The sequence below is a fragment of the Cohnella mopanensis genome, from assembly GCF_022352055.1.
In the GTDB taxonomy this organism is placed as follows: Bacteria; Bacillota; Bacilli; order Paenibacillales; family Paenibacillaceae; genus Cohnella; species Cohnella mopanensis.
The window spans coordinates 288,356-403,698 of sequence record NZ_JAKRWM010000002.1 but is presented as its reverse complement, the minus strand read 5'-3'; the positions used below and the strand labels follow the sequence as shown (position 1 = coordinate 403,698).

The 115,343-nt window shown below is 52.0% G+C and carries 101 protein-coding genes (2 of these 101 running past the window's edge); 19 read left to right on the top strand and 82 right to left on the bottom strand.

Annotated elements, in window-relative coordinates; translation table 11 throughout:
* Positions 1–1,293, bottom strand: partial view of an FAD-linked oxidase C-terminal domain-containing protein gene (locus L3D05_RS05965; RefSeq protein ID WP_239615097.1) — the 5' portion only. It extends 123 nt beyond the left edge of the window; only the first 1,293 of its 1,416 coding nucleotides appear in the window; its start codon is at positions 1,291–1,293; its stop codon lies off the left edge, out of view.
* Between the two features lie 132 nt (positions 1,294–1,425).
* On the opposite strand from L3D05_RS05965, the gene L3D05_RS05960 reads away from it, so the two are divergent.
* The gene (locus L3D05_RS05960; protein WP_239615096.1) at positions 1,426–2,142 is read left to right on the top strand and encodes a FadR/GntR family transcriptional regulator; all 717 of its coding nucleotides are present in this window, start codon (positions 1,426–1,428) and stop codon (positions 2,140–2,142) included.
* Here L3D05_RS05960 and L3D05_RS05955 read toward each other — a convergent pair.
* The 3 genes from L3D05_RS05955 to L3D05_RS05945 form a co-directional block, all read right to left on the bottom strand.
* Positions 2,139–3,050, bottom strand: coding sequence for an N-acetylglucosamine kinase (locus tag L3D05_RS05955; RefSeq protein WP_239615095.1), 912 nt, complete (start codon positions 3,048–3,050; stop codon positions 2,139–2,141). The genes L3D05_RS05960 and L3D05_RS05955 overlap by 4 nt on opposite strands.
* A gap of 46 nt (positions 3,051–3,096) precedes the next feature.
* The gene (locus L3D05_RS05950) at positions 3,097–4,242 is read right to left on the bottom strand and encodes an exo-beta-N-acetylmuramidase NamZ family protein (RefSeq protein WP_239615094.1); all 1,146 of its coding nucleotides are present in this window, start codon (positions 4,240–4,242) and stop codon (positions 3,097–3,099) included.
* An 83-nt stretch (positions 4,243–4,325) separates the two neighbouring features.
* Entirely contained in the window at positions 4,326–5,519 is a 1,194-nt protein-coding gene (locus L3D05_RS05945) for an anhydro-N-acetylmuramic acid kinase (protein ID WP_239615093.1), read from the bottom strand.
* A gap of 331 nt (positions 5,520–5,850) precedes the next feature.
* Here L3D05_RS05945 and L3D05_RS05940 point away from each other — a divergent pair, with 331 nt between their 5' ends.
* From L3D05_RS05940 to L3D05_RS05930, 3 genes are all read left to right on the top strand, one after another.
* Positions 5,851–7,467 carry an extracellular solute-binding protein gene (locus tag L3D05_RS05940; protein ID WP_239615092.1) on the top strand — a complete coding sequence of 539 codons (1,617 nt, stop codon included), beginning with the start codon at positions 5,851–5,853 and terminating at the stop codon, positions 7,465–7,467.
* 150 nt (positions 7,468–7,617) lie between these two features.
* Positions 7,618–8,577 carry an ABC transporter permease gene (locus L3D05_RS05935; RefSeq protein WP_239615091.1) on the top strand — a complete coding sequence of 320 codons (960 nt, stop codon included), beginning with the start codon at positions 7,618–7,620 and terminating at the stop codon, positions 8,575–8,577.
* 21 nt (positions 8,578–8,598) lie between these two features.
* Positions 8,599–9,471 carry a carbohydrate ABC transporter permease gene (locus tag L3D05_RS05930; protein WP_239615090.1) on the top strand — a complete coding sequence of 291 codons (873 nt, stop codon included), beginning with the start codon at positions 8,599–8,601 and terminating at the stop codon, positions 9,469–9,471.
* Positions 9,472–9,544: 73 nt separating this feature from the next.
* On the opposite strand, the gene L3D05_RS05925 is transcribed toward L3D05_RS05930, so the two are convergent.
* Complete coding sequence (locus tag L3D05_RS05925; protein WP_239615089.1) at positions 9,545–10,414, bottom strand: MurR/RpiR family transcriptional regulator; 870 nt, start codon at positions 10,412–10,414, stop codon at positions 9,545–9,547.
* 108 nt (positions 10,415–10,522) lie between these two features.
* On the opposite strand from L3D05_RS05925, the gene murQ reads away from it, so the two are divergent.
* Genes murQ through L3D05_RS05910 form a run of 3 tightly spaced genes read left to right on the top strand, consistent with a single transcriptional unit; the run spans position 10,523 to position 13,519 of the window.
* Complete coding sequence (murQ, locus tag L3D05_RS05920; protein WP_239615088.1) at positions 10,523–11,458, top strand: N-acetylmuramic acid 6-phosphate etherase; 936 nt, start codon at positions 10,523–10,525, stop codon at positions 11,456–11,458.
* The gene (nagZ, locus tag L3D05_RS05915) at positions 11,451–13,013 is read left to right on the top strand and encodes a beta-N-acetylhexosaminidase (RefSeq protein ID WP_239615087.1); all 1,563 of its coding nucleotides are present in this window, start codon (positions 11,451–11,453) and stop codon (positions 13,011–13,013) included. Before murQ ends, nagZ begins: the two co-directional genes overlap by 8 nt.
* A gap of 23 nt (positions 13,014–13,036) precedes the next feature.
* On the top strand, positions 13,037–13,519 hold the full coding sequence (locus tag L3D05_RS05910; protein WP_239615086.1) for a GNAT family N-acetyltransferase: 483 nt from the start codon (positions 13,037–13,039) through the stop codon (positions 13,517–13,519).
* 176 nt (positions 13,520–13,695) lie between these two features.
* Here the strand turns inward: L3D05_RS05910 and L3D05_RS05905 are convergent, their stop codons facing one another.
* Positions 13,696–15,666, bottom strand: coding sequence for a glycoside hydrolase family 127 protein (locus L3D05_RS05905; protein ID WP_239615085.1), 1,971 nt, complete (start codon positions 15,664–15,666; stop codon positions 13,696–13,698).
* 179 nt (positions 15,667–15,845) lie between these two features.
* Between L3D05_RS05905 and L3D05_RS05900 the strand changes: the two genes are divergently transcribed.
* Positions 15,846–16,658, top strand: a complete 813-nt coding sequence (locus tag L3D05_RS05900) for a helix-turn-helix domain-containing protein (RefSeq protein ID WP_239615084.1) — start codon at positions 15,846–15,848, stop codon at positions 16,656–16,658.
* Positions 16,659–16,711: 53 nt separating this feature from the next.
* On the opposite strand, the gene L3D05_RS05895 is transcribed toward L3D05_RS05900, so the two are convergent.
* From L3D05_RS05895 to L3D05_RS05795, 21 genes are all read right to left on the bottom strand, one after another.
* Entirely contained in the window at positions 16,712–18,178 is a 1,467-nt protein-coding gene (locus L3D05_RS05895) for an AraC family transcriptional regulator (RefSeq protein ID WP_239615083.1), read from the bottom strand.
* A gap of 187 nt (positions 18,179–18,365) precedes the next feature.
* The gene (locus L3D05_RS05890; protein WP_239615082.1) at positions 18,366–19,361 is read right to left on the bottom strand and encodes a FecCD family ABC transporter permease; all 996 of its coding nucleotides are present in this window, start codon (positions 19,359–19,361) and stop codon (positions 18,366–18,368) included.
* The gene (locus tag L3D05_RS05885) at positions 19,358–20,347 is read right to left on the bottom strand and encodes a FecCD family ABC transporter permease (RefSeq protein ID WP_239615081.1); all 990 of its coding nucleotides are present in this window, start codon (positions 20,345–20,347) and stop codon (positions 19,358–19,360) included. The genes L3D05_RS05890 and L3D05_RS05885 overlap by 4 nt, the downstream gene beginning before the upstream one ends.
* Positions 20,348–20,420: 73 nt before the next feature.
* Positions 20,421–21,419 carry an ABC transporter substrate-binding protein gene (locus tag L3D05_RS05880; protein ID WP_239615080.1) on the bottom strand — a complete coding sequence of 333 codons (999 nt, stop codon included), beginning with the start codon at positions 21,417–21,419 and terminating at the stop codon, positions 20,421–20,423.
* Positions 21,420–21,570: 151 nt separating this feature from the next.
* Complete coding sequence (locus L3D05_RS05875; RefSeq protein ID WP_239615079.1) at positions 21,571–23,019, bottom strand: DEAD/DEAH box helicase; 1,449 nt, start codon at positions 23,017–23,019, stop codon at positions 21,571–21,573.
* Between the two features lie 158 nt (positions 23,020–23,177).
* Positions 23,178–24,518 (bottom strand): FAD-dependent oxidoreductase, encoded by a 1,341-nt coding sequence (locus tag L3D05_RS05870; RefSeq protein WP_239615078.1) that lies wholly within the window; start codon positions 24,516–24,518, stop codon positions 23,178–23,180.
* A gap of 22 nt (positions 24,519–24,540) precedes the next feature.
* Entirely contained in the window at positions 24,541–25,395 is an 855-nt protein-coding gene (locus tag L3D05_RS05865; protein WP_239615077.1) for a carbohydrate ABC transporter permease, read from the bottom strand.
* The gene (locus L3D05_RS05860; RefSeq protein WP_239615076.1) at positions 25,379–26,293 is read right to left on the bottom strand and encodes a carbohydrate ABC transporter permease; all 915 of its coding nucleotides are present in this window, start codon (positions 26,291–26,293) and stop codon (positions 25,379–25,381) included. The genes L3D05_RS05865 and L3D05_RS05860 overlap by 17 nt, the downstream gene beginning before the upstream one ends.
* 15 nt (positions 26,294–26,308) lie before the next feature.
* Positions 26,309–27,001 (bottom strand): hypothetical protein, encoded by a 693-nt coding sequence (locus tag L3D05_RS05855; protein ID WP_239615075.1) that lies wholly within the window; start codon positions 26,999–27,001, stop codon positions 26,309–26,311.
* Between the two features lie 65 nt (positions 27,002–27,066).
* Positions 27,067–28,359: an ABC transporter substrate-binding protein gene (locus L3D05_RS05850; protein WP_239615074.1), complete on the bottom strand. Its 1,293-nt coding sequence runs from the start codon at positions 28,357–28,359 to the stop codon at positions 27,067–27,069.
* A 109-nt stretch (positions 28,360–28,468) separates the two neighbouring features.
* The gene (locus tag L3D05_RS05845; protein WP_239615073.1) at positions 28,469–29,260 is read right to left on the bottom strand and encodes a response regulator transcription factor; all 792 of its coding nucleotides are present in this window, start codon (positions 29,258–29,260) and stop codon (positions 28,469–28,471) included.
* Positions 29,253–31,085, bottom strand: a complete 1,833-nt coding sequence (locus L3D05_RS05840; RefSeq protein ID WP_239615072.1) for a cache domain-containing sensor histidine kinase — start codon at positions 31,083–31,085, stop codon at positions 29,253–29,255. Before L3D05_RS05840 ends, L3D05_RS05845 begins: the two co-directional genes overlap by 8 nt.
* Positions 31,086–31,625: 540 nt before the next feature.
* Positions 31,626–31,847 carry a hypothetical protein gene (locus tag L3D05_RS05835; protein WP_239615071.1) on the bottom strand — a complete coding sequence of 74 codons (222 nt, stop codon included), beginning with the start codon at positions 31,845–31,847 and terminating at the stop codon, positions 31,626–31,628.
* A gap of 31 nt (positions 31,848–31,878) precedes the next feature.
* Positions 31,879–32,868: a formylglycine-generating enzyme family protein gene (locus tag L3D05_RS05830; RefSeq protein WP_239615070.1), complete on the bottom strand. Its 990-nt coding sequence runs from the start codon at positions 32,866–32,868 to the stop codon at positions 31,879–31,881.
* A 16-nt stretch (positions 32,869–32,884) separates the two neighbouring features.
* Entirely contained in the window at positions 32,885–33,418 is a 534-nt protein-coding gene (locus L3D05_RS05825) for a chromate transporter (protein WP_239615069.1), read from the bottom strand.
* A 15-nt stretch (positions 33,419–33,433) separates the two neighbouring features.
* On the bottom strand, positions 33,434–34,069 hold the full coding sequence (locus tag L3D05_RS05820) for a chromate transporter (RefSeq protein ID WP_239615068.1): 636 nt from the start codon (positions 34,067–34,069) through the stop codon (positions 33,434–33,436).
* An 83-nt stretch (positions 34,070–34,152) separates the two neighbouring features.
* On the bottom strand, positions 34,153–35,652 hold the full coding sequence (locus L3D05_RS05815) for a sulfatase family protein (protein WP_239615067.1): 1,500 nt from the start codon (positions 35,650–35,652) through the stop codon (positions 34,153–34,155).
* Positions 35,653–35,671: 19 nt separating this feature from the next.
* A complete protein-coding gene (locus L3D05_RS05810) occupies positions 35,672–37,714 on the bottom strand; it encodes an alpha-L-fucosidase (protein WP_239615066.1) in 2,043 nt (680 codons plus the stop codon).
* A 99-nt stretch (positions 37,715–37,813) separates the two neighbouring features.
* Positions 37,814–39,274 (bottom strand): ABC transporter substrate-binding protein, encoded by a 1,461-nt coding sequence (locus tag L3D05_RS05805; protein WP_239615065.1) that lies wholly within the window; start codon positions 39,272–39,274, stop codon positions 37,814–37,816.
* Positions 39,275–39,309: 35 nt separating this feature from the next.
* Positions 39,310–40,128 carry a carbohydrate ABC transporter permease gene (locus L3D05_RS05800; protein ID WP_239615064.1) on the bottom strand — a complete coding sequence of 273 codons (819 nt, stop codon included), beginning with the start codon at positions 40,126–40,128 and terminating at the stop codon, positions 39,310–39,312.
* Positions 40,129–40,143: 15 nt separating this feature from the next.
* Complete coding sequence (locus tag L3D05_RS05795; protein ID WP_239615063.1) at positions 40,144–41,040, bottom strand: carbohydrate ABC transporter permease; 897 nt, start codon at positions 41,038–41,040, stop codon at positions 40,144–40,146.
* Positions 41,041–41,228: 188 nt separating this feature from the next.
* Between L3D05_RS05795 and L3D05_RS05790 the strand changes: the two genes are divergently transcribed.
* Both L3D05_RS05790 and L3D05_RS05785 read left to right on the top strand, forming a co-directional pair.
* Positions 41,229–42,758 (top strand): response regulator, encoded by a 1,530-nt coding sequence (locus L3D05_RS05790; RefSeq protein ID WP_239615062.1) that lies wholly within the window; start codon positions 41,229–41,231, stop codon positions 42,756–42,758.
* The gene (locus L3D05_RS05785; RefSeq protein ID WP_239615061.1) at positions 42,751–44,532 is read left to right on the top strand and encodes a sensor histidine kinase; all 1,782 of its coding nucleotides are present in this window, start codon (positions 42,751–42,753) and stop codon (positions 44,530–44,532) included. Before L3D05_RS05790 ends, L3D05_RS05785 begins: the two co-directional genes overlap by 8 nt.
* A 58-nt stretch (positions 44,533–44,590) precedes the next feature.
* On the opposite strand, the gene L3D05_RS05780 is transcribed toward L3D05_RS05785, so the two are convergent.
* The 6 genes from L3D05_RS05780 to L3D05_RS05755 form a co-directional block, all read right to left on the bottom strand.
* Positions 44,591–45,598, bottom strand: coding sequence for an asparaginase (locus L3D05_RS05780; protein WP_239615060.1), 1,008 nt, complete (start codon positions 45,596–45,598; stop codon positions 44,591–44,593).
* Positions 45,599–45,624: 26 nt separating this feature from the next.
* Complete coding sequence (locus tag L3D05_RS05775; protein WP_239615059.1) at positions 45,625–46,317, bottom strand: copper homeostasis protein CutC; 693 nt, start codon at positions 46,315–46,317, stop codon at positions 45,625–45,627.
* Between the two features lie 70 nt (positions 46,318–46,387).
* Positions 46,388–47,026 (bottom strand): DUF2306 domain-containing protein, encoded by a 639-nt coding sequence (locus tag L3D05_RS05770; RefSeq protein ID WP_239615058.1) that lies wholly within the window; start codon positions 47,024–47,026, stop codon positions 46,388–46,390.
* Complete coding sequence (locus tag L3D05_RS05765) at positions 47,026–47,658, bottom strand: NAD(P)-dependent oxidoreductase (RefSeq protein ID WP_239615057.1); 633 nt, start codon at positions 47,656–47,658, stop codon at positions 47,026–47,028. Before L3D05_RS05765 ends, L3D05_RS05770 begins: the two co-directional genes overlap by 1 nt.
* Positions 47,655–48,494, bottom strand: a complete 840-nt coding sequence (locus L3D05_RS05760; RefSeq protein ID WP_239615056.1) for an SGNH/GDSL hydrolase family protein — start codon at positions 48,492–48,494, stop codon at positions 47,655–47,657. Before L3D05_RS05760 ends, L3D05_RS05765 begins: the two co-directional genes overlap by 4 nt.
* 16 nt (positions 48,495–48,510) lie before the next feature.
* Positions 48,511–48,903, bottom strand: coding sequence for a DUF6220 domain-containing protein (locus tag L3D05_RS05755; protein WP_239615055.1), 393 nt, complete (start codon positions 48,901–48,903; stop codon positions 48,511–48,513).
* A gap of 198 nt (positions 48,904–49,101) precedes the next feature.
* Here L3D05_RS05755 and L3D05_RS05750 point away from each other — a divergent pair, with 198 nt between their 5' ends.
* Together L3D05_RS05750 and L3D05_RS05745 are read left to right on the top strand one after the other, a co-directional pair.
* The gene (locus tag L3D05_RS05750; RefSeq protein ID WP_239615054.1) at positions 49,102–49,800 is read left to right on the top strand and encodes a response regulator transcription factor; all 699 of its coding nucleotides are present in this window, start codon (positions 49,102–49,104) and stop codon (positions 49,798–49,800) included.
* On the top strand, positions 49,797–50,834 hold the full coding sequence (locus L3D05_RS05745; protein ID WP_239615053.1) for a sensor histidine kinase: 1,038 nt from the start codon (positions 49,797–49,799) through the stop codon (positions 50,832–50,834). Before L3D05_RS05750 ends, L3D05_RS05745 begins: the two co-directional genes overlap by 4 nt.
* A gap of 84 nt (positions 50,835–50,918) precedes the next feature.
* Here L3D05_RS05745 and L3D05_RS05740 read toward each other — a convergent pair whose 3' ends face one another.
* The gene (locus tag L3D05_RS05740) at positions 50,919–52,400 is read right to left on the bottom strand and encodes a vWA domain-containing protein (RefSeq protein ID WP_239615052.1); all 1,482 of its coding nucleotides are present in this window, start codon (positions 52,398–52,400) and stop codon (positions 50,919–50,921) included.
* A 170-nt stretch (positions 52,401–52,570) separates the two neighbouring features.
* Entirely contained in the window at positions 52,571–52,993 is a 423-nt protein-coding gene (locus L3D05_RS05735) for a tellurite resistance TerB family protein (protein ID WP_239615051.1), read from the bottom strand.
* A 258-nt stretch (positions 52,994–53,251) separates the two neighbouring features.
* Here L3D05_RS05735 and L3D05_RS05730 point away from each other — a divergent pair, with 258 nt between their 5' ends.
* Positions 53,252–53,719, top strand: a complete 468-nt coding sequence (locus L3D05_RS05730; RefSeq protein ID WP_239615050.1) for a hypothetical protein — start codon at positions 53,252–53,254, stop codon at positions 53,717–53,719.
* 162 nt (positions 53,720–53,881) lie between these two features.
* Here the strand turns inward: L3D05_RS05730 and pflA are convergent, their stop codons facing one another.
* From pflA to ndk, 6 genes are all read right to left on the bottom strand, one after another.
* Positions 53,882–54,646, bottom strand: coding sequence for a pyruvate formate-lyase-activating protein (pflA, locus tag L3D05_RS05725; protein WP_239615049.1), 765 nt, complete (start codon positions 54,644–54,646; stop codon positions 53,882–53,884).
* 30 nt (positions 54,647–54,676) lie between these two features.
* Positions 54,677–56,944 carry a formate C-acetyltransferase gene (pflB, locus tag L3D05_RS05720; RefSeq protein ID WP_239615048.1) on the bottom strand — a complete coding sequence of 756 codons (2,268 nt, stop codon included), beginning with the start codon at positions 56,942–56,944 and terminating at the stop codon, positions 54,677–54,679.
* Positions 56,945–56,984: 40 nt separating this feature from the next.
* Positions 56,985–59,600, bottom strand: a complete 2,616-nt coding sequence (gene adhE / locus L3D05_RS05715; RefSeq protein ID WP_239615047.1) for a bifunctional acetaldehyde-CoA/alcohol dehydrogenase — start codon at positions 59,598–59,600, stop codon at positions 56,985–56,987.
* 98 nt (positions 59,601–59,698) lie between these two features.
* Positions 59,699–60,208 carry a hemerythrin domain-containing protein gene (locus L3D05_RS05710; protein WP_239615046.1) on the bottom strand — a complete coding sequence of 170 codons (510 nt, stop codon included), beginning with the start codon at positions 60,206–60,208 and terminating at the stop codon, positions 59,699–59,701.
* A gap of 209 nt (positions 60,209–60,417) precedes the next feature.
* Positions 60,418–61,707 carry a class II aldolase/adducin family protein gene (locus L3D05_RS05705; RefSeq protein WP_239615045.1) on the bottom strand — a complete coding sequence of 430 codons (1,290 nt, stop codon included), beginning with the start codon at positions 61,705–61,707 and terminating at the stop codon, positions 60,418–60,420.
* Between the two features lie 193 nt (positions 61,708–61,900).
* The gene (ndk, locus tag L3D05_RS05700) at positions 61,901–62,320 is read right to left on the bottom strand and encodes a nucleoside-diphosphate kinase (RefSeq protein ID WP_239615044.1); all 420 of its coding nucleotides are present in this window, start codon (positions 62,318–62,320) and stop codon (positions 61,901–61,903) included.
* Between the two features lie 258 nt (positions 62,321–62,578).
* Here ndk and yyaC point away from each other — a divergent pair, with 258 nt between their 5' ends.
* Positions 62,579–63,163 carry a spore protease YyaC gene (gene yyaC / locus L3D05_RS05695; RefSeq protein WP_239615043.1) on the top strand — a complete coding sequence of 195 codons (585 nt, stop codon included), beginning with the start codon at positions 62,579–62,581 and terminating at the stop codon, positions 63,161–63,163.
* Positions 63,164–63,604: 441 nt separating this feature from the next.
* Here yyaC and gntK read toward each other — a convergent pair whose 3' ends face one another.
* The 3 genes from gntK to L3D05_RS05680 form a co-directional block, all read right to left on the bottom strand.
* Entirely contained in the window at positions 63,605–65,146 is a 1,542-nt protein-coding gene (gntK, locus tag L3D05_RS05690; RefSeq protein ID WP_239615042.1) for a gluconokinase, read from the bottom strand.
* 26 nt (positions 65,147–65,172) lie between these two features.
* Positions 65,173–66,534 carry a GntT/GntP/DsdX family permease gene (locus tag L3D05_RS05685; protein WP_239615041.1) on the bottom strand — a complete coding sequence of 454 codons (1,362 nt, stop codon included), beginning with the start codon at positions 66,532–66,534 and terminating at the stop codon, positions 65,173–65,175.
* Positions 66,535–66,674: 140 nt separating this feature from the next.
* Positions 66,675–67,349, bottom strand: a complete 675-nt coding sequence (locus L3D05_RS05680) for a GntR family transcriptional regulator (protein ID WP_239615040.1) — start codon at positions 67,347–67,349, stop codon at positions 66,675–66,677.
* Between the two features lie 255 nt (positions 67,350–67,604).
* On the opposite strand from L3D05_RS05680, the gene L3D05_RS26405 reads away from it, so the two are divergent.
* The gene (locus tag L3D05_RS26405; RefSeq protein WP_255807348.1) at positions 67,605–67,739 is read left to right on the top strand and encodes a hypothetical protein; all 135 of its coding nucleotides are present in this window, start codon (positions 67,605–67,607) and stop codon (positions 67,737–67,739) included.
* Positions 67,740–68,006: 267 nt separating this feature from the next.
* On the opposite strand, the gene L3D05_RS05675 is transcribed toward L3D05_RS26405, so the two are convergent.
* The 6 genes from L3D05_RS05675 to L3D05_RS05650 all read right to left on the bottom strand — a co-directional run bounded on the left by L3D05_RS05675 (position 68,007) and on the right by L3D05_RS05650 (position 73,690).
* On the bottom strand, positions 68,007–68,720 hold the full coding sequence (locus tag L3D05_RS05675) for a 5'-methylthioadenosine/adenosylhomocysteine nucleosidase (RefSeq protein WP_239615039.1): 714 nt from the start codon (positions 68,718–68,720) through the stop codon (positions 68,007–68,009).
* Positions 68,721–68,739: 19 nt separating this feature from the next.
* On the bottom strand, positions 68,740–69,846 hold the full coding sequence (locus L3D05_RS05670) for an iron-containing alcohol dehydrogenase family protein (protein ID WP_239615038.1): 1,107 nt from the start codon (positions 69,844–69,846) through the stop codon (positions 68,740–68,742).
* A gap of 42 nt (positions 69,847–69,888) precedes the next feature.
* Entirely contained in the window at positions 69,889–70,548 is a 660-nt protein-coding gene (locus L3D05_RS05665; protein WP_239615037.1) for a methionine ABC transporter permease, read from the bottom strand.
* Entirely contained in the window at positions 70,545–71,567 is a 1,023-nt protein-coding gene (locus L3D05_RS05660; protein ID WP_239615036.1) for a methionine ABC transporter ATP-binding protein, read from the bottom strand. The genes L3D05_RS05665 and L3D05_RS05660 overlap by 4 nt, the downstream gene beginning before the upstream one ends.
* Positions 71,568–71,584: 17 nt before the next feature.
* Complete coding sequence (locus L3D05_RS05655; protein ID WP_239615035.1) at positions 71,585–72,775, bottom strand: aminotransferase class I/II-fold pyridoxal phosphate-dependent enzyme; 1,191 nt, start codon at positions 72,773–72,775, stop codon at positions 71,585–71,587.
* An 81-nt stretch (positions 72,776–72,856) separates the two neighbouring features.
* Complete coding sequence (locus tag L3D05_RS05650) at positions 72,857–73,690, bottom strand: MetQ/NlpA family ABC transporter substrate-binding protein (protein ID WP_239615034.1); 834 nt, start codon at positions 73,688–73,690, stop codon at positions 72,857–72,859.
* Between the two features lie 188 nt (positions 73,691–73,878).
* On the opposite strand from L3D05_RS05650, the gene L3D05_RS05645 reads away from it, so the two are divergent.
* Both L3D05_RS05645 and L3D05_RS05640 read left to right on the top strand, forming a co-directional pair.
* A complete protein-coding gene (locus L3D05_RS05645) occupies positions 73,879–74,334 on the top strand; it encodes an S-ribosylhomocysteine lyase (protein ID WP_239615033.1) in 456 nt (151 codons plus the stop codon).
* A gap of 14 nt (positions 74,335–74,348) precedes the next feature.
* Positions 74,349–75,119 (top strand): SDR family NAD(P)-dependent oxidoreductase, encoded by a 771-nt coding sequence (locus tag L3D05_RS05640; RefSeq protein ID WP_239615032.1) that lies wholly within the window; start codon positions 74,349–74,351, stop codon positions 75,117–75,119.
* Between the two features lie 54 nt (positions 75,120–75,173).
* Here the strand turns inward: L3D05_RS05640 and L3D05_RS05635 are convergent, their stop codons facing one another.
* The 7 genes from L3D05_RS05635 to L3D05_RS05605 all read right to left on the bottom strand — a co-directional run bounded on the left by L3D05_RS05635 (position 75,174) and on the right by L3D05_RS05605 (position 81,916).
* The gene (locus L3D05_RS05635) at positions 75,174–76,382 is read right to left on the bottom strand and encodes a cupin domain-containing protein (protein ID WP_239615031.1); all 1,209 of its coding nucleotides are present in this window, start codon (positions 76,380–76,382) and stop codon (positions 75,174–75,176) included.
* 13 nt (positions 76,383–76,395) lie between these two features.
* Positions 76,396–76,764: a sensory rhodopsin transducer gene (locus tag L3D05_RS05630; RefSeq protein ID WP_239615030.1), complete on the bottom strand. Its 369-nt coding sequence runs from the start codon at positions 76,762–76,764 to the stop codon at positions 76,396–76,398.
* 16 nt (positions 76,765–76,780) lie between these two features.
* A complete protein-coding gene (locus tag L3D05_RS05625; RefSeq protein WP_239615029.1) occupies positions 76,781–77,521 on the bottom strand; it encodes an SDR family oxidoreductase in 741 nt (246 codons plus the stop codon).
* Positions 77,522–77,541: 20 nt separating this feature from the next.
* Positions 77,542–78,318 (bottom strand): SDR family NAD(P)-dependent oxidoreductase, encoded by a 777-nt coding sequence (locus L3D05_RS05620; RefSeq protein ID WP_239615028.1) that lies wholly within the window; start codon positions 78,316–78,318, stop codon positions 77,542–77,544.
* Positions 78,319–78,333: 15 nt separating this feature from the next.
* A complete protein-coding gene (locus L3D05_RS05615) occupies positions 78,334–79,305 on the bottom strand; it encodes a substrate-binding domain-containing protein (RefSeq protein ID WP_239615027.1) in 972 nt (323 codons plus the stop codon).
* Between the two features lie 142 nt (positions 79,306–79,447).
* Complete coding sequence (locus tag L3D05_RS05610) at positions 79,448–80,386, bottom strand: ABC transporter permease (protein ID WP_239615026.1); 939 nt, start codon at positions 80,384–80,386, stop codon at positions 79,448–79,450.
* 36 nt (positions 80,387–80,422) lie between these two features.
* Complete coding sequence (locus L3D05_RS05605; RefSeq protein WP_239615025.1) at positions 80,423–81,916, bottom strand: sugar ABC transporter ATP-binding protein; 1,494 nt, start codon at positions 81,914–81,916, stop codon at positions 80,423–80,425.
* Between the two features lie 265 nt (positions 81,917–82,181).
* On the opposite strand from L3D05_RS05605, the gene L3D05_RS05600 reads away from it, so the two are divergent.
* Positions 82,182–83,165 (top strand): substrate-binding domain-containing protein, encoded by a 984-nt coding sequence (locus L3D05_RS05600; RefSeq protein WP_239615024.1) that lies wholly within the window; start codon positions 82,182–82,184, stop codon positions 83,163–83,165.
* Between the two features lie 10 nt (positions 83,166–83,175).
* On the opposite strand, the gene L3D05_RS05595 is transcribed toward L3D05_RS05600, so the two are convergent.
* The 17 genes from L3D05_RS05595 to L3D05_RS05515 form a co-directional block, all read right to left on the bottom strand.
* Positions 83,176–84,777, bottom strand: coding sequence for a response regulator transcription factor (locus L3D05_RS05595; protein ID WP_239615023.1), 1,602 nt, complete (start codon positions 84,775–84,777; stop codon positions 83,176–83,178).
* Positions 84,778–84,791: 14 nt separating this feature from the next.
* Positions 84,792–86,621 (bottom strand): sensor histidine kinase, encoded by a 1,830-nt coding sequence (locus tag L3D05_RS26680; RefSeq protein WP_239615022.1) that lies wholly within the window; start codon positions 86,619–86,621, stop codon positions 84,792–84,794.
* 208 nt (positions 86,622–86,829) lie between these two features.
* Positions 86,830–88,260, bottom strand: coding sequence for an NAD-dependent malic enzyme (locus tag L3D05_RS05585; RefSeq protein WP_239615021.1), 1,431 nt, complete (start codon positions 88,258–88,260; stop codon positions 86,830–86,832).
* A 25-nt stretch (positions 88,261–88,285) separates the two neighbouring features.
* On the bottom strand, positions 88,286–88,792 hold the full coding sequence (locus L3D05_RS05580; protein WP_239615020.1) for a DUF2179 domain-containing protein: 507 nt from the start codon (positions 88,790–88,792) through the stop codon (positions 88,286–88,288).
* 67 nt (positions 88,793–88,859) lie between these two features.
* The gene (locus L3D05_RS05575; RefSeq protein WP_239615019.1) at positions 88,860–90,029 is read right to left on the bottom strand and encodes an iron-containing alcohol dehydrogenase; all 1,170 of its coding nucleotides are present in this window, start codon (positions 90,027–90,029) and stop codon (positions 88,860–88,862) included.
* On the bottom strand, positions 90,026–91,150 hold the full coding sequence (locus L3D05_RS05570; protein ID WP_239615018.1) for a Zn-dependent alcohol dehydrogenase: 1,125 nt from the start codon (positions 91,148–91,150) through the stop codon (positions 90,026–90,028). Before L3D05_RS05570 ends, L3D05_RS05575 begins: the two co-directional genes overlap by 4 nt.
* A 276-nt stretch (positions 91,151–91,426) precedes the next feature.
* The gene (locus L3D05_RS05565; RefSeq protein ID WP_239615017.1) at positions 91,427–92,917 is read right to left on the bottom strand and encodes an aldehyde dehydrogenase family protein; all 1,491 of its coding nucleotides are present in this window, start codon (positions 92,915–92,917) and stop codon (positions 91,427–91,429) included.
* Positions 92,853–94,250 (bottom strand): lyase family protein, encoded by a 1,398-nt coding sequence (locus L3D05_RS05560; protein WP_239615016.1) that lies wholly within the window; start codon positions 94,248–94,250, stop codon positions 92,853–92,855. Before L3D05_RS05560 ends, L3D05_RS05565 begins: the two co-directional genes overlap by 65 nt.
* 6 nt (positions 94,251–94,256) lie before the next feature.
* Positions 94,257–95,210, bottom strand: coding sequence for an ABC transporter ATP-binding protein (locus L3D05_RS05555; RefSeq protein ID WP_239615015.1), 954 nt, complete (start codon positions 95,208–95,210; stop codon positions 94,257–94,259).
* 16 nt (positions 95,211–95,226) lie between these two features.
* Positions 95,227–96,669: an NAD-dependent succinate-semialdehyde dehydrogenase gene (locus L3D05_RS05550; RefSeq protein WP_239615014.1), complete on the bottom strand. Its 1,443-nt coding sequence runs from the start codon at positions 96,667–96,669 to the stop codon at positions 95,227–95,229.
* A gap of 13 nt (positions 96,670–96,682) precedes the next feature.
* Positions 96,683–97,603 carry an ABC transporter substrate-binding protein gene (locus L3D05_RS05545; protein WP_239615013.1) on the bottom strand — a complete coding sequence of 307 codons (921 nt, stop codon included), beginning with the start codon at positions 97,601–97,603 and terminating at the stop codon, positions 96,683–96,685.
* Positions 97,604–97,622: 19 nt separating this feature from the next.
* Positions 97,623–98,261, bottom strand: a complete 639-nt coding sequence (locus L3D05_RS05540; RefSeq protein ID WP_239615012.1) for an ABC transporter permease — start codon at positions 98,259–98,261, stop codon at positions 97,623–97,625.
* A 14-nt stretch (positions 98,262–98,275) separates the two neighbouring features.
* Positions 98,276–98,896: an ABC transporter permease gene (locus tag L3D05_RS05535; protein WP_239615011.1), complete on the bottom strand. Its 621-nt coding sequence runs from the start codon at positions 98,894–98,896 to the stop codon at positions 98,276–98,278.
* Positions 98,893–100,029: a mandelate racemase/muconate lactonizing enzyme family protein gene (locus L3D05_RS05530; protein ID WP_239615010.1), complete on the bottom strand. Its 1,137-nt coding sequence runs from the start codon at positions 100,027–100,029 to the stop codon at positions 98,893–98,895. The genes L3D05_RS05535 and L3D05_RS05530 overlap by 4 nt, the downstream gene beginning before the upstream one ends.
* A gap of 292 nt (positions 100,030–100,321) precedes the next feature.
* Positions 100,322–101,245 (bottom strand): ABC transporter substrate-binding protein, encoded by a 924-nt coding sequence (locus L3D05_RS05525; protein WP_239615009.1) that lies wholly within the window; start codon positions 101,243–101,245, stop codon positions 100,322–100,324.
* Complete coding sequence (locus L3D05_RS05520; RefSeq protein ID WP_239615008.1) at positions 101,242–102,516, bottom strand: sigma-54-dependent transcriptional regulator; 1,275 nt, start codon at positions 102,514–102,516, stop codon at positions 101,242–101,244. Before L3D05_RS05520 ends, L3D05_RS05525 begins: the two co-directional genes overlap by 4 nt.
* On the bottom strand, positions 102,513–104,564 hold the full coding sequence (locus L3D05_RS05515; RefSeq protein WP_239615007.1) for a PAS domain-containing sensor histidine kinase: 2,052 nt from the start codon (positions 104,562–104,564) through the stop codon (positions 102,513–102,515). The genes L3D05_RS05520 and L3D05_RS05515 overlap by 4 nt, the downstream gene beginning before the upstream one ends.
* 193 nt (positions 104,565–104,757) lie before the next feature.
* Between L3D05_RS05515 and L3D05_RS05510 the strand changes: the two genes are divergently transcribed.
* On the top strand, positions 104,758–106,437 hold the full coding sequence (locus L3D05_RS05510; RefSeq protein WP_239615006.1) for a methyl-accepting chemotaxis protein: 1,680 nt from the start codon (positions 104,758–104,760) through the stop codon (positions 106,435–106,437).
* Between the two features lie 78 nt (positions 106,438–106,515).
* On the opposite strand, the gene L3D05_RS05505 is transcribed toward L3D05_RS05510, so the two are convergent.
* The 8 genes from L3D05_RS05505 to L3D05_RS05475 all read right to left on the bottom strand — a co-directional run.
* Positions 106,516–107,487 (bottom strand): DMT family transporter, encoded by a 972-nt coding sequence (locus L3D05_RS05505; RefSeq protein WP_239615005.1) that lies wholly within the window; start codon positions 107,485–107,487, stop codon positions 106,516–106,518.
* Between the two features lie 518 nt (positions 107,488–108,005).
* On the bottom strand, positions 108,006–109,571 hold the full coding sequence (locus L3D05_RS05500; RefSeq protein ID WP_239615004.1) for an amino acid permease: 1,566 nt from the start codon (positions 109,569–109,571) through the stop codon (positions 108,006–108,008).
* Between the two features lie 67 nt (positions 109,572–109,638).
* The gene (locus L3D05_RS26395) at positions 109,639–109,767 is read right to left on the bottom strand and encodes a hypothetical protein (RefSeq protein WP_255807342.1); all 129 of its coding nucleotides are present in this window, start codon (positions 109,765–109,767) and stop codon (positions 109,639–109,641) included.
* A gap of 72 nt (positions 109,768–109,839) precedes the next feature.
* Complete coding sequence (gene eutC, locus L3D05_RS05495) at positions 109,840–110,718, bottom strand: ethanolamine ammonia-lyase subunit EutC (protein ID WP_239615003.1); 879 nt, start codon at positions 110,716–110,718, stop codon at positions 109,840–109,842.
* A gap of 21 nt (positions 110,719–110,739) precedes the next feature.
* Positions 110,740–112,101, bottom strand: a complete 1,362-nt coding sequence (locus L3D05_RS05490; protein ID WP_239615002.1) for an ethanolamine ammonia-lyase subunit EutB — start codon at positions 112,099–112,101, stop codon at positions 110,740–110,742.
* Between the two features lie 7 nt (positions 112,102–112,108).
* Positions 112,109–113,659 (bottom strand): ethanolamine ammonia-lyase reactivating factor EutA, encoded by a 1,551-nt coding sequence (locus L3D05_RS05485; RefSeq protein ID WP_239615001.1) that lies wholly within the window; start codon positions 113,657–113,659, stop codon positions 112,109–112,111.
* Positions 113,616–114,218, bottom strand: a complete 603-nt coding sequence (locus L3D05_RS05480; RefSeq protein ID WP_239615000.1) for an ANTAR domain-containing response regulator — start codon at positions 114,216–114,218, stop codon at positions 113,616–113,618. The genes L3D05_RS05485 and L3D05_RS05480 overlap by 44 nt, the downstream gene beginning before the upstream one ends.
* A gap of 5 nt (positions 114,219–114,223) precedes the next feature.
* A protein-coding gene (locus tag L3D05_RS05475) for a sensor histidine kinase (RefSeq protein ID WP_239614999.1) crosses the window boundary here: on the bottom strand, positions 114,224–115,343 show its 3' portion. It continues 323 nt past the right edge of the window; 1,120 of the gene's 1,443 nt are visible here — the last part of the coding sequence; the start codon falls outside the window, past its right edge; it ends in the stop codon at positions 114,224–114,226.

Sequence of the window (115,343 nt, the reverse complement as noted above, 5' to 3'; positions counted from 1 at the left end):
GACTTTCCATTCTAAATAAGGGGCTTTGACGAGTCCGACGCCATGTTCGCCCGTGATCGTCCCACCGAGCTCGATGGCCGCTTCGAATATTTCCTCGAATGCCAGCTCGACGCGATGGACCTCCTCGGCATCCCTCGCGTCGGTCGTAGCCGTCGGATGCAGATTTCCGTCGCCCGCGTGACCGAACGTTGCGATCGATACGTCGTACTTCCGCGCAATCTCGTTTATGCGCAGCACCATGTCCGCAATTCGGGAACGGGGAACCGTCGCATCCTCGAGAATCGTCGTTGGACGAATCCGGGCAAGCGCGGTAAACGCGCTGCGTCTAGCGGTCAACAGCTTATCCGCATGCTCCCTCGTTTCCGCAACCTCGATACGATCGGCGCTTTCCTGCTCGCATATTTCCTGAATCCGAGCCATGTCCCGTTCGACCGTCTCCGGGTCTCCGTCCTGTTCGATGAGAAGGATCGCTTCCATATTCCTTGGCAAACCGAGATTTGCGAAATCGTCTACCACGCGGATCGTCGGGTTATCCATGAATTCCAACGTCGCGGGGATGATCTTCGCTTCGATGATTCTGGACACGGTGCGAGCGGCGCCATACAAGTCCTTATACATTGCGAGCATCGTCTTCTTAACTGCCGGTGGCGGAATAAGTTTGAGCGTCGCCTCCGTAATGATCGCTAGCGTCCCCTCAGAGCCGACGAGCAACTTCGTTAAGTCGTATCCGGCGACGTCCTTCATGAGCTTTCCGCCGGTTCGGATGATTTCACCGTTTGCCAGTACTGCCTCCAAGCCGATAACGTAATCTTTCGTCGTGCCGTACTTCAATCCCCGCAAGCCGCCGGAGCATTCCGCGATGTTGCCGCCGATCGTGGAAATCTTCATGCTGCTTGGATCGGGAGGATAGAAGAGTCCTAGGGATTCGATATGTTCGATGAACTCCGCCGTGATCATTCCCGGTTGCACGGTAGCCGTCAAGTTTTCCATATCGACTTCCACGAGTTTGTTCATTCGGTGCATAACCATGACAATGCCGCCATGGACAGGGACAGTGCCCCCGCACAGATTAGAGCCCGAGCCTCGGGAGACGACAGGAACCCGATACTCGGACAGTGCCTTCATAATCTCAGATACTTGCGCTGCGGTTTCGGGATAAATGACGCCGTCCGGCAAATGCTGAAGCATCGGAGTCCCATCGTAGGAATGAGCGACCAGAGACTCGCGGTCGTCTCTGTAGTAGCGGTCGCCGACGATTGTGCGAAGCCTGCGCGTTAAAGCCTCATCTACCATTTGCGTTTCCTCATTTCCGATATTGAGATCAGGTCATCAGATGACTTTGAGCATAATTATATGCTATACTGTTGTCATTGTATAGACCGAATCTGTTTATCGATATAGCAGATACGAGGGGACCTTGATCACATGAAAATCGCAACGGCGAAAGGCCATGAGCTCGTGGCGGATCATCTGCTTCAGCAAATTAAAAACGGGGAACGGAGCCCCGGAGATCGCCTTCCCTCCGTCGTCGAGCTAGCAGAGAACTATGGCGTCGGCCGCTCCACGATCCGCGAGGCAGTCAGCGCACTGAAAGCGATGGGCTGGCTCGACGTCCGCCACGGCGGCGGTACGTTCGTCAGCAAAACGTTGCCGACAGAACCTAAGAACGCCGCCGATCTGCTGTTCCGGGACGCAGGGTCTCTAATCGAACTGCTGGAAGTCCGCAAAGCGCTTGAAGTCGGCGCAGCCTCGCTCGCCGCGACGAGAAGAGATGAGCTTCACCTTCAGCGTCTGCGGAAATTGCTCGTCCTCATGGAGCAAAGCCTAGAACGCAATGATACTGCCGAAGGAGAACGCGCCGACGCCGCGTTTCACCGGGCGATCGTGGACGCTTCGGGCAATCAACTGTTCATACAACTGACCGAGTCGTTGTCCGATCGTTTCGCGTCGTCAATCCGCCAGACGCGCGAACTATGGTTTTATCGCGAGAACGCGACAGCAGCTCGGTTGCTGCAGGAACATCGGAGTATATTCGATGCCATTGAGAAGCAAGATGGAAACTTGGCCGCGTCGTTGATCGGTGATCATGTGGAAAAAGTGATATCCGTCCTGCGAACGGCGTTGGCTCCGCGCGAATGTTAGCGTAATCTTTCCAACGCAATTAGAACGGCGCCCAAGGCGGCCTCTCTCTTAGCCGGAAAAACGTCCAAATCCGGATAATCCTCTTTCAACAAACCGATCAACTCGGACCTAACGAACCTGTTATTGAGCAAGACGCTCCCAGCCAGCGCGAGATTGCCGCTCCGTTGACCCAACCTTTCCACGACGGGAAGGACCAATTCGCGCAATGATCCTGCGCTCCTGCGAGCTATGGTGAGCGCAGCCTCGTCGCCGAGCGCGCAAGCTTCCGACAACAAGGGGGCCAAAGCTGCGATGTCCTTCTTGTTGGTCCGCTTATCGTGCACGAAGCCGACGAGTTCTCGAACCGTATCAATCCCCAGACGTCCGTACACGAGTCCGGTTATCGCGGTAGGAGGTATTCGGCCGTCATTCGCTTTTGCGACTGCCGCGGCGAGCTCTCGGCCGATGCTGTAGCCGCTGCCCTCGTCATCGATGAGATATCCGCACCCGCCGGCGCGATGAGTCAAGCCGGATTCGTTCATCCCGTAACAGATTGATCCGGTGCCGGCGATCAGAATGATGCCGTACGGGCTATCCAACGCGCCGCGCAGCGCCGTTTCATGATCGCCCGTAACCTGGATTCCTCCCCGGTAACCGCACTCCCGCGCAAGGGATGTCAGTCGGGAAACGACCGTCGGATTGCTGACGCCAGCCGCTCCAATGCACAATTGCGCGCAATGCTCTAACCCGCCGCACACCCGGTTGATCGTCTCGAACATCTCCTCGAAGCTGCGGCGGATGCTTTCTTCGTCCTGCCCGTTATAATTAATCGGCCCGGAACTAAAGGCATGTACCTCCGTACCCTGCTCATCGGCGATTAGCACCGCAGTTTTCGTTCCACCGCCATCCATGCCGGCTACGTATCTCATTCGCTGTTCACTTCCTTATCCGAGTTGTTCATCCTCGACCTCTCCGTTAATAAAGATGATAGCGCTCCTTAAGCTTCGCGAACGCTTCGCTTTCCGCCCGGAAATGCGCCAGCATGGCCGGTACGTCTGACGGTTCAGAGTCCCGATATAACCGGTCACCTCCCAACAAATCGATGAAAGGTCTGCTATTTTCCTTGACCGGCGGCAGGAAAGCAAATTCCTCGCAGTTCTGCTTGATCGTAAACATCAGATGGACTCCTGTCTCCAGGGCGCAAACGGCTCGTGCATCCGTTACGTGAATTTGAACGCCTCGGCATAGCTCGTCTTGAAACTTGGAGAAGGTCGGCTTGAAAAAGACAGGGCGAAAGATAACTCCAGGCAGCTTCTTGCGGTTCATCTCGTCCGCCAGCCACTGCGCGTCGATGAAAGGCGCTCCTATCATTTCGAATGGTGAGGTCGTTCCTCTTCCTTCCGATAGATTCGTGCCTTCGAACAGGCAGGTCCCCGAATATAGCAGAGCGGCTTCAAACCGCGGAAGCCCCATGGACGGCTGCACCCAAATGCGGCCGGTATCGGGAAACAGCATGTTCCGTTCCCAGCCTTCGCACCGTACGACGCTCAGCTTTCCGTTCCAGCCCATTTGATCGTTAGCCATCGTTGCCACTTCGCCTGCCGTCAGCCCATATCGTACGGTGAGCGGATAGTTGCCGACGAACGACCGGTAGCCGGGCTTGAGAATATTTCCTTCGACAGTTATGCCGTCCAATGGATTGATCCGATCGAGTACGATGAATTCCTTGCCCGCGTTCGCGCAATCTTCCAAGGCGTAGAGCATCGTATAAATAAACGTATAATACCTGACCCCGACGTCCTGAATGTCGTATACGACCACGTCCACCGCATCCAGCATCTCCGGCGAAAGCCGCTTGGAATCTTGGCGGTACAAGCTGTATACGGGTACGCCCGTGATCGGATCCGGGTAAGTGTCCACGAACGCGCCCGCCTGCTGATCTCCGCGTACGCCGTGCTCGGGAGAGAACAACGCGGCTAAATGATACTTTTCTTGCAAAATTCGAATCGTGGATACGAAGTCAGAGTTTAAGCCGGTCGGCGACGTAATGAGTCCCACTCGCTTCCCTTCGAATAGATGGCCGTATTTGGAAATGCAGTCGATACCGTTTCGGATCGTCATGGCGACTTGGCTCCTCTACAATTCTGTTATAAGCACGCGCATGTTTTCTTCCGGAATCATGAATGTTTCCGCTTTTGAAGTAATCAGTATGATATTTTGCCTAGTACCGTTGACCGCCTCGCCCCCGTCACGTTCGGCAGATTGTTCGGCCGTCCGGCCATCGTGTAATCGGCGAGCAAAGCAAAGGCGATCGCCTCCTTGGCGTCGCTGTTCAGTCCGACGTCTTCTTGGGTCAGCACCTTAACGCCCATCGGTTCAAATTCCTGCTCGATGTATGCCATCAACACAGGATTATAGCTTCCTCCTCCGCCGACGATCATCGCGTCCGCCGGATTACGATCCCGAATAAAGCGGCGATAACCTTCGCCGATCGACCAAGCCGTAAGCTTCGTCACCGTTGCGATCAGATCGTTCGAAGACAGCTTGTACTCCTGTCCATAAAGAAGCAATCTATCAACGTAGGATGAGCCGAACAGCTCTCTGCCTGTCGATTTCGGCAATGGAAGCTTGTAATATTCCTCTTGCTGTAATCGTTCCAGCATGCCAGAATGCACGCTGCCCTCTCGGGCGATCTCTCCACCCGTATCCATCGTTCGTCCGGGATACAGGCGCGCTACAGCTCCGTCGATCAGCATATTTCCCGGGCCGGTATCGAACGCGTATACCTGTTCGGGAGATCCGTTAGCAGGGAGTACCGTTATGTTGCCGATACCCCCGATATTTTGCAACAGTAAGGTCCGATCTCTTTCACGGTAAAGCAAATATTCCGTAAAAGGAACGAGCGGCGCTCCTTGCCCGCCTACGGCCATATCGGCCGGGCGAAAGTCGGAGACGCATGGGATGCCCGTTCTTGCCGCGATTACGGCTCCTTCGCCGATCTGTACCGTATAGCGCAAGTCGAGATCCTCCCAGGACTGGACTTCCGGAGAATGATAGATCGTCTGTCCATGCGAACCGATCACCGCGATGTCTTCCGGTACGAGTTCGGCTTTAGCGATCACGGATAACGCCGCCTTCGCATACAGTTCGCCAAGCATTACATTCATGCGTCCTACTCGGTCTACCGTGGCCATCTTCGGATCGAATAATGCGAAAATCTCTTCCCGTACCGCCGCCGGATAACTCGTATTCTCGAAGGCAATCAATCTGGCTTGCGGCCGTTCTCCGTCAATTCCATCGACGATCTCTATCGCCGCGGCATCAATGCCGTCCACGGAAGTTCCCGACATCAAACCCACGGCATAACGACGACAATTGAAATGCTTATCCGCGTTCATAATCTGCCCTCCGTTCGAGCCCCACAGATGCTCTCTTCTGTATATTTCTGAGGTTAATCTTATTCCGCCTCGCACAATCTCGTCAATCAAATTTGAAATAATATTTCATATATAAATATTGATTTTTGTTTTTTTAATTCTTGTTCTGTGCGAGAAAACTCTTGCAAATCTTGAAATAAAGTTTCAAGAAATCGCGTTGACCACTGAAATAAAATATGTTATTATTCGCTCATGGGAAAATGGAACCGCTTCCAATTCTTTGGTGAGTAACTCTCCGAAAGTTGTTCCGCCTAACCTTCTTTTAACCAAAATCAGGGAGGTCATTACACGTATGTCCAAGAAAAAAATCGTTTCTCTCGCACTTGCATCCATCATGGCAATGTCATCGCTCGCCGCATGCAGTTCCAAGAACAACAACGGCGAATCCGCTTCGCCGTCACCAAGCGCGGGCTCAAGCTCGCAGGCATCGACAACGCCGAACAAAGCGGAAGACAAATTGAAATTTTCCATCTTCTACTCCGACAACGCGACGTTGCCGTTCAAGGAAGATTGGCTGGTGGTCCAGGAAGTCGAGAAACGTTTCAACGTGGATATCCATTTCGAAGTCATTCCGATCGCCGACTACCAGACGAAAGTTTCTCTCGCGCTCAACACCGGAAACAACGCGCCGGACGTTATTCTGTACCAATCCACCAAAGGGGAGAACGCCTCCTTGGCCTTGAACGGCGCTATCGTTCCGATCAGCGATTACTCCGATTGGACTCCTAACTTCAATGCTAAAGTCAAGGAATTCGGCCTAGAAAATGATCTCGCGGCTCTCAACCTGAAGGACGGCAAACGTTACTACCTGCCTTCGCTTTACGATAAGCCGTTCTACGACGGCGGCCTGATCCTGAGAAAGGATCTGCTGGAGAAATACGGACAGCAAGAGCCGAAAACGTTCGACGATCTGTACAACGTGCTGAAGAAATTCAAGGCGGAAAACCCGGATTCCTATCCGCTGACAATTCTCGCCGGCCCGCGGGTTCTGTACCGTATGACGATGCCTTCCTTCGGCATCAGCGTAGGCAAAAACGGCGCCGACGGCTCAAGAACGCTTAGCTGGGATTACGAGAAACAAACCTACTTCCCGGGCGCCATCAGCGACCAGTACAAAGAATACATGAAGTTCTTCTCCAAGCTGTACGCGGAAGGCTTGCTGGATCCGGAGATGGCCGACCCGATCGACGGAGACAAATGGTCCACGAAGCTCGCGACCGGCAAATCCTTTGCTTCCTATGCTTATTACGACCAAATCGGCGGCGTGGAAGGCGCGGCGACGGAAGCCGGATTCGACCTGCAAATGTATCCGCCGCTCGCAGGCCCGGCGGGAGCGCACCATCAACAGAAGAGCAGAACAGGCTCCGGTATCATGTTCCCGAAAAAAACGGCGGACCGCAAGGATTTCGAACAACTGGTCAAAAAAATCGACGAAATCTTCTTCTCCGATGAGGGATCGAAAATTTGGGGTCTCGGCGCCGAAGGCGTAACCTACACAATGGACGGCGACAAAATCAAGTACGCCGACGAGATCGTCAACTCTCCTAACGGTATCTACAAAACGATGCAGTTGAACTACGGCGCAGGTTCCGACGTTACCCAACTGGTATGGGTCAACGCGCGGGAAATGACGAAGTACGATGAAAATTACAGCCAGATCAACGCCACGGTCGCCTCGATGAAGGATCCGATCCAGGCTATTCCTCCGACGCCGATGTTCGACGACATGACGGCAGAGGAAGCCGCTTCCCTTCAGACGCCACTGTACGATACGTTCGAAGTGTGGGCCGACGGCTTCTTGACCGGCAAGAAAAGCTTGGATAAAGATTGGGATAAGTATGTGAAAGAAATGAAGACGCTGCAGATTGAGAAATTCACTCAAATGTACAACGACAACTTGAAAAAATAAGCGGATTCCGGAAATTCCAATGAATTGAATAAAGGCCTGCCAGGAAAAATGGAGTCACGGGTTGACCGACATTTTTGCGGCAGGTCTTTGTTCATCCGGGTACGCGCGGCTCCGCCGTCTCCCTCAACCCAGCGAAGAAGGTGAAAGATTATGACCGATACGACGATGGTTTCCAAGTCTCCGCGCGATAACGTTACCCCGCGTTCTTCGTCGAGCCGCCATTTTCGCCGTTATTGGCAGCTTTACGTGATGATGTTGCTGCCCTTGTGCCACTTTATACTGTTCAAATACGCGCCGCTCATCGGCAACGTCTTGGCTTTCCGGCGCTACCGTCCCGGCATGGGCCCGTACGGCACCGAGTGGGTCGGATGGGCTTACTTCGAACGTTTTCTTCAGGACCCGGCCTTCTGGCGCGCTTTCAACAATACGCTTATTCTGTCGTTCGGGAACATCCTGATCAATTTCCCGATTCCGATCATCTTCGCTCTGCTGCTGTACGAAGTGCGCTCGAAGAGATTCCGCAAATTCGTGCAGACCATTTCGTATATGCCGCGATTTATTTCCACGGTAGTCGTCATCGCGATTCTGGGCGAGCTTCTCTCCCCCAGCTCCGGACTACTGAACCGGGTGCTCGGCAGTTTGTTCGGCATGGATCCGATTTATTTCGTCAACGAACCGCAGTTCTTCCGTCCGATCTACATCCTTACCGATACGTGGCAATATACGGGTTGGACCGCCATTATTTATTTGGCCGCCATTACCGGCGTCAACCGCGAGATGTTCGAAGCGGCGGAAATCGACGGCGCCAGCCGGTTCCAGAAGGTGATCTACGTGACCATTCCTTCGATCATGTCCACGATCATGGTCATGCTGATCCTGAACGTCGGTTCGCTCCTGAGCCTCGGATTCGAGAAAGTGCTGCTGCTCTATACGCCGTCCAACGCCGCGGTAAGCGACATTATCGACACTCTTGTCTACCGTACCGGCCTCATGAACCAGAACTATTCCTATGCGACAGCAATTGGACTGTTCAGCGGAGTCATCGGCGTCATTCTCGTATCCAGCACCAACTGGCTCAGCAAAAAAATGTCCGGTGAAAGCATCTATTAACCCGGAAAGGAGCGGCATCGCATGAACAAACAACGAAAATATCGGCCCCTGACGATCGGCGACGTGCTTATTAACGGTTTTATGGTACTCGTCGTCCTGATCTGCTTCGTCCCGTTTCTCTATATGCTGGCATTGTCGCTGTCGAGCCCCGACGCGATCATCAACAACAAAGTCTCGCTCTTTCCCGTCGGTTTGAACTTCGAAGCGTACAAGCAGATTTTCACTTATCCGAACTTCTTCAAGGCATACGGCAATACGATATTCTACACCATCGGGGGAACGTTGATCTCACTGTTCATGAGCGCCTTGTTCGCCTATGCAATGTCCAAGCAATTTCTCAAGGGACATAAGCTGGTCATGATGCTCATCGTTTTCTCGATGTTTTTCTCCGGCGGACTCATCCCGACCTACCTGCTGATCTCCGATCTTCACCTGACCGGCACGGTATGGGCGATGCTAATCCCTTTCGCCATCAACCAGTTCAACCTGATCATTCTGATCAACTTCTTCCGGGCCATTCCGGCGGAAATAGAAGAAGCCGCCATAATCGATGGCTTGAATTATTTCGGGATATTGCAGCGGGTAATCCTACCTCTGTCCACGCCCGCGCTGGCCACGATCGGCTTATACACCGCCGTCTTCTTCTGGAACGACTGGTTTAACGGCTTGATCTATCTTAATACGAATCAATACCCGGTCATGCTTTTCCTGCGCAATATCGTAAACGGAACGGCCATGGTCGGAGACGGAGCCGGAGCGGCCGACAAGAGCACGATCGCCATGTCGATCAAATCGGCGGTCATCATTACGTCTACGCTGCCGATCATCATCCTGTACCCGATGCTTCAGCGCTTTTTCGTCGCCGGCTTGACGGTCGGCTCGGTCAAGGGCTAACGCTGATCGGCGATCGGATGCCAGGAACCACGAGAGCGCCCCGCCGGAGGGGCAGGCTTCGCTCTCGGCCTCTCTAGATCTTCCGATGCGTTCGGCAGGATTCGGAGCTGCGGATCAGGTTTTGAATCACGTTGTCGTAATTTTGGTTGGCCATGGCCGTGAACAGCACATCGATGATGATCAATTGCGAGATGCGGCTGCTCATGGCTCCGCTACGATGATTGATTTCCGGAGACGACGTGTAGAGCTCGTAGTCGGATTTGGCGGCTAACGGATTTTTGCCCAGTCGGGTCAAGGAAACCATTGTCGCATTGGCGGTTTGGGAGGCGATGTCGAAAGCTTCGTTCACTTCCTTGGTCATGCCGGAATGGCTGATGAAAAAGCAGACATCCCCTTCCCGAGTGTTGGCCGCGTAGGTCAATTGAATATGTCCGTCATGGCTGAAGCAGACGTTGCTGCCAATGCGCAGCAGCTTGTTGTAGAAATCTTCGGCCACGAGCGCGGAAGCGCCTACGCCGAACAGCTTCACGGATCGCGCTTCGATGAGCTTCCGCACGACCGCGTCTACCACTTCGGTGTTAAGCAGGCTAATGGTATCTTCGATAGATTGCATACTGCTGCTTTTGATCGCTTTGAAAACATCCGGGAGTCCGGCGTAATCTTTGATATCGGTAAAAATGAAGCGGTTCTTGTCTTCATCCTCCGCCGCGCTGCTGTTGAGCTCGCTGAACAAGCTTCGCTTCATGTCCTTCAGGCCGTCGAAGCCGAGGGCTTTGGCCAGCCTTACCCAGGCGACCTGGCTAATGCCGGCATTCTCCGCCAGTTGGGCGATCGGTAGATGAAATAGACTCTCGACATCGGCAAGAAAGTAATCCGCCGCTTTCTTCTCGGAGTTGCTTAAGGCGCTATAGACGTTTCGTATGCGAATTTCTATATTGGTCAAATCTATCACCCGCCCCAATTTTTATAGAAAAGGAAAATTATTCTCATTATACGCAGAGCGTTCGACAGAATCAAACCTCTATCGCGTCCAGAAAAGGATGGATGAATCATGACATCGTACTTCGCGCAATTGACAACGGAAATGAACAACCCCGCTACCTCGGCTATCGACGAGTGCGACACACGAGAAATGCTCCTCTTGATGAATCAAGAAGATCAGCGTGTTCCCGAATCGGTCCGCCAGGAGATCGATGCGATCGCCGACGCGGTGGATATAGTGGTGAAATCGCTGAAGAACGGGGGACGGATGTACTACGTAGGGGCCGGTACCTCGGGACGGCTGGGCGTGCTGGACGCCAGCGAATGTCCACCGACCTACGGAACCGATCCCGAGCTTGTGCAGGCTTACATCGCCGGAGGAGATACCGCCATCCGAACAGCCGTGGAAGGCAGCGAGGACGACTCGGAGAGCGGCGCGCTACTGATCCGGGAGAAGGGCGTACGCATCGGCGACGTGGTCGTCGGAATCACCGCGAGCGGCACTACCCCTTACGTGCTGGGCGCCATTCGCCAAGCCCAGGAGAGCGGAGCGGCAACGATAGGCGTCGTCACCAACAAAAATTCCCGGCTGAGCGAACTGTGCGATATCTGCATCGCTCCGGTGGTCGGTCCGGAGGTCATCGCCGGGTCCACCCGGCTGAAAAGCGGTTCCGCCCAGAAGCTGGTGCTGAATATGCTGACAACCGGCGCCATGATCAAACTGGGCAAAGTCTACAACAACCTGATGGTAGACCTGAAAGCCAGCAACAGCAAGCTCTACGACCGCTCCATCCGCATCGTGCGCGAAGTGACCGGTGCCTCCGAGCAACAGGCGGCGGAGACGTTGAAGCAGGCCGGGCTGCACGTGAAGACTGCTATTCTGATGCTGGAGACCGGTGCGGATTTCGGAGAAGCGACGACGCTGCTCGAGCTGAACGAAGGCAAACTCAAGGCGGCGATCCGCAGCCGAAAAGGGCCTGAACCTGGAGGAAATGAAGATGATTAATGACTTATCTCTTACCTATCAAATCGGACAACGGATGATGGCGGGATTTGACGGTCCCCGCCTGGATGAAGCGTTTATCAACCTAGTGAAAACGTGGAAAATCGGCAACGTTATCCTGTTCGCTTGGAATATTACGGACAAGGAGCAGCTTAGGGAGCTATGCCAGGAGATTCAGCAGTTGGTGCTGGAGGAGACCGGCCAACCCGCGTTTATCGCCATCGATCAGGAAGGCGGAGCCGTCTCCCGTCTGCCGGGAGACGCGACCCGCATTCCAGGGGCTATGGCCATCGCCGCGACGGGCGACCCAGACAACGCCTATGCGGCAGGAAGGATAACCGCGCTGGAACTGAGGGCGCTCGGCGTCAACTTCAACCTGTCGCCCGTGCTGGACGTCAATTCCAATGACGCGAACCCCGTCATCGGCGTGCGCAGCTACGGGGAGAAGCCGGAGACGGTCATTCGCTTCGCCCTGCCCATGATGCGGGGGTTGGAGGACGGCGGCGCGCTTAGCTGCGGGAAACATTTCCCGGGACACGGGGATACGAGCGTAGATTCCCATCTTGCGCTTCCCGTCGTGGATAAAACGATGGACGAGCTTCGGAGAATCGAGCTGGCGCCCTTCCAGGCTGCCGTCGAAGCCGGAATTCCGGCCATCATGTCTTCCCATATCGTGTTTCCTCAATTGGACCCGGAGCTACCCGCGACGATGTCCCGGAAAATATTGACCGGACTGCTGCGGGAAGAGATGGGCTTCCAAGGATTGATCATGACGGACTGCATGGAGATGAAGGCGATCCAGCATTCCTTCGGCACCGTTAAGGGAACTGTCGAAGCCGCCAAAGCCGGGGCCGATCTGCTGCTCGTCTCCCACACCGCCTCCTTGGCCGCCGCTTCTGCGCAGGCGATCCGGGAGGCCTTGGAAGCGGGAGAGATCGACCAAGCGGAATGGGAACGGTCGCTTGAGCGCATCTCCGCTCTTAAGAAGAAGTATTTGAACCGTCCGGCCGACAATCCGTCGATCGTCGGCTGCTCCGCCCATGCGGAAGAGAACCGCAAGCTGCTGGAGCGGACGTTAACGCCGATCCGCATGTCCGGCGGACAGTTTCCGCCCCTTGGTGATAGCCCCTATTTTATAGGCTGCGCGATCTTCCGAGCCACGAAGGTGTCCAATCTCGCCGACGATCCATTAACCTTCCCCGCTTATATGGCGGAGAAGTTAGGGGGGCGCGCGGAGGTCACACCTTCGAATCCGACGGAGGACGAAATCGCTGCGATCGTCGCGCGAACGACCGGAGCCAGCTGCATCGTGATCGGAACCTACAACGGCCACCTCAATCAGGGCCAGTTGGAACTGGTGAACCGCTTGGCGTCGCAAGGCGTTCCCGTTATCGCGGTCGCCTTGCGGAATCCTTACGACCTGAGGCATCTGAATCCGGCGATCTGGTCGTTGGCCGCTTACGAATATACCGCCCAAATCTTCGACGCTGTCGCGAACGTGCTTCAGGGCAAGTCGGAAGCCGTCGGCAAACCGACAGTCACCATACTTTCTGAGTAACCCTAACGAGGAGTGAACGAGAAATGGCAGATATGCTCGTCAATTTACTGAAGCTTCCACCCCAGGAGGAGCTTCTCGCCAGACTGGAGCATGAGGGCATCCGCATTCACCGCGCGCTCGCCCCGGATAAGCTCCGTGTCGTCGAGTGGGTAGCGCAACATTCCAGCCGCAACGCCGCGGGAGAAGCCGACGTCTGCTTTTCCCGAACGCCAGTTACCTGTTACTTGGCCACCCGAGGCGCGGACATCCTCGGCTATGCCTGCTACGAAGCTACAGCGCCGAATTTCTTCGGTCCCACTCGTGTGCTAGACTCGGAGCAAGGCAAGGGCATCGGCAAGGCGCTGCTGCTCAAGAGCCTATATGGCATGAGGGAAGCCGGCTACGTCTACGCGATCATAGGAGGCGTCGGACCAGCTGATTTTTACGAGAAAGCCGTCGGAGCGATTCGAATTCCGGATTCCACTCCGGGGATCTACCAGGATTTTCTCGGCGCAAAGATCAGGTAGAGCCCGCTGCTCGACAACCTAGGTCAAGGCGTTCGAAATGATCGTATCCCGGTATCCTCCGTCGCTATACAACATAAACCCTCCAAAATAACAACCCTGCCTTCCTTTCGGAAGCGCAGGGTTGTTTGCAATTTACTATTCTTCTGACATTCGTAAAGCTCCAACAATCGATTCCATTATTCCGATTGTCGGATCCACACGAGCATCTCGCCGGGATCGCGATTACCCCATAACGTATAAGGAACGGCAAGAAGTCGATGCCCTTCGCGCTTATAGGGCTCGGATCGATAGAGAGGATTGTGCAACTGCTCGGTTTCGATAATCCTCTGTCCCTCCGCCTCCAGAAATACGACACCGCCACGCCATTCCGCATGAACGACTCGAATGGGAGCAGTCGCCGGCAGCGTTAAAGATGCTAGAGGAGCACCGTTGTCCGTTTCCTCGAAGCAATAAACGAGCGGACCGCGCTGAAGAGCGACTCGTCCGGCGTTCGCGCGAAGATTAGGGTGAGCATAGATCCGTTGCGGCTCCATGTCCAACTCGATCGTCAGTACATCGCCTGTTCGCCAGTCTCGGTTAAAGTACGCATATCCATCCTCAATGATCGGAGCAATTGATTCCCCGTTGATAGAGAAGGTGCTCGTCTTCGACCAACCGGGAACGCGCATCGCGAGCGTGAATACTCCTTCCCCTTCCGCCTCTGCAACGGTAAGTTTAGCTTCGCCTTTCCAAGGTAGACCGCTATCGAGCTTAAGTCGAACTTTGCGACCGGACAGCTCCAGCTCCGTCTCGTTGGCGATATACAGGTGCGTATAAAGAGTATTTTCGTCGGATGTGAAAATATAGTGCGCGAGCGAGGAGAGGATGCGGGCGACGTTGGGTGGACAACATGCGCATCCGTACCATTTCTGCCTAACTGCCTTCACATGGTGCTTGCCTGGATTACGCTCGCTTGCCTCCGGCCATACCTCCATCGGGTTTACGTAGAAGTAATGCTTGCCGTCTCCCGCCATTCCGGCCGTGACCGTATTGTATAGCGCCCTCTCCATCACGTCGCCGTATTCGCCTTTAGCCTTCAGTTGTAACATACGACGCGCAAAAAAAATGAGGCCGATCGAGGCGCAAGTCTCGGAATAATTCGTATCGTTAGGCAGATCATAATCGAAAGTAAAAGCTTCCCCGTGATGAGTCGAACCTATGCTGCCTGTGACATACATCTGACGGTGGACGAGGTTGTTCCACAAGCGCTCGCAAGCGGCTAACAAACTCGCGTCCCCTTTGTGCAATACCAGATCGGCCATAGCTGTGTACATATAGACTGCTCTTACCGCGTGGCCGATAGCTGTTGCTTGCTCCCGCACGGGCTGATGCGCTTGGAGATATTCTAGACCTGGAGTTTTCTGGACGACGCCCGGATACCAGAGGGATATACGGCCCCGTTGTTCCCATTCCTTGTGAAGGAAATTCGGCTCCCTGCCGCGTTCATCGATCAGATAACCCGCAAGGTTCAAATAACGAGATTCGCCGGTTGCCTCATACAGCTTCACCAGCGCAAGCTCCAACTCCTGATGGCCGTCATACCCGCGAATTTGCCCCGGTTCGGGGCCAAAGCGATCGTCGATATGATCTGCGAAACGCATAGCCACATCCAACAATTGCATTTTTCCCGTTCCATGATAATAAGAAACGGCAGCTTCGATCAGATGGCCTGCCGTATACATCTCATGGCAATCCGTCAGATTGGTCCAGCGCTTATCAGGCTCGGCTACGGTAAAGTAAGTGTTCAAGTAGCCGTCATCCTGCTGCGCGGAGGCGATCAATCGAATCGCTTCGTCCGCGGTGTTTTCCAGATCAGCATCGGGTGTTACCGCTAGCGAGTAACCGACCGCTTCCAGCCACTTATACAAATCGGTATCCTGAAATACAAATCCTGCGAACTCGCCCTCTTCTAACCCCGCCGCGATACGAAAATTACGAATGGCATGGCTAGGCTCGGCATCGGGAATTCTGTCGTTTATAGCTTCCCATTGATAGGGGATAACCGTATTTCGAATCAAGTCGACATAGGGAGACCAGTAACGATCTTGTATGCTGACCGATTTCAAATCAAGCTGATGAGAGTAATCATGCTTCTTAACTTCCAACATCTTAACCACGCTCCGCTCATTGTTGAATGGTTTAGGATTTCCCCTCGTAGTATGTCTGGGGACCCGCTAAAACTATCATAAAAGGAATGGGGGTCGCTTGTCGGTAGGGTTTGAAGTATAATAGGTGTCAAAAAATGACTTCATTTGTGCGCCTAGCTAGAGGAAGGAGGAATGGCGCGATGCTGCCCCTTTATTTGCAAAAACCCTATAGGCTGATCATGGGCGGCCAGTTTCTATCCTATGAAAGCTGGTCCCATATGGACCGCACGATCTCGGATTACGAGCTCATCATCGGTGTATCCGGCGTTGTCTTCCTGGAAGCGGATAGCCGAATGTATGAGGTGAAAGAAGGAGATATTTTAGTGCTAATGCCCGGGGAACGGCATCGCGGGTACAGGCTCTCCTCGCCTGGCGTATCGTTCTACTGGTTCCATTTTCTGATATCTGACGAACAGACAGGGGAACCGGACGGCCACATTCCTCGATATGCGACATGCCCTCATCCGAGCCGGGTTCACATTCTGGCCCGTCAGCTCCTTCACGCGGCGAACGGAGGTTATCGATTCCTTCATGCCAGCGACTATTTTCTGACATGCCTGCTCATTGAACTGGCTGAACAGCTGCAGGATTCCGGTAGTTTGGATGCGATGGCTCCGCATCTTCCGGAGTTGCTCGAATGGACGCGATTGCACGCTTTGGAACGGAACATATCCGTTGCTCGAATTGCCGACCATATGGGCTACAATAAAGATTATTTATCGCGAATGTTCAAGAAACGTTTCGGCTCGGGGCTGTTGGAGTATATTCATCAGATTAAGTTGGAAGCGGCTAAGGAACTGCTTGCAAGCACGAAGCTTCATGTCAAAGAAATAGCCGAGAAGGTCGGGATCGAGGACGACAAACAGTTCGCCAAATGGTTTAAACGAATGACCGGCGTGACGCCGACTTCTTATCGCCAAGCATTCGCGCGAACCCGGCTAAACAATACTTGAGACGGCGAAATGAATAAAAGCGATCTTCCCGGTAGCGGGAGGATCGCTTTCTCTCATGGTGCGTTCGAAGAAGCTGTCGGCATTGTGTATTCCAACAATAGATTAAGAATGCGATGGCGTCCGACAGGGGTCCAGCTCATAGTAAACCAATTCGGAATAAAGCGATAACGATCGATGCGAACCGCGTCTATTCTTTGCCATGAAGCGGTTTCCGTCATCCTTAGAAATACGCTTTCGCTGCCGGCCCGCAAATGATGTTTCTGGACGAAAAGATGATGGGTTTCGATGGGCGGCAAATCTTCGGGCGACAACTCTTGCCTCCAAATATCCGTCGGAGTCGCTTTCCCGGCCTTTAATCCGAGCTCTTGATAGAGCAGTTCATTCAGCGGATGGCTGACCGTTCCTTGAATTCCGATCGTTTCATGGGTCACCCGCATAACCGTGATTCGTTCTCCTTGCAGCCGTTTCTCCATAATAGAGGATGTCTCGTACGTTCGCCTGTCGAGACGATCAAGTACTTTGCCGGCTTCGGCTTCTAGGCCTGTCAGGTCCGCCATCCGAAGACAATTGCCGCGCCAGTTCCAATTCGGTTCGTCTAGGATGACCGTCGGGGCGATTCGTCTCAATTCCTCGTAGAGTTCGCAGCAATAGTGATCGGCAATGATCAAATCAGGTCGCGCGGCCTTCAAGCGAGCAAGTTCATTGTCTATTAGCAAACCATACTCCGTATCCGTCATCCATGGATACTTGTACAAATCGACGATTGCCGTCGCGTTCCCTCCGAAACTCGCATAAATATCTTGAAATCCCAGGGAAGACGCAAGGGCAACCTTCAAATTTCGCCGCTTGATATATATAGAAGGAGATACGCCGGCTGCCCGGCTAAACATGCGGCTGAAATAAAACTCGCTGTTGAAGCCGACCTCGGCCGCGACTTCCTTCACGCGGGAGTCACCGCTGGCCAGCAGCTTTTTCGCCTTCTCCATGCGTAGTCCATTCAAGTATTCGAGCGGAGAATGAGCGATTTTTCTCTTGAATTGCCGAGCATAAGTATCGCAACTCATTTCCGCTATTCCGGCTAACGTCCGCAGATCAAGCTTCTCGGACAAATTCCGGCTCATATAGTCGATGCTGCGCTCAATTCCACCCTTCGTCCGATGCTCATTAGCCTCCGAATTCAGCATAATCGAGAGTATCAGCTGTTCAAGCTGCAGACGGCGAGAGAAATCCTGTGCCGATGCCTCTTCCATGATACCGCTGTTGCCGCACGTATTCGTAATCCATTGTTCGATTGCCCCCGGAGCCTGAGCGGGCAATTGCCCGGGAACGAATACCGGATGCTGCGCGAGTTCCGCCTCGACGTTCGACTGTCCATTCGATTGACCGATCGTTACCGACTTAAATGAGATAACGGCATATTCCCCCGGCTCGTCCGCGGTTTTGACCTCGATGTCCGTTTGCGGAGGAAAGTAATACAACTGAAGAGGCGCGAAAAGATACGTCTTTCCATTCGCAACCATCGACCCGCTGCCTGACAGCACATAATAAAGAACATGCTCGGTGTATCGGTTCTCATATCCTCTTGAGGTTACATTCCACCTATTCCTACATATTGAAGATAACAAATAAATCGTATGCTCTACAGTCGATCGTCGTTCGTTGTCCACTAGCATCCTCTCTCTCCGCGGCTGGCCTCCGGCAATCCGTTTATCGCCGAAGCAGCAAATAAACCATATAAGGCGCTCCGATAATCGCCGTCATGATCCCGACGGGAATTTCATAAGGCGTAAATAACGTTCTGCCGAGCAAATCTGCCGTCATCACGAGCAATCCCCCCGTGATCATCGCCGCGGGAAGAAGCCATTTGCTCCGTCCTCCGATCAAGGGACGGCAAATATGAGGGGCCATTAAGCCGACAAATCCGATCGTGCCCGCCATGGAAACGGCCGCTCCCGCCAACGCGACGCTTACGAGAAGGCAGAATACTCGCATACGCTCCAGACGAACTCCAAGTCCCGTGGAAGTATTATCCTCGAATTGTAACACATCCAGATGGCGGGATAATATCAACGTAATCGGAAACAGAACGGCTAACCAGAATAATAACGGAAAAACGTGCTCCCACGTTCTTCCATACAGGCTGCCCGCCATCCATATGGATGCCTGGGTCACCCGAAAAATCCCGCCTGCCGTAAGCAAATAAGTAATGAGCGCCCCTGCCATGGCGGAGATCCCTATACCGACCAGCAACAATCGGACGGGCGAGCTGCCTTTGTTCCAAGATAGGGTGTAGATAAGGGTTGCTGCTATCACCGCCCCTCCGAAGGCAACAAGGGGAAGCTGGCTCATCGGGAAAGAAGGGACGAGCACGATAATCGCAACCGCCGCTGCTGCCGCACCCGAATTGAGCCCCAATACGCCGGGCGAGGCTAACGGATTGCGCGTAATCGCCTGTAAAATGACCCCAGCCAGCGCGAGTCCGCCGCCAGCGAGAAAACCGACAAGCGCCCTCGGGAAGCGAAGCGTCAATATAGTATAACGATACTCGCCTTGATCATCCAGACCAAGCAGAGTACGAATAGCATCCAGAGGAGGAATCGACCTTTCGCCGAGCATTATGCTTAATAGCAACACAAGCACTGCCATCAGGACCGACACGAACATCATAATGAGCCAACGCTTGAAGCGGGGGGAGTAAGTCATTTTAATCCCCCTCTACGCTGCGCGATATAGATGAGAACGGGTGCTCCCAAGAACGCCGTCACAACGCCAACCGGAATTTCTTGAGAGGGAAGCACGTATCTGGCTCCGATATCCGTTAATAGTAATATCAAAGCCCCAAGACCTGCCGAATAAGGCAATATCCATCTATAATCGGAGCCCGTAAAATATTTGGCGATATGCGGAACCGCCAAACCGATAAACCCGATAGGTCCGGCAATGGCAACGGAACTTCCGGTCAGCAAAATAACGAGAATAATCATGATTGTCTTCGTTAACGCGATTTTCTGCCCCAGTCCTCGCGCGGTTTCATCCCCCAGACTAAGCAAATCTATCTGCTTGCCCATCGCCAAAGCGCCTAGCAGCCCCGCAAGCAAATAGGGTAGCACCTGAATGAACAGATCGAGGTCTCTTCCCGTCAAGGAACCGGCTAACCAGAAACGCATCGTGTCCAAAGATTGCTGATGGACGATCAATATCCCTTGCGTGATCGAAGCAAGCAATAAGTTAATCGTCGCCCCAGCCAACACAAGTTTGGCAGGGGTCATCCGTCCCCTTCCCAGTGAGACGAGCGCGAAGATCGCCCCGCCGACGAGCGCCGAGCCTGCGAATGCCGACCAGGCAAACAATTTCAAGGAACTAAAACCTAATAGGAACGAAGCGGTCACCGCAGCCAGCGCCGCCCCGTAATTGACGCCGAAAATTTCCGGTCCGGCAAGAGCGTTGCGAGTCAAAGCTTGCATGATACCGCCGGCCAAGGCTAATGCGCAGCCGACCATCATCGCGATCAAAGCTCTCGGCAATCGGACCGAGCGCACGATCAGGTGCTCTCTCGACCCGTCGAAGGCGGTAAAAGCTTGCAAAACGTCTTTAGCATCGATTCGGGAAAGACCCAAACACATATTGAGTACAAAAGCAGCCGCAACAAGGATTAGTAGGATTACTAAGCCCTTTAATCGTAGTTTCACATGATCCTCCTCCTGATGCTTCTTAACAACAGTAAATTGGGCTGTCCTAAGGACAACCCAATCGGTTCCGCCATTACTGTTGAATCAGAAAGGTGGACAAATCGTCAACGACTTTATTAACGGCTTGAATGCCAAGACCGCTCATCCAATATTCCCAGTCTACATGGTACACTTTATTCAATTCGACTGCCTTTAACGTTGCCCACAACGGGCTGGATGCTGCTTTCTCGAAGTCCTTTTCGCTTCTGGAAAACCACAGGATAACATCCCCGTCTAAACTGGCAATCTGTTCGTCCGTGATGTCCAAGGAGAAACCTTCGGCCCTTTGTACTTCGGGACGCACAATGCCTGCTTCCTTCATGATGCCTCCGGCAAACGTTTCCTGCAAATACACCTGAACCTTGTCTTCCCGAGGCCGAATCAGAGAAATCTCGCCTACAGGCTTCTCGCCGAACTTAGCTTTCAATTGTTCGATTCGGGATTGATAGTCGTCCAGTAGCTTGCGCCCTTCCTCGGACTTCCCTACCGTATCGGCATGTAGCAATAAATTATCTTTCCATGTGATTCCTAGCGTCTCGACGAATACGGTTGGAGCCAACTTCACGAGCATGCCATGAATTTGATCATGCGTATCCTTGTTACCGATAATCAGATCCGGCTTCAAGGCATCAATGGCTTCCAGATTAGGTTCGTTAACCGAACCGATATTGGTAATGCCCTCCGTTCCGGGCAAATACTTCGGATAAGGATCTCCTGCGGCCAGTATGGATGGCGCTCCGACAGGCTTAATGCCGAGCGCAAGTAAATTATCGAGCGCGCCGATATCCAACGCCACGATTCGGATTGGATTAACCGGCACCTGAACGTCGCCGTAGGCATCCTTGATCGTGCGGAAGGACTCGGACTGCGAGGAAGATTGTGGCGATGAAGCCGCCGCGGAAGACGTTTCCGCCGGCGCGGATGACGACGGTTGTTCGGCGGATTTGTTTCCGCATCCAGCCAGTACAAAACAACTGACTACAACTGCAAGAAAAATAAGGACTGAGCGATGGCGAACGTAAGCTGACAACATGAAGTAAAATACCCTCCCAATTAATAATGATAATCATTCTTAATTAGATTATCATCGTCAGCCATAGTCGTCCATACACAAAACCGGAAAAAACATGCAACATTCCGGCTCGCACCCTCTCGCCCAATCGTTCGGTTAATTCGGCAGATCCTTATTCCTTGGCTATTTGAACCTTCAATTGCTTGCCTTTGACCGTCGTATTTTTCATCACTTCAAGGACATGAGGCCCCTTGCCGTTAAGAATTTCAATGAAAGTCACGCTGTCCTGAATCGTGATAATGCCGATATCCTCCGCCGTTACGCCTTCTATACGAGCAAGCGTACCTACGAAATCGACCGCTCTTAGCTTCTTGTTCTTGCCGCCGTTGAAATATAGCTTCATGATGCTCTTATTTAGCTGCTCATTCTTATCCTTCTTAATGGCAGGCTGCACGCTTTGCTTCTTCTCGAACGCTGGTTGTCTGAGCAACACCTCATCCTTGGAAGGCATTTTCCTTCTAGGGATTTCAAACCCGATATAACCCTCGATATTCGCCAGAAACTTGTCTTCGTTCGGAGTCGCAAAGCTGATCGCTTTCCCTGCCTTGCCCGCTCGGCCAGTCCTACCCGATCGATGAACGTATCCTTCCGCATCTTGGGGAAGATCATAATGGATCACGTGGGTGATGTTATCGATATCGATCCCCCGAGCGGCTACATCCGTCGCTACTAAATAGCGGAATGTTCCTTTTCTAAATTCGTTCATCACCTTGAACCGATCCTCTTGCTCCATGCCTCCATGGATTTTCCCGCTTCTGATCCCTAACCGATCCAACTGCTGATACACTCTGTCCACTTGCTCCTGGGTGCGCCCGAAAATGATGCAGCTATCCGGGTTCTCGACGACGAGGAGGTCTAGGAGCAGCTTCGGCTTATCCCCTTCCTTCACCGCGATCAGAGAGTGATCGATCAATGTATTCGCGGCTCCTGGCACCGAGGCAATCTCAATGTCCACGGGATTTCTCATGATTTTATGACAAAGCTTCTCCACGTCCTTAGGCAATGTTGCGGAAAATAGCAAGGTTACCCTTTCCTTAGGAAGCTTCTGAATGATCTTCTCCACTTGCTCGATGAATCCCATGTTGAGCATCTCGTCCGCTTCGTCGATGACCAGATAACGGATTCGTTCCAATTCAAGCGTACCCCGCTCGATGTGATCCATCACGCGACCCGGAGTGCCTACGATGACGTGGGTTTTCTGCTTGAGCTGGGCGGTTTGCTTCGAGAAAGATTCTTTCCCATAAAGGGATGTCGCTTTAATCCGTTTGAATCTGCCGATATTCGTAATATCCTCGTTTACTTGCACGGCTAATTCGCGCGTAGGCGTTAGGATCAGAGCCTGCGGCTTATTTTCTTCCCATTCCACCAACTCGCAGACGGGAATTCCGAAGGCAGCTGTCTTGCCGCTCCCCGTCCGCGATTTCACGGTTAGATCCCGCTTCTCGAGCGCGACAGGCACGACTCGGCTCTGTACTTCGGTCGGCTTCTCGTATCCTAAGTCTTTCAAAGCCCGAATGATTTCTTCGCTTAATTGATAATCGCTGAAACTTTGCTCGCTCATTTATGTACTCCTCTGATTGTGTCTGCTCTTACAATTACGAGCTAATTTTAGTCTAAGGAGCGACACTAAGCAATAAAACAATCCCGCGGAGTCGCTGAGATGCGCTCTTCGCGGGATTTCGTTAGAACTTTAAGATATTATCCTTAGTTCTTGCTCGATTAGAGACAAGCCTTCTCTTTCTTCAAAGCCTCCTGCAACTGCTGAATATTCACGTCGGCAGGCGCTACGTTCGCAAGGACGGAAAGAGCGGCGGCCGTACCGGCAGCCTGGCCCGTCGCCATGCAGCTCGGCGTCAGCCTCGTCGTCGCCAATGCCTCGTGCGTCGTGGAAATGCATCTTCCCGCCGCCAATAAATTGCGGGTCTTGTTCGCTACGAGACAACGATAAGGAATATCGTAAGTTCCGTCGCCGGCGATCCAAGAAGCGGTCACGCCTTTCCCGGACGGGTCGTGAATATCGATCGGATATCCGCTTCGGGCAATCGTATCGTCGAATTTGCGTCCCGCGATTACGTCCTCTTTCGTTAGCGAATATCGGCCGACAATACGTCTCGTTTCGCGAATGCCGATCTGCGTCCCGACGGCCGATATGGAAGCTTTCTCGAAGCCCGGCACGTCCCTCGTCAGAAACTCCGCCATCATCAGAACCTGCTTCCGGCCTTCCTCTTCCGCGCGGGTTAAGTCCTCGACGTTCGTGCCGTCCAGCCCTTGTACCCTTGTGCAGTTAATAAGCACTTCATCGTCGGACGGGCCGGTGAAGAACAGCACTTGGTCGCGATTGATCGGAACCTCTGCCGCCTTCCACTGCGAATAGAAGCCGCATACACCCGTCAGCGGAAGATCGGGAAGCTCCTTCACCGGCGTCTTCTTATAGAAATCTTCCGGATGGTCGATCATGTATTGTTTAACTTTGGCTAGATCGACGCCGCGCATTCTGAATTTCATCGTCATCGGCTGCGATTGAAGATCTCCGTCGCGTCCTTGAAGCGTATCCGTTCCCGATAAATAGGCAACGTCCGCATCCCCGCTCGTGTCTACGAATACTTTGCCCCGCAACTCCATCTTGCCGGACTTGGTCGTAATCCGTACCGCCCGAATCGTTCCGTCCGTCGTTTCCACTTCGTCCACGAAGCTATGCAGCAGCAACTTGACTCCGGCTTCCCGTAGCATGTCCATCGCGACTACTTGATAGATTTCAGGATGATAAGGCGTCACCGTATGCACGAAACCGACCGTATCCCTCAGATGACCCGGGGAACCCCCGCGCTCTTGCAGTCGATCGACGATTTCTTGAGCGATACCCTTAATGACCTGCTCGCCGCTATCGGCATGGAAGGTCATCCAAGGATAAACCATCGCTGCGGTAGACATCCCGCCGACGAAGCCATACCGTTCCACCAGAATCGTCTTCACTCCTTGCCGCCCTGCGGCGATCGCCGCCGTAATTCCCGCAGGACCTCCCCCGACAACGATAACGTCCGCTTCCAAAGTTTTCACCATGATATAGCCACTCCCCGTATTCCTATTCTTTTAACCCCGTCATCGCAACGCCTTCGATAAACTGGCGCTGCGCCAAGAAAAATATGATCAATAGCGGTACCGTCGCCATTACCGTCGCGCTCATTAAGTGATGCCATGCCGTACCTACTTCGTCCGTAAACAAAGAGAGTCCCAAAGGCAACGTCATTAGTTTGCGGGTATTAATAAAAATCAACGGATCGAAAAACTCGTTCCAATTCGTAACGAAAGTAAAGATCGTCAAGGTAGCCAGACCTGGCTTCGCGATCGGCAGCATGATTTGGCCGTAAATGCGGAACCGGTTACAGCCGTCGATCATCGCGGCTTCTTCCAATTCTTTCGGAATCGTGATGAAAAACTGCCGCATGACGAATATGCCGAACACGCCTCCCGCCCCGAATATCGGCAGTAAAATAAGCGGCAAATGCGTGTCGATCCAACCGAGTTCACGCATGAATAAGAACATCGGGATCGCCGTTACTTCGTGAGGAATCATCATTGCGCTAAGCAAGATCAGAAACACGATATTCCTGCCCGCGAATGGAATTCTTGCGAAAGCATATCCCGCAAGCGAGGCAAAAAATACGGTGCCCCCTACTACTAAGAAGGCGATATAGACGCTATTGAAATAGAACCATTCGAAAGGAATCAATTTGAACACGTCGGTGTAATTCTCGAATCTGAACGTCGACGGAATCAATTGCGGCGGATACGTGAATATTTTCTGCGGTTCCTTGAAGGAAGTAGAGAGCATCCACAAGAACGGGATAATCATGATTAACGAAATCACGCTTAGTATCGTGTAGGTGCCGACGGTGCCTAACGATCTGCGAAGAGCGCCATTATGCGTCGCTTTCATTGAACACCCACCTTTTTCTAAGCTGCCATTGAATCAACGTCAACACGAGAACGACGAAGAATAACACGAACGCGAGAGAAGATGCGTACCCCAGCTGAAACAATTTGAACGCTTTCTCCCAAATGTAATAGACCAGCACTTTCGTGCTATTGCTAGGTCCCCCTTGCGTCATGACGAAGATTTGGCCGAACACTTTCAACGATCCGATGACGGTCATGACGACGGTCAGGAACACCGTTGGCGTGATCATAGGCAGCGTCACGTTAAAGAACGATTTCGTCTTACCGGCACCGTCCAATGTCGCGGCTTCATACAACGATCGTGGCACCTGCTGGAGCGCCGCGATGAACAGCACCATGTTCAAACCGACGTTCTTCAGCACGCTTGTTACGATAACGGCCGGCATCGCCAGATCGGTATCGTATAGCCAGGCTGGGCCTTTAATGTTGAACAGCATGAGAAGCTGATTGATCAAGCCCGAATCGGTCGCGAACATGTATTTCCACACGATCGACCATACGATCAGGGAAGTCATGACCGGAACGAAAATCGCCGTACGGAAAAAGCCGATTCCCCGCAAGCTTTTGGACAAGAGTAGCGCTAACAGCAATGCCAAAATAATATTCAACGGTACGAGTCCTACCGTAAAGTAGACGGTGTTGGTAAGTACTTTCCAGAACAGGGCATCCGACATGATATGCCGGTAGTTGTCTATTCCGATGAATTTATGGTCTCCCAATAACGGCCAATCCGTAAAGCTCATATACAAGGCTAATCCCATAGGAAACAATAACAGCAAAGTAAATCCTAAAAGCATAGGAGAAATAAAGAGCCATCCCGTAATTTGCGCTTCCCGGGTCAGCGGCCCTTTTCTTCGTTGTTTTCCTTTGTCTTTCATCCGGTTCACCGCCTTTTAAGTCAATCTATCGATCGCATTGCGAATTTCGGCCACCGCTTTGCGTAGAGTGTCCTCCGTTTTACCCACGACGATCGCCCCTAACATAACCGCCTTGACTCCTGTATCGCTAAGCGCGCGGATATCGTCCGGAACGAGCTTTCGTTGCGAAGGAACGAGGACGGGCATCTTGGCATGTTCGACCAAATAACGGTATTTCAGCACATCCGCGAAGCTTAATGGCGTTCCGTATTCCGCACCCGGGATGACCGAGGCTTCAAGTGCCGTGAAGCCGTAATGGCTCGCCGATGCCAGCAAGGAAAGATCGGAAGATTCGTTGATCGCGAAGGTGCGCTCCAAGCCTAATCCATCCAGCATGAAAGACGGTAGATGGTGGCCGTAGATGGAATAAAAGTCGAAGCCCATCGGGGCGAGCCGTTCGATATCTTCTCGTTTGGCGCCTTCGATGCTTCCGGAAGGAACGACTCCGAACGGACCGTCGAATTGGTCGCGAATGCTGCGAAATACGTCTTCGTATTCGTCCAACTGGCCAAAATGGTTGCCGCTAGCGCGATGGCCGACATTATAGTGTACTTTAAGGCCGTCCGCGCCCGCTTCCAGCGCCGCTCTGGCCAAATCCGCATCGTTCGCGGGAAGACTTACGATCAGAGTAAGGTTCCTTTTGTTCAAACTTTCTTGCAACTTAGCCATTATTTAAGCCTCCTGTAACAAGGAAACGGTTCGAACCCGAACCGTTATCCTTGAACTCTATTAAATTACTTCATAAGCGCGTTGACTTCTTCGGAGATCTTCTTCAGATTCTCGTCCGCCGGAGCAACCTTGCCGAACAATCTATCGAATCCCTGCAGGATAGCGTTGTCGATATTCTGCCAGTTGACATGTCCCGGAATGATGCGGGCTTTAGGCATTTCGTCGATGACAGCCTGAACGATATGCTCTTTGCTCGGATTGTTAGGCTGATTGATGAACTCTTCGGAATTCAATACCGACGTGCGAGGAGGCACGAAGAAGGTCGATGTCGCTTGAATGCCAGCTTCGCTTGCGAAATACTTCAATAGCTTCTTCGCTTCTTCCGGATGTTTGCTGTCTTTGAACAGCGTGTATCCCGCTTGGCCCAGCATCGGCACGCTTCCTTGCGAACCGGAAGGCGTCGGAGCGATGCTCCATTCGAAATCCTTGATTTCCCTTGCTTTGGATACGTAGCTGTATACGTCGAAGAACATGCCTACGTTGCCTGCATCGAAGCTGACTTGTTCGCCGGCTTTTGGATGCGATTCATCCGTGAACATCATGCGTTCAAGCATCTCGAACGTTTCCACGCCGTATTGGTCGTTCCAAGTGAATTCCGTAATATCTTTGTTGAAAGGCCCGCTGCCGTTCGACCACGAGTAAGAGGACAGCGCCACCCATGTTTTCCAATCGCGGAAGAAGTTAACGCCGTAAACGCGATTTTGCGCGTCTTTGTTCGTAATGGCTTTAGCGGATTTCTCGAACTCGGCCCAAGTCCATTTGCCTTCTTTGGCCAACGTGTTCGGATCCGTCAAATTGGCTTTGTCGAACAACGTTTTGTTGTAGAACATAACCATTGGCGGAGTCGAGAAAGGCAAGCCCAGCAGCTGATCGCCGTCGCGGAACAAATCTAGCGTGCTTGGAATGTAGTCGTCGAGCTTAAAGTCCGCATCGTTCTTGAACTCGGATACGTCGCCTAGAATTCCGTTGCTTTTGAATTGAGGAACCATACGCTCGGACACCCATGCGATATCCGGCAACGATTTCCCGGCTGCAAGCACGGAAATTTTCTGTTGGTAGTCCGCGAACGGCACGGATTCCATCGTCACTTGAATGCCGGGATTTTCTTTCTTGAAGCCATCGATCAATTTGGTATAGACGTCCATATGGGCTTGGTTACCCCACATCATGAACTTCAGCTCTACGTCTCCCGATTTTTCCGGACTTTTCGAAGAACCGCTGTTGGAGCCCGAGTTGCTGCACCCGAATGTAAACGCAACCAACATTGTCAATAAGAGCAATAACCCTGTCTTTTTCATGTTAATCCCCCTTGTTAGGTAGCATTATGTTCTTGCCTCTTGAGTATAGCCGGGGGCGGTTTTTGCTGAAATCACGCCAGTTATAGAAATGGTACGTTTTCTTTATAACTCATCCTTGACCCGATTCATCCGGGGCCTGCACCCCGTATTGATCCCTGAAATCCCCGGCGGTGAGTCCGACTTGCTGCTTAAACACCAACATGAAATGCTTAGGGCTTTGATGCCCGGATAAGCGAGCCACGTCGTAAATTTTCAGCCGGGTGTTAGCCAATAACCATTTGGCCCGCTCCATTCGGGCATCCGATACGTATTCCGAATAGTTCATTCCGGTTTCCGCCTTGAACAATTGGCTTAAATAAGTCGCGTTCAAGTGAACCCTTGCCGCAACGGTCTGCAGACGCAAATCCCCGTCGGTATGCAGCTTGACGAATTCCTTTACGTCGCGAATGATTTTTCTCGTATCTCCGCTTACGTTCCATTCGTTGGCATTTGCGCTTGCCGGCGCGGATGCCGCTATCCCGTGTCGCTGATCCAGCGTTAGCTTGATTTTATCCAAAGTAGACACCAGCTCCAGACGTTCGATCGGCTTCAACAAATAGTTGGACACCCCGAACTCGATCGCTTTGCGCGCGTATTCGAACTCTCCGTAGCCGCTGATGATTACGACTGGTAAAGCGGGGTACATTTCCTTAACTTTCGATGCCAAAGTCAACCCGTCCATCTCTCTCATGCGGATATCGGTGATCATGAGGTCCGGAATTTCGCATTTCAAATATTCCAATGCTTCCATTCCGTTAGCCGCTTCGCCGGTCACCCCGAATTGGCTGGTCGATTGGCCGATCAGCTCTCGCAGCCCTTGGCGGATAACGGTTTCGTCTTCCACGAGTAACACTTTATACATGCTTAGCACCACCTGTCTCTTGGAGTCGTATCGCGATCGTTACGGCAAGGCCTTGTCCGAGGCTTCCATCTATTGAAAGATCCCCGTTTTCCCCGTAAGTCAGCATAATTCTCTGAGCGATATTGGAGAGGCCCAGTCCATGCTCGCCCTCTCTCCGCCAACTTTGATAAGAAGGCTGCGTTCGGATTTTCGAGTTCAATTGTTCGATTTCCGTCTCGGTCAGTCCCTTTCCGTCGTCTCTCACCGTAATGAGCAATTCGTTCTCGAAGCGCAAAGCGGATATCCAGATCGTTCCTCCATGCTCCATCCCGTCGATTCCGTGATACAAGGCATTTTCCACTAGCGGTTGCAAAATCAACTTCGGAATCGAAATATCGAAGAGGTCTTCGTCGATTTCGTATTGTACTCGCAGCCTTTCCCCATAACGCAATTGCTGGATCTGGACATAGGATTGTACGAACCGAACTTCTTCCTTCAACGGAATCTGCCTGTCGACTTTATCGATCGTATATCTTAAAAGCTTTCCTAACGCGGAAACCATGTCCGATACTTCTGCGTTATTATTCCGGATCGCCATCATGCTGATGGATTCCAACGTGTTGTAAATAAAATGAGGATTGATCTGGCTCTGCAGCGCGGAAAGCTCAGCTTCCTTCTCCCGTATGCCGAGGATGAAAACCTCGTTGAAGAGCCGGTTGATTTCTTCCATCATTTTGTTGAACCCGCGCCCCAGTTGACCGAATTCGTCGTTGCTGAAGGTCGATACCCGTTTGTTAAAATCACCTTGCTCTACGCCAACCATTTTCTTCTTCAATTCAATGAGAGGACGGGTCATGCGGTAGGAAATCGTAACCGCCAAGATCGTTACGATCGCCAAGCATAAGACGGCGAACCCCAAAGTGTACTTCCATAGCTCCCGCGATTCCTTCTGAATGACGTTGATCGGCGTCAGGCTAATGATGGATAAGCCCGAATAATCGGAGTGATGCTGAACGTACAAATAATGCTGGTTTCCTAACTCGATTTTCTGATTGCTACCGTATTTCTGGAGCTGATTATGCTGAAGCAAATCGTCATAAACGGAAATATCACTCCCGGACTTCCTCTCGAAGAGCAATCTTTGCTGGCTGTCCATAATGATTAGATTCGCGTCTTGTTCAAAATTCAAGTTGGATAAGATATTACGGAAAGCGTCCAGTTTAATATCGATAAGGATATAGCCCAGCCGCTTCAACGTATTGGGTTCGCGAATCATTCTCGCTACCGTGATATAAGGTTCGTTGGAATGGACGCTATAGTAGGTTGGGACGTGGGGAGGAATTAACATCCAAGCCCCGTCCGAACGGTTAACCTCGCCGAACCACTTGTCCTGCCTGCCGTCCCACACCGATTCTACGGCCATCGAGTCAACGTTGGAGAACAGAATGCCGCTATTGCTCAAGAAATGGATCCCGCGAACTTCCGCTCTATCGTAAGCTTGAGCGGAAGTGTACAGCTTCATTTTCATATAATCATCCGAAGAAGCCCATGTCGCCGAGCCCATCTCGCCATCGTATTTGCTTAATATTTTAAGTACCATTTCATCATATAGAGGCATAAGCGACAATCTCTCGTAATCTTTCATAAGACGATCCAGATTCGCGTTGATTTGCCGAACGATATCGATAGTGAATTGTTCGGTTTTCTGATCGACGGTAGACGAGAAATGCCGATAAGTCACGATTCCTTGCAGGCTTAACGGAAACAAGATCAGGAAGACGAAGAGGAGCAACAATTTCGTTCGAAGGTTCAATTCCCTAGGAAACTTCTTTTTCAACTGAAGCATTTCGATGACCCCTTTGGATGACTAACTCGGTTTGTGTTTCTTCGTATCCGCATATTTGTATGCGCTTTCATAAAATAGCGTCTGGAGTATTCTATTATAACGATGAGGCGAATAAAAGATATCCCTTGTTTATTATAAATGGTACGAAATGTTTGGGATTGGCCCGTCGCGGAAGTATCGCGGAAGCATTGCGAACAACCCATTCGCGCCTTCTCCACAAGTAAACCCGCGATTCCATGGGGAACCGCGGGTTGGCATGCTCGAAATCTATTCGGGGCTGTCGCGATTTGCGACAATGAGCTCGGTGTTGCCTTCTTTCGGCTCACCATTGTTGTATTATGCGACTATGAGCATGTTGTCGGCTTCTTTCGGTCCTCCATTGTCGCGTTTTGCGACTATGAGCAAGGTGTTGGCTTCTTTCGGTTCGCCATTGTCGCGTTTTGCGACAATGAGCATAGTGTTACCCTCGTTCGCCTCACCATTGTTGCATTATGCGACTATGAGCACGATGTCACCCACGTTCGCCTCACCATTGTTGTATTATGCGACAATGAGCTCGGTGTTGCCTTCTTTCGGCTCACTATTGTCGCGATTTCCGACTATGAACAAGGTGTTGGCTTCTTTCGGCTCACCATTGTCGCGTTTTACGACATTGAGCATGGTGTCGGCTTCTTTCGGCTCACCATTGTCGCGTTTTGCGACAATGAGCATGGTGTCGGCTTCTTTCGGCTCACCATTGTCGCGTTTTGCGACAATGAGCACGTAATTGGTTTCTTTCGGCTCATTACTGCTTCTATTGCTTCACGCAACGAAACCCCGTATTTCCCGAGGAACTGTCGGGCGTGTTTTTGTTCCTCGCGGCGACCCTGTATCGGTTGCAGTAAGATTTATGGCATAAATAAGAGCCGCCGCGCATCGATTTCATATCGCTAACTTGTCGTCCCCAAGGGTTATCCGCATCGCTGAGTGAATGATATTGACGGTCAAACCAATCCGCGCACCATTCCCATACGTTTCCGGCCATGTTGTACAATCCGTATCCGTTAGGCAAATAGGCTCTTACCGGCGCTGTCCCCTCGTAACCGTCGCTGGCATGGTTCACATCCGGGAACTTCCCTTGCCATATGTTGCAACGATGCTCGCCATTCGGTTTCAATTCGTCCCCCCAGGGATATCTCTTCTGGACCAATCCTCCTCGGGCTGCGTATTCCCATTCAGCCTCCGTCGGCAGACGTTTGCCCGCCCATCGGCAATATGCGGCGGCATCGTTCCAAGTGACATGAACGACCGGATGGTCTCCCCGATCCCCGACATGTGAACCGACACCCTCGGGATGTGCCCAATCCGCCCCCTTAACGGCTAGCCACCATGGCGTATACGGTACGGTCCGGTAGCCTTGTTCCCTGGATCGAGAAGTGACGAACGAATGAAAGACGTAAGACCAGCCGTAGCGTTCCGCCTCCGTCCGATACCCCGTAGCCGCGGTGAACTTCGCGAATTGATCGTTCGTCACTGCAGTAACATCTATATAGAAGGAACGAAGGGTTACTTGCCTTACAGGTCCTTCCCCGTCCTCCGGAAATCCCTCCCGGTCCGAGGTTCCCATCAGGAACGTACCACCCGAGATGAATACCATTCCTTCTTCGTTGTTATCGGATGGTTCTAAACTGTTCGATTCCGTAACCTCCTGGACGACATCGGTCCGGGACTGCGGAATCCGTTCCGCATCGACGGTATCCCTCCTCGCAGCGCAGCACGAAGGGACTTCGATTTTCGTTCGCATATCGTGTCACCTCCTCTTAGAATAAGATAATACCGACCAAACCGGATGCAACGATTACGACTATCGGATGAAGCTTATATTTAAGAATGGCGTAGAGACAACCAATACTAATTAGCAAAGTCATAAGTGTCGACCAAGTGAATAACGTTTCGGAATGAGACAGAAAACCGAAATGTAGAGCTGCATAGATGATCAGCCCGGTAACGATCGGTCTTAGACCGTAGAAGGAAGCTTTCACCTGTCCGTTGCGTTGATAACGCATGCAGAAAGCGACTATGAGAATGACGATGAGTAAGGAAGGCAATACCATACCTATCGTCGCTACGATCGCGCCGGGAAAACCCGCCAGATCGAATCCGATCAATGTCGCGCTGTTGGTTGCGATAGGTCCAGGAGACATGCCCGCCAACGAGACGATCTTCTGAAATTCATGAGCATCGACCCAACCGCGATGGTTCATTTCGCGTTCGATCATCGGAATGACGGCATAACCGCCTCCGAACGAAATAAACCCGATTTTCAAAAATACGAAAAACAACTTGCCCAGCATATCTATCCCCCCGCCCTAGATATAATATTCCGGAAACAACAGCTGCTCGGAAGAAGGAGTCGTCTCTTTTTCCATCCGAACATTCAACCCCATCCGTTCCTTTGCTCCGACGATAAGGATACCGGCTATGACCCCGCTTGCGATGACGTAGATCGGATGAATTGAAGTAAAAATCAGCATTCCGAGGGCAGCGATTACGATGACCGTCGTCGCGACGTCGAAAATCGAAGTTTTGACCATTTTGAAGGCCGCTAACAAAATCAAAGCGATGATCGCTCCGTGAATGCCTTTCAGCGCCGCGGCTATTTTCGGATTGTTCTCGAAATACAGGTAGAACACGCTCAGCAGAAATACGATCGCGAAAGTCGGCAGCGTAATGCCGAGCACCGCCATGCATGCGCCGGCGACGCCGGCTTTGCGATATCCGATGAACACCGCCGAGTTAACGCCGACTCCTCCGGGAGCGGTCCCCGCCACGGACACCAGATCGGAAATATCCTCTTGCCCCAACCATCCCCGTTTCTGCACGACTTCTCTTTCGATGACGGGAATCATGGCATAACCACCGCCGAAGCTCGACGGTCCGATCCTGAAAAATACCCAAAAAATTTGCGCGAGTATGGTCAATTTTGCTCTAAGTTGCGGAATCACTTGATGATCACCTTCCTCATGATGACGCTAAGCACAACGAAGCAACCGCTGGTGCGGTCGCTCGTCATGTTCGTCTATCCCCGCTAATCTTGGAGACCCAATCTTAAGATCTGCTCGGATGGCGCTTTAAGCGTAACTAACGTTTCCTTCAAAGCTTGCCTAAGCTTCGCAACCTGTTCAGGCTCTTGTTCGACTAAATTATTATGCTCGCTAGGATCGACTCTCTTATCGCTTAACCAAGTAGGAGTCGGCCATGAAGCGCAATCAATAACGGCTCTTTTCCCGTCCCGGTAAGGACCTAGATCGTAAGGAATGAATTTGGCCAAACAAGTTCCGTACCAATCGAGCGGCTGATTGTCCGCGTTCGGCGATTGATGCAAGGCCCAGCGGCCGTCGGTGACGGTGACGCTCTTCCCGAACATGCCGCTGATTGCGTAGTCCCGCAAGGGTGCTCGTTCGTCATCGAATACGGGAGTCAAATCCAATCCATGACGATCCGGAGGGCATGCCTTGCCTGTCGCCCGCAGCACGGTCGGATAAATATCGACGAGCTGAGCCAATTGATTCCTTCTCGTCCCTTGTCCTCCATGCGGATAAGCGACGATGAAGGGAATATGGGAGACGGCATCGTATTGATGCGTCTGCAGCTTGCCCGTACGGCCAAGATCTCCGTTATACGTCCCGTGGTCGGTCGTGAAAACAAGCATCGTGTTGCTCCACAGATCGAGCTCGTCCATCTTGTCGAGCAGCTTGCCGAGCCACTTGTCCACGAGCACCACGTTGGCCGCATAGCAAGCTTGCACGTGTCTCAACTGATCCTCTGTCATATGATTGCGCCATTCATCGTATGGAGCCTGCGGAATAAATCGGTCGACGTCATATCCTCTCGGATCGAACATCTTGACGTATTCCTCGGGCGGATCCCACGGCTCATGCGGGTCGAAGCAATCCAAGTGCAGGTAGAAGTCCTTGTGCGTATGATTCGCTTCCAACCACTCCGAGGCTTTATTGAAGATCTGGGCGCAGAAGTAATCTTCCTCGGAATTCCGCGTGAGATGAACGTTGCGGAAATGCCTTTCCAGCTTCGTGACCCGCTCCGAATCGGGGCAAGGAAAGTCGACGGGATCCGTTCTCCAAGCATCCGCTTCGTGTCCGCGGATAAACTCGAAACCGGTATACCCCATATGATAATTGCCAGCCCCCTGTTCCCACATATGAAAATGGTCCGTGATGAAGTAGCTGACGGGATTCCCGTTCTTCAGCTGTTCAGACATGGACTGATTGGGCGGTCCCGATATCTGCCTAGGCAGATCCAGATCGTCTTCCTCAAGAGGCCCCCAACCGCGTTCCAGAAATTCGTAACGCCCCGTGTAGATGTCCCTTCTGGCCGGCATGCAAGGCGTCGATCCGCAATACGCATTGTCGAACACGATACCCTTTTCCGCCAAGCGGTCCATGTTCGGCGTAGGAATGATCCAATCTTGCTGCTCCGCGCTCGTCACTTGATTCAGCGGAAGCCCCCGATGATAAGGACCGCAGTGATCCCTCCTTAACGTGTCGCAGACGATAACGATACTGTTCATGAACAATCACCTCTGTCTTCTAATCTAGGTTGCTCTCGCTTAATTCGATCATCGCGTGAATATGGACTTTCGGAACCGTAAACCGAATTCCGTTCTCCGTTTCTTCCGTCACCAATCGCTCGTTACCGGGACGAACCGTTGCCGAACGAATCCGTTTGTCGTTAATGCGCACCTCAATGTCATGAACCGGCGTAATGTTCTCGATCGGATCGTAGAACGAGCTGGTCTTCTCGCCCGCATGAATGTTCTGAAAATTGATCAAGTGCAGTATTTTGTTGCCGTCCTTCTCCATTAGGTTCGCTTCGACGTGCACGGGTGCGTTCGTTTCAAAATATTTGCCGGTATCGTACTGGTCGAGCAAATTCGTAATGATCCGCCTCACCCAGAAATGATTGCTATTCCAATAAGTGCGGAATACGGGAGCCGCCACGTAGAGAGCGGTACCTTCCCCATAGCGGTTGACGCTGATGCCGGGGAAATCGCTGATCGTTCCCGCCGGAGGCATCGGATGGCGGAAGGCACGATTAACCGCAGGTACGGTAAGCGGCCATTGGATCAAGCTTAACGTCTCGGCCGTAGTTGGAATCGTCTTAATGAACTCCCCTTCGACTAACTGCGGTATCTTGGCGATGCCTTTCCATAACCGTTCGTTCTCCGTAAAATAAGCAAACGGATACGGGGTTCGCTCCAAGTAATGCAAGCCCAGAACCTCGGCCAACCCGAAATCCTTCGTTTCCTTGGAGTAGGTCGCTGCACCTTCGGCCAGCAACAATCCTCCCTTGCGAACGAATGCTTCCAACCGATCGATCGATGTCTTCGATAGCTTAACGTTCTCGGGAAGGACGACGGCCCGATAACCCGTCAGATCGGGGAAATCGTCGTTATAATATATGTCGAATTGATGATGCCCCTCGATCAGCATTTTCGCCGAGACGAACGTCGCCGAATCGTCTTTGTCGTGATACCAATTGCTCGTATTATCCGCGATGACCGCGATTCCGCGAACGCTCTTCGCGCCGATGCAATACGCTTCCCTTTCTTCAATGAAGGAGAACGCTTCGCCGATAATATCGTAGACGCCGCCTTGCAGCGATCCGTCCGGCATCACTTGGTCTCCGATATTAATAATACCGCCGTTGGCCATAATGCAAGCGAACTCGAACTTCAACTGCTCGGCCGTCTTGCAGGACATGAGTCCCCAGCCTTCCGTAAAGCGAACCGTCATGATCTGCACGGGAACGTCCAACGTCCGAATGTGACGAGCTCGGATTGAGTGTCCCAGGAACGAGCCCGTAGCCGACGGCTGCGATTCCCATAACCCGTAATCGCTCGTCGCGTTAACCGATGCCGGTTCGCCCATGCGCCATGCTCCGTTGCAATTGACCAGCACTTCCGGACGGATTTTTTTGATGACGTCGTAGATTTCTTTCATGCACCGCGCGGCGGAATCGATGCCGAAACCGATTACGAGCTCGCGGTTCGTCTTTAGAAGCTCGGGCGTCAGTTCCTGTTCGTGCTCCTCGAGAAACTTCTTTTTGCAATAGTTGCAGAAACAATAGTGATTATGAATGTAAGGAATATCGAATAGATAACCGTCCATCTCGTATTTCTCGGTAATCTCCTTCACCTGCGGGATCACCAATTCTTCGCGGTAAGGACTGTTAATGCAAGGCAGCTCCCATACGGTTCCTTCGCTCCCCCGGACTTTGCCGAACTCGTCGACTTGATACCAATCCGGGTTATTCAGCACGGCATGGGCATCTGTTCCGAGCGAGTAGTACGCGATCACCTTGATGTCGTGTTTCCTCGCTTCCGCTAACACTTCCCCGAAAAAATCTTCCTTTAACCCGCTGTGCTTATGTCCGACCGTATTGTCGTAGAACGCGTTACCGAAGTGGCATTTGGTGAATACGCCGATCACGTTCGCTTTGGCTCTCACGAAATGAGAGACGAACTCCTGCGCGTTAAAATTATTAATCGCGTCGCGCGGAAACTCCGGCATATGAAAATCTATATGAACCTGTCTGATATTCTCGCGAAACCAGTTATCATTCGTAGTCATGATAGGCTCCTTCTCCTCGGGTCTGATATAAGGGAAGGAGGAACAGTCCTGCCGGACGCTCCTCCCGCCTATGATCTTCTTGTTGTTGGTCAATCTTTGCTATTGTTTGGTTCCGTAGCCGTTTTCCTTGTTCCAGCCATTCGTTTTCAATACGGTCGTCATATCCGCTTTAAGCGTCTTCTGCAATTCGGCTTTGTATTTCTCTTCCGTGATCGTTCCTTCCAAGTACAACTGACCGATTTTCACTAGATCCTCGTTCAGCTTCTTGTCGATATGCGCCGCATAGAAGTTAACTAGGATACGGTCGCCCACGAATTGGAAGCCGCTCAGGTTAGCCGGCAAATCGACGTTGGCAAGCGTCGTCGCGACGTACATTTTATTGCCCATGATCGTTGCCACTTCAGGAGAGGATAAATACATGAAGAAGTCCACTGCGGCCTCGTATTTATCGCCCGTTACTTTTTTGGGAATCGCGAACACGAGATCCGGATATCCGCCTAACTCGTAGTTTTTCTCAGCCGCGTTCGGGTTCTGGTCTTTGGTCAAGTAAGGCAAGGCGAACGTGCCGTATTCGAAGTTACGGGCTTTGGAATCTTGAATGGTTTTCAATTCGAAGTTGCCTGCCATCACCATTGCCGCGTCGCCGCGCAGGAACATTTCCTTAGCCGCGTCGCCGTTCATCGCGTTGTAGCCCTTCGCCCAATATTGGGACCATTCTTTCATGATCGGCATATAGCCCGTCCAGTCCGCGGACTCCAGGTTTACCGCGCCCTCGTCGACGGAAGCCGCGATTTCATTCAATTCGAGCTGTCTATTGTTGTTGAAGTCGTAGCTTCTGACTTTCTCGGCCGCGATTTGGTTCGTCATCATGTTAACGGCCCACAGATAGTGGTTATCGCCCGGTTTCGAGTTCGCGAACGCGAACGGCGTTACGCCGGCCGCTTTCAACTTGGATTGGACGTCCAAAAATTCGGTCCAAGTCTTAGGAATAGCCAGGTTATTTTTCTTGAACAGATCTTGATTGTAGAAAACGCGAATGGACAACGTTTGTAGGGTAATGCCGGCAATGCTTCCCGAAGTCGGGTTTTTCATTTCGTTCAAGATGGACGGGGTAAACGTGTCCTTCCAAACCTTGTTGCCCGCATACGGATTCGGTTTGTCGTATTCAGAAGACAGATCGACGATCAAATCTTTATTCAAATCTTCATGAGTCCATGTATAACGGCTTGGAATAATATCAGGAGACGTTCCGCCGATCAAACCCGTCGTTAGCCAAGTTCTGAAAGAATCCCCGTCGTTCGGCGCGTAGTCCAGCTTGATTTTGACATTGTCATGCTTGCTCGTGTATCCGTCGACAATTTCCTGCCACACTTGTTTCGTTTCTTCGTCCTTGGGAGTTTCGACCGCGAACGTCAGATTCACGGACTTGGCTGCGGTTCCAGCCGACGAACCCGAATCCGGATTCGAATTGGAATTTCCCGAAGCGCAACCGCTTAACAATGCAACCCCCATACTCAAGACGAGCCCAGTCGATAACAAAGCGTTCTTTTTCTTAAACATGCAAACCCACCTCTTATTCATGATGTTTTTCTATCCTAACCCTTTACGGCCCCGGAAGTAACTCCGGAAATGAAAGGTTTGGTAGCAACGACGAAAAGCAGTAGCAATGGAATCGAAGAAATAATATAGCCCGCGAGTTTAACCCCGACTCCTTGGTCCATGTTCCCCGTAATCGTGCTGAGCGCGAGAATGACCGGTTTAACGGCATCGCCGTTCGTTGCGACAAGCGGCCAAATATAGTTGTTCCAGCCGGCCAAGAAATTGATGATGGCAACGGTCGCGATAATCGGCAGGGAGAGCGGAATGATGATCTTCATAAAAATTTGCCGCTCTCCCGCGCCTTCCATGTCGGCCGCTTCGATCAGGCTTTTCGGAATTCCCTCGAAAAAGGTTTTCATCAGGAAGGTCGCCATCGCGGCACCGAACGCCATCGGCGGGAAAATCTGGCCCTGGTACGTATTCAACATATCCAGCTTCTGAACGAGCAAAAACTGGGGAATGAGGATCAAGTATCCCGGAATCATCATGAGCGACAAAATAAGGACGAAAAACAATTGCTTACCCGGATAGTTAAACCTAACGAAAGAATAGGCAGCTAACGATGAGATCAAGATGACCCCGACGACGATCCCCGAAGAGATCAGCACCGTATTGCCGATGAAAGGTCCGATTTGCTTGAAAGCTACCGAATAGTTGTCGAAATGAAGCGGAAACGAGATGCCCCAGAAATTATGAATCGCTTGTTGCGTGTACTTGACCGAGCTGACAATGAGCATATAAAACGGGAAAAGCGTCAACGCTAGCAAGAGAGCTAGAGAACCGTAATGGGGCAATGCCAATAGCTTCCTGTTCATATCATTTTCACCTTCTTAATCGATTTTATCTGTGTTTTTAACGAACTTATTGTTAATCAAAGTCAGTAGCAGCAAAATAATGAACAGAACGAGTCCGATCGCGGACGCATAACCCATCTCGCTATAGGAGAAACCCTTCGTGTAGAGGTACAACGCCGGAGAAATCGTCGTATCCCCCGGTCCTCCGTTCGTTAATACGAGAATGTTCTCGAAGCTTTGAATTTGCTGGATGATCGTGAGGACCATGACTAGCTTGACTTGGCTGCGCACGAGCGGCAGCTCCAAACGAAGAAATCGCTGCCACGCGTTCATTCCGTCCAGCTTCGCGACTTCGAACAGCTCGCTTGATATCGACATCAGGCCGGCTAAGTACAACAGGAACGTAATTCCGCCGATCCAAGGGAAGTTCACGAAGATGATGGACCAAATTGCCGTTTTGCTTTCTCCTAACCAAGCGTGGGTCCAAGAATCGAGTCCGATCGCTTCGAGGAATTGGTTAAGCACGCCGTATTCTCCCGCGAAGATCCACTGCCAAGTCAGATAAATAACGATGCTTGGAATAACCAACGGGATGACGAACCATACCTTGAGCATGTTTTGCAGCTTCATATTTTTAACATGGAAGACGAGAACCGCGGCAATGAGCGGCACCGTCAGTTGAATGAGCATCCCGCTTACCGTGAAAATCCCGATGTTCTTCAATGACGCGTAGAACGTATCGTCATGAAATAATCGAACGAAATTGTCTAAACCGATGAATTCTTTGACGTTCGCTCCGTTCCAATCGTAGAACGACATCTTCACCGCGTTGAAGAACGGAATATATTTGAAGGTCCCGAGAACGATGAATATGGGAATGAGGAAAGCGTATCCTTTCCAATGCTTGCGGAGAAAACCTGCTGTATTTGTCATGTCGTGCCCTCCAATCGATACTCTAAACTGTAAATGAAACCGCTTTAGCAGTATAGGATGCGATCTTTTTTCATGAGGGGGGACATTTTTTTGCGAGAAAAGGCTTGCTCGTTCTTTCTTGAAAAGTTGTGATATACTAGTCCGTAATTTTAAGGGCTTGATGCAACCAAGACAAAGGATGAGGACAGATGAAAGTACTTGTAGTGGACGATCAAAGGTTATCGCGGGCCGGGATCATCAAGATGATCGATTGGGATCGTCTTGGATTGCAGTTGGCGGGAGAGTGCGCTAACGGGCATGAAGCGCTGGAAGCGATGAGCGAGTTGGAGGTCGACGTCGTCATTACGGACGTGAGAATGCCCGTCTTGGACGGACTTCAGCTCATCGAGAAAGCGAAGGAATTGTATCCCCATGTCGCTTTTCTCGTCATTAGCGGGTTCGACGACTATGCTTACGTGCGTAAATCCATTCAGCTTTCCGTGGCGGATTATTTGCTTAAGCCCGTGGACAAGCTTGAACTCAACGAGCTGATGAAGGAATTGATCGAGAAAACCCAAGACGCCAGAAATAAAGCGGCCGTGCAACTATACAAAACCCGAGAACAATTTTTTCGTCTCTTGCTTGAAGGCGCTTACGACGAGGAAGAGCTCATGCTGGAGGATTGGTCCGACATTCGTCTCCCGGAAGGAGAAGATAGCTTCGTTGCTTCGATGTTCGAATGCGAGGTGGACAGAAGGGAACTATTCGGACAATTTCGATTTCTGGCTAACCGATGCGAAATTTTCTTGCTGAGGACGAGGGACAATGCTTATACGCTTATCACAGCGGGTCCGACGGAATACATGGAAGAGCTCCTCGCTCTCCTTCGAACGATGTTTTCCGATCGGAGCGTCTATCGGCTGGCTGGTATCGGAACAATCGTTAGCGGGATAGGTCGGCTGAGAGAGTCAGTAGCCAAAGCCTATGAGGGATACACTCTACAGGCCAGCCTACCTGAAGGAGCGGCGCCGCCGCCATTGGATTACGACGATGCGGATATAACGGGCTCTATTAATATTCCCTTGAACACGGCATGGGAGCGGGAATGGTTCATCTTGATGAACCAAGGGAACCGTTCGGCGATCTTGGACAAGCTTAACGATCTTTGCCATTACCGATCCTCATCGACAATGAGCCAGGACTGGATCGACAGCATCTTCCCTTATGTTTTGCTTAGGGGAGCCAAGGAGTTATTCGAAGCCGGTTTAACGAACGAACAAGATTACCTTGAAGCATTCCGAGTTGCGAAAAAGCTCCCTCACGTAGCCGAAATACTGTCCAAACGGGACATCGTAGCCGATTATTTCAATCGTTGCCTCGATACCGAACCGCAAGCGCAAGCCGAGAAAATCAAGGATGCCATGGAGAAAGCCCAAGCGTTCGTCGACGCCAATTTCAACCAACCGATCAATCTAACCGACCTTGCGCTTACCTCTTACATGAGCCCCGGTTATTTCAGCACATTATTCCGGCAGCATACCGGTCGAAACTTTCTGGAATATTTGACTCAACTGAGAATGGAGCACGCGAAACGGCTGATCGACGGCAATCCGAACGGAAAAATCGGGGATATCGCGATTCAATGCGGGTATCAAGATCTCAAGCATTTCCGCAAACTGTTCAAACGCTATACCGGTGTTACCCCTCTCCAGTACAAGGAGGATGCAGCCCTTGATTAAGAGCAAGCTGGCTAGCTGGAATAGCAGCTTGCAGAACAAGCTGCTATTCTCCTATTCCTTAGTCATACTCATCCCGTTGTTAATTCTTGGCAGTATTTTGTACATGACGACCATTAGCGTAACGCAATCCCAGACGCAAGAAAATCGACTGCTGGAGATGAAGCTGCTGTCGCAGAACCTGCAGGAATATTTCAACTCCCTCGAACTCTATAGTCGGGTCATCTATACGGGAGAAATTCAGCAATTGCTGAATAAAGGGTTGCCGACCGATATCATCGAACAGACCCGCTGGAAGTCCAGCTTGTTCCAACAGTTTGCCGAGTGGTACGGCTATATGGGAATCAAGAGCGAAATCCATAACGTGACGATCGTCACGAAGGACGGGACGATGATCCAGAGAGACCCGCTCTATATCGGAGAATCATTCGCCGATCAAGCTTGGTATAAACAAACGTTAGCCCTGCAGGGGGAAGTCCAAGTTGCGGGTCCCTTCAAGCGCTCGTACTTTATTCCTTCATCCTCCGCATCTCCGTATACGTTTTCTCTGGTCAGGAAAATCAACAATACGACGGGCAATGCGAATCTTGGCGGAATCGTCATCGATATTAGCGTTATGGACATCTATAGGCTGCTAAGCGGTTTGAAGTTGACCGACGTCATTATCCTGAACGGGGACAACCAAATCGTCTACAGCAGCGCTATCGAACGAATCGGGTTGGAATGGGCGGAGGGTGAAAACATAAACGGAAATTCGTCGGGGTGGATGGATATCGAGGGTAAGCGCATGTTCGTCAGCTCCACCTATTCGGACGCCACGGGTTGGCGGTTCGTTACCCTCGATCCACTAAGCAGCATTCAAAGCAATTCCAACAAATACCGGGATATCACGATCGGTATCGGATTCTTTGCCCTGATCATCGCCCTTGTCATCTCGAATTTCGTATCCAGGCGGATCACTCAACCGATCAGGAATCTTCAGCAGAAAATGAAAAAGGTGCAAGCCGGCGATTTCAACATCCAGCTGGACGTGCGGAGCACGGACGAAGTCGGCCAATTAACTCAGAGCTTCAACCGGATGACCGAAGAAATCCATACGCTCGTTCATGATGTATACAAGTCGGAGATTATTCGAAAGGAAGCGCAGCTTAAGGCGCTCCATTCGCAGATCAACCCGCATTTCTTATACAACACGCTCGATTCCATGAATGCGATCGCCGTCATCGAAGAGGTTCCCTTGCTTTCCCGAATGGCTAAAATGTTATCCGAAATGTTTCGTTACAGCATCTCGTCCGGCGAGCAAGTGGTGCAGTTGCGCGAGGAATTGAAGCAGGTCATCCGATATGTGGAAATCCAACAAATTCGCTACGATGATAAATTCAGCCTGCTCGTGTCCATCCCGGAGCATCTGCTCGCCTACCGGATTCCGAAGTTGACGTTGCAGCCCATCGTCGAAAACGCGATTTACCACGGATTAGAAATGATACCCGGCGAAGGTCGTATTGAGATTTCCGGCTACGAGAAGGACGAATATACGATTATCGAAGTATCGGACAACGGTCAGGGCATTAAGCCGAATGAACTGGCGGATATTGAGCAACACTTGCGGCTTCGCGAAACCACATCCGTCTCGGAACATATCGGACTGGCCAACGTTCAGGAAAGAATCGAACTGCATTACGGTGCGGATTTTGGAATTTCTCTGAAAAGCGAACATGGCAAAGGGACTACGGTCACTTACAGGCTTCCGAAATTCGAAAAAGACACAACCTCGTGAGAGCAGCTCCTGCTGCTTTCCGGATTGTGTCTTTATCTCGTTTATCGTATGAGGCCGCTTAACCGATTTTCTCTAATTGGAACACGGCCGTGTTCGCGCCAACGATCGTGCCATTCCCGTTCGTGAACTGTCTAGGACATAGTTCATACATGCTATCTATCGTCTCTTGGCGGTCATAACCGATTTGCTCCAGGATAGAAGCCACGATTAGCGGCCACTTCTCTTCCGAGCCATCCATCACCTTAAGGGCGAAAGCCATTTTCTCTTTACGAAGCCCGAAACAATAAACGCCCTTGGCCCCGCCTTTGGCCACGATATTGGAATCTTTGAGCAGCGTCGAGCAGATCAGCCCCGTCCCCGACACCATCTCGAAATTCGCGTTCATCAGCTTACCGATTTGCTCGACGGCCACGCGGGTGACTTGGTCCTCGATCAGTTCCGGACAAGCGAACTTCAGATAAGCTTTGGCCATATGGTGAAGCGGCAGTCCGAATACGGGAAATCCGCAACCGTCGATCGCGACAACGATCTTTTCTGCCGGATACTCAGCCATCATGGACAGCGTAGCCAAAATTTCTTGCTGCACGGGATGATTCGGATCCGCGTAATCCTTCGTGCTGTAGCCCTTGCTCAAACAATATGCTAAGATCCCCAGGTGTTTGCCCGAGCAGTTATGATAGAGGTGGCGTTCCGGCTTGCCTTGAGCGACCAGCTCGTGCCTCGCGTCAGCGTTCAGCGGGTAAGTCGAATGGCACACGAGCTCGTTCTCATCGATCCCGATCTTGCCCAACATGGATTCCAGCGCTTGAACCTGATAGGACTCGGCACGATGGGAGGCGGTCATGATCGTCAGCTCTTTGTCGGTAAACGGATAACGCTCTCCGATCTGATGACGGAAAGAAGGGATTGCTTGAATCGGTTTAGCAGCCGATCGCATATGCGTAACATGCTCGGGATTACCGAATTGATACAAAATATCCCCCGAATAGGAAATCCCGCAAATATGACCTTCGTATTCGCATTCGACCAGTTCTCCTCTGGACTCTTGCACCAACAATTTATTCATCCGAATACCCTCCATTTATGTTCAACTTAGTTGTATTGGTTAATAATCGCCGCTGCCGCTCGCAGCTTATTCGGATCGATCGGTTCAAGAGCGCGACCGTTCACTCTGACGCCTGTGCCCATATGAACTTCTTTTACCTTCGTTACCTTGATGAATTCATCCAATGATTCCACGTTAAGCCCGCTGCCTGCAAGGATCTCGATAGGCTGTCCGTCGCAGAGCTTGATCAACTCCGCAATCTCCGGCTTGGCATCCAGAACGCTGGGCTTGCCGCCCGAGGTCAGAACTCTCCGAACCGTCGGATAACGGCTCAACAGTTGCAGCGCCGCGCGCCGATCTTCGAGCTCATCGAACGCTCGATGGAACGTAACGGGCAATGTCCCCGTTTCGCCCAGCAGCAACTCCAGTGCTTCCACGTCGATCTGATTATCCCGCTTCAGCATCCCCATCACGAAGCCCGCGGCTCCGCAAGCCCGGATCGCCCGAACATCGCGTTTCATGACCGCTAAGTCGTCCGCGTCATAGCGGAAGCTGTTCGCATGAGGTCGCAACATCACGTTCACAGGGATATCAACCGCCTTGACGACCTCTTTAACCAACCCGTAACTAGGCGTTACTCCGCCTTCGACGATGCCGGAAATGAGCTCGATTCGGTTAGCGCCGTGCTCCTGAGCCAGTTTAGCGTCCAGTACACTTGTTGCAATTACTTCTAGGATCATTATGGAAGCCTCCCCGTTAATAAAAGCACGGAATTTAAGATAACAGAAATCAAATCTTTCGTCCAATGACTTAACGACGGACGATCAGCCATTCGGCAATGAGCAGGTTAACGACTAGACCGAGCCAAATATTCACCTCCAGTACGTGCCCCAGAACGAATTCGACTCCGCCGCCCTCCGTATTTCTCCCTCCCAGAACAAAAATCAGAATGCAGATAGGCGTAATGAGACGGGCGGTCGACGCGACAAGCGTAATCGCATAATTACGGACCATCCATACGCGATGCTCATCGAATCGTCGATGACTGGCCGAGTGCAGTCCTTTCCACCCAGTAAACAACCACAACGCCGACAAGGTTAGAAAAGCGATTTGCCGGATATAACTTGTCGTATACATTCCTACGATAACGCCGGTAACGGCGCCTATCGCCACGCATCCGAGATAAATTCGTCCGATCAAGCGGTGAACTTCCGGATTTCTAGCGCGCAAACTATCAATAAATTGAATCCATCCTATTACCAACGCAATGAAAGAGACAAAGATATGAACGAGCAGCAACGGAAAATGCATCCTACTCCCCGTTTTTATTATCACTCTGCTATAGGCAGGGTCCAGGAGAAAATAAGGCGCAACCGCGAATAATGCCGCTCCAATCGTAACGACGACGATTACGTTCCAGCTTCTGCGCGTATTTCTTCTTTGGCCCATTAGTAGGAAATCTCCATCGTTGTCCGAAATGTCTCGTTATCGACTAAACGATTAATCATGCAATCAGCCAGATCGGCACGGGCTATCCCTTGAGCACCGGGCAACGTTTGATTAACCGTCGTCCTGTACGTCCCCGTTCTTGGCCCATTAGTCAATCGCGGAGGACGAATGACCGTCCAATCCAAACCGGAAGCTCGCACTTTGGCTTCCATCCGCGCCATATCTTCATAGGCGTACTTATAGAGCCGTTGTATAACTTGCCGAATGACAACCCGCTGCATGAATGGCGTATCCTCCGGAATATCGAGGCCCGCCGAGGACAAGCAAATCAGTCGGCGTACGCCCGAGCTCTGCATCGCATGCATGATATTTCCTGTCCCTTCCGAGTAGAGGGTTGTCGGTCTTCGTTGCGTAACCCCAAGCGCAGAGACAACCGCGTCTTTCCCCCTGATCGATTGCTCGAATGATCGCGGATCAAGCACGTCACCCCGGATAACCTTTAGCCTTTCGTGGCTGACATCAAGCGCTTCAGGTCTGCGAACGACGACGGTTACTTCATGCCCGGCTTCAAGCGCCTGAACGACAACTTGTCTCCCAGTCCCCCCTGTCGCACCGAAAACGGTTAGTTTCATTCCGTGGTCCCTCCCGTAAGCTCCACGATTAGTCGTTTCGCGATCGCTTTCTGACCTTCGATGGAGGGGTGGATTCCATCCTGTTCCATCCATTCCGAGGAAGCCGGATTTCCGAAATCAAGCTGCGTATCGACAACCGGATCCGACTGATTTCGAATGAATTGTCCAATGGATTCGATATCATCGTTACGCCAAACGAGCTCCCCCTGGCGAAAATAAGGATTCATCCGTGCCCTCTGCTCGTCTATCGTTGGCGGCGTCATCCATACCCATCGAGCTTGGGTCCCTGTAGCCGCGATCGTCCGAATCGCCTTCAAATTGATCACCGTTTCTTCTAAGCTAACTTGGCATTTCGTCGGCTCAGGTCCAATACGCAAGGTATCGTTGCCCCCGATCATGCAAATGATCCAATCGGGCTGCTGGTTGATGATTCCGATCATACGTCCGAGAACTTGCGTGGACGTGTTGCCGGATACGCCTTCGTTGATTAGACGGATACCGTCTTGAGGCCTCCGAATGTCTAACAGATAACGGACAATTTCAAACCAAGAAAGCCTATCGTCCGTCGTGCTTTCGCCGACTCCTATCACGATCTCTCCTTGCTGAAACGGCAATTGATCGACTCTGTCGGCGAAAGCGGCATCTTCAAGCAATTGAAGCGCTGCTTCTCTTCCCTGCTGCTCCAAGCGGATTCGGGTGGATCGATAACTCTCCGCATCCATTCCATACAGTGCCGCAATAGTGGGGTCATCGATATTCCTCGCGAAACCTAGCATTTTCTCGGGGTGCTGGTACCGAACTAGCTTGACCCAATGAGGGTTGAATGGCGATTCCATAATTATCACTCCTTCGTTATTGTCCAACGGTTTTCAATTCCAATCGTTTCACGGTCGTAATGGAACCCCAGAAGAGCAGCAGCGCGATCAAAGGATGAAGGGCCGTAATCGCCGCCACCGTCGAGAATACCTGTACGGTCAGAAACTGCGCGACGATCATTCCGAATAAAGCAAGACTTACCCATCTCTTCTTTCCGCGAATATTCCCAACGAAAGTAAGTACGAACATCGCAAGCGGAATTATGGCGAACCCCTTTACGAAAGCGGTGTGGAGTTCCCAATGGACCGGATCACTGAAAGTGGCCATCCCGGCAATGACGACTTGAGCCATAATGCAAATGAGAAACACCCAAGCCAACGCAAGATAGATAATCCTTCCTACTCGATTAACTGCAGATACGCTATCCATGCTCTACACTCCTTTATCATGAATGCTCGAGTTTACGAACTCGGCTATGCTTTCTACGTTAGCCGGAAACCCTCACGATCGAATGCGGGAAAGAGTCACAAAACGATCAACAAACGAATACATTCCGGTCAAACCACCGCTCCTTTGAATGCCATATGCTAAAATAGAGCAAAGACTTGCCACATTCGAGGTGGATTCATGAACCGCACGCATACGATCTTAGTCGTTGACGATGATAAGGAAATCGTGGAATTAATGAGGGACTTCCTCGAAGACGAGAAGTTTGCGGTCGTTGATGCTTATAATGCCGAACAGGCTTTGGACGCGATCAAGAGCACTCCCGTTGATTGCATTTTGCTGGATGTCATGATGCCGGGCCAGAACGGATTCGAGTTGTGCCGGCAAATCCGGCGAACGCAAGATACCCCCATCCTCTTCCTAAGCGCGCGCGGCGAGGACGTGGACAAAATTAGGGGCCTCAGCTTAGGCGGGGATGACTATATCGTTAAATCCGCGACCCCCGAAGAAGTCGTCGCGCGAATTAAAGCCGTACTTCGCCGGACCGGCAAGAACGACAGAGACAGAGATCTGAAGCTCGAACTGCGTTTCGATCGCCTCGTTCTTGATCTAAGAGCGCACGAAACGAAGGTAAACGGCAAATTGGTGCCTTTTACCCCGAAAGAATTCGATATTCTTCGATTGTTCGCCGAATATCCGCGGCAAGTATTTACTTATGATCAATTGTTGCAGCGATTCTGGGACGGCATCGGCGATAAACATACCGTGACGGTGCATATCGGAAGAATCCGCGATAAAATCGAGCTGGATCCGAAGAAACCGCAGCTCATTACGAATGTGTGGGGAGTCGGTTACCGGTTTGACGGGGTGAGAATATGAAGCCGCTTAGAATACGTTATTGGATGTTCATCGGCATGACCATCGTTCTGATTATTCCTCGTCTTGTCTATGAAATCGTGCAATTCCTCATTCCGCATCCCGGCAACGCCTTCGCACTCGCTTCGTACTTCGTCGCGGCGATCGGCGCGATTTTATTCATCGGCTGGAAGATGGGCCGCGTAGTCGTCAAACCTCTTGAAGCGATGGGCGTAGCAGCAAGAAGGGTCGCGGGAGGCGATCTGGACTTCGAGCTGCCGCAATCTACCGTCGCGGAAATCGCCCAAGTACGTACTGCCTTCCAAGCAATGGGCGACGGGCTACGCGAATCTTTGGTTCGACAATCGATGATGGAAGAGGAACGGCGCTTCTTCATTCATGCGATCGCTCACGATCTCAGAACGCCGATGTTCACGCTTCGCGGTTTTCTAGCAAGGTTGAAAAGAAAGATCGTAGACGATCCGGAGAAAGCGGCAAGATACGTGGAGATTTGCGGACAGAAGGCCGATCAATTGGAACGGCTCGTATCTGACCTGTTCTCTTATACCCAATTGGAATATCTGGAAAAGAGCCTGAAGCTAGAGCAAGTCGAGTTCCACTCCTTTGTATCCGAAACTATATCCGATTATCGCCATGTCGCGATGGAAAAAGAGATCGAAATCCGATACGAATCTATAGCCGATCCTCTCGATATTGTCGCGGATGCGCATTTGCTTAGACGCGCGGTCGGAAATCTGATCGATAATGCTCTTCGATATACCCCGACGCCCGGAATAATCGACGTGCAATGGCAAGCGGATGATCGCACAGTTACTTTTAGGATCGAAGATACGGGGCCTGGCATTCCCGATCATGACTTGCCTCACCTGTTCGAACCGCTATATCGGGGCGAGAATTCAAGGAATCCGGGCACCGGAGGTACCGGTCTTGGTCTTGCGATCGCGAGGCGAATTATACGAGCACACGGAGGAGATCTGACGGTAAACAATCGAACGCCTTCGGGCGGTGCCGTCTTTACGGGTTGGCTAGCTAGATAGCTGCAACGATGGTATCCTTTTATTCATAAAAGCCGGGCTTGATCGATCGCGATCAAGCCCGGCTTTCCTCCCTTCGCTATTAAGCTATTCCCGTTCGCTTCTTATTTCGATCGCACGGTCTACCAACTTTAAGAACTCCTTCTGATCCTTGTTATCCGTGTATTGTTTCGCCAATCTGCGCACGTCCTTAAGATCGGCTGTATTCGTCTTTCCTTCGCGGATCAGCTCGGCAAACTTGGCCACGGCGACCAAAAATTTCGTATTGTCCTTTAGTCCGTCGGATAGTGAAATCTTCTGGGACATTTCCCGAACTTCCGCGTGGTCATCAGCATTTTTGTAGCGGATTGTGACTTCGCCGAGTTGCCCCTCTGCCTTTTTCATCAACCGGACTTGATATAGCGCCGTAACGGAGTGGCCTGCCCCCACTTCCCCGCCGTCTACCCGATTGTTACGGAAATCCTCGTCGGAAATCGCGCGATTCTCGTAGCCGAGCAGTCGATAGCTCTCTACTTTATCGGGATAAAATTCCACCTGAATTTTGGCGTCTTTGGCGATGGTCTGAAGTGTGCCTGTCAGCTTCTCGTTAAATACTTTTTCCGCCTCTTTCCTATCATCGATATAAGCGTACGTCCCGTTCCCCTTATCCGCCAATTGTTCCATCAGCACATCATTGTAATTACCCATTCCGTAACCGAAAGTGCTTAAATAAATGTCCTGTTCGGAGTAACGCTCGATTTGCGCCAGGATGCCTTCGGGACCGGTTTCTCCCACATTGGCCACCCCGTCGGAACAAAGAATGACCCTGTTGATCTTATTCGGTTCGAACGATTCGTTCGCCATTTGGTAACCGAGCAGCAAGCCCTCTTCCACATTGGTCGCATTCTCGATCTTGATATTATCAATTGCGTCAAGAATCTTGCCGCGTTTCTTGACCGGAGTAGGCTCCAACACTTTGTGCGCTTTTGTTCCGTACACCACTATCCCGATCGTATCGTCGTCCCTTAACTGCTCGACGAGCAATTCCAGACTCTCTTTAACCAAATCTATGCGGTTATCCCTATCCATCGATCCCGATACGTCGATGACGAAAGTCAGATTGACCGGTTTCCGGCTTTTCGAATCAACTTCCATTCCTTTTATCCCGATTCTGACGATCTGATACTCCCCCTCTTCCGTAGGAGAAGGTCCGGCATCCACATCAATAGCAAAAGTATCGCCGCTAGGAGGCTTATAGCCGAGATCGAAATAGTTAATAAATTCCTCAAGCCGGACCGCCTCGCCGGGAGGAAAGGATCCGTCTTGTATATAGCTTCGGGCAATCGCGTACGCGCCCGTATCCACGTCTACGGCGAACGTCGACAATCGGTTTTCTTCGGCATCAACGAAAGTATTCGTTCCGTAATCCTTAAAGTACATCGCATCATTCGGGGCTCTACCCGGATCTCTCGCTTCGCTGACCTCTGCGATCGGTACCCTATCGTTTCGGTTTTCATTTTTCGATGCGCTGCATCCGGAGACAATCAAAGAAAATACGATGATCACTAGCAACCACGGACATCTTCTCATTTTTATTTCCCCCTTTGGGTTCCTTTGACTGGAACCTCTATATATCCATCATAAGGAAATTATCCATTTTGAAACAGTACCAACTTTCTGTGGTACCTAACGACAAAAAAGCCGCTCACGAAAAGCATGAGCGGAGTTCTGTATTGCCTGCTTGGTAGCTCGGATCGGATTCAGACCGTCGGGTCTAAGATTAGCTTAATTCCCTCGATCTTCAGTTCGTCTTGGCGGATGACCCAGTTCTTGAACTTCTCATAGACCTCTTCCGAATAACCGAACAGCCGTTTCATCTCCATCACGATCTGTTTCTCATCGTCGCTGTAATCGCCGTCCGCGAATACAAGCAGAAAAATTTCCGCGAAGATGACGTTCTTGATCTGTTCGTCCTGAATACCGCCGATAATGTCGGAAAGCTCTCTCTTGGATGGAAAAGGCGTAACCTGCTTGGCTTCTTCCTCCATGCCCATCTCTATCCGGAAGGCCCGTAAATACCGAGCCTCGTTCCCGCTTACGTAGCCATCGGCTTTCGCGACGATTTGCGCCAATTCCAGAAAGGCATCTTTATGTTCTTGTGCCTGTATAAAATGTAAAAACAATGCCGACAGCTCCTCTTGTATGAAAGTATGTGCGTATTCATTTCGACATTTCGGGCTCCATTCCTGTTCGGAAAACGGAATATGTTCCGACTGTCTAGGATTAATATTTTCCTTGTAGCCATGCGTACAAAAATATAGAGAAGATCGACAATAATAGTTACGTTTAGACCCGACATTTTAGCAATATTTGCACATAAACTTATGTAAGATAGTTAGCGAATCAAAATTCAGATGTTGAAGGAGATCGATATTCCCACGATGATCAGAAGCCTCCTATTGGAACGCGCGACTTTTAACGTGACTTTTTCTTTACTCGTTAAGGCCAGAAGGAAAATCCATGCTTTGGAAATGGCTGATTTTCTGTTTAACAAAAACAATGTAACCATGGATTCGATCCGATTGGTCAACGAGGAGGGTAGCGATAAGCTCTTCTTCTTGGAAAACATCGAGAGCATTCGCTGGGATTACGCTGAAATGACGGATTACAGCAATCTATTCAAAGCTGTCGGGCATATCAGCTTGACGCTTCGCACGGATAGGATACCGGAGTCTATGGAGCCCAGCACGCGAGAATACCACTATAGGCTCCCCAAATCCGCTATCAAAGACAGAACGATCTGGGTCATTCCTACAACGAATGAACCTGCGTTCACGCAAGTCATCCATCAGTCTCTTGAGTTTTACTGTTTAACTACGGACTCGCTTCCCTACATTAATGCCGGGTAAAATCGTGTTTTAGCGCAGTGATAAAATCCATCAGTCCCAAACCGTCATTGCGACGGCTTGGGACTGATGGATTTTTTGTGCTTGCTTGTTTACCCGCCCGATGCGGCCTCTGCAGTCCGGTTTCGCCGGACTCCACGGCTCTCTCCCGTCCGCCCAGCTCTCTTAACAGGTTATGGAGCTACGATGTGGCGCACGTTCTGTTTGGTTTTGAGCTTTCCCTTCTTCGATAAACCGATAGGCGCGCTCGATCTCCCGTTCGGTCGGCGTCGGTACGCCTTCCAGCGGGTACTCTTTTCCGAGCTGTTGCCACTTATACACTCCCATCCGATGGTACGAAAGCAATTCCAGCTTCTCTACTCCCCGGAGTCCCCCGACAAAGGCCCCAAGCGCTCTCAGGTCGCTGCTGTCATCCGTTATGCCGGGAATTAACACGTGGCGAATCCACATCGGCGTGTTCCGTTCGGATAAATAAGCGGCGAACTTAAGAATACGGTCATTGTCCCTGCTCGTTAATCTCTCATGCTTCTCCGGGTTCATCTGCTTCAGATCGAGCAACACTAAATCCGTAACGTCGAGAAGCGCCTTAGCGTGGCTTGCCTCGCAAAACCCCGATGAATCTAGCGTCGTATGAAGACCCCATCTTCGCTTGCACTCGGAGAAGAGCTCCGCTACGAATCCGGCTTGAAGCGTCGGCTCTCCTCCCGTGACGGTAATCCCGCCCCCAGAACGACGGTAATAAGGCAAATACGGCTCGATCTCCCGCAATATCTCCTCTACCGTTACGACCCTGCCGGCTACCGTGTCCCAAGTATCCGGATTGTGGCAAAATTGGCATTGAAGCGCGCACCCTTGCATGAAAAGCACGAAGCGTATTCCCGGACCGTCCACGGTACCGAAGGAATCAATGGAGTGGATTCTGCCTTTCATGCTTAACAACCTCCCTATAGCCGATCTCGATTACACGGCGCCATGGAATGTACGATTGATGACATCCAATTGCTGCTCGCGCGTCAGTTTGATGAAATTCACCGCATAACCCGATACCCGGATCGTAAGCTGAGGATAATTCTCCGGGTGCTCCATCGCGTCCATTAGCTGTTCTCTGTCGAACACGTTGACATTGAGGTGATGTCCCAAGCTTTCCGCATAACCGTCTAACAAGGAAACCATGTTGTTGATCCGTGCCGCTTGTTCTTTGCCGAGAGCCTTCGGGATAATCGAGAACGTGTTCGAGATGCCGTCGAGACAACTTTCGTAGGGAATCTTCGCGACGGAAGCTAACGAAGCGAGAGCCCCCATCCGATCCCGTCCGTGCATCGGGTTAGCGCCCGGAGCGAACGGTTCTCCCGCTTTTCTGCCGTCCGGAGTGCTGCCCGTTTTCTTGCCATACACGACGTTCGAAGTGATCGTAAGCACCGACATCGTAGGCAAAGCGTTCCGATAGGTGTTATGCTTGCGCAATTTGTTCATGAACGATTCGGTAATCTGTACAGCAATCCGGTCGACGCGCTCGTCATTGTTGCCGTATTGCGGATACTCCCCTTCGATCTCGAAATCGACCGCGATTCCTGTTTCATTGCGGATCGGCTTCACTACCGCGTACTTTATGGCGCTCAGGCTATCCGCCACTACGGACAATCCGGCAATGCCGCAAGCCATCGTCCGCAAAATTTCCCGATCATGCAGCGCCATCTCCAACCGTTCGTAAGAGTATTTGTCATGCATGAAGTGGATTACGTTGAGCGTGTTCATGTACAGCTGCGCCAGCCATTCCAGCATCGTATCGTATTTGTTCATCACTTCATCGAAGACTAACCTGTCACCCGTAATCGGCGCGTAAGCAGGGCCGACCTGAATGCCCAATTTCTCATCCACGCCGCCATTGATCGCGTAAAGCAACGCTTTGCCCAGATTGGCGCGAGCGCCGAAAAACTGCATTTGCTTCCCGATCCGCATCGCGGATACGCAGCAAGCGATTCCGTAGTCGTCGCCAAATTGGGGCCGCATGAGATCATCGTTCTCGTACTGAATGGAACTCGTTTCGATTGACACTTTCGCGCAATATTTCTTGAACGATTCCGGAAGGTTAACCGACCATAACACGGTCAAATTCGGTTCCGGCGCCGGTCCCAGATTATATAACGTATGGAGAATGCGGAAAGAGTTTTTCGTCACGCGGGTTTCTCCCGTAAGCGCCATACCTCCGATCGACTCGGTCACCCAAGTCGGATCTCCGCTGAACAGCTCGTTGTAATCCGGCGTCCGCAGAAACTTCACGATCCGCAGCTTCATGACGAAGTGATCCATGAGTTCCTGCGCTTGTTCCTCCGTCAGCTTTCCTTCCCGCATATCCCGGTCGATGTACACATCGAGGAAGCTCGACACCCGGCCGATGCTCATCGCCGCGCCGTTCTGCTCTTTAATCGCGCCCAGATAGGCGAAATACAGCCACTGGAAAGCTTCTTTGGCATTCGTCGCGGGACCGGACAGGTCGTTACCGTAGGTAGCGGCCATCTGTTTCAATTCCTGCAGCGCCCGAATTTGCTCCGATAACTCCTCGCGCAGCCGGATCACTTCCTCCGTCATCGAGTCCACTTCAAGCTGCAGCAAATCTTCCTTCTTGCCGGCGATAAGGCGATCGATCCCATAGAGAGCTACCCGGCGATAATCGCCGATAATCCGTCCGCGTCCATACGCATCGGGAAGCCCCGTAATGATGCCCGCTTTGCGCGCGGCGCGCATCTCGGTCGTATAAGCATCGAAGACGCCTTGATTGTGGGTTTTGCGAACTTCGGTGAACAGCTTGACGATCTCCTGCGGCAATTGAAAACCGTAAGCCTCGCAAGCATCCACGACCATTTTAATTCCGCCGAAAGGCTGAACCGACCGTTTGAGCGGAGCGTCGGTCTGCAAACCGACGATCTGCTCCTTGTCCTTATCGATGTAACCGGGAGCATGGGACGTAATCGTGGATATCGTATTGAGATCGATATCCAATACGCCTCCGTTGTCCCTCTCCAGCTTCGTCAGCCGTTGAATTTGTTGCCAGAGCGCCGTAGTCGCCGCCGTAGGTCCGGCGAGAAACCCCTCGTCTCCCGCATAAGGAGTTAGGTTGCGATCGAGGAAATTTTTCACGTCGATCCGCTCCCGCCAAGCTCCCGAAGCAAACCCTCTCCACGCGTCATCCTTGTTTGTCTGTCTAAGTTCGGATTGTCTTAAAGCCATGATCAAGGCACCTCCACTCTAGTTTTATCGCATGATGTCGTTAGTCGTTACGGCCGTAGAATGCCCTGCGGTAGATGTCCGCCAGCTCGGTTACGAGAGGCATGCGCGGATTCGCGGTCGTGCATTGGTCCTCGAACGCGCGGTCCGCCAGCTCATCCGCTCTGCTTTCGAACTTCTGAGGATCGATGCCGAGCTCTCCGAACGTAGCCGGGATATCGAGCGTTTGGTTCAGCTTCCGAATCGCCTCGATTAAGCTGTTCACTCCTTCTTCCGTTGTGCGTGCCGGGAGCCCCAAGATTCTAGCAATTTCCGCATAGCGCTGATCCGCCACGAAATGGTCGTATTTCGGGAAAGAAGCGAATTTCGTAGGCTTCTGCGCATTATAGCGGATGACGTAAGGCATCAGAATCGCGTTCGTTCTGCCGTGCGCCGTATGGAACTCGCCGCCCCACTTGTGCGCCAGGCTGTGATTGATTCCAAGGAAAGCGTTGGCGAACGCCATCCCGGCGATCGACGATGCGTTATGCATTTTCTCGCGAGCTAGCGGATCTGCCGTCTTGTAAGACTTCTCCAGATTCTCGAACACGAGCTGAATGGCCTTGATCGCCAGTCCGTCCGTGTAATCGTTGGCCATTACCGATACATAGGCTTCGATCGCATGCGTCAACACGTCCATGCCGGTATCCGCTACCGCCGTCTTAGGCAGTGAGTACACGTACTCAGGGTCGATGATAGCGACATCCGGCGTCAGCTCGTAATCGGCAAGCGGATATTTCGTATTGCCCGACTTTTTGTCCGTGATGACCGCGAACGATGTGACTTCCGAGCCCGTACCCGACGTTGTCGGAATCGCGACGAATTTGGCTTTGTTGCCTAGACGAGGATACTTGTATACCCGTTTGCGGATATCCAAGAACTTCATTTTCAGCGAGTGGAAAGAAGTATCCGGGTATTCGTAGAACAGCCACATCGCTTTCGCTGCATCCATCGGCGAGCCGCCTCCGAGAGCGATAATGCAATCGGGCTTGAAGCTGGCCATAATCCGCGTGCCGCGTTCCACCGTTTCAACGGACGGATCAGGCTCTACTTCCGAGAACACTTCGATGGAGACGGGCAGCTTCCGCTTGCGCAAGTAATATTCGACCCTTTCGACATAGCCGAGCTTGACCATCATCGGGTCGGTGACGATAAGAATCCGGTTGATGTCCGGCATTTTCTCCAAATATTGCGTGGAACCTTTTTCGAAGTAGATTTTCGGCGGAACCTTGAACCATTGCATATTCACGGTCCGGTAAGCGACGCGTTTAATGTTAAGCAAATTGACCGCCGTTACGTTGGAAGTCGTTGAGTTATGTCCGTACGATCCGCAACCGAGCGTCAAGGACGGCAGGTTCGTATTGTACAAGTCGCCGATTGCTCCGTGAGTGGACGGGGAATTGACGATGACGCGCCCGGTTTTTAACGTGGCCGCGAACTCGGCGATCACGGCATCGTCTTTGGAATGAACGACCGACGAGTGTCCCATGCCTCCGAAAGCCGTCACTTCCGCCGCTCTCTGAATGCCTTGCGCAGCATTCTTTACCTTATAACACGCGAGCACCGGACTTAGCTTTTCTGCCGACAGCGGATAATCTTTACCGACTCCGTTCAGCTCGGCGACGAGAATTTTCGTATTCTCAGGTACGCTGATGTTGGCCATCTGTGCGATTTTCACGGCCGATTGGCCGACAATGACGGCATTGACCGCGCATTTGTCTTCGTTAATGACGAGCTTGGATACGGCAGCCGTCTCCTCTTTGTTCAAGAAGTAACAGCCCATATCGCTCATTAACCGCTTCGTTTCCGCATAGATCGGCTCTTCGATAATGACCGCTTGCTCGGAAGCGCAAATCATGCCGTTGTCGAACGTCTTGGATAAGATCAGGTCCGTAACGGCTTGCTGCAGATCCGCGGTTTTCTCTATGAAGCACGGCACGTTGCCGGGACCTACGCCTAATGCCGGTTTTCCGGTGCTGTAAGCTGCCTTCACCATGGCCGATCCTCCCGTTGCCAGCACGAGAGCGACGTCCGGGTGATTCATAAGCAGGCTGGTTGCCTCGAGCGAAGGGTTAGCTACCCACTGAATGCAACCTTCGGGAGCTCCCGCTTGAACCGCGGCTTCCATTACCGCGCGGGCAGCGGCTTCGCTGCTCTTCTGAGCGGATGGATGGAAAGCGAATATAATCGGATTGCGCGTCTTCATCGCGATGATAGCCTTAAACATCGTCGTCGAAGTCGGATTCGTGACGGGGGTTACGCCCGCGATTACGCCGACCGGCTCCGCAACCTTGCGATAGTTCTCGTAAGGATTTTCTTCGATGACGCCTACGGTTTTGTCGGACTTTACGCTATGGTAGATGTACTCCGTCGCGAAGATGTTTTTGGTGATTTTATCTTCGTATACGCCTCTCCCCGTTTCCTCGACCGCCATTTTCGCCAACACCATATGCTTATCCAACCCTGCTAGCGCCATTTGCTGCGTAATGCGATCGACTTGCTCCTGGTCTAATCCCATGAACGCTTCTCTCGCTTTCAATGCGGCGGCTACTAAGCGATTCACTTCAGCTTGCGCATGGGGTATCTCTTTCACTTCTCCGACTTTTTCTTTAATGGCCATATTCTCAACCTCCAAGTAGGGTCTAATCTAGATTTATATGCTTTGTTAACAATGAAAATATGTGAATTAATTCACGTAACATCAAATGGGTAATCGCGCTAATAGCCGTAATGATCCGAACGGTCTATGAGCGTTACGATTAAATCCTCCTCCATCTGAAAGTGATGGTTCAAAATTTGGATCGCCTGCATCAGATAAGAAGCCATTTCCTTCTCTTCGTGCTGTCGCACCGGTGCGCGTTCCAGAGCATCGACGAAAGCTTTAATGAATTGCTCCGCCAGTACGTGCTCCTGCTCCATCAAGGTGAATTGCTCTGGTTCTTCCCCGTAATACCAAGTCACCATCGGGAATAATCTTTCTTCCTCCCACTTGGCATGGGCATCTAGCTGCCTTACGAATTGATTGGCCGTCTCCCTCAGATTGCTGAGTATGCCGACTCGATTGATCGCACCCGACGTTTCCCCGACCGCCTTTACCCATACATGCAGATCATGCAGCTCTTCCTGCAGCTCCAAGTGCTCCTCGTGCAAGCGTTCAACTGCTTCATTCATCTCTAGCTTTGAGTAACCCAGAGTCGTGAACGTATTCTCGTCTAGTTGCTGCTTCATGGCGCGTCCCCTCCATATATGAAGATGAGGTAGCTCTTTCATGACTTGAGTATACGTCGTCACATTGGTTGTTGATGTGAAAAAAGTCACAACGACAACTTCGAGATCCCCGAAAATTCCATATTGTCACAATTCATTCACCCGTTCCCAGAAAAGCGAACGGACCGCTGGAAAGTTAACTTTTCCGGCAGTCCGTCTTATTTCGTTCCTTAAGTTAACCCGAATGCTTCTTCGATATCGCGAATTTTCTTGTCGTCTATCGTTACGATATCCCCAAGGCTACGGGAGGAAATGATCGCCTTCGCGCTGTACTCCGCAACCTCCAACCGATCGAACGCATTCAACAAGCTTTGTCCGGTCACGATCACGCAATTGTTTTCCACAAGTGCGATAGGCGTATCCTTGGTAAAATTAGCTGCCGCGTCGTTCGGGGCGGTATAGATGGAGCTAAAGGGCAGCTTAGGTATATTACGAAGTAAAATATAGCTCTCCGGAATCGTTCTGGAATCAAAAGCATCCTCCGTTACCGCGAATGCCATAATGTTCGGCGGATGCGCGATTATAATCGAATCGATATGAGGATGTTGTTCATATATAGCTTCGTGCAGCTTCGCGGAACGGCTCGGCAGCTTGCCTTGTTCTACCTTCCCGTTGTCTACCCGCACAAGGTGATCAACGTCCATGTATTTGCGATCCATGCCATGAGGCGTAAGGATGAAGCTGCCTTCTCCGAGCCGTTGAGAGAATGTCCCTTGCGTGCTCGTGAAGAGGCGTTGGTCATAAGATCGCTGAATGAACTTGATCATCTCCCGGCGAAGCTCTCTTTCCTTCGAGCTATACCCGGCAGGACGGAAAGTAGCAGGGTGGAGTTCCTCGTTCGCGGCTACCGTTTCATAATGCGCTTCGGACAGCAGAATAGGCTTGCCGATCCGGTTGGCCTTGATCTCTAATCTCGCGCAGAAATCAAGCGTTTCGAAGATTTGAAACGCGTCGAACAGGTTGGGGCCGCCGATGACGATGCCATGGTTTTCTAGCATTACGGTGTCGATCCCCTTGGCGAAAACGGCAGCGATATTTTGTCCAAGCTCTTCGCTTCCGGGCAACGCGTACTCCGCCATACCGATTTCTCCGCAAATTTTTCTTTCGTTCGGAAGCATCCGCGTATCGGGGATTCGGCGAACGATACTGAAGGAAACGAGGGCGGGAGGATGGGCGTGTACGACCGCCTTAAGATCGGGCCTCGTCTGGTATACCAATCTATGAAAAGGCAACTCGCTTGAAGGCTTATGTATTCCGACCACTTGACCATCCGCCTTCACGCAGACGATATCATTGCGGCTTAGCGAGCCTTTGTCTATGCCGGCGGGAGTGATCCATAGATCGCCGTTATCGTCGAGAATGGACAGATTCCCTCCGGAAGTCGTCGTCATCCCGTACCCATAAATTCTTTCCATCATCAACGTGATCTGATCAGCCGGGTGCAGAAGTCCGAACTGCATAACTCTCATCTCCTACCCTTTGCGAGAATTTTCGCTTCTATGCTTGCATCACTAGTGTATCAAGATTAACTTAGGTCACCTATGACTTTTTTCACTTTCGCGTCCAAATCCGATAGACCGGTACAATGGAAGTCCGTACAAAAAAAAGGTTAAGCGGCTATCTCTCTTCGCTTAACCTTTGACGTTTTACGCTTTAAGCTCTGGCATTGCTGCCGAAGAACGCCGCAATTTCCCTCTCGACGCTTTCCTGCGAGTCTGAACCATGGATAACGTTGAACTCAACCGAAGTCCCGTAATCTCCGCGAATCGTACCGGAAGCGGCTTTCACCGGATTCGTCGCGCCGATCATGCTTCTTCCGATCTCCACCGCGTTCTCCGCTTCCCAGATCATCGCGAACACCGGGCCGGAAGTAATATAATCAACGAGTTCTTGGAAAAAAGGCTTGTCCTTGTGAGCGCCATAATGTCTCTCCGCATGAGCTTGATCCACATCCACCAGCTTAGCATCGACAAGGCGGAATCCCCTCAGTTCGAATCGTCTTACAATTTCCCCGATTAATCCTCTGCGAACTCCGTCTGGCTTGATCATAATGAACGTTTTTGTTTTGTCCATGGATTCGTCTTCCTCCTTCTGGATCGAACATTATCGTTAGTATACTCAGTTCCAGTGTATAGAAGTGTGACATTACTCACAACCCTTATTACGAATATTCGACTTTGCGACGGAATTCCATCCCTTATTCGGGAACGTCATGTCGAAAAAAAATGACTCTTTGCTTATTCCGCTCGGCTAAATATCGACACCTCTTTTTTGATACATATTGTATCATTGTTAATGCGAAGTAAAATTTAATCGTGAGTGAGGTGAACGATGTCGCACGTAACCGCTTCTCCCTATCGCATTGCCCATACGGATTCTGCCGCTGCGATGCGGATCACTAACCGGCTCAGCAGCCATTTCAAATTACTGCCCGCGGGCAAACGCATTGTCGTTGTCTGCATCGGAACCGACCGTTGTACGGGCGATTCGCTTGGCCCGCTCTCGGGGTCGCTCCTCGGAAAGTATCGTTCTTCTTCGTTCGACCTGTTCGGCACGTTGGAAAATCCCGTTCATGCGATGAATTTGGATGACACGCTCGCGAGGTTGAAGCGAACGATTGCGGATCCTTTCGTCATCGGAGTCGATGCATGTCTTGGGAATTCTGCCAGCATTGGGATGATACAGGTCGGCGACGGCCCCTTGTATCCCGGAGCAGGAGTAAATAAGGCGTTAACCCCAGTCGGAGACATCCACATATCCGGCATCGTGAATGTCGGCGGTCTTCTCGGGTATCATGTGTTGCAGAATACGAGGCTTCACCTCGTCATGAGTATGGCCAGCCTGATTTCCAGAAGCTTGTTCGTGGCGATATCCGTTTCCGCCAGAAGAGAACAAGAGCGACTAGGCTCCCCATGACGAAAAGGCTGTCCCCTAAGTGAACTTACTTATGGGCAGCCTTTTCGTATGTTTTGTACTTTAGTACCGCCACGCGGTTCTATTCCACCTCGACGAGCATCATGGAGCCATTTAGTGCCGCCACGCGGTACTATTCCACCTCGACGAGCATCATGGAGCCGTTTAGTGCCGCCACACGGTACTATTCCACCTCGTTGAGCATCATGGCGCCATTTAGTGCCGCCACGCGGTACTATTTCACCTCGACGAACAACATGATGCCAATTAGTGCCGCCACGCGGTTCTATTCCACCTCGACGAGCAACGTGAAGCCATTTAGTGCCGCCACGCGGTTCTATTCCACCTTTACGAGCATCATGGAGCCCATTAGTGCCGCCACGCGGTTCTATTCCCAATGATACGAGGAGTTGGGGACGAACTTTTATCTTCTTGTTCTCTCCTCTAACGAATCTTCCGCTGGAAACTCGCAATCGCTTCGTATTCTTCTTCCAGCTTGCGCGAGATTCCGATGAAGATCGGCAATAGCTCATGATAGATTTCGGCATGCCGCTTAATCGGTTTGTGCTCGTGGGTGGCTCCTACCATTTCGGAGACCGCTTCCAGCCGATCGATCCTACCGGTAGCGTATAACCCAAGTACCGCCGCACCAAGGCAAGAGCTTTCGTAGCTTTCAGGGATGATGACTTCCTGATCGAAAATATCGGCCATCATTTGGCGCCATAACGGAGAGCGCGCAAACCCTCCGGTCGCGTGGATTTTCGTTGGCCGCCCGATCTGTTCCTCCATGGCCAATAGAACCGTGTACAAGTTAAAAATAACCCCTTCCAACACGGCACGAATCATATGTTCCTTCCGGTGGTGAAGGTTTAAACCGAAGAACGATCCCCGCGCGTTCGAGTTCCACAGCGGAGCCCGCTCTCCCGTCAAATAAGGATGGAAGAGCAGTCCATCCGCCCCCGGCGTTACTTTCTCGACGATCTGCGTCAACAAGTCGTAAGGGTCTATTCCAAGCCGTCTGGCCGTTTCCTTCTCGGATGCGGCGAATTCGTCCCTCGCCCAGCGGAACAGCATGCCGCCGTTGTTCACCGCTCCTCCGATCACCCAATGTTTCTCGGTTAACGCATAACAGAAAATTCTGCCTTTCGGATCCGTCATCGGCTGATCTACGACCGTTCGAATGGCGCCGCTCGTACCGATCGTCGCTGCAACGACTCCCGGCTCGATCGCATTCACTCCAAGATTGGAGAGAACGCCGTCGCTTGCGCCTATAACGAATGGAGTCGAGTCGGATACTCCCATCTCCGCCGAATAGACGGTCTTCATCCCTTCGAGCACGTAGGTAGTCGGAACAAGCCTCGACAAGCGGTCGCTCGTAATTCCGGCGATGGCAAGAGCCTCTTCGTCCCAATCTAAATTTCTAAGATTCATCATTCCGGTCGCCGAAGCGATGGAATAATCTACGACATATTCGCCGAAAAGCTTGGCTAACACGTATTCTTTGATCGAGATGAATTTGTCTGCCTTGCGGAAAATGTCTTCCTTCTCATGGCGAAGCCACATCAGCTTAGGCAAAGGGGACATGGGATGGATCGGCGTCCCCGTACGCGAATAGATTTGCTGCCCGCCCATCTCGTTCTTCAAGCGATCGGCCCATTCGGCGCTACGGTTGTCCCCCCAAGTAATGCACGGCGTTAACGGTTTGCCTTCAGCATCAACGGCTATGACGCTGTGCATGGCCGAGCTGAAGGAGACGAACATCACCTGATCAGAATGGACACGGCCTTCCAACACCACTTGCTTAATGGTTTGGATGACCGCGCGAAAGATTTGCTCAGGGTCTTGCTCGGCAACCGAAGCGGTAGGCGTATGGAGAGGATAGCCTTCGTCCGCCTTCGCTACGGGTTTGCCGTCCTCTTCGAACAGAACCGCTTTCGTACTTGTCGTTCCGATATCGACGCCAATCATGTACATAGTTTCACTCATCGTTCATTCCCCTTTTAAGTAACTCCCTATAGAACCGTGCTTAGCATCAGAATGAGTATCAGTCCGACGACCGAAAGAATCGTTTCCATGGCGGTCCAGGTTTTCAAGGTTTGCGGGACGGTCATATTGAAGAACTCCTTGACCATCCAGAATCCCGCGTCGTTCACGTGCGATAAGACAAGCGAGCCTGCCCCGGTCGCTAGCACGACAAGTTCCACGTTCGCATCCGGATTGAGGGCGAGAACCGGCGCCACGATTCCCGCGGCGGTCGTCATGGCGACCGTTGCCGATCCGGTGGCGACACGAATGAGCGCGGCCACGAACCATGCGAACAAAATAATATTAATATTAGCTTGCGTCGCGATTTCCGCAATTGCTCCGCCAACGCCGCTCGTGATCAATACTTGCTTGAAAGCCCCGCCACCCCCGATGATTAAGATGATCGTCGCCGTCGGCGCCAAGCACTCGCCGGCGAATCGATTTACATCCTCTTTAGTGAAGCCCCTTGCGAACCCAAGCGAGAAGAAAGAGAATACGACCGCGATCAAGAGCGCGATGATCTCATGCCCGATGAATTCGAAAAATTGCGTAAAGCTGCTAGTCGAGCCCGGATCGACAATGATCGCGATCGAACCGATCAGCATTAATAATACGGGCAATAGGATCGTGAACAGCGTAATTCCGAATCCCGGAAGCTTACGATTGCCCTTGGAAGAGAACTGTTCGGCCAGATCCGCTGGCGGATCGATCGCGATTCGTTTGCCGATGAATTTACCGAACAGAGGACCTGCGATGATCGCCGTCGGCAAACCGATCAGGATCGAATAGAGTATCGTCTTTCCTAGATCGGCTTGATAAGCATCGATTGCGATCATGGGCGCCGGGTGTGGCGGCACTAATCCATGTACCGTCGATAAACCCGCCAACACCGGAATACCGATCTGCAACAACGACATTTTTGTTTTTCTGGCGACGATAAACACGATCGGAATCAATAGAATAACGCCGACCTCGAAGAAAACCGGAATACCCACGATAAAACCGACGATCATCATCGCCCAATGTACCCGCTTCTCGCCGAACCGGTCGACCAGCGTCGTCGCGATCTGTTCGGCTCCGCCCGATTCCGCCATCATTTTCCCAAGCATCGTGCCTAGTCCGATGACGATGGCGATCGTTCCTAATGTGCCGCCAAGCCCACCCGTAACGGCTTTAATAATATCCGGCGATTTCATGCCCGCGAGGAAACCGAGCAGCAAAGCCGAGATCAATAAAGATACGAAGGGGTTCCACTTGTATTTCGCGATAAGCACCACGAGAAAAACAATGCAAACCAATGCCCATACGATCAACGTCACGTTATGACTTAGACCAAAGAGACTGTTCATGAGTACATTCCTTCCGTATGTTAAATCTTAGATGTTGGTAATATACCCAAATTCGTGCGTTTCAATATGAGAGAAGCGGTTTGTATACTTGTCGACAACTTTGAGCGCTCGTAGGATACTTAGATCCTCTTGATAGCCAATCATGGCAAGCTGCTGTGTAATGTTAATTTGGAATCCGCAAAATAATGATGAACGACCTTCTGTATCACTTCCGCGTCTTTAGATTGCAAACCTTCGACGATCGCGCGATGCTTATCGATCACCGAATTCAATTTCGCTTCTCCTTGGGAGAATACTTCTTCGGTCGTAATAAGCATAACCGTGAGCACGATTTGCCGAATGCTTTTCCACAAATGCAAAATCCTTGCATGCTTAGCTTCTATAATAATCGCTTCATGAAAGCTGAAATCCGAATACGAGAAATCCACGATATCCCCGTATTTAACCGCTAATTGCATCCTATCGATAAGTTGATTCAACTGCCCGATCAGCTTGGCATTGCCCTCTTCCGCTTGCCGTTGCTGCGCGAAGCTCTCGATTAAGTATCGAACGTCGTACAATTCTTCGACGTCCTTCCCGCTTAACCCTAATACGACCGCTCCCATCCGTTCCAGACGGATCAGGCCTTCATTGGACAACGATTTCAACGCTTCCCTAACCGGCGACCTGCTCGTGCCGAAATCGGCTGCGATTCTATTCTCGGATATCACTTCGCCGGCTTTAAGCGTCCCGTCTATAATATGAAGCCTTAATTCGCAAGCAATCGATTCTCCTCGGGAAACGCCTTGCAGCCACGCGGAAGGATAATGAAGCATCGGGTTAACTCTCCTATATCAACGTATTGGGACTCGCAAAATCAATCGTTTATCGATTTTAGCATATTCGTGCCTAATAGCAATGGACTCCCCCTATGTGTAGCGAGATTAAGGTATGTAATTTGAATGGTTTTTGTATACTTGTATACAACTTACTTTGATTATATTACCTCGTCGCTTTAGATCTGTAAATACATCGTATCGCGGAATTGCAAATAGCATGGAAAGCCATTTCGTACAGTAGAGATTCGGTTGGTGAAAATGAAAAAACAGGCGGACTGGGAGGGTACGGTTGTTGCAGGCATCGTCATTCGAGTGGTATGGAAGGATGCGGTTGGTGGAGTCATGGGAAATTTTGCGGATCGGGCAGTTGAACGTAACATAAGGTGATGGCATCACCTTATTCGCCGCGGATCGGATATGTCTCGGGTGATAGGGTGTTGGCATAACGCTATTTGGTTCGACAACGCGCAGATCGGGCAACTGAACAGGCCATAAGGTGATGGTATCACCTTATTCGAGGCAAATCGAGCTGGTGGCAGGGTGATAGAGTTATGGCGTAACTTTATTTACTTCGAAAGGTGCGGATTCGGCAACTTCTTGTCCCGGGACAGTCGTCTAACGAGCGGTCTCTCGCTAGGCGGCTGTCCCGAATACTCAGCGGCGGTCGACTCCCTCAAACGAAGCAACAAGCTCTTCGGCGATATTCCCAGAGTTCCTCGCGGCTAGGTCCACGTAGGATTTGAATGAACCGGCAGCTCCTTGGCCAGCCAAATCCGACAAGGAACGAATGACGAGAACGGGCACGCCGAACTGATGGGCCGTCTGCGCGATGGCAGCACCCTCCATATCCGTAGCCTTCGTTTCGGGAAAAAGACTACGAATACGCTCGGCTCGCTCCGGGTTATGGATGAAAGTATCTTCCGTCGTAATCAGTCCATATACGATACGATAGTCGAACGTTTTACCCGCCAGTGACTTCCGCGTTAACTCAATCAATCCGCTATCCGCGGCATAGCGCGCAGGCCTTTGCGGCACCTGTCCATAGGCATAGTTAAATGCCGTCACGTCTACGTCGCTATATGCCATTTCGGTCGCGATGACGACGTCTCCGACTTGCAGTTCCTGATCTAATCCTCCCGCGGCTCCGTAATGGATAATCAACTCGGGGCGATATCTCTCGATCAGCAATGCCGTCGTCAGGGCCGCGTTTACTTTACCGATGCCGCATTCCAGCAAGACGATTTCTTTCCCTCTTAATTGTCCCGAGTGGAACACGCCGCCAGCCGCGGTCGTTGTCCGAATATTCTCGATCCGTGATTTCAGCTCAGCCGCTTCTTCTTCCATGGCGGCTATGATCGCGATGCTCATGATGATCCTCCTTATGTTCCTACTTTTTCAGGTTACGGCGCCGTATTTGCTCCAACCGTTCTATCGCGGCGAATACGATGTCCGCGGTTATCTCTCCGGGCATCATATGAATCGATGCATCCCTCTCAACGGCACGTTCCGCTATTGCTAGCCGTTCCGCTTGCGACAAGGAATCCAACCCCATATCTCTCAGGCTAGCAGGCAACCCTAATCGCGCATAGAACGGAAGCAAGGCATCGATCTCTTCCCGCTTCTCCTCTATCGCCAATTGCACGAGTACCCCGTAAGCGACCTTCATGCCATGCTTCAAATGGTGGGATTGCGGGACATAGGTGAGCGCGTCATGAATCGAATGCGCTCCCGCCGTACGGCCGTAACGATCCCCGAATCCGCCTACCATTCCGGCTACCATAATGTTCGTCTCGACAATGCGAATGAACGCATCGTTAAGACGCTTGTCCGCCAACGCTTTCAGCGCCGTTTCGCTATATTGCAGCAAATCGTCCCGGCATTTTCGGGCGGCGAAACGAGCGATCTCGATTTCGATCGGAACAGTGTCCAACTGCGAGATGATGACGTCGGCTTCGTACCATTTGGCTAACGTATCGCCAATGCCGGCTACTAGCATCTCCGAGGGCGAATCCAGAATAACTTGCGGATCTAATAGAACAAGAGAATTGCTACGTGGATAAACATCGAAGCTGACCATCGCTCCCGATTCATCGTATACGATGCTTAGAGGCGTCCAAGCAGCGCAAGTTGACGCGAGCGTCGGCAGTACGATCACGGGAACGTTCAGCGAATAGGCCGCGGCTTTAGCCACATCCGTCAGCTTTCCCCCGCCGACGGCAACGATCGCTTGAAGCCCCTGAACCTTAATTACCTGAATCAACCGATCGCGTTCGTCGTAGGTACATTCGCCGTTATACTTATCGAAGTGAACTTTCGTTCTAGCCATTTCGGGAAAGTAAGGTGACGCGGCCTGCCATGACGCCCCTCCGTGAACGACTAGCACGCTTTCGATGCCCCGTCTCTCCAAATGCTGCTCCAGCTCGTTCCAACAGCCCGTCCTGCAAATAAATTCCTGCGGCGCACCGCGTACGATCAATTGTTTTTCCAGCTGCATGTTTCGATTCCCCGCCATTCTAGCGTGTCTATTCTAGCTTGTCTATTCCCGGCGCGCTTTGCGGGCCAGCACGTTGCCTAACGATTGAATGCCTTGCACGAAAATAACGAGAAGAATGACGGTGACGATAATCGTAAACGTATCGAAGCGTTGATAGCCGTAAGAGATCGCCAGATCGCCCAGACCGCCTCCGCCGACCGTTCCCGCCATCGCCGTCGCCCCGATCAAGCCGATCGTCGCCGTCGTCATCGTCAGAATCAAGGAACCGAACGCTTCCGGCAGCATGAAATACCAGATGACCTGCAAAGGCGTAGCCCCCATCGCTTTAGCCGCCTCCATAATGCCCGGATTCACTTCGAGCAACGAGTTCTCCACGAGCCGGCCGATATAAGGCGCGACATAGAGAACCAATGGCACGATAGCCGCACTGGTGCCGATCGACGTATGGACGATCAGCCTCGTGAACGGAAGGATCGCCACGAGCAAAATAATAAACGGCAACGAGCGGACGATATTGATGACCGGATTCAGAATTCGGTAAAGCGTCGCGTTCTCGACCAGTCCGCCCGGCCGGGTTATGACGAGCAGGATGCCGATAGGGATTCCGAGCAGCGCACCGAATAATAGGGAGAACCCGACCATCCTCAGCGTCTCGTTAATCGCCCGGACCAACTGCTCCGACGTAATTACGGTATCGATCATACCCGGTCAACCTCCTCTATGAGTTGCACTTCGCCCGCGAGGAAAGCGACGGCTTGGTCGATGACCTCGTCCGAGCCGTTCAATTGGATGATCATGTTCCCGAGCGTCGTCGCCTGAATTTCCGTCATGTTGGCGAACAAGATATTGACCTGAACGTCGTAATTGCGAATCAATCCGCTAATGATAGGCTTCGAAGCCGAATCGCCGATAAATTCCAGCTTGAACACGCGACCTTTCGTTTCCGCTTGAAGGGAATGAAGTACGCTCCCCGGAACCGTGTTGTGAATGACCGTTCTAACGAAGTTCTGCGTCGTCGGATGCTCCGGATTTCCGAATACCGACAAGACGTCGCCCTGCTCGATAATTCGGCCATCCTCCATGACGGCAACCTTATTGCAAATTTGTTGGATAACGGCCATTTCGTGCGTGATGATGACGATCGTAATGTCGTATTCCTCGTTGATTTTCTTGAGTAAAGCGAGTATCGACTGCGTCGTCTGGGGATCGAGGGCGGACGTCGCTTCGTCGCATAGCAGAATCGACGGGTTGCTCGCGAGCGCCCGGGCGATGCCGACGCGTTGCTTCTGTCCCCCGGAGAGCTCCTTCGGATAACTCTTCGCTTTATCGCTCAGACCGATGAATTGCAGAAGCTCGGTGACGCGCTCCTTGATTTCTTTTTTGCTCTTCTTCAATAAGACAAGCGGAATCGCGATATTATCGAACACCGTCTTGGACTCAAGCAGGTTAAAGTGTTGGAAAATCATCCCGATCTTCTTCTTGACGCTTCGAAGCTCCTTGTCACTATAGGAGTCCAGCGGCACGCCATCGACGATAACCTGGCCTTTGGTCGGCTTCTCGAGGTAGTTGATTAGCCGGATCAAGGTGCTTTTCCCGGCGCCGCTATAGCCGATGACGCCGTAGATGTCCCCTTTCTCAGCACGGAGGCTCACGCCCTTGAGAGCCGCGTTGGATACCCCGTTCCGCTCGTATGTTTTATGAATGTCCTTTAGTTCGATCATCCCGATTGTCCCTCCTGTCAGAGCGGCGAAGCCTGCTTGAACAGTTTCGTTGCCGCGATTCGCTCCGCTGCTTCGAGCAGCCTTTCCTCGCTGTTCAATAGATTCACTCGGACGTAGGCCGAGCCTTGCGTCCCGAATCCGCGGCCGGGCGCTACCGCGACATGCGCATGCTCGAGCAGGAAGTCGGCGAACGTCTCCGACGTAAATCCGTTCGGTACCTTGAACCAGGCGAAGAAAGTCCCCTTCGGGGGAGCTACGTTCCACCCGATTTCGCGCAATCGCCGTACGAGCGTGTCCCGGCGTTGCTCGTACAATCGGCCTAGCTCCTGCACCGGTTGCTGCGGACCGAGCAACGCCGCGGCCGCCGCATCCTGCACGGCGCCGAATACCGTACTGTACGCATGCGTATGGTAGAGCTTCAATGCCCCGATGACCGAAGCGTTACCGACGGCGAAGCCGAAGCGCCAGCCCGCCATGTTGTAGGTTTTGGATGCGGTGTAAGTCTCCACCCCGTAGGCTTTGCCCTCGGGAATTTGCAGCAGGCTTAACGGTTTAAGCCCGTCGAATCCGAAAGCCCCGTAAGCAAAATCGTTCATGACGGGAAAATGATGCTCCGCCGCGTAAGCTATCGTTTGTTCGAAAAAGTCTCTTGTCGCCACCGCACCCGTAGGGTTGTTCGGATAATTGAGCATCAACAGCTTTGTTTGGCGAGCAATCTCTTCCGGAACGGTTCGATAGTCGGGCAGGAATCCGTCCTTCTCCTCTACCGGTATCGTATGGATCTCCGCTCTCGCCAGCTTCGCCGCCGTATAATAGGGCGGATAGGCGGGATCCGTCGTCAACAAGTAGTCTCCCGGATTAAGAATCGTCTGCGGAATGCCCATTACTCCGATCGCCGAGCCGTTGAAAACCGCCACCTCGGTATCCGGATTAAGCTCCACGCCGTATTCCCGCTCGTAAAAAACCGATACCGCCTCCCTCGCGCTTTGCTTCCCGAAGAAGGGCGGATAGCCTTGGTTGGATTTCAGCTCCACGGCTTCCTTTAACGCTTCGACGATATGCGCCGGAGTCGGCTGATCGGGGTTTCCGTTGGCCAAATTAATGACGTCGATCCCCTTGTTCTGGTAGGCAGCCACCTTCTCGTCGATCGCGCTGAAATAATTATCGGGAAGCCGGCTTACGATATCGGATGGGTTGAATTCCGCCATGGTTCGTTCTCCCTTGCGCAAAATTGGATGTAAATAAAAGATCCGTCATTCGGCGTATCCAAATGACGGACCGAGAATGGATTACTTAAAGTAGCTTGGAAGCTTGTAACCCTCGTATATCGGATTCGATTTAATATAATCCTGGAACTCCTGCGAGTGGTAACCCTCGACGATGTCCTTCACGAATTGGGCATCTTTGTTCGCGCTGTCGACCGCCACGATGTTCGTGAACGGATCCGTCATGTTCTCCAACTGCAGAGCTGTCGTCAACTTGATGTTATTGGCCACCGCGAAGTTCCCTTGGATGGCCGCGAAGTCGACGTCCGGCAGCGCTCGCGGTCCTTGAGCTGGCTCCGTAGCCAAGAAGTCCAGCTTGTGCGGATTGGACGTAATATCGTTAAGCGAAGTTTGCAGCGGATCGATATTGTCTTTCAACGTAATCCAACCGACTTCTTTCAAAATATTAAGCGCGCGAAGCATGTTCACCGGTTCGTTCGGGAGGTTGATCGTGGCGCCATCGCTGATCTCGTCCAGACTCGCGTGTTTCTTGGAATAAAGCCCCATAGGAGGCGTAGGCACCTGTACCGCGCCGATCAACTCGATTTTCTCTCTTTTATTAATCGATTCCAGATAGAGCGAATGTTGAAAGACGTTGGCGTCGATTTCTCCTTTGGATACCGCTACGTTAGGCTGGATGCCGTCGGTGAACTCCGTATATTCGATCTTGTAGCCTTTATTCTCCAAGTACGGCGCAACACCTTTCTTGAACTGGTCGCTGTAGGGTCCCGGATTAAAGCTGATGCGGATCGTTTTATCGTCGTCGGCCTTTTTGCCGCTTTTGGAATTGCCGCACCCCGATACGATTAGTGCGACCGCCACGATTAACAGAACCGGATAAATCCATTTTTGCTTCATGAATGTTTCTCTCCCTTTTTGTGCTCGATTAATTCCGAGTAATCTGATGAAATAAGTAGTTTAAACGAACTTTACACCGTACCTTGACGCTATGTCAACCCTGTTTTCGACAATAATTTCGCTATTTACATATAATTCCGATTGTGTTACTTTGAATTATAAATTCGCAGGAAGAGGTTGATAACACCATGGCTAAAGTAGAAAGCTTCGAATTGGATCACACGATCGTTAAGGCTCCGTACGTACGCATCGCGGGCACAGAGAAAAACGAAAAGGGAAGCACGATTCAGAAATACGACTTGCGTTTTCTGCAGCCTAATCAAGACGCGCTGCCTACCGCAGCGGTCCATACCCTTGAGCATCTACTGGCGATCAATTTGCGAGACGAATTGAAAGGCGTAATTGACGTATCGCCGATGGGTTGCAGAACGGGCTTTTATTTGATTATTTGGGACGAGCACGATCCCAAGGACGTTGCCGCCGCTCTGACGAACGTCCTGAAAAAGGTACTGACGACCGAAGTCGTTCCGGCAGTATCCGCGCTGGAATGCGGAAACTACAAAGATCACTCTTTGTTCAGCGCTCAAGAATACGCCAAGATCGTGCTGGAGGCCGGCATTAGCGATGATCCTTTTCGTCGGTAAAGGAGAGCGAGCTCATGCTTACGATCGATTTATCGGGTAAAACGTTGGTCGTTACCGGCGGCTTGACGGGCATCGGCAAGGGAATCGCCGACTTATTCTTGACGGCCGGAGCCAACGTCGTCATCGGAGATATCGCGTGCAAGCCGGGGGTGGACAAGGTTCATGCACGGCTGGTTCATACGAGAACGGACGTGACCGCGCAGCAAGACGCGGATGCGCTCATTCGTACCGCGGTCGAAGTCTTCGGCGGCGTAGACATTCTCGTTAACAACAGCGGCACTTCTACCATGGATTACGTAACGGACATTAAGGAATCCGACTGGGATAAAGTGATGGACGTCAATGCCAAGGGCGTATACCTCGTATCCCAAGCCGGCGCGAAGCAAATGCTGAGGCAAGGTCATGGAGGCCGCATTATCAATATCGCTTCGCAAGCCGGCAAGAATGGCTACCGTTGCATGGGCAATTATTGCGCGTCCAAACATGCCGTGCTCGGGTTCACGAAGGTCATGGCCGTCGAGCTGGCCAAGGAACAAATTCTAGTAAATGCCGTTTGTCCCGGTATCGTGGAAACGGACATGAAGAGGCGCGAACGCGTGGAAGGCGCGGCGTTAAGGGGAATGTCTCCGGAAGATATCCTTGCCGAGGATCGCTCGCAAGTTCCGCTAGGTCGGACGGCCCAGCCGGAAGACGTCGCTAACGTCGTTCTCTTCTTGGCCAGTCCATTATCGTCCTATATGACCGGTCAAGCCATCAACGTAACGGGCGGCATGACGATGCATTAGCACACGAAAAAAGCCATGCCTCCGAGATCGGGGCATGGCTTCTATCACGTTAGATTATATTAAATCCGGATTTTCGGAGAAGTGCTTCAGCAGCACGATCGGATCCGTCTTGGATGCGTTCGTGATCGTGATGCCGGCTTTAGCGGCGGGCGCGGTCACGAAATACTCGTCGTGGGTAAGCTCTCCGTATCGAATCAACGCAGGCGTCTCGATGTCCCAGACGCCAAGCTTGCCGTGGCCTTGCAGCATGTACAAGCCGTAAGCGGCGCCGTCCCGTATCGTGACGGTCGCTCCCGGCAGCACCGTCAGGCGCTTCGCGGAGACGAGTTTGCTCTTGTAGCAAATCCACTCTTCCACGTAACCTTCCGCTTCCATCTCTTCGATCGGACAGACGGGCTTCGGAGACATGAAGAACCGTTGGTAGAAGTCCGGATCCGTATTGGCCTCCCAATCGAGAATGTCCATCAAGTAGTCGTAGTTGCCGACTTCTTCCGGCGGAGTGTCCTTCCATAGTAACGGTTCAGGCACCGCATGCTCGCCATGCAGCACCGACTGATACATCGCATAGACGTCCGATGCGAATTGAGGCTCGTACGTACATAAGCTGCCGGGTGCGTGAAGGATGCCGGGAGGAACGTCGAAGCCTGTGTCTAAAGTCAGCTTGTAAGCGCGCGATAGATTCGTGATCTGATTGTCGCCCTTAGTAAAGTTCATCAGCGTTTCTTTAACCTGTTCCTTCGTCACTCCCGGATTGAATCCGAAAAACGTATACGGAAATTCTCCCCCGTGGTTGTTCAGCTGGGACGGGTAGAAGTACATCTCGTGCTTGCCCTTCTGGCCCACGCGAGCCGCAGCTTCGTCGTCGTGATGAACATGATGCGGCAACGGATTCAGGTTGTCGAACAGCTTCGAATAGATCGGCCATCCTTTGTATTTGTCCCAGATGTCGTCTCCGATCGCCGCACCCTTCAACTCGTCCACAACGTCCTTCAGCAGTACCCGATCTTGGCCATCCGCCGAAACGACGTAACTCATTCCCTCATCCTCCGGCGTCCCCGGTCCGTTCTCCGCATGGGTCGTCGACGAGAACCAACGCTCGTCTATCCCTCCGCGTGCCAATCCGAGCACGAAATAATCCTGCGGATGCAGCTTAATTCGTTTGCCCGGGCGACAGAACGATCTTGGAACCCATGCCGGCGCCAGTCTTAGGACGCCTTTGCCTTCCTCTAGCAGCTTCTCTATCAATGAGTTCGAACTCATCATTGTCGCACCTCTCTTAGACGGGATAAGCCATCGTCGTCATTAGCGTGTTCTCCGCTTGCGTCGCATCCATGCGGCTATACTGAACGACGATAGGAGTGTCGCTCTCTACTTTCATCGCATAGGGAACGCCTTTCGGGATCTTCGAGCCTTGCTTCTCCAGCGCATCCGTACGCACATGCTTTGTTCTCTGTCCGTCTACAACGAACTCTATATTTTCGATCGGATTCTCGTCTTCGAAATATACCGTCACGTTTACCGTCGCTCTATCGGTCGTGCAATTGACGATGCATATGGCTTCGTGGCTTTCCAGCAAACCCGAGCTTCGCACCGGGGTAAAGCCGTCCGGGATGATCCACGCAAGCGCGCCGATTTGTTTGTTCATTCGTCTATCCCCTCGCTTACCAAGAATCGACCTCAACGGTCGGGTGAAATAAGACTTGCTTGTACAAAATGTTGTTCGGAGCGTTCAGGATGAACTCGATCAACGAGGCGATGTCGTGCGGCTTAATAAGCGCGTCCTTCTCGTGCAGCCAAGTCCAGCGATCCCACCAGCTCGTGTCGATGCCGCCAGGGCACAAGGTCACGACATGGATGTTGTCCTTCATTAAATATTTGGAGATGGCGTCCCCGAAGCCGTTCACGCCGAATTTGGTCGCGGTGTAGATGCCGTTGTTGTTGTTCTTCGTGTTGAGCCCGCGCGTACCGGCAATGGACGAAATGTTGAAAATATGGCCATGCTGCTGCTTGATCATATAAGGAGCGACGTGTTTGGACGCATAGATGACGCCTTTGAGATTGACGTCGATCGTCATGTCGATGTCCTCTTTGGTAATCTCCTCGAACGAAGTATCCACTCCCGCTCCCGCGTTGTTGACGAGAACGTCGATAGACCCCCATGCCCGTTGAACCTCTTCCACCGCTTTGCCGATGCCGTCATAATCAGTGATATTCAAAGCAAACGTCATGCATTCCGTGCCCATCTGGCTGATTTCTTCCTGCAAAATCTTGAGCTCGGATTCATTGCGGGCGATCGCCGCCACTTTCATTCCCAAGCTCGCGAAGTGGGTACATACCACCCGTCCGAGTCCCCGGCTCGCGCCGGTGACGATCGCGGTTTTATTCCTTAATGTGTCGCTCATGTTGTCGTTTCCTCCTGAATTTACAAAATGGTATAGCCGCCATCGATGACGAACACGCCGCCGGTCGCGTAAGTCGAAGCATCGGAAGCGAGATAGACGGCAATGCCCTGCAGTTCGTCTGGCGTACCCGGACGATGCATCGGAGTCATCTTCATCCACTCCTGCACCATGGAGCCGTTCTCTTCGAAATAGGGAGCGGTCATTTCCGTCCTCATATATCCCGGCGCGATCGTATTCACTCTGATGTTGTATTTCGCCCATTCCGACGCCATGCTCTTCGTCAGCATGATGACGGCGGCTTTGGACGTGTTGTATGCGGCTTGGTTCTGCGGAACGTTGGAGACGAGTCCGGACATGGACGAAATATTGACGATAACGCCGCTATTCTGCGCGATCATGACCTTGCCAACCTCTTGGGAGACAAGGAACACGCTCGTCAAGTTCACGTTCATGATCTTCTGCCAATCCTCGTACCGCATTTCCTCTATAGGAACATGGATGCTGATACCTGCGTTATTGAATAAGGCATCGATTCGGCCGAAGCGGTCCATCGCCGTCGCGACCATCCGGCGGATGTGACCCTGATCGGTCACATCCGCTTGGACGGCAATCGTCTCAACGCCTTCCATCGTGAATTCCTCCGCCGTTCGGCGGGCGGCGTCCAGATCGATGTCGGCGATGACAAGGCGGGAACCCGCTTGGGCCAACCCCTGCGCCATCGCTTTGCCTAATCCGGCGCCGCCGCCGGTTACGAGAGATACCCGGCCGTCTAGACGGAACTTGTCGTTGATACTCATGCGCGTAATCCTTCCTTACTTCAAGTATTGGTCTACGTTGTCTTTGGTTACGAGCTCGAACGGTACGAACACTTCTTTCTCGAAAGATTCCTTGTTGATGATTTTCAAAGCCGTCTCCAGCGCTCCGCCGCCTTGCGCCGCCGCGTTCTGGAATACCGTCGCGTCCAAGCGTCCGTCTTTCACCGCTTGCAGAGCATCCGCGATCGCGTCCACGCTGACGAGAACGATGTCTTTCTTAACGCCTGCGTCTTCCAGCGCCTTCAACGCGCCCATGCCCATCTCGTCGTTCTGCGCGAATACGCCTTGAATTTGGCCATTATGCGCTTGAAGCCAGTTTTGCATCAAAGTCAGCGCCTTATCGCGGTTCCACTCCCCCGTCTGCTCCGCGATCAGTTTCATGTCCGGATAAGCTTTCAGCGCTTCGACCGCGCCTTCCGTCCGATCGATTTCAGCCGATTGACCTAGATGACCGTGCATCATGACGAGATTGCCTTTGGAACCGAGTCTCTCGGCCAGATAATCGATCGCGATCTTCGCGGACTCTTGATCCTTAGAGCCGACGAACGCGTCTGGAGCGGATTTCGTTACCGAGTTGACGTTAATGATCGGAATGCCCGCCGCTTTCGCTTTGTCGACCGCCGGAGACGAAGCTTCCGCTTCAATCGGGTTAAAGATAATGGCATCTACCTTCTGCGCAATGAAAGTCTCGACTTGCTGAATTTGTTTGTTCGGATCCTTCTGGCCGTCATTGATAATAATCTTGACGCCAAGTTCCTTGCCCTTCGCCTCGATCCCTTTAGCCAGCGTTGCCGTAAATTCGTTCGCCATGTTCAGGATGCTGACGCCGATGACGATTTTCTTGCCGCTGCCGCCTTCGCCTGCCGGCGAGCCCGACGCGTTTCCGCCCGAGTTCTCTTTGTCTTTACCGCAAGCCGCCAGCATGAAAGCCAGCAATAATACCAACATCAAACTTAAACTCTTTTTCATTTTCATGACCTCCGATGAGTGGTTTAGATTAGGTTGAAACCATAGGACTTCGAGCCTGAAGCGAATACTCCGGGTGCCTTGCTCCGGCCTATCGGACCGGCGATGCCTCCCAACACCTCCTACGCGTAGTCAACGGCGACCTTTAAGATTTCCGATCGATCAATAACGCTCCGACGATAATCAAACCTTTAATGATCTGCTGGTAATACGAAGGAACGTTAAGCAAATCCAAGCCGTTATTAATGACCCCGATGATGAGCGCGCCGATGATCGTGCCCGTAATCCTGCCCGAACCGCCAGACAGGCTCGTTCCGCCGATGACGACCGCCGCGATCGCGTCAAGCTCGTATCCGACTCCGATGTTCGGCTGTCCGGTCTCGATGCGCGCCGTCTGGATGATTCCGGCAACGCCGGCCAACCCTCCGCACAGGATGTACACGTACAGCTTGATCCGATGAACGTTGATACCCGACGCCCTGGCCGCTTCTTCGTTGCCCCCGACCGCGTACACATAACGGCCGAACACCGTCTTATTCAGGACGAACAAGGAAATCAAGAAGATGACCAAAACGATAAGGACCGGGATCTGAATGCCCAGGAAGGTGCCCCCAATTGCGTTAAAAGACGGGGAAAGGTTGGAAATCGGCCGTCCGTCGCTGACGACGAGCGCGCCTCCCCTGGCGATCGTCATCATCCCCAAGGTGACGATAAACGGCGCTAGCTTTCCTTTGGTTATCGTAATCCCGTTCACGAACCCGATGAGCAGCCCTCCTAGAATGCCGAGCAGGATCGGGATGAACAACGCATCTCCCGAGCTGGCGAAAAGAGCGGCTAAGCACCCGGTTAATGCGACATAGGAACCTAGACCGAGATCGATTCCTCCGATGAGGATGACGAAGGTTACGCCGATCGCTAGAATCGCATTAATAGAAACTTGGTTAAGTACGTTGAGCAAATTGCGTTCGGTCATGAACACAGGTGACATGGAGGCGAATACGGCGCATAAGAGCACCAATGCGAGCAATAATCCATATTTTCTTAACAGATCGCCTGTGAACGTTGCTTTAATCGTTTGGCCCATATGAACGACTCCCTTACGTTTACTTCTCAGGCGCTTTTATTTGCCGAAAGCGTGCGCCATGATTTTTTCTTCGCTTGCCTCTTCCCGCGTCAGTTCGCCCGTGACTTTCCCTTCGTGCAGTACGATAATCCTGTCGCTCAAGCCCATAATCTCCGGGAGTTCGGAGGATACGACGATAATCGCTTTCCCTTGCTCCGCCAGCTGCGAGATCAGCTTGTAAATTTCCGATTTCGCGCCGATGTCGATTCCTCTCGTCGGTTCGTCTAGAATCAAAAGATCGGGATTGCCCAGCAGCACTTTGCCGATGACGATCTTCTGCTGGTTGCCGCCGCTCAGATTGCCCGCTTTCTGATCGCGCGTCGGCGTCTTAATCGAGAGATCCTTAATGATGCCGTCGGCGATCATCTTTTCTTTCGCGTCGGATACGACTTGATATCGCGTACACAGCTGGAAGTTCGGAAGCATGATGTTTTCCTTAACGGACAACTGCAACACTAGCCCTAGCGTCTTGCGGTCCTCGCTGACGAGCCCAATTCCTTGGCGCATGCCATCCTTCGGTGTGCGGATCGTGGCGGCGGTATCGCGAATTCGGATTTCGCCGCTATCGCTTCGGTCTAAACCGTAAATACAGTTGACGACTTCCGTTCGGCCCGAGCCCATCAGACCAGCGATTCCAACAATTTCCCCCTTGCGGACCTCGAACGATATATTTTCGAACACGCCCCGCTTCGTCAGATTCCGAACGGTGAGGATGGCCGGACCGTATTCCGGCGTACGCCGAGGAAACAAGTCGGTCAGTTGCCGTCCGACCATCATCGCGATCATCTGATCGATATTCGCGCCTTCGATCGGCTGCGTGCCTACGAAGGTTCCGTCCCGCAGCACCGTGAATTCGTCGGCGATGCGGAAGATCTCGTCCATCTTATGGGAGATATAGATGATCGCGACCCCTCTCTTCTTCAGCCCTTCGATAATCTTGAAGAGGCGTTCGACTTCCCGGTCGGAGATCGCCGAAGTCGGCTCATCCATAATGATGACGTCCGACTTATAGGAGATCGCTTTGGCGATTTCGACCATCTGCCTCTCGGATACACTCAGATCCTTCATAAGAGTGCCGGGATCGAGCTTAACCCCGATTAGATTCAAATAGCTTTGCGTGTCTTCGCGCAGCTTTTTCCGGTCGACGACTCCCCACCTATTCCTAGGTTCGTTGCCGAGGAACAAGTTCTCGGATACGGTCATGTTAGGCACGTACGATAGCTCTTGATGAATCATCGAGATGCCCGCGTCGATCGCGCTTTTGATGTTCGAATGCGCCAGCCGCTCGCCTTTGAAAATGATTTCTCCTTCGTATTGCGTGTACATTCCGATCAATATTTTCATCAACGTGGACTTCCCGGCGCCGTTCTCCCCCATGAGGGCGTGAACGGTTCCTTTTTTAACCGCGAGGTTTACGTTTTTCAATGCATGAACGCCCGGAAAAGTTTTCGAGATATTGTTCATCTCCAACACGTTCAAGTCGGCACCCATGTTCGCATCACCCTGTCTGGAACGGATTCGGCATAGCCCGCTTGCTTGCCTAACCGAATCTTATATCCGGCGCCTCCCGATTACATTTCGATTTCTTCCGATCGTCGTTCTATTTTTGTCTGATGCGCGGTCCGATCGGCTAACTCTATTTATCTTTTTGGACGTTTCTTTCGTTTTTGTCGGGATTCAAGTTCGAGTGCTGGCACGCAAGTAAAAATGTGATACCCTATTCAAGTACGGCAACGATAGCGGAGGTGCGAGGAACTTGCGAAAGACATCTATTGTATGGACGATCATGAGCTTATTGCTGCTTCCCGCTTGCTTCGGCGGAGCAGGGAATGATACTTCCCCGGCCGTTCAGATCCCTGGTGCGAGCGTTCCTGCCGAACAAGCGGCGACTCGTCCGATAAGATTAGGTTTTACGGTACTCGGCAGCTTCGAGTTTACGGATATGATTAAGGACAAATTAGAGGCGGAGGTCGCTTCGCGGGAAAATATCGAATTGTTCTCTTACGAGGGTCAAGCGAACGCGGAGCAGCAGCTTGCGGACGTCAAAGATATGATCGCCAAGGACGTCGACGTCATCATCTTGAATCCGGTTAACGCGGCCAAGTCGGACGTCGCGGTCAAGATGGCCGTGGACGCGGGCATCCCCGTCGTCGGAATCAACACGATTCCCGACACCGATCTTTTAACTACCTACGTAGGCTCCAATGATATACAAGCCGGGGAAATTCAAATGCAATTCATCGCGGAGAGCTTGGGCGGAGAAGGAAATATCGTGATTCTGAGGGGCTTGGCGGAGCAATCGTCCCAAATCCAGCGGGCAAGGGGAATTCTGAACGTCCTCGATAAATACCCGAATATCCACGTGCTAGAAGACGAGTCGGCCAAATGGTCGAGGAATGACGCTTATGAGCTCATGAAAAAGTGGCACGAAAAGTACGGCTCCAAGATCGACGCCGTCGTCTCCCATAACGACGGAATGGCGCTCGGAGCGCTGGACTACTTGAAGGAAGCCGGAATCCGGATACCGGTCATCGGCGTGGATGCCATACCCGATGCCTTACAGGCGGTCAAAGACGGGGAACTGACGGCAACCGTCTTCCAAGACGCTCTCGGGCAAGCCAAAATGGCCGTTAACCTGGCGATCAACATCGCGCAGAACGGCCAAGTGGCGAAAAGCTATTTTATTCCCTATCGGCTAGTGACCCAAGAGAACGTCGATTACTTCAGCGCCATTCGCTGATCCGGACCCGTCAGCCGCCTTTCGTCTTCTGGTATTCCCCAGGCGGCAAGCCGGTCGTCTTCTTGAATAGCACCGTAAAATAGACGGGGTCCTTGATGCCAACCAGCTCGGCGACGACGGATGGGCGCAATTCGTGATCGATCAGCAGTTGTTTCGCCTTTTCTATGCGGATATGATTTACGTATTTTTTGAACGTCCATCCGGTTTCGTTCTTGAACAACTCGCTAAAATAAGTGCGATTCAAGTAAAACTTCTTCGAGATGGACTCAAGCGTGATGTCCTCGAAATAAAATTGTTCGATATACTTCTGCGCTTGGCAGATCATTTGCCTCGATTCTCCTTGATTGCGTTTGGATGCGGCTTCTCCGATCTGCACCGCAAGAACAAGCATCTCCTTCTGAAGTCCGGTTGAATCCGATACGCGCTCGAGCAGCCCGGAAAGTCCGGGCATTCTCTGCCTCATCGACTCGGGTTCTACGAATAACTTGTCCAAGCTTTGTTCCAAAGCGTAATAAGCCGCGGCTGCCGCTTGTCTCGGAGATTTCGATTTGTCGAACACAGCTTGAATGAGTCCCGTCAACTCCCTAATGTTCCTCTCCTCGATCGCCGTAACAAGCGAGTCCAACCCCATCTCCGAAGCGACGTCAGCCATCCATCCGCTATCTACTTTATCCCCTAAGTAGCTTACTTGCGCCTCTGCTCCCGAAATATCGGCATGCTCCACTGCCTGGCGATATACAAGTCCGGCAGATCTAAGAGATTGGAAGGTTTGGGTAACGAGCAACTGAGATTGGATTTTTCCGAATTGCTTCATATTCTCTATTAGGCGCTCCAAGCGAGTTTGCCAGCCGGCGATCTCGCTTTGCGGACTTTCCCCCTCCGGCAAGCCGATCAAACATACGAACTCGCCTTCCTTGTGCTCATGCGGGAAACAATGAATCGGCTCCGACAACGTATCGTTAACGATATTCTCGAATACGAAGAACACTAATGTGGACTCTTCCAAGTACCGTGACTTCGTCTTCGAGTAATCCAAGATGCGCACCAAGATCATCATGTAACCGGGATAATCAAGGAAAATTCCCAAATGGCCTAATTTCTCCGCGGCCTGCAACGCCGATTGCGGCTTTAGCATTCGGTTCATGATTTGGTGCTTAAGCAAGGGAACCGCTTGGTTCAGTAGCATGCCGTTAGAGATGTTCTGGTTATTTTGTTCCACTTCGTAACGAATCGATTGGATCGTCTTGCGAAGCGCCATCTCCAAATCTTCCTTGATGACGGGCTTTAGCAAGTAATCTTCCGCTCCGTTCCGCAGAGATTGCAGAACGTACTCGAAATCGGAATATCCGCTAAGAATGATGACTCTAACCTTAGAAAACTGCTCTTTCAGGATCGGAAGAAAACGGTAGCCCCCCATACCCGGCATTCTCATGTCCAATAGCACGATGTCGGGCATGTCCTGCTTCATCATCTCAAGAGCCTGCTCCGCGTTCTCCGCTTCTCCCGAAATCTCAATCGGGAGCTCGATGCCGCGCAGCTTCCCGATCAGGCTGCGCCTGACCCCGATTTCATCTTCTACCACCAATATCCGTACCGCGAAATGCTGCTGCATGTCTGAACCCTCCATCATTTTGCCGGTATGGCGGGAAAACGGATCGTAATGGCCGTCCCTTCTCCCTCAACGCTGCGAATGGCGAAATCCAACTGGTCTCCGAATAGTATTTTTAGCCTCATGTATACGTTCTTCAATCCGACCTTCCGTCCGCCCGCCGGTTCATAGAAGGTCGTATCCGACTGATGCTTGAAGCGCTCGAATTCCTCTAACGCTTCCCGATCGAACCCCGTACCGTTGTCGACGATCCGAATAACGATCTCATCCTTCTCTTTCCTCACCTCGAGACGTACGGTCGCTTGCCCCAGCTTTTTCTCGACTCCGTGTTTTACCGCATTTTCTATGAGGGGCTGAAGCGTAATTTTCAATATTTTGTACGGGAGCGCCTCCCGATCGATGTCCTGCTCGACTTGAAGCTTGTCCTCGAAACGGCTCTTCAAGATAAGGAAGAAGTTATTGCAGTTATCGATTTCCTCCGCAATGCGGACTTCCTCCGATTTTAAATCGATATTATAACGCAGCATTTTACTGAGCGATTGGGTAATGTCCGAGATTTGCGTCACCCGCTCGTAATCCGCGATACCGCTTATAACCTCCAGCGTGTTATACAGGAAATGAGGGTTTATTTGCATCATAAGAGCCTTTAATTCGGCGTCTTTCTTGTGCAACTCCATCTCGTATTGCGTCTTTACCAGTTGCTTGATTCGGCCGAGCATCGATTCGAAGCTTTTGCTGAGCAGCCACGTTTCGAGGTTCGATTCGCTGATCGGAATGTTCGTCGTCAACCGGCCTCGTTCGACCTGCTGCATCGCTTTGCTTAATTGCTTGATCGGCCGGGAAATGTAGAGCGACAGTACGAACGACAAGCCGAAAACAAGAAGGATCGAGAGCAGCATAATCGAGATCGTAATATTGCGAATGGAATCGACTTGGCTATTGATGATCGATAACGGAACGGAGCTAACCATGTATGCGTCCTTGTTAGGCATCATGCTCGTCAATACCATATTATCGCGGTCGACCGTCTCGACGTCTTCCTCCCCCGTGGAAGTAAGCGATGCCGTCGTCTTCGCGAACCAAGCCGGACTTACTATCTTTCCGATCTGCGCGCGATCGGTATGGTACAGGATTTTACCTTCCTTCGAGATGAGTTGAATGGTACTGCCATCCCGCTTCTCGAACGGTTGGAACAAGGAGGCAAAGGAATCCAGCTCCTTATCGAAGCTGATATAACCCATTCTTTTGCCGCTGAAAGGGTTAATGACCGGTTTGGATGCGACTAGGCTCATCAACCCTTCCCGATTGATCGGATGGACGTCGAAGATCAGCTTGTCCTCCCGATTGTTGAACATGGCGTTGCGCCAAATCAGATCGGCTTCGGAATTGTACGAATACACCTCGTAGGTTTCCTTATTAAAGGCGCTGCTTATAAAATGTCCGTTGTCCGAGAACACGCGAATGCTGAGGAAGTTCCCCGTCGCTTCGAACGTGCTATGCAAATAATCGTTGATTTCCATGATGTTCTCCACGATGAACGTATCGAAGAAATACACCTTTTCGTTCAATCGGATATTGTTGTTCACCATTTGGGAAGCAAATTTGTTGGCATCGATCTCGATATTGTGGAAATACAGCTCATAGTTGCTGACGATTTCCTCCATCAACTGTTCGTTGCTGTTCTTGACCTCCTGAGCTATCGTCGCCGAGGAAACCCGAAAGGTAATGTATCCGACGATGACGATCGGGATAAGCGTAATGATCATGAAGGTAAAGAACATCTGAAATTGAATGCTCTTCTTGTTAAGCACGCGGTTTAACAGGCTGTGCACTATCTTAGGAATCACCGGGCATGCTCCTTCTGCTATAGAACTACGGCAATGACAACAATTTCGTTGCTGCGGTGCTTAATCCTTTTAACTTTCTTCGGTTCGGGATATGAATTATTACAAAAGATAACTCTATTATACAAACAAACAGGATACCCTTCCTCGAAATAGAGGTCAGGTATCCTGTTTCGGTGTTCAAGCAGCTTGGGGCTTCGATGCCCTTAAGCTACCTATATTCCTTAGGCGTTCTGCGTGCCACGCCGCTATCGATCGCGGCACGGATGACGCGATCACGGATTCGTTCCACCACCGACTGGTCGAATACGCTGGGGACGATGTAATGTTTGTTCAGCTTGTCCTCGGCGATGACGGATGCGATCGCTTCCGAAGCCGCAAGCTTCATTTGTTCGTTAATCGTCGATGCGCGGCAGTCGAGAGCCGCTCGAAAAATACCGGGAAAACAAAGCACGTTATTGATCTGGTTCGGATAATCGGATCGACCGGTAGCCGCAACGGCGACGATATCGTCGATATCCCCCGGCAAAATTTCAGGATGGGGATTGGCCATCGCAAACACGATCGGATTCGGCGCCATTCCCATGACGTCCTCTCGGGTCAGCATCCCTCCCGCCGAAACTCCGATGAACACGTCCGCGCCTCTAATGGCATCCCTGAGAGTTCCTGTTTTGCGATTCGGATTCGTATAACCGGCATAGCTCGTCTTAATCGGATTCCCGTAAACGGCATCTCGCTCAAGAATGCCTTCCTTGTCTACCCCGATCAATTCCTTGACCCCGGCCGAAAGTAGAATCTTGCTAATCGCGACGCCTGCAGCACCGATTCCGCAGACGACTACGGTCGCTTCGGAGAGCGATTTGCCCGCGATCTTCAGCGCGTTAATCAATCCCGCGTAAGTGACGACGGCCGTTCCATGCTGATCGTCGTGGAAGACGGGAATATCGAGTTCCTCGCGCAGCCGTTCCTCGATCTCGAAACAGCGCGGGGATGCGATATCCTCGAGATTGATGCCGCCGAACGCCGGAGAAATCGCTTTGACAGTTCGGATAATTTCCTCCGTATCTACCGTATCCAGACAGATCGGGAACGCATCGACGCCGGCAAACTGCTTGAATAGCATCGCTTTCCCTTCCATGACCGGCATCGCCGCTCTAGAACCGATGTTCCCCAGCCCTAAAACAGCGGTGCCGTCGGAAATGACCGCAACCGTATTCCGCTTGATCGTCAAGGAAAACGCTTTGTCAGGATCATCTTGAATGGCTTTGCAAACCCGCGCGACATCCGGCGTATAAACGCGCGATAAATCATCGCGATTCTGTATCGTCACCTTAGGCGCGACTTCGATTTTACCCCCCAGATGAAGCAGGAACGTTCGATCCGACGTATTGACGACACGAATGCCCGGAATTTTGCCTATGGCATCCGTAATGAGAGGGACGCCCGTCGCGTCGGCGACGTTTACCGTCATGTCCCGAATGCTGCTGTCATGGCCGATATGGATCGTATCGATCGCGATAATGTCCCCGCCCAAGCTGGATACGATGTTCGCGACAAGCCCGAAGTTCATTCGTTCCCCGCGAATCTCCAAGCGAATGATGACACTATTGCCGCCAAAACCCTTTTGCTGCTTATGCCCCATCTGCAATCCTCCTCTTCCTTACGCACTAAGATCGCCGAGTCAGGAACCCCCCGTGAAACGCTTTAGGCTCGTAGCTGACGATAAAACAGTTCGGATCAACGGCCAACGCTTGGTCGTATAAATCGTGTTGGAGCTTGCGCGGCAGAACGACGTTGTGAACCCATCTCCGGCCTTCCCTTCCGTCACCCGCCCATCGGGTTACCCCATAACCTTTTTCCCTCAGCAATGTCGCAAGTTCTCCGTATTGTTCCTTGGTCGTAATTTGCACAGTAATGTATCCGATGGCGAGCCGCTCTTCGATCTTGATGCCGAGAAGCACGCCAGCCCCGTAGCTTAAACAGTAAATGACTAGATTCAAAGGGTTGTCCAAATTATCCAGTACAAGCTTAAAGCCGATGACATAGATGCCGATCTCGACCGCGCTCATCATCGAAGCGACGTATCGGACGCCTTTGACCATCAGGATGAAACGGATAGACAGCATGCTTACGTACGTGATCTGCAAAGCCATTATGGAAAGGATGACCGTCATTCCGCACCACCTCGTCTGATACCGAAAGGCGTTGATGAATGAACATCAACGCCTTTCGCGCTTGGGCTCACCCCAGCAATTGTCCTGCAAAACGGGCTAAATGTTCATCCGTCGCATAACGGCAATTGTTATTGCGCATCGGGGCATTCTCTGAGGATGCCATCGTTTCCGCTAAGCGCAAAGCGTCGGCAGAAGTCAAACCTTCCGCCGCCAAAGACAGCTGTAATCCCGATCGCTCTACCAAATCGCGATAGAAAGCCGCTCCTGCTCGAGCTTGCTCTTCGATCGGAGAGGAGATCTCCTCCACGGCGCCCATCGCTCTTGCGATTTCCGCATGGATAGGCTCGTTTCCTTCGATATTCCATTCGTACGTATGATATAGAGCGATCGCGACCGCCCTCCCGTGGTGAACGCGAGCCAACGTGCCTAGCGCATGGCCGATGCAATGCGCGATTCCCGTGCCCCCTTGCTCGATCGCCATGCCCGCGAGCATAGAGCCAATGCTCAACTGGCCTCTGGCTTCCAGATCTTGCGGATGGTTGACCGCTTTCAGCAAGCTGCCCGAGATCATCCGGATCGCTTGAAGGCCGACGGCCTGAATCATGGCATTGCCGCGTTTGCCGGCAACCGCTTCTAAAGCGTGAATCAGCGCATCCAGTCCAGTCGCTGCCGTTAAGTGAGGCGGGAGGGCGACGGTCAGCGTCGGGTCGAGAATGGCCAGATCCGGCGCGAGATCGTAATCCCAGCCCCACACTTTACGCTTCTCCTTATTCGAGAAGACGACCGTGCTCGTCATTTCGGCTCCGGTACCCGAAGTAGTAGGAATCATGATCGTTGTCGTCCGTTTAGGCGAGAACGGATTAGCCATGAGCGCATAATGATCCGTCGGATATTCTGCGCTTGCGACAAGCGATGCAAGCTTGGCGACATCCATCGCCGAGCCTCCGCCGAGGCCGATGACGCAAGCCGCGCCCGACGCTCGGATCACGGCAGCCGCTTCGTCGATGGAAGCGCTCGTCGGATCGCTTTGCACGTCGGAGAACAGAGTCACCTCAACGCCTTGGGAACGCAGCGAAGACATGACCTCGTCCGCGACGCCCACTTTGACCAAACCCGGATCCGTGATCAAGATGGCGCTACTCCCGCCGCTAACGCTACGAACATCCTCCGCGATCTGCTTCGAACGTCCAATGCCGTAAACGACGCGGGTTCGCGATTGAAAATCGAAATCGCTCATCGTTCGTCACCTCCGAATTCAACGACCGTCCGTCCGACGTTCACGCAGCACGGATCATGGAAAGCGTCTACCGCTTTGTTAATGTCTTGGAGAGGAATCCGATCCAAGACTAACTCGTCTAGCTGGAACTTGCCGTCCAAATACAGTTGGGCGATGATCGGGAAATCGCGGAACGGATGAACGTCCCCGTAGAAGCTCCCTTTCAGGATTTTACCTACGCGGTGAAACCCCCCGGCCGGAAGCGCAAGCTCCTTCTTCGGATTAAAGGCGCCGACGACGACCGTCGTTCCGCCTTTGCGCGTTCCTTTCCATGCCGATTGGGACGCCATCGTATTTCCCGAGCAATCGATCGCGTAGTGGACTCCGAAGCCGCCGGTCAGCTCCTTGAGCGCTTCCGCCGCGTCAACCTCTCCTACGTTCACGATATCCGTCGCGCCGAACTTCTTGGCGATCTCGAGGTTTTGCGCCTTAAGGTCGCAAGCGATAATACGGCTTGCTCCGGCGATCCGCGCACCTTGAATGGCATTGACTCCGACGCCGCCGATGCCGAATACGGCGACCGTGGAACCGGGTTTCACTTGCGCGGCACGGACGGCCGCGCCGTAACCGGTCGCTACACCGCAGCCGATAAGGGAAGCCTGAGCCATCGGCATCTCCTCCGGAATTTTCACGCAGCTCATCTCCGGTACGACGGTATATTCCGCAAACGTACTTAACAGCGAATTATGATAAATTTGTTGTCCATTCCGGCTTAGCCTGGACGTTCCGTCCAGTAACGTTCCCGCGAACATCGGCCCAAAAGCGGATTCGCATAGGTTCACTTGGCCGGTCTGGCAAAATTCGCACGTGCCGCAGAACGGAACCCAACTCAGCGCGACTTTATCGCCCGGCTTCACCGTTTTAACGTTCGGGCCGACCTCTACGACGATGCCGGCACCTTCGTGACCGAGAATCGTCGGTACGGGCGTCGTTTCGTCCTCCATCGCGTTAAGATCGCTATGGCATACGCCCGTCGCCAATATTTTCACGAGCACTTCTCCGGCTTTCGGCTCGGCCAACTCCACCGTCTCTATCGAAAGCGGTTGATTGATTCCCTTCATGACCGCCGCTAACATTTTCATTTCCCCGTTCCCCCTTGCGTTACGTCTTGATCAAAAGCTGACTTTTTGAACAACCTCATCAATTGAACAACCTCATCAGTTGAATAACCTCATCAGTTGAAAGTTCAAAAAGTCGGGTTTTCAGCACCGAGAAGCTTGGAAGAAGCTAGGGCATGAGGAGCGGAGCGTAGGCAAAACCTACGTGAGCACCGGAAGGCCCAGCTGAATCCAAGATTCGATGTCGAATTCGCTCCCTGATCAACTTCGTGATCAAAAGCTGACTTTTTGAACAACCTCTTAGTGGGCAATCCAAATCGCTTTCATTTTCGTGTAAGAGGCCAAGCTATGAATGGCGTATTCCTTACCCCAGCCGGATTGCTTGAAACCACCGAACGGACTGGCGATGTCGTAGCAACCGTATCGGTTAACGAACACCTGCCCAGCATCCAACAATTTCGCTACCCGATGGGCGCGAGAAACGTCGTTCGTCCATAATCCCGCAGCCAGGCCGTAGATCGTATCGTTGGCGATTCGTACCGCTTCTTCCTCCGTATCGAACGGAATCAAGCAAAGCACCGGCCCGAAAATTTCCTCTTGCGCGATTTTCATGTCATTCGTTACATCGGCGAAAATCGTCGGCCGGACGTAGTAACCTTCCGCGTTTGCGCCATCCGTGTCACGATGACCTCCGGCAACTACGCGTGCACCTTGCTCCTTGCCGCTCTCGATATACTGAAGAATGCTTTCCATATGCGCCTGGGACACTTGCGGCCCTTGATCGCTTGCCGGATCGAACGGATCCCCGCACCGGTAACCGTCGGCGTATTTCGCAATCTCTTCCACCACCCGATCGTAGACCGGACGTTGCACGAGCAAGCGGGTCGGTGCGCTGCATTTTTCCGCCTTGTGGGTGAACAGTCCGTAGAAGGACCTTTCGATAGCCGCATCCAAGTTCGGAGCGTCCGCAAAAATGATATTCGGCGACTTGCCGCCAAGCTCCAGAGTGACCGCCTTCAAGTTGGAGTCCGCCGAGTCGTGAACGAGTTTCTTGCCGACTTGCGTGCTTCCCGTAAAGGAGACTTTGTCAACGTCCATGTGCGACGAGATGTAGGAGCCGATGCGACCTTCGCCCAGAATCAGGTTAATGACTCCCGGAGGCAGCACTCCCGCTTCGTGAATGATCTCGAATAAACGAATCGCCGAGAGCGAGGTTACGCTGGATGGTTTCAACACGACCGTATTGCCCATTGCCAGCGCTGGCGTCAACTTCATGGCGGCCATATCGATCGGGAAGTTCCACGGTACGATCAAGCCGCACACGCCGACCGGATCGCGGGTGGTCAGGCTCGTGAAGTTGCCTTCGACGGGATTCACTTCGCCGTAATATTTGTCCGTCCATCCCGCGTAATATTCGAAGAAATCGGCGGCCTCCGCCACGTCGTCGTTATACGCTTCCTTATAAAGCTTGCCATTGTCCAGCGACTCCAGCGTTGCCAGTTCGTCCTGATGCTCGCGGATCAGCTGGGAGATCCGGTGCAGCCTTCTGCCCCGTTCCTTGCGGGACATCGCTTTCCATTCGCCTGCTTCGAACGCGTCCCGCGCCGCTCTCACCGCAGAGTCTACGTCTTCCTTGGAGGCTCCCGTGAAGGACCCGAGCGTTTTCCCATTAGCCGGGTTTACCGTATCTATCGTTCTGCCGGAAGTTCCGGCAATCCATTCGCCGTTAATATAAAGGGTTTTTGTTGCCTTCAACCATTTGGCCGCCCATTCCAATTGAGGTGCTTTCATCTTGCTCAACCTCTCTTTCGTATACTGCACGTATTTCTTCCTTAGACATTTCCTTCAGCCATTGCCCAACCTGCGAATACCCGTACTTCTCTTTCAATGCGACGACTGCGGGGATAAAAGTCCGCGACAGCTCCTTGCACCTGATGTCGTCCGCCTCTACGCCCGCGGCGCATTTATCCGTAAACAAGGTAACGGCGCGCTCCAGCATACCCAGCGCATCCAACACGTTAAAGCCGGCCAGCCCTTCCCATACGTTCAGGTTAAGCTCTCCATGCTCGAGCGACGCTTGGACCGAACGGTCCAGCCCGATGACCTGGAAGCAGCTTTGGATTAGCGTCTCCGGGACAACGGGGTTAATCTTGCCGGGAAAAAAAGACGATCCCGCCTGAACCGCCGGCAGCCTAAGCTCGCCGAAACCCGCCTCCGGGCCGGAAGACAGCAGCCGAAAATCCTTGGCGATCTTGATCAGCAGGCCGGAGAGCAATTGAAGCTCCGACGACACCGCCGCCAAATCATCCATGTTCTGCGCCGCGTCATACAGATTTTCTCGGTGGCGGAGAGGCAATTCCGTTACCTCATTCAGAGCTTCTATAATAAGTTCCCTGTAAGCTTCGGGAGCCCCGACGCCGGAGCCGATCACTGTACCGCCGAGATTAACGGCATGCAACGCTTCCACCGCAAGTCCGAGTTGTCTCGTTCTTCGGCTTAACCCTTGAGCATACCCCGAGAACATCGTTCCCAGCGTATCCGCCATTCCGTCCTGCAGGCAGGTTCTTGTAATGGTCGGAACCCGCGCAAGCTCCTTGCCTTTGCGTTCCAACGTATGGATCAGCCGCGCAAGTTCGCTGCCCATTGTAGCTCCGCTTCTTAAAACGGCAATACGTAAAGCCGTATGGCACGCATCCGAAGTGGATTGCGAGGCGTTCACGTGATCCGCCGGATGCACCGGCTTGTAATCGCCCGGTTGTCCGCCTAGTATTTCGTTCGCTAGATTGGCGACGACCTCGTTCATGTTCATGTTGCTGCCGATGCTTCCTCCCCCGTGATAGGGATCGACGATAAATTGATCGCGATGGCAGCCTTGCCTGATTTCCTCGCAGGCTTCCTCGATCGCATAGGTTAGCGACCGCGGTAGAATGCCCGCCCGTTCGTTGGCTCTGGCAGCCGACCGTTTGACATCGGCGAGCGCCGCGACGTAATCCGGATAATCGGCGAGGGTCCTGCCGGAGAAAGATAGGTTCTCTACGCTTCTCAGCGTCTGAACCCCATACAAGGCTTCGTCCTGCAGCTCGACTCTACCGAAAGCATCCTCTTCGAACCGCGACAAGATCATCTCTCCCTAGTTCGCCAATTTCGTCAAGATGCGATCCATTGTCACTGTCCCGACACGGCGGTTATTCATATCGACGACCGGATATTCCCGGACCTGTTCTTCCACCATCCGGTTGAATACCAATTTCAAATCGTCCGTTAGCGCTACGCCACCGTTCGAACCTGCAGCGGTCTCTTGTTCGCTCGAAGCGTACACGTCCTCGACGCGCAGAAATCCCATCTTGCGGTAAACGTCCTTCTCTCCGACGAGTTGACGGATGAAATCGTTGGCCGGATTCGTCACGATCTCGTAAGGAGTGGCAAACTGAACGACTTTGCCGGCTTGCATGATGATAATCCTGTCCGCCAGACGAAGGGCTTCGTCCACATCGTGAGTGACGAACAATATCGTTTTTTTCAACAACCGCTGTATTCTGTGCAACTCATCCTGCAGGCTTGTGCGCGTAATGGCGTCAATCGCCCCGAACGGTTCGTCCATAAGCAAGATTTTCGGGCCGGCCGCCATCGCGCGGGCAATGCCTACGCGCTGCTGCTGTCCCCCGGACAATTGGCTTGGACGCCGTTTGCGATAAATTTTCGGATCTAAATGCACCATATCGAGAAGTTCGTCTATTCGTTTGTCGAGCTTCTCCTCGTCCCATTTGAGAAGCCTCGGGACGACCGCGATATTCGATTCGATCGTCATGTGCGGGAACAAGCCGTTCTGTTGGATGACGTACCCGATCCCCCTGCGAAGTTGCTCCGTCTGGACCTTGCGGATATCGACACCGTCGATCTCGATCGTTCCGGACGTCGTATCGTATAGCTTGTTCACCATCTTGAGCAACGTTGTTTTGCCGCACCCAGAGGGGCCGAGAAAGACGATAAATTCGCCTTCCCGGATGTCGAGCGATACGTTGTCCACCGCCGGGGAAGCGGTGTTCGGATACTGCTTTACCACGTTTTTAAAAACAATGCCCATCCCGGTTCCCCCCTTATCAGAAATTCAAATTCAAATATTTGTACTCCAGAAAATCGTCCACGCCATGCTGACCGCCTTCGCGGCCCATGCCGCTCTGCTTAATGCCGCCAAAAGGCGCTTGCACGTAACCGAGCGCGGATTCGTTAATGCCGACCATTCCGTATTCGAGCTTATCCGCTACTCTCATCGTCGTCCCTAAGTCGCGGGTATAGATGTAGGAAGCGAGACCGAACGGCGTATCGTTAGCCATACGAATCGCTTCGTCTTCCGTCCGGAAAGTAATGAACGGAGCGACCGGACCGAATGTCTCTTCCCGGAATACGTCCATGTCCGACGTTACTCCCGACAATAAGGTAGGCGCGTAATACGAACCACTCTCATACTCGCCGCCGGTCAACTTCTCGCCGCCGATAACTACCTTAGCTCCTTTGGCTATAGCGTCCTGCACGTGGCCGTGCACTTTAGCCAACGCCCGATCATGGATCAAGGGACCGACGTTAACGTCTTTCATTCCGTTGCCCACCGTGATGCTCTTGAGCTTCTTCGCGAATAACTCCGTAAACTCGGTTTCGATTGACTCATGAACGAAAATGCGGTTGGCGCAAATGCACGTTTGCCCGTTGTTCTGGAATTTGTTATACAGCAATCCTTCTGCGGCGGCTTCCAGATCGGCGTCGGCGAACACGATGAACGGCGCGTGACCGCCCAGCTCGAGCGATACTTTCTTCACCTGCTTCGCGGATTGCTCCAGCAAGTACTTGCCGACTGGCGTCGACCCGGTGAAGCTGATCTTGCGCACCTTCTCGTTCTCGAGAAACTCTTGGCCGATTTCCTGCGCGTTGCCTACAACGATGTTGACGACGCCGGCCGGTAAACCGGCTTGTTGGAAAATCTCGAACAAGGCGATCGCCGACAGCGGCGTTTCCGGCGCCGGCTTGACGATGGCGGTACACCCTGCCGCGAGGGCCGGTGCAAGCTTACGGGTAATCATGGAAGACGGGAAGTTCCAAGGCGTAATCGCCGCGACGACCCCGATCGGTTGACGCTGCACGAGAATACGCTGGGTCGTCCGCGAGGACGGAATGATCTCGCCGTTAATGCGCTTCGCTTCCTCTGAATACCAGAGGAAGAAATCAGCGCCCCACAGCACTTCACCCTTCGCTTCCTTTACCGGTTTCCCTTGCTCTAGCGTCATAATCTCGGCCAGGCGATCCGCGTTCGCGACGATCAGATCGTAGATGCGGCGCAAATAAACCGAGCGTTCTTCGGCCGCTGTTTGCGACCACCCCGGAAAAGCCTCGTAAGCAGCATCGATTGCCGCTCGGGCGTCTTCCCTGCCTCCGTTCGGCACGGTTGCGATCTGCTCACCCGTCGCCGGATTGAAAAGAGCAGACCGAAGGCTCGAATGAGCCTCGGTCCATGTTCCATTAATAAACAGTTGGTTTCTGATCTCTGTCATAAGGGCCTCCGGGTTACTCCGAGATGAGTTTGTTGTCGATCAGGAATTGTTTAGCCACGTCTTCGATTTCCGCCTTATCCGGTCCGTCAACCTTCCAGTTCATCGTTTGAACAGCGGCATCCGTCAATAGAGGAGCAAGCGCGTTCAATTTTTCTTTGATCTTAGGCTCGGCATCGAGCTTTTCCTTGCGGATCAGCGGAGCGACGTTGTATACCGGGAAGAACCCTACGTCGTCTTGCAGCAATTGCAGACCCATTCCCGCGATTTGTCCGTCCGTTCCTACCGATACCGTGACGTCGGACTCATTGTTTTCAAGCGGCTTATAACGCAGGCTGTAGTCGATTTGGAATTGCTTCTTGAAAGCGAATCCGCCTTGATCGGCGTAGATTTTCTGCAATCCAGGCAAGCCATCTTCGCGAACGTCAAATTCCTGCGGGTAGGAAAGCACGAGCTCTTTGCTGTGTTTCGCCAGATCTGTATACGTCTTGATTCCGTATTTATCAGCTGTTTCTTTCTTCATCGCGAAACCGTAAGTGGCATTCTCGGATGCCGGGTCCAGCCATTCCATGTTCCATTTCTTAAATCCCTCGCGTACTTTCTCGAGTGCCTTAGCGGAATCCTTCTCGGGCTCCTTCTGCTCCAGCATGACTCCGAGACCGGTACCCGTATATTCCGGATAAATATCGAGATCGCCTTTCTTAAGCGCTTCGAACGTCGGTGCAGTTCCGCCGAGGCTAAGCTGGCGTTTCACATTGATCCCTATGTCTTCCAGAATAAGCGCATACATTTCTCCAATCAGGTGATTCTCAGTGTTGTCCTTGGATCCGACTGTAATTTTCAAATCGGACTTGCTGCTTTTGTCTTTACCGCAAGCTGCGAGCGACGTTGCAAGCGCCATAATGACAAGCAGGGATAACCATGAACGTTTTTTCATTGATAACCTCTCCCTTTTCCTAGTGCGAATAGTTGGTTTTGCGTTGCAAGAAACTAAATACGATCTCGCTCATGATGGCGAGCAAGGCAACGGGCACAGCTCCGATCAGCAGGTAGCTCTTGGACATCATGCTTACCCCGTTGATGATGTAGCTGCCGAGCCCCCCGCCGCCAATGAGGACGGCCAAGGTAGCGCTTGCAATAATTTCAACCGAGGCGGTTCGGATGCCCGCGAGCATGACCGGGAGCGCCAAGGGGAGCTCGATTTTCCAAATCGTCTGCAAGGGAGTCATTCCCATGCCTCTAGCCGCTTCCTTGACTGCAGGATTGATATCCCGGAACGCGACGTACGTGTTGATGAGGATAGGCGGACCGGCCAATACGGTCAACGCCATGGCTGCCGGGGCGAACCCGACTCCGAGCAGCGGCATGGCAAGCGCGAGAATGGCAAGACTTGGGATAACCCGGAAAATGTTGATCGCGTTGATGATGTAATTTGCGATCTTAAGCCTTCTCGATATCCAAATCCCCAGGGGGATGCAGACGAGCATCGCCGCGATCATCGAGAAGGAGCTTAGCCATATATGCGTTTTCATGTTCGCGAGGAATACCGGGGTGTTCCCCTCGAAATATTCGCGGATCTGATCAATGACTTTCACGGTTCACACCTCCGTTAGTTCGTTTTCGGACTGAGGAATCTTTCAATGACCCGGAACAATAAGTCGGCCCCGATTGCAAGGATCGCTATGGTGATTGTTCCGGCAATGATTTTCCCGGTGTGATCGTGATTCAAACCTTGGAATATCAATCTGCCTAGTCCGCCGGCCCCGATCCATGCAGCTACCGTCCCGATGGAAATAATGGACACGGTCGCTACGCGAATTCCGGCGATGACGACCGGTATGGCTAGCGGAATCTCAATCTTGAGAATAATTTGCCACTTGCTCATGCCCATGCCTTTGGCTGCTTCGATCATCATCGGGTCAATGCCTTGAATGGCGGCGATGACGTTGCGCACGAGAATCATTTGGGCGTAGGCGACCAATCCGATCGTTGCCGTGGTAACCCCGAGCCCCGTGTAAGGAATCAGCGCTGCGTAGAGCGCCATGCTCGGTATCGTGTAGATGATACCGAGCACGCTCGTTACGGGCGCTTGCAGCTTCCTGTACTTAGCGATCAAGAACCCGAGTGGCAATGCGATGCAGAGCGCGATCAGCAAGGAGGTAAACGTCAAGGACAAATGCTCCCAGAAGAACGGCATCACCTTATCGGGATTGTTGAAGAGGTAACTCATGTCGATTCACCCACATACACCTTGTTGTAGGCGTACCGTTCGACAGCCTCCAAGTCCAACTCGACTCCAAGCCCTGGCGTTTGAGGCAAGTTGAGGAAACCCTCGGAGTCGATCATCAATTTGTGTTGCTGAACGTAATCACGCCGCTCCGGAGTCCAAGAAGGCGGGTCGTACGGAAGCTCTAGATATGGGCAATGGCTAACCGCGGCGGCCAGATGAAGGTTTGCCATGACGCCGATTCCGTTCGTCCACGTATGCGGGCTGAACCATGCGCCGTTCGACTGGACCATGTCAGCGATTTTCCTTACCTGCGTAATTCCGCCGGTGAGGGCCACGTCTGGCTGATAAACGTCGAGCGAGCCAAGGAAATTCATTTCCCGGAAGTCATGCATCCGCCGGTTCATTTCCCCTCCGGCAATCCGAATCCCGCCGACCATTTCCCTTAATTGCGCGAGTCCGCGGAAATCATGGCTTTGCAGCGGCTCCTCGAGCCAGAACACGCCGAGCTGTTCCAATTCCTTCGCGACCTGGTACGCTTTTTTCAAATCCCACGTCGGTTCCGTATCCCACGGCATCTTCCAACCCTGGTTCGCGTCGACCATGATCTCCAGCTTGTCGCCGATGGCCTTGCGGACGGCTTCGACGACCTTGATGTCGTCACGTACATCCTTATGGTGGAATCGGATTTTCATCGCCTTGAAGCCTTGCTCTAGTAGCAGTTTTGCTCTGTCGGCTCGGACCTCAGGGGTAACCATTTCTCCCGTGGAAGCGTATGCAAGAATTTTATCGTTGCGTGCCCCGAGTAGCTTATACACCGGTTGCCCCGTCGCTTTGCCCATCAGATCCCACAGGGCCAGGTCAAGCGGCCAGCATCTTCCGTAATGAAAATCGATGTTGTCGATGATCTGCGAATGCCGCTCGATGGCGAACGGATCCTGGCCGATGAACAGATGCTCGTGGCCTTCGAATCCCGTCATCAGATCGCCCGACCCGATGCCCGTAATTCCTTCGTCCGTATGGACTTGCACGACTGTAGAGGCGAATTTCCTGCGCGGATTCGGATCCCACGCCGCTTTGAAAGGAGGATCTAACGGCAGTAAATAATGCTTGATTTCGATAGCGGTAATTTTCATCTCTTCACCTCGCTGTGAGCTTTACGATCTTCATTATGACTCGACCGAAACGCCCTGCACAGACGGTCCGCTGCTCAAAGATTAAGCAAAAAGGTGTAAAAAAATTGCGCATCTCCCCCACTTTACGAAATCGCATACATCTGATACGGGATCGGGTTAAACTGGCTAGGAGGAAATAGAGTTAAATATTCAGTAAGGTGTGATTTAGGCCAACTCATATGTAGCGTCCATTAAAAAATCCCCGCCTGATAAACCAGACGGGGATTCCGGCTCCTCCGAACGTTCCCGTCCGCTAAGGAGCTAATAGCTTATTTTTCACCAAAAAATCGCGCGAAGTCTTCGTAATGTCCTTCTGCAAAATATCGACCTGATACATCAAGTCAAGCATATTTTCGTTCGTGATGTAAGGCGTCAAGCTTTCCATCGTCGTGCGGATATCCGGATAGTGTTCCAGCGTTTTCTCTAGAATGACCGGCACCGCTTCATACGGAGGAAACACTTTGCGGTCGTCCTGCAAAATGATGAGACCGTTCTTCTTGATGCGGGGGTCAGAGCCCATACCTACCGCTACGTCCACCCGACCGTCCTTGACCGTCTGGGATAACAGATCGGACTCGATCGCGACGACTTGGTCGTCCGGCAGTTCGAAGTCATATATCTCTTTCAACCGATCAAGCCCGTCTTCCCGTTGCAAATATTCTGCATTGGTGGCAAACTTCATCTTCGTGCGCTGGGTACGAATATAATCGGCCAGGTCGCTTATTCGGTAGATATGAAGCTGCTCCGATATATCCTTACGCATAAGGAGAGCCCAACTGCTATTAAACGAGCTCTTAGCCAACCATATGATCTTATTGCCCGCATCCGTCCGGGAAACCTCGCGATAAGCGATGTCAGGATCAAATATGGGAGTCTGTTTGTGATAGAAAATTCTCGCCGTCGTCGTGTATTCCCAATACAGATCGGCGATGCCCGCTTCCATAGCCGATCTGATCGCGGGACTATCCAGAAAGACCATTTCGTTCACCTTGTAGCCCTGATCCTTCAGCAACAACGCGCTCATTTTCATCAGCAAATATTGTTCGGTAAGGGATTTGGAACCGAGCGTGACTTCTCCGCGATAAGCAGAGGGAGTAGGGCTAGGCTTCTGCTCCTTATCCGTCTGGCAAGAGGATAGCATCAGAACGATGGCCAGCCCCGCAAGCAATCCTCTCATCGTTCGATCCTCTTCATTTTGTAGATTAAGGCGTTACGCGAAATGCCTAGAAGTTCCGCGGCTTTGCTCTGGTTGCCTCCCGTCTTCTCCAGCGCTCCCGTGATCATGCGCCCTTCCACTTCCTCCAGCACATCGTATAATTTGCCTTGAAGCTGAAGGTGGTCCATCGAATTCGAATAATGGCCGACCAACGACGAAGGCAGATCATCCACTTCCAACGCTCCATTCACCTTCAGAAGGTGCATACGCTCAATCAGGTTCATCAATTCGCTAATATTCCCTTGCCAAGGTAAACCGACCATCAGTTCCATCAGCTCTTCGGACACCGTCAGCGGCTTGCCATATTTGGCATTCAAATGAGCCAGCTTCTGTTCAACGAGCAGCGGGATATCTTCCCTGCGCTCCCTTAGCGGCGGAAGTTCCAACTCTACCAAGTTAAGCAGGTAATACAGATCGTCTCGAAAACGGCCTTCCTTCACGAGGAGCTTCAGCGGTTGGCCTGTCGAAGTTACGAGGCGCACGTTCACCGTCAGGCGTTGTTGGGTGTCCGGACAGATTACGCTTTTCTCTTCCATCAGACGATGCAGATGAGCCTGATTCAGCGGAGATAGACAACCGATTTCGTCGAGAAACAACGTTCCACCGTCAGCGGCGACAGCTTTGCCCGAAGCACCGAACAATTCACGCTCCAGCATTCCTTCAGGCATCGAACCGCAGTTAACGTAAAGGAACTGCTGTTCCTTCCTCCGGCTATGGTCATGAATCCATTTAGCCAATGTCGTCTTGCCCACGCCGCTTTCGCCGAAAAGCAATACCGGGGCATCCGTCATCGTGATCCGGTCCAGAATCCCCCTGACCGCTTGCATCTTCAGACTCTTGAATACGACATCTCCAGATAGTTCATCGAGCGATTGGTAGGAGTCCCTTACGACTTCCGCCAATTGTTTCAGATCGAACGGCTTATTCAAATAATCGGAAGCTCCCCATTTGATGGCCAACACGGCATTCTCAACGTTCCCGTAAGCGGTCAGCATGAATACCCTCGTCTGAGGAGAAAGCTCCTTGATTTTCTTCAGCACTTCAAGTCCGGTCATATCCGTAAGCATGAAGTCCAGGATTACGACCCGGATCGGTTGCTGTTGGATTTTGCGGATCGCGGATTTTCCGTCATAAGCTTCGTAAGTGACATAACCTTCACGTTTCAGTTTGAGCGCGATATTGCGGCAAAGCTTGATTTCGTCATCTACGATCAGTACGCCGGGCTCCATCATTCTTTTACCTCCTTCATCCCAAGGGGAAAGCAGCATTGGACCGTGGTCCCTTTATTGATTCCGCTTTTCATCTTCAGGGTGCCGCCATGTTCTTTCATAATGTCTTGAGCGATAGACAGGCCAAGACCATTGCCTGTTTCTTTAGTCGAGAAGAACGGATTGAACAGCCATTGCAAATGCTCCTCCGAGATGCCTTCGCCTTCATCGGCGATCTCGACCCAAACTTCGTTAGAGAGAACCCCGATTCGAATATCGATTGTTCCTCCATGCGGCATTGCCTCCATGCTATTGACCAGCAAATTCAAAAACACCTGAATCAGCTTGTTGGTCTTCCCGGCTATCGACGGAACGTTCTCTGCGAAATCCCTATTGACCGTAATGCCTAATTCGTTGAATTTAATTCGAAGCAGATGAAGGATTCTGGTAAGCAATTGATCCAATTGCACTGAAACCACGGTTTCCTTCTTCGTCTTAGCCAAAGTGAGAAACTCATTCACGATCAAGGTCATTCTAGCAATTTCGCTATCGATATCTTGCACGAGAGTCGGTACCCATTCGGAATCCGGATCGATCTTAATTTCATCTCTTAGCAACTCGGACGAGCTCGACAGGACGGCCAGCGGGTTTTTCAATTCATGCGCGATACCGGTCGTGATTTGCCCGATCAATGCAAGCTGTTCGCTTTGCTTGACATGCAATTCCAGCATCCGGATCTGCGAGATATCCTGTACGACGGCGAGCACGCCGTCAGAGAATGACGCCGTGACTACTTTGAGAATACGGACGACTCCCCCTCCATCCGTCCAAGTTACTTCCTTGTCTTCGGAGTTCGAGTCCATCGTCAGAAACTTATACTCCGGCAGCTCGGACAGTCTTTTTCCTTCCCAGTCGACTTCGGACAGACCGAATAAATCAACCCATTTCCGGTTCACGCGAGTGACCTCTCCCGCTTCGTTCAATGTAATGAGCGCGTAAGGAATGCCCTCGACAATATCTTGGAGAAAGCGATGGCTGCCAGCCACGCGAAGGCTCATATCCTGAAGCGAACGAATCAGTTCCCCGATCTCGTCCTTCCGCTTCATCATGGGCTCGGGTAACGGCGAGGGCGCCTTCTGGCTTTGGATGCGCTGCGCGAATTTGGTCAGCTTCAGAATCGGAACGAGAATTTGCCTTCCTCCGACCAGAATGAGACAAATAATGAGCGCGAAGAAGCCCAAATAGCTGTAGGTAAGCGCCTTCGAAAGCGTTTGCACCGAACTGAACGCGAATTGCTCCGGAACGCCGAGCGCCAGTCCCCAGTTTTCGCGCATCGTTTGATAAGTCATTACGCTTGGCGTTCCCCGATAAGATTCTTGCACCGATCCCGAGTCGCCTTTCATCAGCAATCGAACGATCGGCTCTTCCGAGAAATTCAAATTCCAATCCGAGTCGCGGGTCGAGGCAATGACTTTACCTTCGCTATCGGTAATGAAGCTGAAGCCATCGCGGGTTTCGCTCGTGCTTCTTAGGATGTTGGACAGGAAGTTACGGCTTAGTTCCGCCACCAACACTCCTAAAAATTTACGATCGTCGTAGAAGACCGGTATCGCGACCGTAGCCGTTTTCTCCGTCCGCACGTTAGAAACAAGACCGGATACGACATAGGTATAGCTCCACTTGACGTGTTCGAACTTCGGATAATCGTACGTAATATTTTGCAATACAGGACGGAATGGCGCTTCGAACTTCATTTGGCGTTCCGTATCCAGAAAATAAATCGACTGAATGATCGTGCTTTTGGAGATCGCTTGCTTCGCCCTAGCATACATAGCCGGGAGATTCAGTTCATGTTGATCCGATAATCCGGCGATCAACTGCAACTGTGAAACGACGTCATTCATCTCGCTGTTCATCCGATTCACGATTAATTCGGCCATGATTTCGTTATTTTCGATAATGTTAGCCTGCATGACCCGTTCCGAATAACGAATAATTCCTTGATGTATCGCCACGGTAGGCAGGATGAGAATCAGCACGAATACGAGCAGGAACTTGCGTGTCATTTTCATAAGTGAATTGTACACCTCCCCGCCGATAACCCACAATGGCAACTTCAATCCGAGAACTGTATCATTTTCCAACACTTCTGTTGAATTATTGTGCAATCCCGTTACTATGCAAGCGCTTAACGCTCCCCTATCATTGGGAGTAATTATGAAGTTCAATATATTGGAAATAAGGACACGCGGAGGATCTGATCCCATGAAAAGCCTAAAGCACAAAATACTTCTCGGATTTGCAGCCGTCCTTGTTCTTCTGGTTATCGCAGGAATATCCGCTTCCATCAGCATGAACATCGGCAAGGACAAAGTGGACCGCATGGTATCCGAGGATTTGGAATTGGTCACGGTTAGCGAGCAATTGTCCAAGAACGTATCGCAGCGGGTCGCAATCGTCCGGGGATACGTGCTGTTCGGCGACAATTCGTTCTTGGCGGATTTCAGAAGATATACGGAAACCAGCAAAACGCTGCAAAAAAACCTGATAGGGCTTCGTCCTTCGCCAGAAAACAAAAAGCTTGTTGAGCTGAACGACCAATGGAGAGCAATGGTCGAAAACGAAGTATTTCCTTCCTATGCATCCGGAAACCTCGACAAAGCCCTAACCCATCTTAACACGACGTCCGAGCCGATCGCCCGCGAGCTAATGGCAGGCTTTGATCGCATTGCCGCTTCTTCGCTAGATCAAATCAAAGAGGAAAAAGAGAACTTGATTCAAGACCTCAACCGCAACAAGAATATGATCATCATTTTGGCGATTGTTAGCGTCCTATTAGGAATAGGTATAGCTTTATATTTATCCGACTCCATGATTAAACCGATCCGCAGAATCGTAAAAAGAATTCAGGCTATTGCAGGCGGCGATCTCCGCGGCGAACGAATCGAATCCGGCACGAAAGACGAAATCGCCGGGCTCGCCGTTGCGATGAATGGAATGGTAGACCATCTGCGCGAGCTCGTCGTTAGAATTCTGCTTCATGCAGACCGTATTTCACTCTCTTCCGGCGAAATGTCCGCTGAGGCTGACCGAATGTCCCGAGCATCAGAAAAAATCGCGGAAGAAATGCAGGAAGTGGCTGCCGGATCGATGAGACAGACGGAGAGCATGAACGATAACTCTATGGCAATGTCCGAAATGAGCAGCGTCATCCAGCGAATTGCGGAAGCTACGAATACTGCGACTCAAGTATCCCTCGACGCCACAACGGAAGCTTTGCAAGGAAATGAAGCCATCCATAACGCCGTTGGGCAAATGACAACTATCCATAATACCGTTGGGCGAACATCCGATGCGATGAAGTTGTTGGGCCAACGAATCGGAGAAATCAATTCGATATTGGCCATGCTCGAAGAAGTTTCGGCGCAAACGAACTTGCTCGCCCTTAATGCTTCCGTAGAAGCGGCTAGAGCCGGTGTTGCCGGTCGCGGCTTCGCTGTCGTAGCCGACGAAATCAAGAAATTATCCGTTCAATCGGCCAGTTCGGCCAAATCGATATCCGATGTCGTAAAAATCATCCAATCCGATACGCGGTCTGTCATCTCCGAGATGGACGATAGCGTGCAAGCGATCGAACAAGGCATGAAGCTCGTGGGTGTGGCGGGTGAAACTTTCAACAAGATCGTCTCTTCCAGCACCAACGTTTCCGCGGAAATTCAAGAAATCGCCGCATCCACCGAACAAATGTCGGCAAGCTCCGAGCAATTGTCGGCTGCCCTTTCCGAATTAACCGGTATCGCGGAACGCTCGCTCCATAAATCGCGGACGGTTGCCTCTACTACCGAAGACCAGCTTGGGGCGATATCCGGCATAGCCGCTTCCTCCGTCTCGCTTAACCGATTGTCCGACGAGTTAAAAGCAGCAATGGACGCATTCAAAACATAAGGTTGCCGCAAAACCCGCAGTTCCGAAATGGAACTGCGGGTTTGCATCTATTCCGTTCATTCGCATAGATACTAAGATTTACAGCACTTTACGCTCTCCGCTCGCAATCGCTTGTTCTTGCTTTGGCGAATTGTTCCTTTTTCCGTTGACAATCACAATGCCGCTAACGACAAGCGCGAGCGCAGCCCAGACAACTCCATGAAGTTGTTCCGTCAGCAGAATAGCCGACAGGAACACGCCGAACACCGGTATCAAGAACAAGTACATCGAGATGCTTCCGACCTTGTTATACTTCATGACCGTATTCCATAATACGAAAGCAAACGCCGACAACAAGGCTAGATACAGCAACATCCACACCGCGGTAGCCGTAAACTCGAACGGCATCATCCCCGCACCCGCCGCTCCGATCGCTACTAACGCAACACCTCCGAGCAGCATCTGGTAGGCTGTCATATATATGACATCCAATTGTTCCGATGCTTTTTTGGACAATACGTTACCGAGAGCCCCGAAGAAAGCCGCCAACAGCAAACAAATTTCCGCTATTCCGAACTCAAAGGACAACGAACCTTTGGATATTCCGACGAGTACGACTCCCGAGAAGCCGACAATGAGACCGATAAGCTTGCGAACGTTAATTTTATCGCTTGCATACATGTAATGAGCCAACAAAATCTGGAAAAAAGAGGTCGTTCCCGCGATAATCGCCCCTTGAACTCCCGTCGAACCGCTTAATCCGTAATAAAACAATATATATTGGAGCAGCGTTTGGTACAAGCCTACTTGTCCGACTTTAAACAGCGATCCGCTCTGGTAAGAGACTCTCTTGCCGAACAGTTTCATGAACAGCAGGATGAGTAGGGATGCCAAAAAAAACCTGTATCCCGCAAATAAAATCTGACGGTAAATATCGTCGTTCCCGATTCCCAGTTCCGCGTAACTAAGCTTAATAAACGGATACGCGCTTCCCCATAACGCTGTCGCTCCGGCTGCGGCTCCTATGATGCCTAGCGGATGCGTGAATATTTTTTCTGTCGTGAGCTTCATTTGCGATTGTCTCCTAAACTGTTAAGCATGGAATTCATTATAGAATGTATTCGGAGCTCTGAATAGCAAATTTAGTGCCACTTTGATGGGGTTGCGGCCAAGCGGCGTGCGCTCATTGTCGCTTTTTGCGACTTTGGTAGATAACAGTTCGAACATAGCATGAACGTTTCCCGACCATAATCCCCCGGAAGGAATCGCTTAAAATCGATTTCACCAAGTTAACGGCATGGAGTGCCGCTACTAGGCAATTTGATGAACTTTTCTCGTTATTAACGGCATCCTCTGCCGTTATTTTGTGGAATTGCGGATAAACCAAGCAGATTCTTCGATTTAGCGGCACGCCATGCCGTTATTTGACTTCTAAACAAGCATTTTCTCCGTAATAACAGCACGGCGTGCCGCTAACGTAGGAGACTTGTGTCGTCGAGCGTCCCGCCATGCTAACAAATCCTGTCGAGCGTCCCGCCACGCAAAGAAATCCCGCCGATCGCCCGGCGGGATTTGCCATATTCATTCGCTTACCCTTTATGCGAGATACCCGAGCCGCCTCCCGAAGGATTGCTCTCCAGCTCTTTTTCCCGGCGCAGGATCTCCGCCATGGACGTGTTTAATGCGGCCTGAGGCCCTGGGAAGTTTTTGCGGTAATACGCGAAATCCATAATAATGAGCAGCACGACCATTCCGCCTAGCGCATAACCGGCCATCTCGTTCGGGGGAATAACCATGATGACCGAGATGAAAACAATCCATAACACCGCTAGAGTACCGATAAAATCGCTGTATTTTCCGAGATGCCACGGTCCTAGATGTTTCGCTTGGAATTTCCCTTGCGCCTTGGCCATCATCTTCAGCACGATCGGAATGCCGTAAGCGACATACAGGCCGACCACGCTAACCGCAGTCATGAAGGCAATCGTCGTATGCGTAGTGCCGGGATTCGCCTGCTTGATGATATAGTCGACTAAGGCTAGCAGGAAGGAAAGAATGACAGCAAGCCAGATCGCCTTGGCGGGCGTGCGGAACTTTTTCGAGATTTGCGCCCATTGCTTGCTAAGAGGCATCCCTTTGTCGCGGGAGAAGGCGTACATCATCCGCGAGAAAGAAGTAATCGAGGACAAACCACAGAACCACATCGCCGCGGTTACTAACCACAGAATGACGTTGCCGAACGTCCCTCCGAGCGCTTCGCTGATGACGTAGATAAAAGCATTATCCGCTCCTGTCGCGGCGCCGGCATCTTTAATGGACAACGTGACGAAGGCGAGCATAATGAATCCGAAGAAGAACGAATAAGCGACCGACGTGAAAATTCCCCAAGGGGCGCGCACGCGAGGATTCACCGTCTCTTCTATTGTATGAGCGGACGCATCGAAGCCCGTGAACGTCCACTGGGCTTGCAACAATCCGATGAGGAAGGCGAACATGTAAGGCTTGTCGGAGAATGTCTCCCCTACTTTGAACAAATAATCGACGCTATTCAAGCTGCCTTTGGAGAAAAAGGCCAATGAAACGACCAGCACGAGCACGATCGCGATATGATACCAAGCGGAAAAGTCGTTTAGCCTGGATACGCTGCGAATTCCGATGTGGTTGAGTATGCCATGGCTCAATAAAATAACCGCGAAGCAGATCAAGATCGTCGTTTCGGTAGAAGCGTAGCCGAACACGTCCGACAAGAGCGGATCGGCGAACAGAGCTACGGAATAGTCGATTCCGGCGACGATGCCAATCTGTCCGATCAGGTTGATCCATGCCGTGTACCAGCCCCAACGTTTGTTTCTCAGAATGGATGCCCAGTGGTATAGGGCTCCCGCCGTCGGGATCGCCGAAGCGAGCTCGGCCATCGATGCCGCGACGATCATGACGAATAAAGCGACAAGCGGCCATCCGAAGCCCATCATGCCCGGACCGCCATAAGTCAATCCGTGACCGTACAAGGAAACGGCTCCGGTAAGGATGGAAATAATGGAAAACGAAATCGCGAAATTGGAAAAACCGCCCATGCTGCGAAGGAGCTCCTGCGCATAACCGAACTTGTTCAAGTCCTGTTTGTCTTTGTCATGGTGATGGGTTTGAGTACTCATACTGTTACCCTCCTCGGCATTTTCTACAGCCAACGTCACGCGGGTTTGTCGCTATCAGGCATGAAGCTTATTTCCCAATAAAGCTTTCATGCTTGCTTTCATCGAAATTACGTACGTTATGGCCCGCAAGACGAACGATCCAAAGCGCAAACAAACACGTGACCGCGATCAATGCGATTCCGATCCCCAGTTCCATCCTTCTCCACCTCCTCTTTCCGATGCTTGATCCTTACCCAACAAACTGAAGCTTCCCATTCCTCTGCAGCCACTACAGGTCCAGATGAATACCGCTCGTTTTCTGCTCTAGCATTTTATGTACAAGAGTTCCGATGTAAGCTCCCGCTTCCACCGGTGGCGTTCCCCCGGGATGGATGTTCGAGATGACCGTACGGTCGCTTTCCACCGTTCCTTTGCGCGGTCGGTAACAGAGATAGGCACTCATCGATCGGGAGGAGACGAGCCCCGGTCTTTCCCCGATCAAGAGCACGAGAACATCCGGCTCGAGCAGTTCGCCGATATGATCCATCACGGCGACCCTGCCTCCTCTTACGAAAAAAGGCGTCCCTGCCCGCAATCCGTAAGCTTCCAACGAATCCAATAACGAAGGGTAGACGTCCGGAAGATTGGCATCGATCGCGTTCGCGCTTAACCCGTCCGATACGACGACCTGTACCTGCGGGTGCGATCGGCATTTGACGCGAATGAGCTCTTCCCCTGCCGCGGTGACGATCCGCCCCATGTCAGGCCGCTTTAAGTAATTTTCCGTATTCCCGTAACGAGTCTCCACCGTGAACAAATCGAATCTTGACAGTATTTGCTCGTTCACTTCCCCGTAGATCGAATCGATGGCGGCCGCGTGATCGCAACGAAATTTCAGCATTTCTTTCGTTAACGGCCGGGTACCGGTTCGCCACACCCCAATGCGTGCCGGCGTGCTTTCGATTAATTCGGCAAGCCCCTCCTGCCATTTGGGCTTGGGAACTTTAATCGTGGTTAAGGTTGAAGCATTCGCACTCACCGCACCCTTAACCTCCATGGAAACACTCTCGCTCTTCGGATCGTCGGTCAGCGTATCAGAGCCAAATTTCCTCTCCAGCTCCACCATTACGCGGTCCACGAATTGCTCTAGCTCGAGGGATGGATTCATCGCTTTCTCCTCCTATTCCGCTCACATGAATAGTGTCGGATCTCCGGCTAATGGGGTTAATCGTCCGTTGTCCATAAGCCCCATGCGATTCAGCCATCTCTCGAATTCGGGAGCGGGCCTTAGCCGCATCGTCTCGCGAAGCGTCGCGATGTCGTGATAACTCGTCGACTGATAGTTCAGCATGCAATCGTCCGCCATCGGCGCCCCGATAATATAGTTAACCCCGGCAGCGGCAAGCAGAACGGCGAGGTTATCCATATCGTTCTGGTCAGCCTTCATATGATTCGTATAACAAACGTCTACGCCCATCGGGATTTGCTGCATTTTCCCCATGAAATGATCTTCCAAGCCGGCCCGAATGACTTGTTTGCTATCGTACAAATATTCCGGTCCGATAAACCCGACCACCGTGTTCACGATAAAAGGCTTGTATTTCCTCGCCAATCCGTAACAACGCGCCTCCAGCGTAACCTGATCGATCCCGTAGTGAGCTTCCGCGGACAGCTCCGAGCCCTGTCCGGTTTCGAAATACCAAAGATTAGGTCCCGTTCCTGTCCCTTCGCGGGCAATGAGCTCATCCGCTTCGTCGAGCAGCGCCACGTCGATCCCGAAAGCCCGATTGCCATCCTCCGTGCCTGCAAGGCTCTGGAATACCATGTCGGCCGGGGCGCCCTGGCGAATGGCTTTCATCTGCGTCTTAATATGCGCCAACACGCAATTCTGCGTCGGGATGCTCCACTTCTCCATCACTTCCTTCGTTGCGAGCAGAATACTCTTCACGCTATCCGCCGAATCGATCACGGGATTAATTCCGATGACCGCGTCGCCGATCCCGTAACTTAGCGCCTCGAACAAAGAAGCTTTGATCCCTTGTATATTATCCGTCGGATGATTAGGCTGCGCTCGCCCGGACAGCACTCCCCTTTGTCCGATACTGATGTTGCAGTGAGTGACGACTTCGACTTTCGCGGCGGCTTGCACCAAATCGAGATTACTCATGAGCTTCGTGCAAGCCGCCACCATCTCGCTCGTGAGCCCCTTAGATATTCGGCGAATCTGATCGTTGCCCGTATCCTGACGCAGCACATACTCGCGCAGCTCGGCGACCGACCAATTGCGGATTTCTCCGTAAATTTTCTCGTTAATCGCATTCTCGATTACCCGGGATACTTCATCCTTCTCGGGAGGAAGCAACGGGTTGTTGCGGATATCCGCCAAAGTCAGATCCGAGAGGATCAACTTCGCGGCCATTCGTTCCTTTGCATCTTCCGCAGCGATTCCCGCTAGCTGGTCTCCTGACTTCTCCTCGTTCGCCTTGGCGAGCACTTCCTTCATGCTCTTCAATTGGTACGTTTGCCCGAGCACCGTCGTCGTCAGATTCAACAGCCTGTCACCTCGCTCCGTTAGGAAAAGCCAATGTCTTCACGACAACGGGAATCATCATCCCCGAGACCGGCTCTCCCAAATCGATATAATCTCCGTGCTCCACGCGTATTTGATCGATGCAGATGACTTTCAGCCGCTTTTCGCATCGGCGTTGCAAAGCTTGCCCTAGCGCTTGGGCGATGTCTCTCTCGCAAACAACAACCATGATCCCGCTCCGCGGAAAATAGTGCGTAAAGCGCGATTCCAGCCGATCCGCGAGATGCTGTAGAAACGCATAGTTCATCGTCCTTGTACCCGTAATCGCCAGAGCAAAGGGGGGAACGGCTTCGGGATCGAACAGGTTGAAGGCGGTTCTCAATGTGTCCTCAAGTTCAGCTTCAAGCCTGACAGCTTCAAGTCGCACAACTTCCTCCCGCCCTTCATTAGCAGCAGACAATTCCAACTTCAACACCGGAAGATTACGAATGGGAAGCAGCTTCGGATCCAAGTGAACGGTAGCCCCGCCGATTTCCATACTCTGCATTCCCGCTCCAATGACCGTTGCTCTCACCGTCTCGTCCGCGTCGACGACCCGCAATGAGCTAGCTTGCATGCAATCTCTGAGCGCAGAGGCGAGCAGAGGTCCGATGTCATGATGGATCGCCATCTCCGCCAGGTTAGCGGGCGCTGCCCGCTCCTGAATGAGCTTGCCGATTCCGCCTGATACCATCCACTCCTCAATCTCTGGCACTTGTTCAAGCGATTGGCCTGCGATCAATCCGTTATTATTCCGGTGCCAATCGGTCAAAGCGACATTCCCGCCTATGAAATAGCGAAGCATCTCGCGACTTAGCGCGTAACAAATATCTTTGATCATGGAAAATGCGACGACGATTCCCGCTTCGATCCGATATCCGTTAGCGCCCAGCCATGTTCGAATAGATGGAGCTACGTAACGGATCATTCCCGTTTCATCAAGCTGGATCAGACGGCCTCCGATATGAAACGTAATCGTTCCGATCAGCTTTCCGCGACGGAAAATCGCGGCATTCGCCGTCCCTCCGCCGATGTCGATATTAACGACTGCACCGCGAATCCGCAGAGATCGCCTATCCGCTCCTGCCCCTTTACCCGCCAGATAGGCTTCCAAATCCGCTCCCGCCGCAGCGACGACGAAATCTCCCGCCCTATCGGCAAGGCGATGAACGATTGCTCTCGCGTTCGTCTTCGTGGCCGTTTCTCCCGTTATGATCACGGCACCGGATTTCAGATCGCCTTTGCCGACCTCGGCTTTATCGAGCTCTCCGGATACGATGGCCCATACGCGATCTGCGTCGATTTGATCCGCACCGGTCAATGGGGTGGCGTGGATCGGGCTGGCATACATTAGCTCCCGCTCGGCGATTTCATACCGAGGCAGACTGAGCGCGCTCGATGTCCGAACGAGCTTCAACCGGCTGACGATCAATTTCGTCGTGCTCGTACCGATATCGATTCCCGCGCTCGTGATCCACGAACCATCCATCTTCGCATCACCCATTCCCAGCCATACCGGATAGCCGATCCGCGCGGCCATCCAAGATGTACTCCGCGACCTTGTTCAACGAAATGCGGCTCTCCATGCTAGCCCCCCGCATTTTCCGATAAGCTTCTTCCTCGCTCAAGGCGTAAGCCCGCATGACGATTCCTTTCGCTTTCTCTACCGTTTTCCGTTGTTCGACCGATTGTTTCATCTGCATAAGCGCATCATGCAACTCATCCATCCGTTTCTTCTGGCTGAGCGCGATTTCGACCGCTGGGATCAAATTTTCCTCCGCTACGGGTTTAACGAGATAAGAGGTAACTCCTGCGTCGCACGCTTCCTGAACGAGCTCCTTCTGGCTAAAGGCCGTAAGCATGAGCACAGCGGCAGGACTTCCTATTCTACGAATGATCCGTGCGGCTTTCACACCGTTCATGACCGGCATCTTCATGTCCATAATGACTAAATCCGGCTTTAGCCTGACCGCCAGTTCAACCGCTTCCTCGCCGTTCTTGGCTTCGCCGACGACGGAATAGCCTTGATCCTCCAGCATCTCGCGGATGTCCATCCGTATGATCGGATCATCATCTACTAGTACAATGGAAGGTCTCATTCCGTTCAGCCTCCTTCAGTTGGATGGATGATTGCCGGAAATGTGATACGGACTCGGGTTCCACGCTCGTCTGACGCAATACTGATATTCCCGTCCAAGTTTTCCTCCACGAGCATTTCCGCGATTTTCAGACCGAGATGGGTTCTTTCTTGTTGATAAGATGCAGTCGTAATCCCCGTTCCATTGTCGGCTACTTGTAATTCCGTCACCTGAGCTCGAACGCGGATCGTGATCCCGATTTCCCCCGAAGGACGATTCGCGAAAGCGTGCTGCACGCTATTATGAATTAATTCGTTCACGACAAGCGCCAACGTCGTCGCCATTTCGGATGGCAACGTTAGCTCATCCCCATCCAGCTTTATTTGAACGAACTGGTCGGGCTTGACAGACGAGGTTAATATATTTTTCGAGATTCGATCGATCACTTCGTTAAAATCAATCGAGTCGCTTCCATCGTAAGCGAGCATCTCGTGAATGACGGCGATGCTGTTAATCCTATCCATGCTGTCGCGATAGATCGCGGCAACCTCCTCGTGCTTAGTGCGGCGCATCTGAAGACGAAGCAAGCTCGATACGGTCTGCAGGTTGTTCTTGACCCGGTGATGAATTTCCTTAATGACGGCCGACTTGATCATCAGCTGTTTATCTTTCTCTTTCAGATCCGAGATATCGCGAATAAGCAACAACCCTCCGACCGTCCGATTGCCGCGATAGATGGATACGGCCTTGAGTTCGTAAGTTATTTTCCCGAATTGCAGCTCTTGGCACAATATCCCCGCGCCTTCAAGACCATCCCCCCACTGCAAGCGATTAAAGAACAAGCCATCGATTCCGTCTCCTTCCGCAACCGAAGGCTGGCCGATCTCGCGCAGTTGGGTTCTAGACCTGGCATTCATATACGTAATGCTCTCCCGTTCATCGAACAGAATGATCCCTTCGTGCATGAGGGACTGCACCCTGCCCTCCGACATCGCGATCGCGAGCAACGTCTCGCTCAGATGCTCCGTCGTCTCCAGTAATCTTTCCACGTTGCGTTCTTGCTCCACTTGATCCGAAATGTCTTGCTCCATGATCAACGCTCCGATGACCTTGCCGCTATGGCCCACGATCGGAGATACGTTCTGC

Bases quoted from the DNA above. Each gene is read 5' to 3' on its own strand.
- L3D05_RS05960 (WP_239615096.1), top strand. From the start codon at position 1,426: ATGAAAATCGCAACGGCGAAAGGCCATGAGCTCGTGGCGGATCATCTG.
- L3D05_RS05955 (WP_239615095.1), bottom strand. From the start codon at position 3,050: ATGAGATACGTAGCCGGCATGGATGGCGGTGGAACGAAAACTGCGGTG.
- L3D05_RS05950 (WP_239615094.1), bottom strand. From the start codon at position 4,242: ATGACGATCCGAAACGGTATCGACTGCATTTCCAAATACGGCCATCTA.
- L3D05_RS05945 (WP_239615093.1), bottom strand. From the start codon at position 5,519: ATGAACGCGGATAAGCATTTCAATTGTCGTCGTTATGCCGTGGGTTTG.
- L3D05_RS05940 (WP_239615092.1), top strand. From the start codon at position 5,851: ATGTCCAAGAAAAAAATCGTTTCTCTCGCACTTGCATCCATCATGGCA.
- L3D05_RS05935 (WP_239615091.1), top strand. From the start codon at position 7,618: ATGACCGATACGACGATGGTTTCCAAGTCTCCGCGCGATAACGTTACC.
- L3D05_RS05930 (WP_239615090.1), top strand. From the start codon at position 8,599: ATGAACAAACAACGAAAATATCGGCCCCTGACGATCGGCGACGTGCTT.
- murQ (WP_239615088.1), top strand. From the start codon at position 10,523: ATGACATCGTACTTCGCGCAATTGACAACGGAAATGAACAACCCCGCT.
- nagZ (WP_239615087.1), top strand. From the start codon at position 11,451: ATGATTAATGACTTATCTCTTACCTATCAAATCGGACAACGGATGATG.
- L3D05_RS05910 (WP_239615086.1), top strand. From the start codon at position 13,037: ATGGCAGATATGCTCGTCAATTTACTGAAGCTTCCACCCCAGGAGGAG.
- L3D05_RS05905 (WP_239615085.1), bottom strand. From the start codon at position 15,666: ATGTTGGAAGTTAAGAAGCATGATTACTCTCATCAGCTTGATTTGAAA.
- L3D05_RS05900 (WP_239615084.1), top strand. From the start codon at position 15,846: ATGCTGCCCCTTTATTTGCAAAAACCCTATAGGCTGATCATGGGCGGC.
- L3D05_RS05895 (WP_239615083.1), bottom strand. From the start codon at position 18,178: ATGGTTGCGAATGGAAAGACGTATCTTTTCGCGCCTCTTCAGTTGTAT.
- L3D05_RS05890 (WP_239615082.1), bottom strand. From the start codon at position 19,361: ATGACTTACTCCCCCCGCTTCAAGCGTTGGCTCATTATGATGTTCGTG.
- L3D05_RS05880 (WP_239615080.1), bottom strand. From the start codon at position 21,419: ATGTTGTCAGCTTACGTTCGCCATCGCTCAGTCCTTATTTTTCTTGCA.
- L3D05_RS05875 (WP_239615079.1), bottom strand. From the start codon at position 23,019: ATGAGCGAGCAAAGTTTCAGCGATTATCAATTAAGCGAAGAAATCATT.
- L3D05_RS05870 (WP_239615078.1), bottom strand. From the start codon at position 24,518: ATGGTGAAAACTTTGGAAGCGGACGTTATCGTTGTCGGGGGAGGTCCT.
- L3D05_RS05865 (WP_239615077.1), bottom strand. From the start codon at position 25,395: ATGAAAGCGACGCATAATGGCGCTCTTCGCAGATCGTTAGGCACCGTC.
- L3D05_RS05860 (WP_239615076.1), bottom strand. From the start codon at position 26,293: ATGAAAGACAAAGGAAAACAACGAAGAAAAGGGCCGCTGACCCGGGAA.
- L3D05_RS05855 (WP_239615075.1), bottom strand. From the start codon at position 27,001: ATGGCTAAGTTGCAAGAAAGTTTGAACAAAAGGAACCTTACTCTGATC.
- L3D05_RS05850 (WP_239615074.1), bottom strand. From the start codon at position 28,359: ATGAAAAAGACAGGGTTATTGCTCTTATTGACAATGTTGGTTGCGTTT.
- L3D05_RS05845 (WP_239615073.1), bottom strand. From the start codon at position 29,260: ATGTATAAAGTGTTACTCGTGGAAGACGAAACCGTTATCCGCCAAGGG.
- L3D05_RS05840 (WP_239615072.1), bottom strand. From the start codon at position 31,085: ATGCTTCAGTTGAAAAAGAAGTTTCCTAGGGAATTGAACCTTCGAACG.
- L3D05_RS05830 (WP_239615070.1), bottom strand. From the start codon at position 32,868: ATGCGAACGAAAATCGAAGTCCCTTCGTGCTGCGCTGCGAGGAGGGAT.
- L3D05_RS05825 (WP_239615069.1), bottom strand. From the start codon at position 33,418: ATGCTGGGCAAGTTGTTTTTCGTATTTTTGAAAATCGGGTTTATTTCG.
- L3D05_RS05815 (WP_239615067.1), bottom strand. From the start codon at position 35,652: ATGAACAGTATCGTTATCGTCTGCGACACGTTAAGGAGGGATCACTGC.
- L3D05_RS05810 (WP_239615066.1), bottom strand. From the start codon at position 37,714: ATGACTACGAATGATAACTGGTTTCGCGAGAATATCAGACAGGTTCAT.
- L3D05_RS05805 (WP_239615065.1), bottom strand. From the start codon at position 39,274: ATGTTTAAGAAAAAGAACGCTTTGTTATCGACTGGGCTCGTCTTGAGT.
- L3D05_RS05800 (WP_239615064.1), bottom strand. From the start codon at position 40,128: ATGAACAGGAAGCTATTGGCATTGCCCCATTACGGTTCTCTAGCTCTC.
- L3D05_RS05795 (WP_239615063.1), bottom strand. From the start codon at position 41,040: ATGACAAATACAGCAGGTTTTCTCCGCAAGCATTGGAAAGGATACGCT.
- L3D05_RS05790 (WP_239615062.1), top strand. From the start codon at position 41,229: ATGAAAGTACTTGTAGTGGACGATCAAAGGTTATCGCGGGCCGGGATC.
- L3D05_RS05780 (WP_239615060.1), bottom strand. From the start codon at position 45,598: ATGAATAAATTGTTGGTGCAAGAGTCCAGAGGAGAACTGGTCGAATGC.
- L3D05_RS05775 (WP_239615059.1), bottom strand. From the start codon at position 46,317: ATGATCCTAGAAGTAATTGCAACAAGTGTACTGGACGCTAAACTGGCT.
- L3D05_RS05770 (WP_239615058.1), bottom strand. From the start codon at position 47,026: ATGGGCCAAAGAAGAAATACGCGCAGAAGCTGGAACGTAATCGTCGTC.
- L3D05_RS05765 (WP_239615057.1), bottom strand. From the start codon at position 47,658: ATGAAACTAACCGTTTTCGGTGCGACAGGGGGGACTGGGAGACAAGTT.
- L3D05_RS05760 (WP_239615056.1), bottom strand. From the start codon at position 48,494: ATGGAATCGCCATTCAACCCTCATTGGGTCAAGCTAGTTCGGTACCAG.
- L3D05_RS05755 (WP_239615055.1), bottom strand. From the start codon at position 48,903: ATGGATAGCGTATCTGCAGTTAATCGAGTAGGAAGGATTATCTATCTT.
- L3D05_RS05750 (WP_239615054.1), top strand. From the start codon at position 49,102: ATGAACCGCACGCATACGATCTTAGTCGTTGACGATGATAAGGAAATC.
- L3D05_RS05745 (WP_239615053.1), top strand. From the start codon at position 49,797: ATGAAGCCGCTTAGAATACGTTATTGGATGTTCATCGGCATGACCATC.
- L3D05_RS05740 (WP_239615052.1), bottom strand. From the start codon at position 52,400: ATGAGAAGATGTCCGTGGTTGCTAGTGATCATCGTATTTTCTTTGATT.
- L3D05_RS05730 (WP_239615050.1), top strand. From the start codon at position 53,252: ATGATCAGAAGCCTCCTATTGGAACGCGCGACTTTTAACGTGACTTTT.
- pflA (WP_239615049.1), bottom strand. From the start codon at position 54,646: ATGAAAGGCAGAATCCACTCCATTGATTCCTTCGGTACCGTGGACGGT.
- pflB (WP_239615048.1), bottom strand. From the start codon at position 56,944: ATGGCTTTAAGACAATCCGAACTTAGACAGACAAACAAGGATGACGCG.
- adhE (WP_239615047.1), bottom strand. From the start codon at position 59,600: ATGGCCATTAAAGAAAAAGTCGGAGAAGTGAAAGAGATACCCCATGCG.
- L3D05_RS05710 (WP_239615046.1), bottom strand. From the start codon at position 60,208: ATGAAGCAGCAACTAGACGAGAATACGTTCACGACTCTGGGTTACTCA.
- L3D05_RS05705 (WP_239615045.1), bottom strand. From the start codon at position 61,707: ATGCAGTTCGGACTTCTGCACCCGGCTGATCAGATCACGTTGATGATG.
- ndk (WP_239615044.1), bottom strand. From the start codon at position 62,320: ATGGACAAAACAAAAACGTTCATTATGATCAAGCCAGACGGAGTTCGC.
- yyaC (WP_239615043.1), top strand. From the start codon at position 62,579: ATGTCGCACGTAACCGCTTCTCCCTATCGCATTGCCCATACGGATTCT.
- gntK (WP_239615042.1), bottom strand. From the start codon at position 65,146: ATGAGTGAAACTATGTACATGATTGGCGTCGATATCGGAACGACAAGT.
- L3D05_RS05685 (WP_239615041.1), bottom strand. From the start codon at position 66,534: ATGAACAGTCTCTTTGGTCTAAGTCATAACGTGACGTTGATCGTATGG.
- L3D05_RS05680 (WP_239615040.1), bottom strand. From the start codon at position 67,349: ATGCTTCATTATCCTTCCGCGTGGCTGCAAGGCGTTTCCCGAGGAGAA.
- L3D05_RS05675 (WP_239615039.1), bottom strand. From the start codon at position 68,720: ATGAGCATCGCGATCATAGCCGCCATGGAAGAAGAAGCGGCTGAGCTG.
- L3D05_RS05670 (WP_239615038.1), bottom strand. From the start codon at position 69,846: ATGCAGCTGGAAAAACAATTGATCGTACGCGGTGCGCCGCAGGAATTT.
- L3D05_RS05665 (WP_239615037.1), bottom strand. From the start codon at position 70,548: ATGATCGATACCGTAATTACGTCGGAGCAGTTGGTCCGGGCGATTAAC.
- L3D05_RS05660 (WP_239615036.1), bottom strand. From the start codon at position 71,567: ATGATCGAACTAAAGGACATTCATAAAACATACGAGCGGAACGGGGTA.
- L3D05_RS05655 (WP_239615035.1), bottom strand. From the start codon at position 72,775: ATGGCGGAATTCAACCCATCCGATATCGTAAGCCGGCTTCCCGATAAT.
- L3D05_RS05650 (WP_239615034.1), bottom strand. From the start codon at position 73,690: ATGAAGCAAAAATGGATTTATCCGGTTCTGTTAATCGTGGCGGTCGCA.
- L3D05_RS05645 (WP_239615033.1), top strand. From the start codon at position 73,879: ATGGCTAAAGTAGAAAGCTTCGAATTGGATCACACGATCGTTAAGGCT.
- L3D05_RS05640 (WP_239615032.1), top strand. From the start codon at position 74,349: ATGCTTACGATCGATTTATCGGGTAAAACGTTGGTCGTTACCGGCGGC.
- L3D05_RS05635 (WP_239615031.1), bottom strand. From the start codon at position 76,382: ATGATGAGTTCGAACTCATTGATAGAGAAGCTGCTAGAGGAAGGCAAA.
- L3D05_RS05630 (WP_239615030.1), bottom strand. From the start codon at position 76,764: ATGAACAAACAAATCGGCGCGCTTGCGTGGATCATCCCGGACGGCTTT.
- L3D05_RS05625 (WP_239615029.1), bottom strand. From the start codon at position 77,521: ATGAGCGACACATTAAGGAATAAAACCGCGATCGTCACCGGCGCGAGC.
- L3D05_RS05620 (WP_239615028.1), bottom strand. From the start codon at position 78,318: ATGAGTATCAACGACAAGTTCCGTCTAGACGGCCGGGTATCTCTCGTA.
- L3D05_RS05615 (WP_239615027.1), bottom strand. From the start codon at position 79,305: ATGAAAAAGAGTTTAAGTTTGATGTTGGTATTATTGCTGGCTTTCATG.
- L3D05_RS05610 (WP_239615026.1), bottom strand. From the start codon at position 80,386: ATGGGCCAAACGATTAAAGCAACGTTCACAGGCGATCTGTTAAGAAAA.
- L3D05_RS05605 (WP_239615025.1), bottom strand. From the start codon at position 81,916: ATGGGTGCCGACTTGAACGTGTTGGAGATGAACAATATCTCGAAAACT.
- L3D05_RS05595 (WP_239615023.1), bottom strand. From the start codon at position 84,777: ATGCAGCAGCATTTCGCGGTACGGATATTGGTGGTAGAAGATGAAATC.
- L3D05_RS05585 (WP_239615021.1), bottom strand. From the start codon at position 88,260: ATGGGGCATAAGCAGCAAAAGGGTTTTGGCGGCAATAGTGTCATCATT.
- L3D05_RS05580 (WP_239615020.1), bottom strand. From the start codon at position 88,792: ATGACGGTCATCCTTTCCATAATGGCTTTGCAGATCACGTACGTAAGC.
- L3D05_RS05575 (WP_239615019.1), bottom strand. From the start codon at position 90,029: ATGAGCGATTTCGATTTTCAATCGCGAACCCGCGTCGTTTACGGCATT.
- L3D05_RS05570 (WP_239615018.1), bottom strand. From the start codon at position 91,150: ATGAAAATGTTAGCGGCGGTCATGAAGGGAATCAATCAACCGCTTTCG.
- L3D05_RS05565 (WP_239615017.1), bottom strand. From the start codon at position 92,917: ATGAAAGCACCTCAATTGGAATGGGCGGCCAAATGGTTGAAGGCAACA.
- L3D05_RS05560 (WP_239615016.1), bottom strand. From the start codon at position 94,250: ATGATCTTGTCGCGGTTCGAAGAGGATGCTTTCGGTAGAGTCGAGCTG.
- L3D05_RS05555 (WP_239615015.1), bottom strand. From the start codon at position 95,210: ATGGGCATTGTTTTTAAAAACGTGGTAAAGCAGTATCCGAACACCGCT.
- L3D05_RS05550 (WP_239615014.1), bottom strand. From the start codon at position 96,669: ATGACAGAGATCAGAAACCAACTGTTTATTAATGGAACATGGACCGAG.
- L3D05_RS05545 (WP_239615013.1), bottom strand. From the start codon at position 97,603: ATGAAAAAACGTTCATGGTTATCCCTGCTTGTCATTATGGCGCTTGCA.
- L3D05_RS05535 (WP_239615011.1), bottom strand. From the start codon at position 98,896: ATGAGTTACCTCTTCAACAATCCCGATAAGGTGATGCCGTTCTTCTGG.
- L3D05_RS05530 (WP_239615010.1), bottom strand. From the start codon at position 100,029: ATGAAAATTACCGCTATCGAAATCAAGCATTATTTACTGCCGTTAGAT.
- L3D05_RS05525 (WP_239615009.1), bottom strand. From the start codon at position 101,245: ATGAGAGGATTGCTTGCGGGGCTGGCCATCGTTCTGATGCTATCCTCT.
- L3D05_RS05520 (WP_239615008.1), bottom strand. From the start codon at position 102,516: ATGATGGAGCCCGGCGTACTGATCGTAGATGACGAAATCAAGCTTTGC.
- L3D05_RS05515 (WP_239615007.1), bottom strand. From the start codon at position 104,564: ATGAAAATGACACGCAAGTTCCTGCTCGTATTCGTGCTGATTCTCATC.
- L3D05_RS05510 (WP_239615006.1), top strand. From the start codon at position 104,758: ATGAAAAGCCTAAAGCACAAAATACTTCTCGGATTTGCAGCCGTCCTT.
- L3D05_RS05505 (WP_239615005.1), bottom strand. From the start codon at position 107,487: ATGAAGCTCACGACAGAAAAAATATTCACGCATCCGCTAGGCATCATA.
- L3D05_RS05500 (WP_239615004.1), bottom strand. From the start codon at position 109,571: ATGAGTACTCAAACCCATCACCATGACAAAGACAAACAGGACTTGAAC.
- L3D05_RS26395 (WP_255807342.1), bottom strand. From the start codon at position 109,767: ATGGAACTGGGGATCGGAATCGCATTGATCGCGGTCACGTGTTTGTTT.
- eutC (WP_239615003.1), bottom strand. From the start codon at position 110,718: ATGAATCCATCCCTCGAGCTAGAGCAATTCGTGGACCGCGTAATGGTG.
- L3D05_RS05485 (WP_239615001.1), bottom strand. From the start codon at position 113,659: ATGGCCGCGCGGATCGGCTATCCGGTATGGCTGGGAATGGGTGATGCG.
- L3D05_RS05480 (WP_239615000.1), bottom strand. From the start codon at position 114,218: ATGAGACCTTCCATTGTACTAGTAGATGATGATCCGATCATACGGATG.